100 protein-coding genes, 1 pseudogene and 1 riboswitch (2 of these 102 running past the window's edge) are annotated in these 115,343 nt (G+C 55.2%); of the genes and pseudogenes, 74 read left to right on the plus strand and 27 right to left on the minus strand.

Going from position 1 to position 115,343, the window contains the following annotated elements; genetic code table 11:
* From MHI24_RS23810 to MHI24_RS23835, 6 genes are all read left to right on the plus strand, one after another.
* A protein-coding gene (locus MHI24_RS23810; protein WP_340021993.1) for a sensor histidine kinase crosses the window boundary here: on the plus strand, nucleotides 1–628 show its final stretch. Its footprint begins 1,136 nt before the window's first position; only the last 628 of its 1,764 coding nucleotides appear in the window; the start codon falls outside the window, past its left edge; its stop codon occupies nucleotides 626–628.
* Nucleotides 629–673: 45 nt separating this feature from the next.
* Entirely contained in the window at nucleotides 674–2,278 is a 1,605-nt protein-coding gene (locus tag MHI24_RS23815; RefSeq protein WP_340021994.1) for a response regulator transcription factor, read from the plus strand.
* A gap of 204 nt (nucleotides 2,279–2,482) precedes the next feature.
* Nucleotides 2,483–3,178 carry a response regulator transcription factor gene (locus tag MHI24_RS23820; protein ID WP_340021995.1) on the plus strand — a complete coding sequence of 232 codons (696 nt, stop codon included), beginning with the start codon at nucleotides 2,483–2,485 and terminating at the stop codon, nucleotides 3,176–3,178.
* Nucleotides 3,179–3,182: 4 nt separating this feature from the next.
* Complete coding sequence (locus MHI24_RS23825; protein WP_340021997.1) at nucleotides 3,183–4,424, plus strand: HAMP domain-containing sensor histidine kinase; 1,242 nt, start codon at nucleotides 3,183–3,185, stop codon at nucleotides 4,422–4,424.
* A gap of 115 nt (nucleotides 4,425–4,539) precedes the next feature.
* Complete coding sequence (locus tag MHI24_RS23830; RefSeq protein ID WP_340021998.1) at nucleotides 4,540–5,229, plus strand: ABC transporter ATP-binding protein; 690 nt, start codon at nucleotides 4,540–4,542, stop codon at nucleotides 5,227–5,229.
* Nucleotides 5,222–7,876, plus strand: coding sequence for an ABC transporter permease (locus MHI24_RS23835; protein WP_340021999.1), 2,655 nt, complete (start codon nucleotides 5,222–5,224; stop codon nucleotides 7,874–7,876). Before MHI24_RS23830 ends, MHI24_RS23835 begins: the two co-directional genes overlap by 8 nt.
* Before the next feature lie 53 nt (nucleotides 7,877–7,929).
* On the opposite strand, the gene MHI24_RS23840 is transcribed toward MHI24_RS23835, so the two are convergent.
* Together MHI24_RS23840 and MHI24_RS23845 are read right to left on the minus strand one after the other, a co-directional pair.
* Complete coding sequence (locus MHI24_RS23840) at nucleotides 7,930–8,973, minus strand: HAMP domain-containing sensor histidine kinase (protein ID WP_340022000.1); 1,044 nt, start codon at nucleotides 8,971–8,973, stop codon at nucleotides 7,930–7,932.
* Nucleotides 8,970–9,644 carry a response regulator transcription factor gene (locus tag MHI24_RS23845; protein ID WP_340022001.1) on the minus strand — a complete coding sequence of 225 codons (675 nt, stop codon included), beginning with the start codon at nucleotides 9,642–9,644 and terminating at the stop codon, nucleotides 8,970–8,972. The genes MHI24_RS23840 and MHI24_RS23845 overlap by 4 nt, the downstream gene beginning before the upstream one ends.
* A 222-nt stretch (nucleotides 9,645–9,866) precedes the next feature.
* On the opposite strand from MHI24_RS23845, the gene MHI24_RS23850 reads away from it, so the two are divergent.
* The 3 genes from MHI24_RS23850 to MHI24_RS23860 all read left to right on the plus strand — a co-directional run bounded on the left by MHI24_RS23850 (nucleotide 9,867) and on the right by MHI24_RS23860 (nucleotide 14,505).
* Complete coding sequence (locus tag MHI24_RS23850) at nucleotides 9,867–12,245, plus strand: ABC transporter ATP-binding protein/permease (protein ID WP_340022002.1); 2,379 nt, start codon at nucleotides 9,867–9,869, stop codon at nucleotides 12,243–12,245.
* A 164-nt stretch (nucleotides 12,246–12,409) separates the two neighbouring features.
* Nucleotides 12,410–13,336 (plus strand): ABC transporter ATP-binding protein, encoded by a 927-nt coding sequence (locus MHI24_RS23855; protein ID WP_340022003.1) that lies wholly within the window; start codon nucleotides 12,410–12,412, stop codon nucleotides 13,334–13,336.
* Nucleotides 13,333–14,505: an ABC transporter permease gene (locus MHI24_RS23860; protein ID WP_340022004.1), complete on the plus strand. Its 1,173-nt coding sequence runs from the start codon at nucleotides 13,333–13,335 to the stop codon at nucleotides 14,503–14,505. Before MHI24_RS23855 ends, MHI24_RS23860 begins: the two co-directional genes overlap by 4 nt.
* Before the next feature lie 7 nt (nucleotides 14,506–14,512).
* On the opposite strand, the gene MHI24_RS23865 is transcribed toward MHI24_RS23860, so the two are convergent.
* Nucleotides 14,513–14,797 (minus strand): hypothetical protein, encoded by a 285-nt coding sequence (locus tag MHI24_RS23865; protein ID WP_340022005.1) that lies wholly within the window; start codon nucleotides 14,795–14,797, stop codon nucleotides 14,513–14,515.
* 196 nt (nucleotides 14,798–14,993) lie between these two features.
* On the opposite strand from MHI24_RS23865, the gene MHI24_RS23870 reads away from it, so the two are divergent.
* The 4 genes from MHI24_RS23870 (at nucleotide 14,994) to MHI24_RS23885 (ending at nucleotide 18,602) form a co-directional block, all read left to right on the plus strand.
* Nucleotides 14,994–15,827, plus strand: coding sequence for a metallophosphoesterase (locus MHI24_RS23870; protein ID WP_340022006.1), 834 nt, complete (start codon nucleotides 14,994–14,996; stop codon nucleotides 15,825–15,827).
* 151 nt (nucleotides 15,828–15,978) lie between these two features.
* A complete protein-coding gene (locus MHI24_RS23875) occupies nucleotides 15,979–16,440 on the plus strand; it encodes a VOC family protein (RefSeq protein WP_340022007.1) in 462 nt (153 codons plus the stop codon).
* 45 nt (nucleotides 16,441–16,485) lie between these two features.
* Complete coding sequence (locus MHI24_RS23880; RefSeq protein WP_340022008.1) at nucleotides 16,486–17,184, plus strand: SDR family oxidoreductase; 699 nt, start codon at nucleotides 16,486–16,488, stop codon at nucleotides 17,182–17,184.
* Nucleotides 17,185–17,498: 314 nt separating this feature from the next.
* Nucleotides 17,499–18,602 (plus strand): IS4 family transposase, encoded by a 1,104-nt coding sequence (locus tag MHI24_RS23885; protein WP_340020563.1) that lies wholly within the window; start codon nucleotides 17,499–17,501, stop codon nucleotides 18,600–18,602.
* A gap of 114 nt (nucleotides 18,603–18,716) precedes the next feature.
* On the opposite strand, the gene MHI24_RS23890 is transcribed toward MHI24_RS23885, so the two are convergent.
* Nucleotides 18,717–19,928 (minus strand): sugar efflux transporter, encoded by a 1,212-nt coding sequence (locus MHI24_RS23890; protein ID WP_340022009.1) that lies wholly within the window; start codon nucleotides 19,926–19,928, stop codon nucleotides 18,717–18,719.
* A gap of 247 nt (nucleotides 19,929–20,175) precedes the next feature.
* Here MHI24_RS23890 and MHI24_RS23895 point away from each other — a divergent pair, with 247 nt between their 5' ends.
* Nucleotides 20,176–22,998 (plus strand): glycoside hydrolase family 3 C-terminal domain-containing protein, encoded by a 2,823-nt coding sequence (locus MHI24_RS23895; protein WP_340022010.1) that lies wholly within the window; start codon nucleotides 20,176–20,178, stop codon nucleotides 22,996–22,998.
* Between the two features lie 107 nt (nucleotides 22,999–23,105).
* Here MHI24_RS23895 and MHI24_RS23900 read toward each other — a convergent pair whose 3' ends face one another.
* Together MHI24_RS23900 and MHI24_RS23905 are read right to left on the minus strand one after the other, a co-directional pair.
* The gene (locus tag MHI24_RS23900; protein WP_340022011.1) at nucleotides 23,106–23,495 is read right to left on the minus strand and encodes a hypothetical protein; all 390 of its coding nucleotides are present in this window, start codon (nucleotides 23,493–23,495) and stop codon (nucleotides 23,106–23,108) included.
* A gap of 56 nt (nucleotides 23,496–23,551) precedes the next feature.
* Nucleotides 23,552–24,463, minus strand: a complete 912-nt coding sequence (locus MHI24_RS23905) for an AraC family transcriptional regulator (RefSeq protein ID WP_340022012.1) — start codon at nucleotides 24,461–24,463, stop codon at nucleotides 23,552–23,554.
* A 158-nt stretch (nucleotides 24,464–24,621) separates the two neighbouring features.
* Between MHI24_RS23905 and MHI24_RS23910 the strand changes: the two genes are divergently transcribed.
* Entirely contained in the window at nucleotides 24,622–27,786 is a 3,165-nt protein-coding gene (locus MHI24_RS23910; RefSeq protein WP_340022013.1) for an alpha-mannosidase, read from the plus strand.
* Nucleotides 27,777–28,916, plus strand: a complete 1,140-nt coding sequence (locus tag MHI24_RS23915; protein ID WP_340022014.1) for a glycoside hydrolase family 88 protein — start codon at nucleotides 27,777–27,779, stop codon at nucleotides 28,914–28,916. Before MHI24_RS23910 ends, MHI24_RS23915 begins: the two co-directional genes overlap by 10 nt.
* Before the next feature lie 176 nt (nucleotides 28,917–29,092).
* On the opposite strand, the gene MHI24_RS23920 is transcribed toward MHI24_RS23915, so the two are convergent.
* The 7 genes from MHI24_RS23920 to MHI24_RS23950 form a co-directional block, all read right to left on the minus strand.
* Nucleotides 29,093–29,437 (minus strand): hypothetical protein, encoded by a 345-nt coding sequence (locus MHI24_RS23920; protein WP_340022015.1) that lies wholly within the window; start codon nucleotides 29,435–29,437, stop codon nucleotides 29,093–29,095.
* A gap of 41 nt (nucleotides 29,438–29,478) precedes the next feature.
* Nucleotides 29,479–29,904 carry a GNAT family N-acetyltransferase gene (locus tag MHI24_RS23925; RefSeq protein WP_340022016.1) on the minus strand — a complete coding sequence of 142 codons (426 nt, stop codon included), beginning with the start codon at nucleotides 29,902–29,904 and terminating at the stop codon, nucleotides 29,479–29,481.
* 32 nt (nucleotides 29,905–29,936) lie between these two features.
* The gene (locus tag MHI24_RS23930) at nucleotides 29,937–30,866 is read right to left on the minus strand and encodes a phosphotransferase (protein WP_340022017.1); all 930 of its coding nucleotides are present in this window, start codon (nucleotides 30,864–30,866) and stop codon (nucleotides 29,937–29,939) included.
* A gap of 73 nt (nucleotides 30,867–30,939) precedes the next feature.
* Entirely contained in the window at nucleotides 30,940–31,392 is a 453-nt protein-coding gene (locus MHI24_RS23935; RefSeq protein ID WP_340022018.1) for a GNAT family N-acetyltransferase, read from the minus strand.
* Complete coding sequence (locus MHI24_RS23940; protein ID WP_340022019.1) at nucleotides 31,389–31,889, minus strand: hypothetical protein; 501 nt, start codon at nucleotides 31,887–31,889, stop codon at nucleotides 31,389–31,391. Before MHI24_RS23940 ends, MHI24_RS23935 begins: the two co-directional genes overlap by 4 nt.
* Nucleotides 31,890–31,993: 104 nt before the next feature.
* Complete coding sequence (locus MHI24_RS23945; RefSeq protein WP_340022020.1) at nucleotides 31,994–32,518, minus strand: GrpB family protein; 525 nt, start codon at nucleotides 32,516–32,518, stop codon at nucleotides 31,994–31,996.
* A gap of 98 nt (nucleotides 32,519–32,616) precedes the next feature.
* Nucleotides 32,617–33,567, minus strand: coding sequence for an alpha/beta hydrolase (locus MHI24_RS23950; RefSeq protein ID WP_340022021.1), 951 nt, complete (start codon nucleotides 33,565–33,567; stop codon nucleotides 32,617–32,619).
* Nucleotides 33,568–33,859: 292 nt separating this feature from the next.
* On the opposite strand from MHI24_RS23950, the gene iolG reads away from it, so the two are divergent.
* The 14 genes from iolG (at nucleotide 33,860) to MHI24_RS24020 (ending at nucleotide 52,961) form a co-directional block, all read left to right on the plus strand.
* Complete coding sequence (gene iolG, locus MHI24_RS23955) at nucleotides 33,860–34,906, plus strand: inositol 2-dehydrogenase (protein ID WP_340022022.1); 1,047 nt, start codon at nucleotides 33,860–33,862, stop codon at nucleotides 34,904–34,906.
* 41 nt (nucleotides 34,907–34,947) lie between these two features.
* The gene (iolB, locus tag MHI24_RS23960; protein WP_340022023.1) at nucleotides 34,948–35,778 is read left to right on the plus strand and encodes a 5-deoxy-glucuronate isomerase; all 831 of its coding nucleotides are present in this window, start codon (nucleotides 34,948–34,950) and stop codon (nucleotides 35,776–35,778) included.
* Nucleotides 35,779–35,928: 150 nt separating this feature from the next.
* Nucleotides 35,929–36,939: a LacI family DNA-binding transcriptional regulator gene (locus MHI24_RS23965; protein ID WP_340022024.1), complete on the plus strand. Its 1,011-nt coding sequence runs from the start codon at nucleotides 35,929–35,931 to the stop codon at nucleotides 36,937–36,939.
* Nucleotides 36,940–37,253: 314 nt separating this feature from the next.
* On the plus strand, nucleotides 37,254–37,676 hold the full coding sequence (locus MHI24_RS23970; RefSeq protein WP_340022025.1) for a hypothetical protein: 423 nt from the start codon (nucleotides 37,254–37,256) through the stop codon (nucleotides 37,674–37,676).
* Nucleotides 37,677–37,904: 228 nt separating this feature from the next.
* Nucleotides 37,905–38,915: a 5-dehydro-2-deoxygluconokinase gene (gene iolC / locus MHI24_RS23975; protein ID WP_340022027.1), complete on the plus strand. Its 1,011-nt coding sequence runs from the start codon at nucleotides 37,905–37,907 to the stop codon at nucleotides 38,913–38,915.
* Nucleotides 38,916–38,964: 49 nt separating this feature from the next.
* On the plus strand, nucleotides 38,965–40,425 hold the full coding sequence (locus MHI24_RS23980) for a CoA-acylating methylmalonate-semialdehyde dehydrogenase (RefSeq protein ID WP_340022028.1): 1,461 nt from the start codon (nucleotides 38,965–38,967) through the stop codon (nucleotides 40,423–40,425).
* Between the two features lie 23 nt (nucleotides 40,426–40,448).
* Nucleotides 40,449–42,395 (plus strand): 3D-(3,5/4)-trihydroxycyclohexane-1,2-dione acylhydrolase (decyclizing), encoded by a 1,947-nt coding sequence (gene iolD, locus MHI24_RS23985; protein ID WP_340022029.1) that lies wholly within the window; start codon nucleotides 40,449–40,451, stop codon nucleotides 42,393–42,395.
* A 97-nt stretch (nucleotides 42,396–42,492) separates the two neighbouring features.
* On the plus strand, nucleotides 42,493–43,389 hold the full coding sequence (gene iolE, locus MHI24_RS23990; RefSeq protein WP_340026768.1) for a myo-inosose-2 dehydratase: 897 nt from the start codon (nucleotides 42,493–42,495) through the stop codon (nucleotides 43,387–43,389).
* Between the two features lie 680 nt (nucleotides 43,390–44,069).
* Entirely contained in the window at nucleotides 44,070–46,337 is a 2,268-nt protein-coding gene (locus MHI24_RS23995) for an AraC family transcriptional regulator (RefSeq protein WP_340022030.1), read from the plus strand.
* 381 nt (nucleotides 46,338–46,718) lie between these two features.
* Nucleotides 46,719–48,332 (plus strand): extracellular solute-binding protein, encoded by a 1,614-nt coding sequence (locus tag MHI24_RS24000; RefSeq protein ID WP_340022031.1) that lies wholly within the window; start codon nucleotides 46,719–46,721, stop codon nucleotides 48,330–48,332.
* A 73-nt stretch (nucleotides 48,333–48,405) separates the two neighbouring features.
* Nucleotides 48,406–49,308 carry an ABC transporter permease subunit gene (locus tag MHI24_RS24005; protein ID WP_340022032.1) on the plus strand — a complete coding sequence of 301 codons (903 nt, stop codon included), beginning with the start codon at nucleotides 48,406–48,408 and terminating at the stop codon, nucleotides 49,306–49,308.
* A 25-nt stretch (nucleotides 49,309–49,333) separates the two neighbouring features.
* Nucleotides 49,334–50,206 carry a carbohydrate ABC transporter permease gene (locus tag MHI24_RS24010; protein ID WP_340022033.1) on the plus strand — a complete coding sequence of 291 codons (873 nt, stop codon included), beginning with the start codon at nucleotides 49,334–49,336 and terminating at the stop codon, nucleotides 50,204–50,206.
* Nucleotides 50,207–50,243: 37 nt separating this feature from the next.
* Complete coding sequence (locus tag MHI24_RS24015; RefSeq protein ID WP_340022034.1) at nucleotides 50,244–51,188, plus strand: TIM barrel protein; 945 nt, start codon at nucleotides 50,244–50,246, stop codon at nucleotides 51,186–51,188.
* A gap of 33 nt (nucleotides 51,189–51,221) precedes the next feature.
* A complete protein-coding gene (locus MHI24_RS24020) occupies nucleotides 51,222–52,961 on the plus strand; it encodes a hypothetical protein (RefSeq protein WP_340022036.1) in 1,740 nt (579 codons plus the stop codon).
* Between the two features lie 130 nt (nucleotides 52,962–53,091).
* On the opposite strand, the gene MHI24_RS24025 is transcribed toward MHI24_RS24020, so the two are convergent.
* Nucleotides 53,092–53,679 carry a TetR/AcrR family transcriptional regulator gene (locus MHI24_RS24025; protein WP_340022037.1) on the minus strand — a complete coding sequence of 196 codons (588 nt, stop codon included), beginning with the start codon at nucleotides 53,677–53,679 and terminating at the stop codon, nucleotides 53,092–53,094.
* Between the two features lie 136 nt (nucleotides 53,680–53,815).
* Here MHI24_RS24025 and lpdA point away from each other — a divergent pair, with 136 nt between their 5' ends.
* Nucleotides 53,816–55,210, plus strand: a complete 1,395-nt coding sequence (gene lpdA / locus MHI24_RS24030; RefSeq protein ID WP_340022038.1) for a dihydrolipoyl dehydrogenase — start codon at nucleotides 53,816–53,818, stop codon at nucleotides 55,208–55,210.
* A gap of 178 nt (nucleotides 55,211–55,388) precedes the next feature.
* Nucleotides 55,389–55,829 (plus strand): DUF5680 domain-containing protein, encoded by a 441-nt coding sequence (locus MHI24_RS24035; RefSeq protein WP_340022039.1) that lies wholly within the window; start codon nucleotides 55,389–55,391, stop codon nucleotides 55,827–55,829.
* Between the two features lie 73 nt (nucleotides 55,830–55,902).
* On the opposite strand, the gene MHI24_RS24040 is transcribed toward MHI24_RS24035, so the two are convergent.
* Nucleotides 55,903–56,793 carry a LysR family transcriptional regulator gene (locus MHI24_RS24040; protein WP_340022040.1) on the minus strand — a complete coding sequence of 297 codons (891 nt, stop codon included), beginning with the start codon at nucleotides 56,791–56,793 and terminating at the stop codon, nucleotides 55,903–55,905.
* 128 nt (nucleotides 56,794–56,921) lie between these two features.
* Here MHI24_RS24040 and MHI24_RS24045 point away from each other — a divergent pair, with 128 nt between their 5' ends.
* Entirely contained in the window at nucleotides 56,922–58,085 is a 1,164-nt protein-coding gene (locus MHI24_RS24045) for an MFS transporter (RefSeq protein WP_340022041.1), read from the plus strand.
* Between the two features lie 5 nt (nucleotides 58,086–58,090).
* On the opposite strand, the gene MHI24_RS24050 is transcribed toward MHI24_RS24045, so the two are convergent.
* Both MHI24_RS24050 and MHI24_RS24055 read right to left on the minus strand, forming a co-directional pair.
* On the minus strand, nucleotides 58,091–58,462 hold the full coding sequence (locus tag MHI24_RS24050; protein ID WP_340022042.1) for a hypothetical protein: 372 nt from the start codon (nucleotides 58,460–58,462) through the stop codon (nucleotides 58,091–58,093).
* 67 nt (nucleotides 58,463–58,529) lie between these two features.
* Nucleotides 58,530–59,798, minus strand: a complete 1,269-nt coding sequence (locus MHI24_RS24055) for a helix-turn-helix domain-containing protein (RefSeq protein ID WP_340022043.1) — start codon at nucleotides 59,796–59,798, stop codon at nucleotides 58,530–58,532.
* Between the two features lie 87 nt (nucleotides 59,799–59,885).
* Here MHI24_RS24055 and MHI24_RS24060 point away from each other — a divergent pair.
* The 10 genes and pseudogenes from MHI24_RS24060 to MHI24_RS24105 all read left to right on the plus strand — a co-directional run.
* Nucleotides 59,886–60,103, plus strand: a pseudogene (locus MHI24_RS24060) (IS1595 family transposase); the annotation flags it as partial.
* Between the two features lie 43 nt (nucleotides 60,104–60,146).
* Complete coding sequence (locus MHI24_RS24065; RefSeq protein WP_340022044.1) at nucleotides 60,147–60,662, plus strand: hypothetical protein; 516 nt, start codon at nucleotides 60,147–60,149, stop codon at nucleotides 60,660–60,662.
* Nucleotides 60,663–60,886: 224 nt separating this feature from the next.
* On the plus strand, nucleotides 60,887–63,166 hold the full coding sequence (locus tag MHI24_RS24070) for a glycoside hydrolase family 3 C-terminal domain-containing protein (RefSeq protein ID WP_340022045.1): 2,280 nt from the start codon (nucleotides 60,887–60,889) through the stop codon (nucleotides 63,164–63,166).
* Nucleotides 63,167–63,284: 118 nt separating this feature from the next.
* A riboswitch (guanidine-I (ykkC/yxkD leader) is annotated at nucleotides 63,285–63,395 on the plus strand.
* A gap of 60 nt (nucleotides 63,396–63,455) precedes the next feature.
* Nucleotides 63,456–63,839 (plus strand): multidrug efflux SMR transporter, encoded by a 384-nt coding sequence (locus MHI24_RS24075; RefSeq protein WP_340022046.1) that lies wholly within the window; start codon nucleotides 63,456–63,458, stop codon nucleotides 63,837–63,839.
* Between the two features lies 1 nt (nucleotide 63,840).
* Nucleotides 63,841–64,155 (plus strand): multidrug efflux SMR transporter, encoded by a 315-nt coding sequence (locus MHI24_RS24080; protein ID WP_340022047.1) that lies wholly within the window; start codon nucleotides 63,841–63,843, stop codon nucleotides 64,153–64,155.
* A gap of 116 nt (nucleotides 64,156–64,271) precedes the next feature.
* Nucleotides 64,272–65,135: an aldo/keto reductase gene (locus tag MHI24_RS24085; RefSeq protein WP_340022048.1), complete on the plus strand. Its 864-nt coding sequence runs from the start codon at nucleotides 64,272–64,274 to the stop codon at nucleotides 65,133–65,135.
* A 603-nt stretch (nucleotides 65,136–65,738) separates the two neighbouring features.
* Complete coding sequence (locus MHI24_RS24090; RefSeq protein ID WP_340022049.1) at nucleotides 65,739–67,178, plus strand: PTS mannitol transporter subunit IICB; 1,440 nt, start codon at nucleotides 65,739–65,741, stop codon at nucleotides 67,176–67,178.
* A gap of 198 nt (nucleotides 67,179–67,376) precedes the next feature.
* On the plus strand, nucleotides 67,377–69,443 hold the full coding sequence (locus MHI24_RS24095) for a BglG family transcription antiterminator (protein WP_340022050.1): 2,067 nt from the start codon (nucleotides 67,377–67,379) through the stop codon (nucleotides 69,441–69,443).
* Between the two features lie 16 nt (nucleotides 69,444–69,459).
* Entirely contained in the window at nucleotides 69,460–69,894 is a 435-nt protein-coding gene (locus tag MHI24_RS24100; protein ID WP_340022051.1) for a PTS sugar transporter subunit IIA, read from the plus strand.
* The gene (locus tag MHI24_RS24105; protein WP_340026769.1) at nucleotides 69,894–71,039 is read left to right on the plus strand and encodes a mannitol-1-phosphate 5-dehydrogenase; all 1,146 of its coding nucleotides are present in this window, start codon (nucleotides 69,894–69,896) and stop codon (nucleotides 71,037–71,039) included. Before MHI24_RS24100 ends, MHI24_RS24105 begins: the two co-directional genes overlap by 1 nt.
* 86 nt (nucleotides 71,040–71,125) lie before the next feature.
* Here the strand turns inward: MHI24_RS24105 and MHI24_RS24110 are convergent, their stop codons facing one another.
* The gene (locus MHI24_RS24110; protein ID WP_340022052.1) at nucleotides 71,126–72,199 is read right to left on the minus strand and encodes a M42 family metallopeptidase; all 1,074 of its coding nucleotides are present in this window, start codon (nucleotides 72,197–72,199) and stop codon (nucleotides 71,126–71,128) included.
* 147 nt (nucleotides 72,200–72,346) lie between these two features.
* On the opposite strand from MHI24_RS24110, the gene MHI24_RS24115 reads away from it, so the two are divergent.
* The 17 genes from MHI24_RS24115 to MHI24_RS24195 all read left to right on the plus strand — a co-directional run bounded on the left by MHI24_RS24115 (nucleotide 72,347) and on the right by MHI24_RS24195 (nucleotide 87,337).
* The gene (locus MHI24_RS24115; protein WP_340022053.1) at nucleotides 72,347–72,523 is read left to right on the plus strand and encodes a hypothetical protein; all 177 of its coding nucleotides are present in this window, start codon (nucleotides 72,347–72,349) and stop codon (nucleotides 72,521–72,523) included.
* Between the two features lie 131 nt (nucleotides 72,524–72,654).
* Nucleotides 72,655–73,152, plus strand: a complete 498-nt coding sequence (gene spoVAC / locus MHI24_RS24120) for a stage V sporulation protein AC (RefSeq protein ID WP_340026770.1) — start codon at nucleotides 72,655–72,657, stop codon at nucleotides 73,150–73,152.
* Nucleotides 73,153–73,155: 3 nt separating this feature from the next.
* A complete protein-coding gene (gene spoVAD / locus MHI24_RS24125; protein WP_340022054.1) occupies nucleotides 73,156–74,190 on the plus strand; it encodes a stage V sporulation protein AD in 1,035 nt (344 codons plus the stop codon).
* Nucleotides 74,187–74,537, plus strand: coding sequence for a stage V sporulation protein AE (gene spoVAE / locus MHI24_RS24130; protein ID WP_238655291.1), 351 nt, complete (start codon nucleotides 74,187–74,189; stop codon nucleotides 74,535–74,537). The genes spoVAD and spoVAE overlap by 4 nt, the downstream gene beginning before the upstream one ends.
* Nucleotides 74,538–74,760: 223 nt before the next feature.
* Nucleotides 74,761–76,461: a methyl-accepting chemotaxis protein gene (locus MHI24_RS24135; protein ID WP_340022055.1), complete on the plus strand. Its 1,701-nt coding sequence runs from the start codon at nucleotides 74,761–74,763 to the stop codon at nucleotides 76,459–76,461.
* Nucleotides 76,462–76,659: 198 nt separating this feature from the next.
* Nucleotides 76,660–77,616 (plus strand): MoxR family ATPase, encoded by a 957-nt coding sequence (locus MHI24_RS24140; RefSeq protein WP_340022056.1) that lies wholly within the window; start codon nucleotides 76,660–76,662, stop codon nucleotides 77,614–77,616.
* 1 nt (nucleotide 77,617) lies between these two features.
* Entirely contained in the window at nucleotides 77,618–78,868 is a 1,251-nt protein-coding gene (locus MHI24_RS24145) for a DUF58 domain-containing protein (RefSeq protein ID WP_340022057.1), read from the plus strand.
* The gene (locus MHI24_RS24150; protein ID WP_340022058.1) at nucleotides 78,865–81,108 is read left to right on the plus strand and encodes a transglutaminase domain-containing protein; all 2,244 of its coding nucleotides are present in this window, start codon (nucleotides 78,865–78,867) and stop codon (nucleotides 81,106–81,108) included. The genes MHI24_RS24145 and MHI24_RS24150 overlap by 4 nt, the downstream gene beginning before the upstream one ends.
* Before the next feature lie 97 nt (nucleotides 81,109–81,205).
* Nucleotides 81,206–81,730, plus strand: coding sequence for a YqeG family HAD IIIA-type phosphatase (locus tag MHI24_RS24155; RefSeq protein WP_340022059.1), 525 nt, complete (start codon nucleotides 81,206–81,208; stop codon nucleotides 81,728–81,730).
* Complete coding sequence (yqeH, locus tag MHI24_RS24160) at nucleotides 81,730–82,860, plus strand: ribosome biogenesis GTPase YqeH (protein WP_340022060.1); 1,131 nt, start codon at nucleotides 81,730–81,732, stop codon at nucleotides 82,858–82,860. Before MHI24_RS24155 ends, yqeH begins: the two co-directional genes overlap by 1 nt.
* A gap of 21 nt (nucleotides 82,861–82,881) precedes the next feature.
* Entirely contained in the window at nucleotides 82,882–83,763 is an 882-nt protein-coding gene (aroE, locus tag MHI24_RS24165; RefSeq protein WP_340022061.1) for a shikimate dehydrogenase, read from the plus strand.
* A gap of 59 nt (nucleotides 83,764–83,822) precedes the next feature.
* Nucleotides 83,823–84,116: a ribosome assembly RNA-binding protein YhbY gene (gene yhbY, locus MHI24_RS24170; protein WP_238655297.1), complete on the plus strand. Its 294-nt coding sequence runs from the start codon at nucleotides 83,823–83,825 to the stop codon at nucleotides 84,114–84,116.
* Between the two features lie 12 nt (nucleotides 84,117–84,128).
* Entirely contained in the window at nucleotides 84,129–84,731 is a 603-nt protein-coding gene (locus MHI24_RS24175) for a nicotinate-nucleotide adenylyltransferase (RefSeq protein WP_340022062.1), read from the plus strand.
* Nucleotides 84,703–85,281: a bis(5'-nucleosyl)-tetraphosphatase (symmetrical) YqeK gene (yqeK, locus tag MHI24_RS24180; protein WP_340022063.1), complete on the plus strand. Its 579-nt coding sequence runs from the start codon at nucleotides 84,703–84,705 to the stop codon at nucleotides 85,279–85,281. Before MHI24_RS24175 ends, yqeK begins: the two co-directional genes overlap by 29 nt.
* A complete protein-coding gene (rsfS, locus tag MHI24_RS24185) occupies nucleotides 85,278–85,625 on the plus strand; it encodes a ribosome silencing factor (protein ID WP_340022064.1) in 348 nt (115 codons plus the stop codon). Before yqeK ends, rsfS begins: the two co-directional genes overlap by 4 nt.
* Nucleotides 85,622–86,545, plus strand: a complete 924-nt coding sequence (locus MHI24_RS24190) for a S1-like domain-containing RNA-binding protein (RefSeq protein WP_340022065.1) — start codon at nucleotides 85,622–85,624, stop codon at nucleotides 86,543–86,545. Before rsfS ends, MHI24_RS24190 begins: the two co-directional genes overlap by 4 nt.
* A gap of 21 nt (nucleotides 86,546–86,566) precedes the next feature.
* The gene (locus MHI24_RS24195) at nucleotides 86,567–87,337 is read left to right on the plus strand and encodes a class I SAM-dependent methyltransferase (RefSeq protein WP_340022066.1); all 771 of its coding nucleotides are present in this window, start codon (nucleotides 86,567–86,569) and stop codon (nucleotides 87,335–87,337) included.
* A 282-nt stretch (nucleotides 87,338–87,619) separates the two neighbouring features.
* On the opposite strand, the gene MHI24_RS24200 is transcribed toward MHI24_RS24195, so the two are convergent.
* Both MHI24_RS24200 and MHI24_RS24205 read right to left on the minus strand, forming a co-directional pair.
* Complete coding sequence (locus MHI24_RS24200; RefSeq protein ID WP_238655303.1) at nucleotides 87,620–87,778, minus strand: asparagine synthase; 159 nt, start codon at nucleotides 87,776–87,778, stop codon at nucleotides 87,620–87,622.
* A gap of 76 nt (nucleotides 87,779–87,854) precedes the next feature.
* The gene (locus MHI24_RS24205; RefSeq protein WP_340022067.1) at nucleotides 87,855–88,814 is read right to left on the minus strand and encodes a winged helix-turn-helix transcriptional regulator; all 960 of its coding nucleotides are present in this window, start codon (nucleotides 88,812–88,814) and stop codon (nucleotides 87,855–87,857) included.
* 387 nt (nucleotides 88,815–89,201) lie between these two features.
* Between MHI24_RS24205 and MHI24_RS24210 the strand changes: the two genes are divergently transcribed.
* The 6 genes from MHI24_RS24210 (at nucleotide 89,202) to MHI24_RS24235 (ending at nucleotide 95,190) form a co-directional block, all read left to right on the plus strand.
* Complete coding sequence (locus MHI24_RS24210; protein WP_340022068.1) at nucleotides 89,202–90,602, plus strand: sugar ABC transporter substrate-binding protein; 1,401 nt, start codon at nucleotides 89,202–89,204, stop codon at nucleotides 90,600–90,602.
* A 104-nt stretch (nucleotides 90,603–90,706) separates the two neighbouring features.
* Nucleotides 90,707–91,597: a sugar ABC transporter permease gene (locus tag MHI24_RS24215; RefSeq protein ID WP_340022069.1), complete on the plus strand. Its 891-nt coding sequence runs from the start codon at nucleotides 90,707–90,709 to the stop codon at nucleotides 91,595–91,597.
* Nucleotides 91,598–91,621: 24 nt separating this feature from the next.
* Nucleotides 91,622–92,458, plus strand: coding sequence for a carbohydrate ABC transporter permease (locus MHI24_RS24220; protein ID WP_340022070.1), 837 nt, complete (start codon nucleotides 91,622–91,624; stop codon nucleotides 92,456–92,458).
* A 29-nt stretch (nucleotides 92,459–92,487) separates the two neighbouring features.
* Entirely contained in the window at nucleotides 92,488–93,462 is a 975-nt protein-coding gene (locus MHI24_RS24225) for a family 43 glycosylhydrolase (protein WP_340022071.1), read from the plus strand.
* Nucleotides 93,463–93,701: 239 nt separating this feature from the next.
* Nucleotides 93,702–94,304 carry an RNA polymerase sigma factor gene (locus MHI24_RS24230; protein ID WP_340022072.1) on the plus strand — a complete coding sequence of 201 codons (603 nt, stop codon included), beginning with the start codon at nucleotides 93,702–93,704 and terminating at the stop codon, nucleotides 94,302–94,304.
* The gene (locus MHI24_RS24235; protein WP_340022073.1) at nucleotides 94,258–95,190 is read left to right on the plus strand and encodes a hypothetical protein; all 933 of its coding nucleotides are present in this window, start codon (nucleotides 94,258–94,260) and stop codon (nucleotides 95,188–95,190) included. The genes MHI24_RS24230 and MHI24_RS24235 overlap by 47 nt, the downstream gene beginning before the upstream one ends.
* Before the next feature lie 73 nt (nucleotides 95,191–95,263).
* Here the strand turns inward: MHI24_RS24235 and MHI24_RS24240 are convergent, their stop codons facing one another.
* The 4 genes from MHI24_RS24240 to MHI24_RS24255 form a co-directional block, all read right to left on the minus strand.
* Nucleotides 95,264–96,580, minus strand: coding sequence for a DUF4179 domain-containing protein (locus tag MHI24_RS24240; protein ID WP_340022074.1), 1,317 nt, complete (start codon nucleotides 96,578–96,580; stop codon nucleotides 95,264–95,266).
* A complete protein-coding gene (locus MHI24_RS24245; protein WP_340022075.1) occupies nucleotides 96,519–97,115 on the minus strand; it encodes a sigma-70 family RNA polymerase sigma factor in 597 nt (198 codons plus the stop codon). Before MHI24_RS24245 ends, MHI24_RS24240 begins: the two co-directional genes overlap by 62 nt.
* 164 nt (nucleotides 97,116–97,279) lie before the next feature.
* On the minus strand, nucleotides 97,280–98,134 hold the full coding sequence (locus MHI24_RS24250; protein ID WP_340022076.1) for an AraC family transcriptional regulator: 855 nt from the start codon (nucleotides 98,132–98,134) through the stop codon (nucleotides 97,280–97,282).
* Nucleotides 98,135–98,283: 149 nt separating this feature from the next.
* Nucleotides 98,284–100,884, minus strand: a complete 2,601-nt coding sequence (locus tag MHI24_RS24255) for a beta-L-arabinofuranosidase domain-containing protein (RefSeq protein WP_340022077.1) — start codon at nucleotides 100,882–100,884, stop codon at nucleotides 98,284–98,286.
* Nucleotides 100,885–101,111: 227 nt separating this feature from the next.
* Between MHI24_RS24255 and MHI24_RS24260 the strand changes: the two genes are divergently transcribed.
* Nucleotides 101,112–101,585: a hypothetical protein gene (locus tag MHI24_RS24260; protein WP_340022078.1), complete on the plus strand. Its 474-nt coding sequence runs from the start codon at nucleotides 101,112–101,114 to the stop codon at nucleotides 101,583–101,585.
* On the opposite strand, the gene MHI24_RS24265 is transcribed toward MHI24_RS24260, so the two are convergent.
* Nucleotides 101,511–102,038 carry a hypothetical protein gene (locus tag MHI24_RS24265; protein WP_340022080.1) on the minus strand — a complete coding sequence of 176 codons (528 nt, stop codon included), beginning with the start codon at nucleotides 102,036–102,038 and terminating at the stop codon, nucleotides 101,511–101,513. The genes MHI24_RS24260 and MHI24_RS24265 overlap by 75 nt on opposite strands.
* Before the next feature lie 241 nt (nucleotides 102,039–102,279).
* Here MHI24_RS24265 and MHI24_RS24270 point away from each other — a divergent pair, with 241 nt between their 5' ends.
* From MHI24_RS24270 to MHI24_RS24280, 3 genes are all read left to right on the plus strand, one after another.
* Nucleotides 102,280–103,515, plus strand: coding sequence for a YhgE/Pip domain-containing protein (locus tag MHI24_RS24270; protein WP_340022082.1), 1,236 nt, complete (start codon nucleotides 102,280–102,282; stop codon nucleotides 103,513–103,515).
* Between the two features lie 659 nt (nucleotides 103,516–104,174).
* Nucleotides 104,175–104,948, plus strand: coding sequence for a YhgE/Pip domain-containing protein (locus tag MHI24_RS24275; RefSeq protein WP_340026771.1), 774 nt, complete (start codon nucleotides 104,175–104,177; stop codon nucleotides 104,946–104,948).
* A gap of 151 nt (nucleotides 104,949–105,099) precedes the next feature.
* On the plus strand, nucleotides 105,100–106,509 hold the full coding sequence (locus tag MHI24_RS24280) for a helix-turn-helix transcriptional regulator (protein WP_340022083.1): 1,410 nt from the start codon (nucleotides 105,100–105,102) through the stop codon (nucleotides 106,507–106,509).
* An 846-nt stretch (nucleotides 106,510–107,355) separates the two neighbouring features.
* Here MHI24_RS24280 and MHI24_RS24285 read toward each other — a convergent pair.
* Complete coding sequence (locus tag MHI24_RS24285; protein ID WP_340022086.1) at nucleotides 107,356–108,330, minus strand: aldo/keto reductase family protein; 975 nt, start codon at nucleotides 108,328–108,330, stop codon at nucleotides 107,356–107,358.
* Nucleotides 108,331–108,797: 467 nt separating this feature from the next.
* On the opposite strand from MHI24_RS24285, the gene MHI24_RS24290 reads away from it, so the two are divergent.
* Genes MHI24_RS24290 through MHI24_RS24300 form a run of 3 tightly spaced genes read left to right on the plus strand, consistent with a single transcriptional unit; the run spans nucleotide 108,798 to nucleotide 113,009 of the window.
* Entirely contained in the window at nucleotides 108,798–110,564 is a 1,767-nt protein-coding gene (locus MHI24_RS24290) for a sensor histidine kinase (protein ID WP_340022087.1), read from the plus strand.
* On the plus strand, nucleotides 110,551–112,182 hold the full coding sequence (locus MHI24_RS24295; RefSeq protein ID WP_340022088.1) for a response regulator: 1,632 nt from the start codon (nucleotides 110,551–110,553) through the stop codon (nucleotides 112,180–112,182). Before MHI24_RS24290 ends, MHI24_RS24295 begins: the two co-directional genes overlap by 14 nt.
* Nucleotides 112,179–113,009 (plus strand): AraC family transcriptional regulator, encoded by an 831-nt coding sequence (locus tag MHI24_RS24300; protein ID WP_340022089.1) that lies wholly within the window; start codon nucleotides 112,179–112,181, stop codon nucleotides 113,007–113,009. The genes MHI24_RS24295 and MHI24_RS24300 overlap by 4 nt, the downstream gene beginning before the upstream one ends.
* On the opposite strand, the gene MHI24_RS24305 is transcribed toward MHI24_RS24300, so the two are convergent.
* A complete protein-coding gene (locus tag MHI24_RS24305) occupies nucleotides 112,996–114,501 on the minus strand; it encodes an FAD-dependent oxidoreductase (RefSeq protein ID WP_340022090.1) in 1,506 nt (501 codons plus the stop codon). The genes MHI24_RS24300 and MHI24_RS24305 overlap by 14 nt on opposite strands.
* A gap of 230 nt (nucleotides 114,502–114,731) precedes the next feature.
* Here MHI24_RS24305 and MHI24_RS24310 point away from each other — a divergent pair, with 230 nt between their 5' ends.
* A protein-coding gene (locus MHI24_RS24310; protein WP_340022091.1) for a hypothetical protein crosses the window boundary here: on the plus strand, nucleotides 114,732–115,343 show its 5' end (the start). 612 nt of this gene lie beyond the right edge of the window; the window shows 612 of its 1,224 coding nt (coding positions 1–612); it begins with the start codon at nucleotides 114,732–114,734; its stop codon lies beyond the right edge, outside the window.

Consider the following 115,343-nt stretch of genomic DNA (forward strand, 5'->3'; position numbering starts at 1 on the left):
AGCGCTGCAGGCCAACATCAACCCGCATTTTCTCTATAATATGCTGGATCAGCTCAACTGGATGGCGATAGAAGCGGGACAGGATGAGCTGAGCCGGATTCTGGAGCTGATGGGCCGGATGTTCCGCATCGGCCTATCCAACGGGGCAAGCTTCATTAAAGTGTCGGAGGAATTGGAGCATATCGGTTGTTATCTGGAGATCCAGCAGCTCCGCTGGGGAGGCGGGCTGGAGTACAAGATCGAGGTGGAGCCGGAGCTTCAGAAGCTGTATCTCCCTAAGCTGACCCTGCAGCCCTTCGTGGAGAATTCGATTGTCCACGGGTTCAATAAGCAGCGCAGCGGCCAGATCGTGATCCGCATGGCCAAGTCGGGGGAGACTCTGCAGATCACGATCGAGGATAACGGAGCCGGGCTGAAGCAGCCGCAGGAGCGGCCGCGCAAGCGCCACACAGGCGGCTATGGTATTCACAATGTGAGAGAGCGGATTGCCGGATATTTTGGAACCGGCTATGGGGTTACGCTGATGGAGCGTGAAGAGGGAGGAACCCGGGTAGAGATCAGCCTGCCGCTGCTCCCTGATGCCCCGGCGCAGAAGCTGCCGGCTTCTCTCACCAGGAGGGACGGCTGATCCCGCGGCAGCAGGAGCTAAAGAAGCTTAAGGAGGCGACAGGAGATGTGGAAGATCGCGATTATTGATGATGAGCGCCAGGTGCTTCAAGGCATGAAGCGGGCGATTCCCTGGGCGGAGCTGGAGGCGGAATGGGCCGGGGAGGCGCTGAACGGCGAGGACGGACTGGCGATGATCCGTACGGTCTGCCCGGACATTGTCATCACCGATATTTATATGCCGGTCATGAATGGCCTGGAGATGATGGAGCATCTAAGGAATGAGGGGTTCACGGGCAAAATTATTATTTTGAGCGGATACTCGGACTTTGAACATGCCCGGGCGGCGCTCAGGCTTCAGGTCAGCGACTATGTCTCCAAGCCGATCAGCCTGCCAACGCTGAGAACAATCCTCCAGCGGGTCATTGCCGAGCTGGTGCAGGAGAAGGAGAAGCAGCTCCGGCAGGGCGAGCTGGAGCTGAAAATGATGCTCTACGAGCCCTTCGTCGAGAAGGAGTGGGTCCGCGCGGCCGCTGTCGGCACCCTGGACCCTTCCTACCGGACTGACAGCCATATTCCAACCTCATACCAATATTGGCTGGACCGGCGTCATGTCACTATCGGGATCGAAATGCTCCGCGATGACCGGGCCTGCTCGTTCTCGGTGTCCGACTGGAATCTGTTCCGCTTCGCAGTCAGCAATATTGCCTGTGAGGTGACGCGCAAGGTCTACGCCGAGATGGAATACACCGAGCTGAACAGCCACAGGGCTTTATTGATTGTTCATCCTGCTGAGGAATGCGGGCAGCAGCTGGAGGAGCTGGGGACCCGGCTGATCGACAGCATCAGCTCCTATCTGAAGCTGGTGATCCGCGTCGGCATCGGAGGACTGAAGGATACGTGGACGAAGATTCCCGAATCCACGGAGGAGGCATTCCGCGCCATGGATCAGGGAGCCGCGCGGATCAGTCCGGCCTATGAAGTGTACCGCTACCGGGAGAGCCACAGCAGCGGGCAGGAACGGGGAGCCTTGTTCCCGGTTAAGTTCTCCTACAAGCTGGCCGCCGCGATGAAGGCTTCGCAGGAGGCGGAGGCGCAGCAGCTTGTATACGAATACATTACAGAGCTGCAAGCGCAGCAAGGGGTCTCCGCCGGCTACGTGCAGATGCTGGGCAGTGAGCTATGGGGGATCATCACTTACTCTTTGTATGAGGCGGGTTTCGTGCTGGATGATCTGTTCACCAATGACCAGATCGCCCAGGAGATCGGCAATCTGGTGCTGCCGGATCAGCTGGCCGCCTGGCTGTCCGCCAAGATTACAGCGATCTGTGCCAGCCGCCAGTGGAAGGGCAGCAGCAAGCACAGGCAGGTGGTTGATTTCATGACCAACTACATTCATGAGCATTATGCCGAAGAGCTTACGCTGGCCGATCTATCGGATAAGGTGTTCATCTCGCGCAATCATCTGTCGATTATCTTCAAGAATATTACCGGGGAGACCTTCAACAACTACCTGACCCGGGTGCGGATCGAGAAGGCCCGGGAGCTGCTCATGCAGCGCAATATGCTGGTCTATGAGGTGGCGGAGCGGGTAGGCTACAAGAACATTCCGTATTTCAGCACCCTGTTCAAAAAGATCACCGGCATGAATCCCACCGAACTGATTAAATGAGTGTATCTCCCGTACCCTTCGCTGCGCCGGGTACGGGATTTTTTGCGTCTGATTTCAGAGCTTGCCTGATTGCCCTGCAGTGAGAATAGGCTGCCTCTACAGGGCAACAATGTTACTGAATGGCATGTATGACTTGAGCATGGAAGCTGCATCCGTTAAGCTGATTCTAGGCAATACTGCTGCTAATTGAAATGGGGTATTCTTATGAGTCGTATTCTGGTCGTTGAAGATGATGAGAACTTTGTATTTGGCATCGAATATACCTTGAAGGCCGAAGGCTATGAAGTTGTTCTTGCCGGGAGCTTAATGGAAGCAAGGCGGGTCATTGCCGTCACAGGGATAGATATCGTGCTGCTCGACATTAATTTGCCGGATGGAACAGGTTATGAGCTGTGCAGGGAGATTCGGACAAGCTCTCAAGTGCCTATTATCTTCCTGACTGCCTTAGACGAGGAGACCAATGTCGTTGCCGGTCTGGAACTGGGGGCCGACGATTATATGACCAAGCCCGTGCGCACGAAGGAGCTGCTCTCCAGAATCAAAGCGGTGTTGCGCCGCAACAACAGCTCTAAGGAAAGCTTGAAGGTATGGAAGTCCGGAGAGATAGAGGTCCGGCTGCTTGAAGGAATCGTTCTTAAGAATGGAAGGGAAGTTTTACTTACCAGCATAGAATACCGGCTCCTGTTAATGTTTCTGTCCCATCCGAAGCAGATCTGCAGCCGAAGTGCGATCTTAAGAGATATATGGGATCTTTCGGGCGAATTTATTGATGATAATACATTATCCGTACATATCCGCCGCTTAAGGGAAAAACTGGAGTCAAATCCGGCCTCACCGGAATATATCCTCACCGTCCGGGGCATCGGCTACAAATGGAATACTGAAACGACAGGGGGGTAAAGGGATGCAGGCAGTGGTTCGGAATCCTGAATGGAAGGCGATCTCCATCAAGCTGTTGCTGTTGCAATTCTTTTTTGCATTATGCCTGTTTCTGCTGATGAATGGACAGCTCGAACGAATCAGCCAGGTGATTGTAGACCAGAATGTCGCTTTCGTTGGACAGGTATTGAAGAATGATCCTTCGCTGGAGCAGGAAGTCATTCATTATGTCACCCAGGGTGCAGACTCTGAGGAGATTGCACTGGGCAGACAGGTATTATCCCGGTATGGTTATACACAGCAGATGAATATCGCTGACCAGCCGGCGCTTTCAGGCATAGCCCTGCCGTATTACGCAGCCGGAATGGCGTTGCTGTTCGTTATTCCGGTTTTAATGCTCGTATTCTGGGAGTATCGCCGGTTCTTTTCCAGAATCCGCAAGGTTGCCTTTGCGGCAGACCAGGTGGTTGAAGGCAAATTCGATCAATCTTTACCTGAAATTGATGAGGGGGACTTCAGTGTGTTAGGCCATAGCTTCAATGCTATGGCAGGCAGACTAAGCGACAGTGTTGCGCAGTTGAAGCAAGAAAAGACATTTCTAAGCAATCTGCTGGCCGATATTTCGCATCAGCTCAAAACACCGTTAGCCTCTCTTATCGTGTTCAACGAACATCTGCTGGATGACCCCCATATGGATGCCAAGCTGAGAGCGACTTTTCTGGAGCGCAGCAAGCTGCAGCTTGAACGCATGGAATGGCTGATTATCAGCTTACTGAAGCTGGCAAGAGTGGAGGCGGGAGCAATTGCGTACAGGAAGCGGCAGGTCAGGCCTTTGGAAATAATCTATGACACAATGGAATCCTTGAGCGGATGGTCTGAGCCCAAGCAGCAGTCGATCATCGTGCACGGCGGAGAGAATATGATCCTTGAGTCCGATGAGGAATGGTTAAGTGAGGCGGTCAATAATCTGACTAAAAATGCGCTGGAGCATTCTCCAGTCTCCGGAGAAGTGCATATCGTCCTGGAAGATACTCCGTTGTTCTCTTCCATAATTATCCGCGATCAGGGCGAAGGCATCCCCCCCGAAGATCTTCCGCATGTCTTCACACGATTCTACAAAGGAAGAAGCAATGCCAAAGCGCACAGCATCGGCATCGGTTTGTCTCTTGCGAAATCGATTATCGAGGGTCTGGGCGGGACAATATCGGTGAGAAGCGAGCCGGGGAAGGGCTCCGAGTTCAGCATTATCTTCATCAAGTCTGTGTAGGAAGAGGAAGCTTACGGATCCGTAAGCTTCCTCTTCACTTTAATGTAAGCTTCCTTCTTTATAATGACAAATAGATAGAGCAAAGCGCAGCTTAAGTTTGAGGGAGGCACAGACAGTGGAAATCTTAACAACCAATCAGTTATGCAAAACCTATGGGAGCGCAGAGGCAAAGGTTGAAGCCTTGAAAAATATCAATATGAGTGTAAAAAAGGGGGAGTTTGTCGCGATCGTTGGGGCCAGCGGTTCAGGAAAAAGCTCACTCCTGCATATGCTTGGAGGCGTCGATCGTCCGACGAGCGGTCAAGTCATTATCGACGGGACAGATTTGTATTCCTTGAATGAAGCAGATCTGGCGGTATTCAGAAGACGTAAGATCGGGTTTATTTTTCAGGCGTATAATCTGATTCCTGTGCTTAGCGCAGAAGAAAATATCAAATTGCCGATATTACTGGATCATAAACAAATGGATGACAGCTACGCTGAAGAATTAATGAATCTCCTTGGGCTGAAGGACAGAAAACATCATTTGCCGAGCCAATTGTCCGGCGGACAGCAGCAGCGTACGGCGATTGGCAGAGCCATGATCAATAAACCTTCAATTATTCTGGCAGACGAGCCAACGGGGAATCTGGACAGCATTAACAGCAAGGAAATTGTTGATCTGCTGACCTTCTCGGTCCGGAAATACAATCAGACGCTGATTATGATAACACACGATCTGAATGTTGCCCAGAAGGCGGACCGTATCATAAGGATTAAAGATGGCGTCATTACAGAGAATTCAGGAACTGCTTATTATGAATAAATACACAGGACTGACGGAGAAATATTTGCTGGGACAGAAAAGAAGATCCATCCTTACTCTGCTGGGGATTGTTCTATCAGTGACGCTTCTCACTTCAATCGGAACTCTGGGCATCAGCTATCACGACAAGCTGATCCGCCAGGCCGAACAAGAATACGGGGATTACGAGGTCTCATTCAACGGAGTCTCAGGAGAGGCAGTGCCTCAGATTCTTAATCAGGCTGTGATAGACAGCACGGGAGTGATACACCGCGAAGGTTATGTAGCCATCAGCCGGACCAGTGAAAAGGAGAAGCAGGAGAATCCATTCGCTGCACCCTATCGCTACCTGAATGTTAAAGGATACGATAAAGGGGCGATGGAGAAGCTACAGGTCCGGCTGGAATCCGGACGACTGCCGAAGAATAAGCATGAGATTCTGTTGTCCTCCTTGAGTCTGCAGCATTTCGCCGTCAAGCCGGCCATCGGGGATGAGATCACTGTACAGCTGGGAGACCGGATTAATGCTGATACCAGAGAGCAGATCAGCCCGTACTCCGTCGGTGATTTCGGCTGGAGCCTTGATGAGGTCTTCAAGCCCGCTTCACGGCAAAAATATACTGTGGTCGGATATATGCAGCCCTCCGCCAATGCGAGCTGGTCCTCAAGCTTTATCTACCCGGCGATCACGTATGACGATCATCAGCAAACAGATGCGGCCCATAAATATTTTGTCTATGCTACCATGAAATCAATGGACCATATCCAGGACAAAGCCGAGTCTATTCTAACCTCACTTGCTGTAGACTCTTATGACAGCGGCACCGCCCTGGAGCTGAGCCGGGAAACGATGTTGAAGAGCGTGGGGCTTGAATATAACGATGCACTGCTGAAGCTGTACGGGAAGAGCATCTACGAAGGTGTGAATCACAGCCTTTTCTATGCGTTCGCGGCGATTATATTCATCATTATGGGGTGTACAAGCGCTGTAATTTATAATACCTTTCATATTTCTGTGCTGGAACGCATCTCCCAGTTTGGAATGCTTCGTTGTATCGGTGCCACACCGAAGCAGATTCGCAAGATTGTCTTGAAGGAAGCTGGTATTCTCAGTCTGCTGGCGATCCCTGCAGGTCTGTTCATAGGAACGGTTCTTATGAAAATTCTATTCTACAACATCAGTCTGCTGGCGCTAGGGTCCCTGAACGATATGCACATGATCATTTCTCTGCCGGTTCTGGCTGCCGCTTCCGCATTAGGCCTGTTAACCGTCTATTTGTCAGCCCTCGGCCCCGCCCGGACGGCGTCCAGAGTATCGCCGCTTGAAGCATTGAAGGGCTCGGTTGGCGGAGTAGCCATAATCGCTGACAGCCCGGGGCGGCAAGGCAGGATAGCCAAACGCCTCTTCGGCTTTGAAGGCGCGTTCGCCAGCAGAAATATCCGGAGAAACCGGAAGAAATTCCGGATCACCTCATTCTCTATCATGATTAGTATGATTCTCTTTATTGTGTTTCAAGGGTTATCCGGTTACTTGGGAACCCCCTCGTCCTCGGGGATTGATTATTCCTATTCGCTGCAATATGAGCGGGCCTCGGAAGGAATTCCTGACTCCGTATATACGGATATTGCTCAATTGAATGGAGTAGATCAGGCGTTCAAATTCTATAACCACCAGATCATGGCTCTTGTTCCCAAGGAGAAGCTGAACCCGGAATTCTATAAGGGCTGGAAGGAGATTTACAGCGTGGAGACCAAAGAGGGCTACCGGACAGATAATAACTTCCTGGTATCTTATGGAACGAATGGACTGGATGCTCTTCGCAGCAAGCTCACTTCAGGTCAGATTAATATTCAGCAGATGGACGCTGACAACGGAGTCATTGTCATTCAGAAAATCAGCATGGTCACGGAAGCGGGACAAAGGATAATTCTAGATCAGACCCGCTTCAAGGTAGGGGATAAGATCAAGGTGAAGGCAATGGACGGGGGGAGTGCGTATAAGACGCTAACCGTTATGGGGATCGCCGATGAAGCGCCGTTGTCTCAGGGATATATTAAGAGTGCAGTTCTGTCGTTCATTACTACCCCCAAGGTGGTGGCGGAGATTACCGCTGACTCCTCTTACAAGCGGATATTTATCCATTCTGATGCAGAGGCGGATCATAAGCCAGTTCTGGATTATCTGAATAGTCTCACTCAGAAGGATGCGGCGTACAATTACAACGACCGGGTCAAGCAACTGGAGCAGGACCGCAATGATGCGATAACGATCAATATCTTCTTGTATGGCTTCATAGGTGTCATTGTGTCGATTGCGTTCCTCAATATTCTGAATACAGTGAGCACGAATCTGATTCTAAGAACGAAAGAATTCGCCGTGCTGAAGGTCATCGGCATGACGCAGCAAGCTGTCCGCAGAATGGTCTTGCTGGAAGGCGTACTCTATGGAACCATTGCAGCCGTTTACGGAAGTATCATCGGGGCAGGCTTAAGCTACGGCATTTCCTATCTGATAAAAGATGCCCTGCTAATGGATTGGACGATTCCCTGGGGAAGTATGGCTGTGGCTGCTTTGGGTGCCATTGCCGCTACCACCCTGGCAACCCTGCTATCCTTGAAGAAGATCAATCAGATCAATATTATCGATGGGCTGCGTCAGGAAGCCTAGAGGTCAGGAAGTCTAGAAGTCTGCGCTTATCAAGCCCTGCGGGGAGCGCGAATTTAACCGCCTCCCGCCGGCAGCTTAACCGTGAACGCTGAGCCCTGGCCGGGCTCGCTGCGCACCTCGATCGTGCCTTTGCTCAGGCTTATGATGCGTGCGGCCAGCGGCAGGCCGAGACCGTTGCCCCCGTCAGCGCGGGCGGGGTCGCCCTGGTAGAACTTCTCGAAGATGTGCTTGCGCACCTTCGGGGTCATGCCGATGCCGGTGTCCGCGATAACCACCGAGATCCAGGTCCCGTCCGAATGGAGCGCGACCGAGATTGTCCCGCCCTCCGGCGTGAACTTGACCGCATTGCCCAGTACATTTAGCCACACCTGCATCATCAGCTCCTCATTGCCGTAGTAGCGCTGCTCGGCCAGCTCAATATTGAGGTTCAGCTGCTTGGCTGACCACAGGGGCTCCAGCAGCAGCAGCGCCTGCCGGAGCTGCTCGTCCAGAGGGTACTCGGCCAGCTCGGTGAGTATCTCCTGGTTTTCAAGCTTGGAGATTTTGAGGATATTGCCGGAGAGGTTGGAGAGCTGCCGCGCGCTCTCAATAATCATCCCGGTGTATTCCTCATGCTCTGCCTTGCTCAGATTTTCCTCCTGCAGCAGCGTGGCATAGCCTTCGATTGCAGCAATGGGCGTCTTGAATTCGTGCGACACATTCAGCACGAAGTCGTTGCGCAGGGTCTCGATGCTGCGCAGCTCCTGGACCATCAGATTGAAGTGATGCGCCACCTCGCTGATCTCATTGACCCGGTGCGACTCATTCAGATAGATGTCGAAGTTGCCCCTGGCAATCTCTTTGGCGGCGCGGCTGAAGTCGGTGATCGGGGCCAGGATTTTTTTGCCGACCATAATACTAATCGCAGTACCAATGACAAGGCTGAACACTATCGTGGTCAGGAGGGGAGGCAACGTATTACGGTGCCCGATCGTATTATGGCCCACACGGATATATAAGTAGGTCAGCGTAGTCAGAATGCAGGCTAGGAACAGAACGATCACGAACACCATCGATACGAAATACCACCATAAGCCTCTGTTTTTCCTCCGGTTCATCCCCGCTTCACCGCCTTATAGCCCAGCCCCCGGACCGTAACAATCTCGAAATCCGCGCTGTCCCGGAAACGCTCCCGCAGACGGTTCACATGAACCACCACGGTATGCTCGTCCGACTCGGAGTCCATCCCCCAGATTTCATCCATGAGCTGCTGCTTGGTAAAAATTTTATTCGGATAAGAGATCATCTTATAGAGAAGATAGAATTCCTTCTGCGGCAGCAGGATGCTCTCCGTCCCCTGAATCACGGTTAGCGTATCGTAGTCCAGAACGGTGTCGCCCCATTCGATATGGCGTTCGCTGATGATTTTGGCCCGGCGCAGCAAAGCCCCGACCCGCAGAAGCATCTCGTTCACATTCACCGGCTTGACCATATAATCGTCGATCCCGACGAGGAAGCCCTGCTGCTTATCGGCAAACTGCTCCCGCGCCGTCACCATCAGAATCGGGAGCTGCTGGTTGTGGTCGCGGAGCGTACGGGTCAGCTCGAAGCCGTCCATCCGGGGCATCATAATATCGCAGATCATCAGATCAATATATTCCTTATCCAGCATCTCCAGCGCATCCTCACCGTTCATAGCCGGGACCGCACGGTAGCCGTGGCGGGTCAGTACCGTGCAGAACAGCTGCCGCAGCTTGGCATCATCTTCAACCACAAGAATCGTAAACATTAAGCATCCTCCTGGAACAGCTCAAGTAATCGAACGTATTATTTATATGTTTTGGGGTCCCCGCACAGTATTTGGCTCATCATCTGAAGCGGGCGCATCACCTTGTGGGGTTCATTTTAGTATACCTTATCTAGATCAACTCAAGCTCAACTGTGAGTTTAGGTTTAGTTGATATTGGGCGGTTATACTGGGGGAGTACAGAAATAGAAAGGGAGAATGACCATGCTGCAATTAAAAAATATCACCAAAAGCTACAAAACCGGCGAATTCACCCAGGTGGCCCTCGACAAGGTCAATCTGAATTTCAGAGAAAGCGAGTTCGTCGCCATTCTGGGCCAGAGCGGATCAGGCAAAACCACGCTGCTGAACATCATCGGCGGGCTGGACCAGTATGACAGCGGGGAGCTCATCATCAACGGCCAATCGACCGAGCGCTTCAAGGACAGCGATTGGGATGCGTACCGCAATAATAGTGTCGGCTTTATTTTTCAGAGCTATAATCTGATCTCGCACTTAAGCATTACGGATAACGTGGAGATGGGGATGACGCTCAGCGGAGTGGCGGCGGCCGAGAAGCACCGCAAGGCGCTGGAGGTACTGGAGAAGGTAGGGCTGAAGGACCATGTGCACAAAAAACCGAACCAGCTCTCCGGCGGCCAGATGCAGCGTGTAGCCATCGCCCGGGCGCTCGCCAACAATCCCGATATTATCCTGGCCGATGAGCCGACAGGGGCGCTGGATTCCGAGACCAGTGAGCAGATTATGGAGCTGATCAAATCAATAGCCGAGGATAAGCTCGTCATTATGGTCACCCACAACCCCGAGCTGGCGGAGGATTATGCAGACCGTGTCATCCGCTTCTCGGACGGACATGCCATTGCTGACAGCAATCCGCTGGCGACGCAGAAGCTCTCAAGCGCGTACAAGCTGAAGCAGACGAGTATGAGCTTTTTTACGGCGCTGAAGCTATCCGGCAAGAATATTGCCACCAAAAAATGGCGCACCGGGCTGACAGCTTTTGCCTCCAGTATCGGAATTATCGGCATTGCCCTGATCCTGTCCCTGTCCAATGGCTTCGACAAGCAGATCAGCTCCTATGAGACCGGAGCCTTGTCCAACTTCCCGGTCTCGATCAACCAGACAGCGGTCAACCTGCAGAATGCCGGTCCTCCCGGCAAGGAGACCCCGGAGCTTCCTGCCTATCCTGCGGACAAGCAGCTCTACCCTTACGACCCGACTGTTAACTCCGCCATGCATGTGAACGTGCTGACCAAGGAGTATATGCAGTATCTGGACGGGATCGATCCCAAGCTGCTGGACGGTGTGTCATATACCCGCAGTGTGAAGATGAACATACTGGTCAAGGATGGGGACAAGGCGGTGGCGCTGGATACCGGCAAAATCACCCTGGCTCCATATCCCAGCAAACAGGGCAGCGCTTCGGACAGCTATCTGGAGCAATATTATGATCTGCTGGCCGGCTCATTCCCTGCAGATAAGACCGATCTTGTCTTAATTGTGGACGAATACAACCGTCTGACTAATGCGGCGGTGGATGCGCTCGGGCTGGATTATGAGGCCAAGAGCATCGATCTGAACGACTTGGTCGGCAAGCAGGTTAAGCTGATCATGAACAACGATTACTATAAAAAGAACGGCGAACAATTCGTGGTCAATGCTCCCGGCGGGAATCTGAATGACCTCTATGACAGCCCTAAGGCGGTTACGCTTAAAATTGCCGGGGTGGTTCGCGGACAGGAAGGCTCCAAGATCTCTACCCTGTCTCCGGGGCTGGTCTATTCCGATGAGCTGGCCGCATCCTTCATTGCTGATGCGCAGCAATCTGAGATTGTACAGGCTCAGGAGAAGGCGGACATCAATGTGTTGACAGGGCAAGGACTGGCGGATGATGTGACAGGCAGCGCCTCCGGCAATGCGATGGGCGGATCTCCCCTCATGAATGCCGGAATGGCAGCGGCAGGCAATATGGCTGCTGTGACGAAGGAGAACGCGCTTGCGGCTCTGGGCGCTACGGATATTCCAACAGCGGTCTCGCTGTATCCGATTGATTTCAGCGCCAAGGAATCAGTGACGGCTTATCTGGACAAGTGGAACGAAGGCAAAGCGGCCGAGGATCAGGTGCAATACACCGATCTGGCAGCCATTGTGACTAACATCTCCGGCGGAATTATGGACGGGATTACGATGGTGCTGATTGCTTTTGCCGCGATTTCCCTGGTGGTGTCCCTGATTATGATTGCGATCATCACTTACATTTCCGTCATGGAACGCACGAAGGAGATCGGGGTGCTGCGCGCTATGGGGGCCCGCAAGAAGGACATTACGCGGGTGTTCAATGCTGAGACCTTCATCATCGGGGCTTGCTCAGGCATACTGGGGATCGGCATTACCTACCTGCTGACCATTCCGGTCAATGCGATTCTGTACAACCTGACCGAGCTGAAGAACGTAGCCCAACTGAATCCGCTCCATGCGCTCATTCTGGGCATCATCAGCGTGCTGCTGACCATGCTCGGCGGTGCCGTTCCGGCCAAAATGGCGGCGAAGAAGGACCCGGTGGCTGCGCTGCGCAGTGAGTAAGGTTGTAATCTGTGCCATCAGGCTGAAATGAAGAAATGACAAAGAGCCAGGGGAACTCGTTCCTTTGGTTCTTTTTGCATTGATTACCATAGATCACAGACAATCATAAACAATGTGGGATAAGATAGCAGTTACTGGGATTCCTTGGGACAGAGGTGTTGAAGGTGAACGGAATACTACTGGAATTGAAGCAAGTGGATAAAAGCTTTGGCCGCCTTAAAGCGGTGGATGGTTTAACCTTCATCGTCAAGCGGGGGGAGATCTTTAGTCTGCTCGGCCCAAACGGTGCCGGTAAAACAACGGCTCTCCGCCTGATTGCCGGAACACTTAAGCCTGATAGCGGGGATATCCGGATTGGAGGCACAACTTCCCGATATAACCGTTCTGCACATAAGCAGGTGGGAGTGTGCAGTCAGGAGTTACAGTTATGGCCGATGCTGACCTGTGAGGAGCAGCTTCATTTTGCAGGGAGAATGCATGGAATGGACAGGCAACAGATTACAAGGCGAACTGCTCTGCTGCTGGAAAGTGTCGGACTCTCTGATCAGCGCAAGACATTGGCGAAGAATCTATCAGGCGGTATGCAGAGAAGGCTGCATATCCTTCTGTCTGTTATTCATGACCCGGACCTGATTATCCTGGATGAACCGGAAGCCGGGCTTGATCCGCAGAGCAGAGTTCTGGTTAGAGATTTCATTGTATCACTGTCACGTTCTAGTGCGGTGCTGCTTACCACCCATAATATGGACGAAGCCCAGCGGCTGTCTTCAAGGGTGGCGGTGATGGACCATGGACAAGTGCTGGTATGCGACACGCCTGCTGCACTTCAGCAGAGGTATGCTCCTGAAGAGACGCTGGAGATTTATTATCAAGAGCCTGTACAGAATAGCGTAGAGCTGAATACCCCGGAATACACTGTGCAGTTCAAGGAATCAAGCCTCCGAGTTACCGGAGATCACCTGATAGAGTCTGTTCCGCATATTCTCAATAAGCTGGCAGCACTGTACGGTAATCCTCTTACGTTCAGTTTGAGGCAGAGTACACTTGAGGATGTATTTATTAAGCTGACTGGAAGGAGCTTGCGGGAATGAGGCTATGGGCTGTATTCAAGAAAAGCCTGGTCGAGCAGTTCCGGGACTATAAGGCAGTTCTGCTAACTATTCTGTCACCGATTGTGTTCATTGTCATCTTTGGACTGGCCTTCGGGCAAGGGTTCTATACGTATTCGCTGGGGATTACCAATGAAGATCAGGGGAAGCTTGGGAACAGACTGGTGCAACAGATCGCAGGCAGCGAGTATTCCAATGGTAACAAGATGTTTGCGGTCATTCAGACGGATTATAACAAGCAGAAGATACTGGATAGGATTAGAAAAGGCAGTTACGCTGCGCATTTGTATCTTCCGCCGGGCTTCAGTAAATCGCTGCTCCACCATGACCCGTCCGGCCAGTCCGCAAAGGTACAGGTGAATATGCTCGGCAATCCTGCAAATCTGACATACAGCATCATCAGCAGTCTGGTGGAGAACTACACCCATAACTTTGTGTGGTCATACGGCACAGCCATAAGTCCGGTTCAGTTTATTTATGAGGATACCGGTGAAGCACAGGTCTCGTCCGAATTTGCCAATATGGCGCCGGGACTGATAGTGTTTTCCGTCTTTTTCCTGCTCATCCTAAGCTCTATGGTGGTGACCAGAGAACTAGAGAACCGGACGATGCAGCGGATTATTTTGTCAAAAGCCAGCGCGTTTGAGTTCTGTACAGGCATCACGCTCTCACAAATGGTATTGGCGGCGGCCATGCTACCTCTAGTATTTGCGTCCAGCCTGTTGATGGGCTTCTCATCCTCCGGCTCCTATATTCTGGCTTATGCGGTCAGCCTGATTGCCACATTCTCAGCTATAGGCATCGGCCTGATCATCGCTGCCTTCTGCAAGACGTCACTGGAGGCCTTTATCCTTGGCAATGTTGTGGTGACACCTATGATGTTCCTAGCCGGTATTTTTTTCAAGGTTCCGTCGGTGAAGTTATTTACGGTTATGGGCAAAGAGATCGAGTTGCTGACCTTCGTGCCGACACTGGATGCTGTAAGTGCCATGAACAAAATCCTGATCAATAACGCAGGTATTAACGAGGTTCTTCCCGAAATTATAGTGCTGATGGTATTAGCGGCGAGCTATTTTTTAACCGGCATTTATTTATTCAAACGTAGAATCATGTGCGCAGGAGCCAGCAGACGGCGAGGCCTGGTAAGCTAACCGCAGTCTAGCTCTGCAACTGGGCCCGCATCGTTTTCTTTTTATTAATCTCCTTGGACAGCTCTGTTTGCTGCCGGGAGATTTTTTTGAGTTCGGCCTGGAGCTTGGTGATGCGGGTCAGTTTGCTGCTGAGGGCGCTGGGGGAGGGGGTGAGCTTGCAGTCTTTTTCGAGCTGAGTGATCTTGACGCGGGTGGACTTAGTCTTCTTCTGCAATGCGGCCATACTGGATTCCATCTCTGTGATCTCCTGGTTTAGACGGTCCAGCACCGGTCTTGTGAAATTAATAGCCATTCGGCACCTCTTATTCATCGAGTGTTATGCACAGGGCGTAACCAGAATAATATTGTACTACAAGGCTTATCAATATGCGAGATGCAGGCGTTTCCCATGGATTCACTGGTCCAAGAGCTCCCCGTCCGTCCGGCATATATATAGAAGATATTACTATAATATGATTCACAATCTTTCGAGGGTGAGGCGGATCAACATGAAGAGACCGACAGGAGCGAAGCGGAAGCGGCGGGCGGTTCCCGCCAGGCTGAAGGCAGCAGTACCGGGAGTGAAGCGCAGAATCAAGGCGCAGACTGTAGAGTTTGCGGTATTTGGCGACAGCCATGTGGGCTATGGCAACAGCTTAAGTACGTTTAGGAGTCTTTTGCCCAAGGCGGTGAGCAGCGGGAACAAACGGTTTTTCATCTTCGGGGGAGATAACACGCAGGCCGGGGCAGACCACGGGAACAATGCCGGCACGTACTATAAGGAATTCAAGGACACGGTAACCAGTACGCTGGGAAGCATCCCGTATAAAGCATCTATTGGAAACTGGGAGGCCAGCACGCGGTCAGTGTTCACACAGTACCTGGGGGCGGTGGCCGGTCAGATGAATTTTCCGGGTACACAGGGGAAGGTGAAGTATGTGTGGCTGGACTGCGCCCTGGGCCAATTCACGCCGGTCAGTCTCAATCTGCTGCGGAATCTGGATGATAAGCACTCGTATATTATTGATTTTCATTGGCCGCTGCGGGTGCAGGGCATTACGGTGGATTTCAGCCATGTACTCAGCGCGGCGGAGACCGCCAAGTTCTTCACGGCCATCCCGGCAAAAGCCAGAGAGAAAGTCCTGGCGATCTTCACTCACCACGGACATAAATTCTACCGGAAGCTAAGCAACATCTATCCGGGGTACACGAAGACGAAATTCTTCGTCACCGGCTGCTCCGGGGACTACAAATGTAAGCCGGGCGGGAACATGGGCTATTATAACGCCACCTTAACCAGCAGCGGATCAGGCTACAGAGTGGATGCGTACATCGCGCACTGAGGGGATAAGTGAATGAGGCATAGCGGCGGGAGAGTGTCGTGAAGACATTCTCTTTATTTTTGGGCCGGGCATCGTTCTGGCTGTGAACTTGACAGCCCTTTCATCCATTCGGTATGGTTGTCTGGACACGATGATAAGGAGGCAGAACAGCATGTCAGGATTACTTGGAAATCACTTCATGACACAGATTGGAATTCTGGTTCACGATATCGAGAAGGTGAGTCAGGCGTATGCGGACTTTTTTGGAGTGGACAAGCCTCAGATCAGTATCACGGACACGGCAGACATTGCGCAGACGGAGTATAACGGCGCTCCGAGCGCGGCGCGGGCGAAGCTGGCTTTCTTTGATATGGGATCTCTGCAGCTGGAACTGATTGAACCGGATCATGAACCGAGCACCTGGCGCGACTATCTCAATGAGCACGGGGAAGGGGTTCACCATATTGCATTCGTGGTCGAAGGCATGAAGGAGAATATTATGCTGCTTGAAGGCAAGGGATTCCTGCTCCAGCAGAAGGGTGAATACACCGGCGGACGGTATGCTTACATGGATACGTTCAAGGAATTGAAGGTGATCCTTGAGCTGCTGGAGAACGATAATGCCGGGCAATAACTGACTTCTCATCTCAAAAAAAACCTTACACAGGAGGCCATACCTATGAACATTCTGATTACCGGAGCCGGACGAGGATTGGGGCTTGAGCTGACCGCCGCTGCGCTTGGCCGCGGACATGCCGTGATTGCCGGAGTACGTGATCCGGCGCGCGGGCAGGAAGCCTTATCCGCGCTTGCCGCCACATACGGGGACAAGCTGACGTTTGCTGAGCTGGACGTTGCGGACGAAGCCGGAATCGCTGCGCTCGCCGCCAGCCTGAAGGAGCAGGGACGCTCGCTCGGTGCGATCATTAATAATGCCGCTGTACTGAATGCCACGGATACCGCGCTTGAAGCGCTGGATATGGAAGAGATGCAGCGGGCCATCGATACCAATCTGTACGGGCCGATGCGTGTGGTCAAGCACCTCCTGCCGCTGCTGACCGAGCCGGGGGCTTCCATCATCAACGTCTCGTCGGAGGCAGGCAGCATCACGAATGCTTACCCGGACAGCTATCCTTATACCATCTCCAAAACAGCACTCAACATGTTCACCCAGAAGCTGCATGTCACCCTCAAGGACCGCGGCATCCATGTGCTTAGCGTGCATCCCGGCTGGATGCCTACCGATATGGGCGGATCTAAGGCACCGCTTGACCCGCGCATCAGCGCCGAGGGCATTCTTGACCTGATTGAGCAGAGAACCGGTCCGCAAGGGCATTTCCGGTTCGTGGATTACACGGGCAAGGACATGGAGATATAGGCTGCACGCGTAGCCGGATTTTACTCATTTATTCCAGTAGCTGATTGTATTTCGTGCAATAGAATAGACATAGTTTACCGTAAAATGAGAGTCTATTGTATTTCATACAGCAGAATGTTGCGTTTCGGGTGAAACAGGTCCTTTTTTCAATATTCCATTGTACGGAATACAATAGATTCTATTTCGAAGCCTTTTTTACAGTATTCTATTGTACAAAATGCAGGCCTGTTGATTAGCCAAAAAAAGGTAGCAAAAAGGCCGCTCATTCGGTAAAGTGTTTGTACCCCTACAAACATCCGAAACGAGGCGACCTCATGAAAAAGTCTACTTCAATCTCGAACATTCTGCAATTAGTGATTCCTGAAGAGAAACTCTCACCGTTTCTTCAAGAACTTGAATATGTCGATACAGCAAGAAAGTTTACCGTCTATGACCTCTTTTTATTCTTGGCGGAGGCTTCGTTCCAGCAGTGGGAGGGATATCGGGATGGTGAAGTACGCATGGATTCCAGCGGCCTTAGACCCGTAGACCATTCAACGCTTTCCAAAAAAGCGAAAGATGTTCCCTTCGAGCTTTTTAAGCAATTGCTGAACCTCATGATTGATCTGTGTAATCGCTCGACCCGAAGACATTTAGGGATTCCCAAAGCCTTACTTCTCGTCGATTCCACCAAAATTACCGTCGGGAAAGAACGGCTTCCTTGGGCTCCGCTGAAAGGCGAACGCGCAGGAATCAAATTACACGTGTCGGTGGTGGCCGATGAAGGCCGGCTCTTTAAGGTGACCGAGACCACAGGGAATTCCCATGATTTTAAAAGCTGTCCCGAGCTGATCGACAAACGGTTTATTATCGTAGCCGATCGGGCGTATGGCAGTCACAAACGATTCGATGAGTATCTGGAGCAGCACCAATGCTTTGTCATTCGGCTTCGGGACAACACGCTCTTTCAGTCCCCGGTTGCCCGGATACGAAGCGAACCCTTCACAGGAACTCTCGAACAAGATTTCACCTGCCAATTAGGAAAAGGACAACGGCTTTCCAAGAACCGTTTTCGCGTAGTAATTCTAAGAGACCCACAAGGCAACCCGGTGATTCTTGCTACGAATCTGCACTGGCACTCCGCTGAGCGGATTGCAGAAATTTACAAGAAGCGGTGGCAGATCGAAGTGTTTTTTCGCTGGATTAAGCAGCATTTAAACATTCCAACCTTATTTGGGACCACACCCAATGCTGTGTACGGACAGTTGTATACCGCTTTACTGGTTTATGTGTTATTGAAATTCCTCTTTGACAAAGGAAATGCAGTGGTTCATTGGAGCGCCAAACTAACGTTTGCCGATTTTGACCGCTTATTTACGCTGCAACGATTACCCGTAGAATGGATTACTTTTTTGACTAATAATCTTACATTCCCATAATTTAGCTAATCAACAGGCGTGTACAAAATGCAGTTACTATCGTTCCAGAGCCTACAGTATCCGAATGACTGCGGCGGTAACGAGGGACTGGCTCGAAATCAGTTGTTTACTGGGTTAAGAGGCGAGCGGAGTCGTCATCTTCTCGTCCGGCGAACGGCGTTGCCACAGCAGCAGTCCCAGTGAACAGGCGACCAGAATCACGCAGAGCAGGTAAGAATAACGGTAGCCAACCCACTGGGCTGCGGCTCCGCCCGCCAGACTTCCAGCCAGCCGGCCAATCGTGGTGGCATTGGTGTACAGCGTCGAGGCATAGCCGGGCAGATCCGGCAGCAGGTCCTGAATATAGCTGATACCAATGGCCGAGATCACAGCGACAAAAAATGCCAGCAGCACCTGTCCGGCCATGAGCTGCCAGAGCTCACCCACGCCAAGCACCAGCGCATAATAGCTTCCCCCCAGCACCATTCCCCAGCCCATCAGCCGCCTGCTTCCATAGCGGGCAGACAACCCGCCCAGCATGAACATGAACGGAATTTCCAGGAGCGCACAGATGCTGGACACGGAGGCCACGTCCTGCGTAGTTCCTCCAAGCGTGTTGACAATGAACAGGGAGATATTCAGGCTATTGGCCCAGTGTCCGGTATAGAGCAGGGTCACGATTAGAAAAGGAACCAGCACTCGCCCATCCCGGTGCAGCCGGACCGGCGGTGCTGCGGGCTTGCGGCTCTGCTGCTTGGCAGCAGCGGGCCGTACGAAGCTGTACACAAGCAGCGCATTCACCAGAAAGATCAGGGTGGTGGTCAGGAATACGCCCTGAAATCCGAAGCTTCTCAGGAGAGCGGCTCCCGCAAGCGGACCGCTGATGAAGCCCAGTGAGAACATCGAGCGCAGGGTGGAGTTGGCCATGGCATGATCGGCGGAGCGGCTTGCGTTCACCGCTTCCCGTGCGCTGGCGAATAATTGCGGCATCGCTGGAGCGCCTAATGCGGTGAAGACCGTCATATAGACCAGCAGCGGATAGAAGCTATGGATAAATATGTATCCGGCAAAAGCAACTGCATTAAACGTCATGCAGACTACCATCAGCCTGCGGCGGTTCAGTCCGGCATCGGAGCGTCTGGCAATGAACATGCTTAAGGCCACTCCGCTCAGCAGAGTGACCGCTGTGAAGATGCCGAAGGTTCCGGCTGAGACGCCCAGCTCTTCCGTGAAATAGACGGCGAGGAAAGGACCGCTGATTGAGATTGCCATTCCCTGGAGCAGCATACATAACAGGAATACGGGATAGACGGGAATTTGCAGGAGAGCGAGGGTTCTTTTTAGCATAGAATCAGTGAACTTCCTTTCGATATTGCTTATGGTCTGATGGTTGGTATTAGTATAGTATAATTCATATTTTGGAAGAATTGCATAGCGCAGCCTATGATGATTTCGTGAATCTCTAATTGTGCCCTGGTTTTTGGGTCAATTATTGAGGTGTTGCGCGAGGCGCCAATCTTATATGATGGACAAAGCGTGATCAATTGAAACCGTTATCATTATAACGGATGAATCGTAAAAGGAGTGAGTGGGAATGGATTCAGCTACATATCCGTTCAGACAAACGGAGCTGCAGCTAAGTGAACGGATACGGGATCTGCTCTCCCGGCTGACGCTGGCGGAGAAGGTAAGCCTGATGCCGCAATATCAGGCGGCGGTTGAGCGTCTTGGCATAGGCGCGTACAAGCATGGTACCGAAGCGGCGCACGGAATTTCATGGCTGGGAAAGGCAACCTCTTACCCGCAGCCAAGCGGCCTGGCCTGCACCTGGAACCCGGAGCTGCTCCGGCGGATCGGTGCAGCGGTCGGGGATGAGGCCAGAGCCTTCTACCGGAAGAATCCGGCTGTGAACGGTCTGACCCTGTGGGCGCCGACCGTGGATATGGAGCGGGACCCGCGCTGGGGCCGGACGGAGGAAGGCTACGGGGAGGACCCGGAGCTGACCGGACAGCTGAGCGCAGCACTGGTACAGGGGATTCAGGGGGATCATCCGGTGTATCTGAAGGCGGTTGCAACGCTGAAGCATTTTCTTGGAAACAACAATGAGATCGACCGGGGCGTGGCTTCGTCCAGCATTGACCCGCGGAATATGCGCGAATATTATCTAGAAGCATTCAAGCCGGCCTTCAAGGAGGGTGGAGCGCAGTCCATGATGACCGCCTATAATGCAGTGAATGGTGTGCCGGTCATTCTCCATCCGGCGGTGAAGGAGATTGTGAAGGGCGAATGGGAGATGGACGGCTTCATTGTCAGCGATGCCGCCGACCTGTTCGGAATCGTGAAGGATCATAAATATTATGATTCCTTCACCCGTTCGATGGCCGAATCGATTCAGAACGGGATCGACAGCGTGACTGAAGAGACAGAGGAGACGATCAAGGTCATCCACGAGGCGCTCCGGGAAGGGCTGCTGACGGAGGAAGACCTGGACCGTGCGTTATCGAATACCTTCCGTGTCCGCTTCCGGCTGGGCGAATTCGACCCGGAGGAGGGCAATCCGTACGCGGCTATAGATGATTCCGTCATTCTCATTCCGGCGCATCGCGCGCTGTCGCTGGAGGCAGCGAAGGAATCCATTGTCCTGCTGAAGAATGACAAGGCGGCACTTCCGCTGAATGCAGACTCATTGTCTAAGGTAGCTGTCATCGGGCCGCTGGGAGATGAAGTCTTCAGGGACTGGTATTCCGGCACACTGCCGTATGCGGTAACGCCTCTGCAGGGCATCACGAAGAAGCTGGCCGGCAAGCAGGTGCTCTTCGAGAGCGGAGATGACCGGATCATCCTCACCTCCAAGGCCAGCGGGCAGGCTGTCGGCATCACGGGTGAGGATGGCCGGCTTGCCGTGCTGCATGATCAGCCGGAGCACGGCGAGCTGTTCCGCCATACCGCATGGGGCTGGACCGCACATACCTTGAAGTCGGCCAGCCGGGACCGCTATATCACCCTGTCGGATGCCGGAACTCTTACCGCTACCGCAGAGGAAGTCTACGGCTGGTTCGTGAAGGAGTCGCTGAATCTGGTTCAAGAGGGTGGAGATGCCGTTAGCTTGCGGACTTGGAACAATCAGCCGGTCGGCATCTGTGCCGAAGATGGCACGCTTCGTGTCAGCGAAGGGGAAGGCTCTCCTGAAGCCCGTATCTTCGAGCAAAAGCGGGTAGTGAACGGCCTGGAAGCAGCGGTTGAAGCGGCCCGGGCCGCTGAGATAGCGGTCGTATTTGTGGGCAACCATCCGCTTTTGAATGGTAAGGAGGAGATCGACCGGCCGGATATTGTCCTGCCGGAGGAGCAGGAGAATCTGGTCAAAGCGGTATATGCCGCCAACCCGAATACCGTTGTCGTAATTGTCGGCAGCTACCCGATTTCCTCGGTCTGGATCGATGAGCATATCCCGGCGGTGCTGTATACCTCCCACAGCGGACAAGAGCTGGGCAACGCGGTAGCCGAAGTGCTGTTCGGCGGGTACAGCCCGTCCGGCAAGCTGAACATGACCTGGTACCGCAATGTCAGCCAACTGCCGGAGTTCATGGATTACGATATTATCAAGGGTAAAAGAACATACATGTATTTCGACGGCGAGCCGCTCTATCCGTTCGGGCATGGGCTGAGCTATGCTCAGGTGGACTACCGCAAGCTGTCGCTGGCCGAAGCGGAAGTAATGCAGGACGGCACGATCAGTCTGACCGTAGAGCTTGAGAACAGCGGCAGTGTAGACGGGGACGAAGTGGTGCAGCTGTATGTACAGTGCTTATCCACCCGGATCAGGCGTCCGCTGAAGCAGCTGAAGGATTTCAGGAAGGTCCGGGTAGCGGCGGGACAGACACAGACGGTCGCCTTCCAGCTCCCGGTCTCCGAGCTGTTCTTCTGGGATGTAAGCCGGGAACAGTACTGTGTGGAGGATGGGGAGTATCAGCTATCGGTGGGACGTTCCTCGGGGGATATCCGGCTGACGTCCACCATTAGGGTGCATGGTGAGACAGTTACGCCGCGTGATCTGTATGCGCCGGTTAAGGCAGAGAACTACGATGATTACGAAGCAGTATTCCTGGATGAGTGCAGGGCCGGCGGCGCGGCGGTGCATCCGGTGAAGGATGGAGCCTGGATCGCCTTCCACAATGTCCGGTTGGACCAAGGCGCAGCAGGTGTCGAAGTGCTGGTGTCCTCCATGAAGGGCGGCACCGTTGAAGTCCGGACCGTCAGCCCGTCCGGCAAGCTGGCAGCAACGCTTGCGGTTCCGGCAGGCGGGGAGCAGCAGTGGCGAAGCCAGTCCGCCATCGCGGATGTGGAAGCCGGAATCACTGCTGTATATGTTGTGTTTAAGGGTGAGGTGCTGCTCAGCCGGGTGGGGTTTACGGTGTGAAGTCAGTCCTGTTTCTGTTCTCCAACAAGCAAGAAGCTAATAGAGCAGCGTTTCTCCTGTAACGGGAGAAGCGCTGCTCTGCTGTGTATCCGGTCCCTGCATCCGCCCTAGCTTAATTTATCCGTCATATCTGACCAGTTGGAATAAGCAGGAAGCAGCTGCAAGCCCCAATAATCCAGCAGCATACGGATCACGCTGACCCGGTCTGTCATCAGCCGGGAGAAGTGCCTGAAGGACCCGTCTGGATAGCCGAAGCGCAATTCAACGACGATGCTGTGAGGAGTATGGCGGACAGGGGCGGCCTGCATATAAAGACTTCTCTCTACCGGCACACTGGGTTCAATGACGATGAAATCATCCGGATCGTCCGCGAAGCCGTTAACGATATCGGTGATCAGCGAGGCTTCAATCGCGTAGTTTGCATAAGTTTCATATTGGGTGCTGATTGTATACGTGACATCGCTGCTGTTATCTGTGCTGGAGTTTAGCGGTTCCATGTCTCATTTTCCTCCTCAAAATTTGGTTTGGGACAGCCTTCTTTATTTCAATCCACTCAATACGAACTCAAAGACGAACCCCCGTCAGACACCCCCTGCGCCTTACGGAAGGCGGAGGGTGACATGCCGCTCTGCTTATTGAAGCTGCGGTTGAACTGGGAGAAGCTGTTGAACCCGCATTGCTCCGCAATGTCTGAAATGCGCTGCCGCGTATGCAGCAGGAGCTGCTGGGCTTTGCGGACGCGGGTGATCTGGATGTATTCCGTCAAGGTGAAGCCGGTGACGGTTCTGAACTGGTGCGACAGATAGTATGGACTGATATAGAACTGTCTGGAGATAGAGTCCAGGGACAGCTCGCTGCTGTAATGGCTGTGAATGTGTGCGGTGATAGAGTAGATTTTCTGCATCATGGGGTTGCCGATCTCCTCCAGCACATACTGGTTCTTGTCGCTCTGCCGGGCCAGATTGCACAGGAACTGCTGGAACAGGCTGTGAATCAGCACCGGATTCAGCGGCGAATCGCTGCGGGACACGGTGAAGATGGTGTTCAGCGGCTCGAATACGGCACTGCGGGCTCCGCCGGTGAACCGGTAGATCGGAACATCGGCCTGGAACGGCTGAAGCATGGCAGTGTAAGCGATTTCGAGTCCGGGTACAGCTCTGGGCACAGCGAAGTTGATAATCAGCCGCTTATGCGGCGGTCCCTCAGGATAATGCGTCATATGCAGCCGGAAGGGGGCGAGCAGGACGATATCATATTGCTGGAGGGCGTGGAAATTGCCTTCTATGATATGTGTGGCGCTGGAATCAAGCAGAATATGAATCTCATAAAAAGCATGATCATGCTGAAACTCCATATTGATGTCGTGAGAGCGCTGATCGTAGTCAAAATAGTAAAAAAACGGATCAGCCGGAGTATTGATACGTATGCTGTATCCTTGCTCGTACAGCAGGTCGCTTTCAAGCATAGCTTCTCTCCTCATCGTTGCCGTTATCCTGTATATTATAGGCTCAAAAAAGCAAAAATTGCAATGAATCGGGCGGAATACAGCAAGAGTAGGGTAGTTTTTGGAGTAGAAGGTTTGCTATAGTGACATTATGAAAGCGGATACAGGGAGTGAGAGGGATGTTATTTACAGAAGAAAAGCTGATCAAACGCCAGGCTGAAGTGGAAAAGTATAGATATCTTAAAATCCAGGAGCTTACAGAGTTCGCGTTCGCTGAGGATGAGGAAGGGGCGAATGGTGTATATCCGGAGGCAGTATCTTTTGATGGCATCATCAGGCTTCAGGAGCATTGGAGCGGACGGGACCGTTACATCTGGCTGCGCACGGAGATTGTATTGCCGCCTAGCCGGGCAGGCTTCAAAATTGCCGGCCGTTTTGATTTTGGCAAAACAGGGGACTTCAACAACTCCGGCTTCGAATCGCTGCTGTTCGTGAACGGATCGCCTTACCAAGGCGTGGATAACAACCACCGGGAGGTCATCTTCGGCGATGAGCTGGGCGGACAGACGGTCGAGCTGGTCTTCCGGCTGTGGTCGGGGCTGGAGGGCGGCGGCAAGCCTAGAGTTCAGGAGCACCGGCTCAGCGAAGCAGTCATCGGCTATCTGGACGAGACCATAGATGATCTGTTCTATATGTCGAAGGCGGCGCTCGATACCTTCCGTTACCTGGGCAGCGATCAGCCGGAGAAGCAGTGGCTGTTAAAAGCGCTGAACGGGGCCTTCCGCCGGATCGACTGGTCCGAGCCCGGCTCTGACGCACATATCGCCTCGCTCTATGAGGCTGGAGCCAGCCTGAATGAGGCGGTGGACGCGATGCCGCAGACTTTTGACGTGACCCTTACGGCTGTGGGCCATACCCACATCGATGTCGCGTGGCTGTGGCGGCTGAAGCACACCCGCGAGAAGACGGCCCGTTCCTTCTCCACCGTCCTGCGGCTGATGGAGGAATTCCCGGAGTACCAGTTCCTGCAGACCCAGCCTCAGCTGTATGCCTATCTGGAGCAGGATTATCCGGAGCTGTTCGGGCGAATCAAGGAGAAGGTGAAGGAGGGACGCTGGGAAGCTGAGGGGGCCATGTGGCTGGAGTCGGATTGCAACATCCCGTCCGGCGAGTCACTGGTCCGCCAGATTATGATGGGCAAGCAATACCTGCGTGAGCAATTCGGGGTGGAGAGCAAGTATCTGTGGCTGCCGGATGTGTTCGGCTATAGCTGGGCGCTGCCGCAGATCCTGCGCAAATCGGGCATCGATACCTTCATGACGACCAAGATCAGCTGGAACCAGTTCAACCGGATGCCGCATGATACCTTTTGGTGGCGCGGGATGGACGGCTCGGAGGTGCTGACGCATTTCATCACAACCTCGGCGAACAATGGGGACCAGTACACCTATAACGGCCGGATGACGGCAGCGCTGCTGCGCGGGATCTGGAATTCCTACCAGGACAAGGAGATCAACGATCATCTGCTGTTCGCTTACGGCTGGGGCGACGGGGGCGGAGGGCCGACGCGGGAGATGCTGGAGCTACGCCGCCGCTTCGACAAGCTGCCGGGTATTCCGAAGCTCAAGATGGGCAGTGCAGGCGAGTATTTCAGCGGCCTGCATGAACGCATTGAGAATACGGAAGGATTCGTCCACACCTGGAACGGCGAGCTGTATTTCGAGTGCCACCGGGGAACCTATACCTCGCAGGCCAAGAGCAAGAAGTATAACCGCCGCCTGGAGCTGCTGCTGCGCGATGCGGAGTGGCTGCATACCCTGATGGGGGTAAGTCAAGGCAATCTTGAAAACGCTTATCCTGCGGCTGAGCTGAAGGGAATCTGGGAGATCCTGCTGCGCAATCAGTTCCATGACATCATCCCCGGCTCGTCCATCGCCGAGGTCTATCAAGACAGTGACCTGGAATATGCGGAAGGAGAGGCGCGCTCACTGGCGCTGGTTCATGGGGGAGCTGATCCGGGTAGCGGCAGCAAGCCGGACCAGCAGGTGTACACCCTGCTGAACAGCACGATCTGGAACCGGCCGCGTTATGTAGAGCTTCCTGGAGAGGCCATAGGTGCAGGTCGGGTACACGACAGAGACGGCAACCGGCTGTGGCAGCAGCCGACCGCAGACGGAGGCGTGCTGGTATATGTTCCTTCGGTGCCGGCTTTTGGTACGGCAGAGCTTCAGCTCGTAAGCGGGCAAGCCGGGGCGGCAGCGGCTCCGCAGCTTGCTACGGTATCCGGCCGCAGGCTGACGACACCGCTGATCGATGCGGCCTGGAATGAGCAGGGCCAGTTCACTTCGGTCGTCGACCGGCGCAGTGGCCGTGAGCTGCTGGCCCCCGGGCAACGCGGGAATGTGCTGCAGGTGTTTGAGGATAAGCCGCTGGATTTCGAGGCGTGGGATATTGATATTTTCTACCAGGAGAAAATGACCGAGATCACGCAGCTTACAAGCTGTGAGCTGATTGAGAACGGCCCGCTGCGGGCGGCGCTGCGCATGACCTGGACGTATCACAGCTCAGTGGTGACCCAGGATATCCGCTTCTACCGCGATACACCGCGAATCGATTTCCATACGGAGCTGGAGTGGCATGAGCATAACCAGCTGCTGAAGGCGGCCTTCCCGGTGGACATTCACGCGCTGGAGGCGACCTACGATATTCAGTTTGGAAATGTGAAGCGTCCTACCCACTGGAATACAAGCTGGGATTACGCCCGGTTCGAGACGGTTGGCCATCAGTGGGCGGATATCAGCGAGAAGGGGTTCGGCATCGCGCTGCTCAATGACTGCAAATACGGCTATGACATCAAGGACAGCGTAATGCGGCTGACGCTGCTGAAGTCGGCGGTGCATCCCGACCCGCAGCAGGATCAGGGACATCATGAATTTACGTATGCCTTGTACCCGCATACCGGTGATTTTGTGGAAGGCGGGGTTGTCCAGGAGGCGTGGGAGCTGAATCATCCGCTGCGCGCGGTGGCTGGCAGGCTTGAAGCGGCGCCGCTGCTCTACATTGACGGCCAGCATGTGATGGTGGATGCCATCAAGCGCTCGGAGGATGGCAAGGATGTCGTGCTGCGCCTGCATGAATATGCCGGCTCCCGGACGCAGGTCATAATAGACAGCGCTTACGAGATTGGCTCCTGGCAGGAGTGCAATCTGATGGAGGAGCCGCTGGGCGAAAGGCAGGAAGCAGAGGAGCTGAGCTTTCAGGTGAAGCCATATGAGATTAAGACGTTCAGAATCAAGCTGCGCGGAACGCATATAGAAGAAGGGGGTTATGGACAGTGGAAGTAACAGAGAAGCAGGCGGTGCCGGTTAGCTGTGTGAGCAAGGAAGAGGTTATGCAGAAGCTGGAGCTGGTCACGAATAAGCTGCTGAAGCTGGGACGGCCGGATAACGAAGCGGAATTGCAGAACCTGGGGGAGGATGCGGAGCGCCGGGGGTATTTTGCCCGTGACTTCGGAATGGATGAATGGGACTGGCCGCAGGGAGTGGGGCTATATGGCCTGCAAAAGCTGGACCGGCATTTCGGCGACGGCCGTTACGCGGCGTACAGCAAGCCTTGGATGGCCTGGCAGCTGGAGAAGGGACTGCCCAGCCGGAATATCAACACCACCGCCCCGCTGTTGTCCTTGATGGAGCTGGATGAAGCCAAGGAGCTGAGTCTGGAGTGGGTCGACTGGCTGATGAACGGCCTGCCCCGGACACTGGAGCAAGGCTATCAGCATGTGACTACGGGGACTCAGAAGCATGAGGTCTCGCTCCATGAGAACGAGATCTGGATTGATACGCTGTTCATGGCGATTCTGTTCACCGCCAAAATGGGCGTGAAATACGACAACGAGCAGTGGCGCGAGACCTCGCTGCATCAGCTGCTGCTGCACATTAAATATCTGTATGATGTGAGAACCGGCTTCTTCTTCCATGGCTGGCATTTTGCAGAGCGCCATAACTTCAGCGAAGCCTTCTGGTGCCGCGGCAACGGCTGGTTCGCCCTCGGCCTGCCGGAATATCTGGAGCTCATGCGCCCCTATCTGGCAGACGGAGTCTTCCGCTATCTCCAGCAGACGCTGCAGGCCCAGGCCGAAGCCTTACTCGCCTGTCAGAGCGAGGATGGACTATGGCATACCCTGCTGGATGACCCTGGAAGCTATACCGAAACCTCCGGTTCGGCTGCAATTGCCGCCGGTATTCTGAACAGTGTGCGCCGGGGGCTGCTCCCGGAGGCCTATAGCGAACCGGCTCTGCGGGCAATCCGCGCTATCCTGGACCGAATTGACGGCGAAGGCACAGTGCTTGGGGTGTCCGGCGGTACTCCCATCGGTGCAGCCAAGGAGGACTACAAGGGAATCATCATTGCCCCTATGGCCTATGGCCAGGCGATGACGCTGGTTGCGCTGGGCGAAGCGCTGCATTACTGCTGAGGCAGCGATCTATGAATGGAATAAGCGGCAGCCATGGACGATGATTCGTCTGAGGCTGCCGCTTGTGTATTGTTGGAGGAACGCGCAGGGGACGGGGGCTGGTGGTATGCGAGAAACTGAACACATTGGACTAACACAAGGCGCATGGACCCAATGTAGTCGAAAAACCGATCACACTAAGTATCCAAGCCGTGGTCCTCATCGATACACCAGTGAAATTCGTCAACAATGGCCATCACCAACCCGGTTATTGCCCCTTCCAATGGCTCATCTATCATCGCTGGCAGAATGACCTCCACCAGGTTCACCTCTTCAACCCCTTCCAGGGTATAGTAAGCGTAACTGCCATCCGCATTCGCAGCGATCCCCTTCAGCCCTACGTGCGCACCATCGAGCGCTTTGGTGAATTGCAGCGGCCCGGTCTGCTCAAACCCCAGGTTCTGCACGACGAATCGCTCCAGCACCTCCGTCCTTACGGTTTTGGCGTAATCCATAGAATGAATGCTGATGTAGTCATACATTTCAGTCACCTCGTTCGTATTAACGCTGGGAAGGCGCTTGTTTAGCAGAGGTTCTTTTTCAGATAATAATGGGTGTGTCCGCCCGCGTTAAGTATCGTTCCATACACCTCGAAGCCTTGCTTCACATAGAAATCCGGTGCCTGAAAGCTCAAGGTATCCAATTTGATAAAATCGCACTGATTTTCCCTCGCCAACCGCTCGGCTTCCTGCAACAGCTTCATTCCATAACCCAATTTGCGGTAGGCTTCGTCTACGTAAAGGTATTCCACCTCCAGCCAATTCCAGCAGATCTCCCCGGTCAGTCCACCGTGAACCAACCCATCGCCATCCCGCAAACTCAGTTGAATCTCCTGGTATCTGCCCTTCAGCTCATCCGGGAAATGCTGGAGATTGAATGCAATCAAGCCGTTCTCAATGTAAGCTTTAACGCGGCTTGTATCCGGTCCGTGTTCAATCCGAAGTTCCATCTCACTTGCCTCCTTATATCAAAATACCTCATCTACGTATGCATAAACTCAATCTTGCTCCTGTACAGATTCAGAATCCGCACCTGTTCCTCGCTAAGCTCCTCGTGGTTCCAGTACATATGTATCAGGTTGTACTCGAACAGCTCCTTCAGTCTCAGGAACAGCGGCAACTGTCGGGACATCTCAGCGGAGAGGGGATGCTCTTCCTTGTATCCGTCCGTGATCGCCTTGGTAATTGAACGTTTATAGTCCATGAGGTTCTGTCCGCCCGCGAACGAGAACTCAAGTGCAGAGTAGATCGGCACCGCCAGATCATAGACGTAATAATGCCGCTCGAAATCCTGCCAATCAATCATCGTCAACGCCGAGTCATTGTCCACCAGGATATTCTCCAGCCACAAGTCACCGTGAATGATACCGTAATTCGCCTCATCCTTCGGCAGCTTGCGGACCAGCTTGAGCACATCCTTGGCAATATCCCGTATGGCCCGCTCTTCGGCAGGAATGTACTTGAGAAAATCATATTCATCGTTATCATACCAATGCGGAATCAGCGTGGCAGCTTCAGACTGCAGGTACTCTTTGCCCACCTTATGCATACGGCCGATTTCCTGTCCAAGGGTTCTGAATACAGCTTGGTTCCATTTGGACCGGGGCAGGTGGATTCCGGTGGCCGCCCTGAACAAGACCACGGACTTCTCTTCTTCATCCAGCAGCAGGGTGCTGACAAGCTGATCTTGCATGGAGGGAATCACCTCAGGCACCCGTATGCCCTGATTGAACAGATACGCAGTCCATTGCACTTCTGCTAATTGTTCTTCATACGTCTTGTAATTCGTGATCCGGACGAAGAACACCCCTTTATCCGAGTGACAACGGTACATTTCGTTGGTGACCGCTTCCACACTGGAGAATGGAACAGGATAGGTGGTATTCAGAAAATGCAATATCTGTGCTTCCATAAGCTACGATAACCTCCCCATTAAAAATCGTGCTGCTCCTGTCGACCATCAAGTCCTGCCAGCTCCACTTTGTCTATAGGTCCTGTGACAACCGGATCATATCCACCACCTGCATCCCGTTCTCATAGATGGCTTCACTGTAGTGTCTGATGAAAAAGTCCCTGTCGATTCCAGTAATCCGGAAGCCGCATTTCTGATACAGCGCAAGCTGGCCGATACTGGAGTTGCCTGTGCCGATCTCCAGCGTTTGGTATCCGAGCCGCTTAGCCTCCTGAATCGCGTGATTCACCAACTGCTTGCCGATGCCCTGGCCCTGGTACGCCTCATCCACGGCAATATTCACCAGCTCGGCAGTCTCCGGCCGGGTAGGCAGCAGCACATAGACACCAACCACCTGTTCGTCCTTCTCGGCGATGAAGCATTGCCCTCTTGCTACATAATCCTCAACCAGCTTCGGAGAAGGATCAGCCAATAAAAGCAATTCGGTAGGGGGGTGTTCACCCGTATGTAAACTTCTAATTTTCATGTTCGTACCCCGTTTCTCTCTTGATTATCGCTCCATGAATGAAGCAGCGTCCCGTTCTTTTTTAACTGGCTGTACCGGAGCGCATTCCTGCTCTTGAGTTCATGAAATAGCCCGTAATAGTCCCGCTCCAAGGCGGCCCAATCGCTGTATTGTCCATTTCCGGAGAATTCTCCGGTTGGAAAGCTGACATTGGTCTCGTTGAAAATTTGGCCATGGGAGGTCTGCCATTCAGGAATCGTATCCTTCCATTCGGCATAGAGATGCCCTTTCCATTTATCTCCTAAAGCCGATTGTAACAAGTTCTTATTCACGGGATCAACTCCCCGGAACATCTCCAGCCCGGCGGGACCAAGATCCATGAAGAGGTTCCCGCAATTGGAGCACTGGTAGGCTGATTTGAACAGGCGAGTGGTTAAGGATCTGATCCTCATAGCCGCTTCTTCTTTATCTTGGGGAGACGGACCAGACTTTTCAATAGCAGCATCGATCTCATCCATCAGATCATCCTGATCCTGGTCGGCAATGAAGTATCCTTTATAGGGCAAATTATCCGTATTATCATGGATTCGATGTCCGCATTCACATCTGAAATTCATCGATTTCACCTCACATCAGAACGCAGACTCGCGTACCAGGAAAGCGCCAGTTGTTCCATCGAGCTGACAAAAGATTTTTTGGCCGGGCCATACTGACTTGTATCTTCGTAGCGATCCGCTAATTCTTGTTTGAACTGGCTGTATCTTGCTGTTTCTTCCGGATGCGCCCGCAAATAATCTCTAAATATAAGATGCCGCTCAATCTGCGGGTTGTCTGCCTGATAACAATGAATGTGATGCGTCCGTGCCTCACCGCCTTTACGGAAAAGCCTCCTGCCGGGAATTCCCCATTCTCCACCTGCCTCATACCCGTGCAGAGACATCTTATCGTTATAAGAGTCGATTGTGCCTATGTCTTTAACAATGCACATCATATCAATCACGGGTTTGGCTTTCAGGCCCGGTACTGAGGTGCTGCCAAAGTGCTCGAAACGGACAATTTCATCCGTAAAGATAGTTGTTAAAAACTCAGCCTCCTGCTGATAAAGTCTTATCCAGTCTGGATCATATTCGCTAAGTCTGACCTTCATACACAAAGTCCTCCTCCAACCAGTTCAAGCTAGATTGATATAACTTCAGTCTAGCATTAAATCCCAGTCTTTAGTGGTAAAGAACATTTATAACTCTTCTAAACGTGCAATAGACTCAATACGGAATCTATAACCGCTTGCGGTTGATAGAGTTGAATAGAATGCCAGCTATCCTGAACGATGATCTGTCTGGTCTTAGCGGTTAACTGGAGGAGCCTCTTCTGTGATTCTTGCCACTCCTGATTCTGCCTTCCGGCGGACAATACGCGGATTGGTAAATCCGAAGCTAGAGGCTCTGACTCTACTAACTGGAGGGCACTTTCTATAGTGCAGAGAGATTCCAAATATGCCGCTTTATACGCATTATTGCGATATCCTAGTGTATTCACTGTATGTTGAACTGGTGGAGGCAGCCGTTTGGCACCAATAGATTGTTTGAATAGACGGGGCAACCCTATCGGGGATAAAAGATAACCCAATCTTAGCCGTCTCAGGTGCCGCAGCCGCTCTTCATATCTGGTTTGATTAAAAGTGGATTCTATGAATCTTTGCTCATGCGTGGAGTCCACCAGAATAATCCCGGCCACCTCTTCAGGAAATGCTGAAGCAAACAGCCGCATAATCATTCCGCCATAGGAGTGCCCTACAAGAATGTAAGGGGGCTCTAACTCTAGCTGTATTAATAGCTGCCTTAAGTCGCGAAGATAGCCTTCGCAAGTCGGCTCACTGATAGGTGTAGTGCTCCAACCGAAACCAGCCCGGTCATAGGAGAGGACCTTGGTATGTTTGGCTAATTCGGGCTGAACCAAAGACCAATCCAGAGCACAACCGCCCATTCCCGATTCTAATAGAATAGTAGGAAGATTACTTGAGCTGCTGCCAGTCACAATCGCATGAAGATGGTGTGTGCCCACTGAGATCAGTTCTCCTGGAGCCTTATATTGATGCAGAAAATATTTAGAAAGAGCAGCTTGTATCAATGTGAATGGAAGTCCGATCAGAGAAATAATGACACGAAGCAGGCTTTCGGTAAAATTAATTTTGCTCATAAGTCACCCCGTTTGCTGTTCTAACCTGCATAATATAGGAATCATTTATTTATTAAAGAGAAATCTCGCGGTATCTATTTCCTATTTTAAAATATAAGGATTTATATATTTCACACGATAACTTATCCTTATATTTCTCGCTGAAACGATACCGTCCTTAAAAAGGACGGCATAACCGTTTCCACTTGTTTCAGCAGCCTCCGCCAAAAGATTTGCTTGAAGCTTCCCGAAGCATGAAGTATACTGTTCTCGGGAAGGTTAAGCGCTTACCCTCTGGGGAGGATAAGCAGATATGGTACAACCAATTACAGTCGGCATTATCGGGGCAGGAAGAATCGGGCGCCTGCATGCGGATAATCTGCGTGCGATGCCAGCGTTCAAGCTGAAATCTATTGCAGAGCCGATGATGAGTGAGGATTTGCTGGCCTGGGCGGAGAGCAGGGGGCTGGGGTCTGTTTTTGCTGCGGGTGAAGATATACTGAATGATCCTGAGATCGAAGCGGTGTTCATCTGCACGCCGACCGATACCCATGCCTCCTGGATTGAACGGGCTGCGCGGGCGGGGAAGCATATTTTCTGCGAAAAGCCGATCAGCCTGTCATCCGAAGAGACCCTGCGGGCCTTGCAGGTGGCGGAGGACGCGGGCGTGCTGTTGCAAGTTGGCTTCAACCGCCGGATGGACCCCAGCTTCCGCAAGCTGAAACGTCTGGTTCAGTCCGGTGAGCTGGGGAGTCCGCATATTGTGAAAATTACCTCGCGTGATCCGCAGCCGCCGGGTGAGGCTTATGTGCGCTCCTCCGGCGGGATGTTCATGGATATGACGATTCACGATTTCGATATGGCCCGTTATCTGGTGGGCAGTGAGGTGGCTGAGGTGTACACCCGGGGGGCGAACCTGATTGATCCGATGTTCGGCCGTTGCGGGGATGTGGACACAGCCGTCATTACCCTGACCTTCGAGAACGGGGCGATCTGTGTAATTGATAACAGCCGCAAGGCTGTATATGGCTATGACCAACGGGTGGAGGTATTCGGGACGCTGGGTTCCGCAACGGCCGACAACTGCCGGCCGACGACGGTGGAGGTATCCACTGCTACTTCGGTTACCCGCGATCAGCCGGAGCATTTCTTCCTGGAGCGCTATAATCAGGCGTTCATGGAGGAGATTGCCGCTTTTGCCCGCTCGGTACGGCTGCAGGAGCCGGTGATCTGCAGCGGCCGTGACGGTGAGGCGGCGCAGCTTATTGCCGAAGCGGCAAGGGCCTCGTATCTGAGCGGGCTGCCGGTCAAGCTGGCTGCTGCCGCAGGGGAGGGCGCGTCTGAGCTGCAGGTTTTGTAAGCGGATGCATTCGATGATGACAGGTAGAAGGGGGAGCGAAAATGTCTAAGCTGCTGATTAAGGCCGGAGCGCCGGATAAGGACGGCCGTGTGGCTGCGGTCAGTCCGGAGAGTGCCGGATGGAAGTATGTCGGGTTCGAGGTGTATCAATTGCAGGCCGGGGCTACGCTGGAACGTGACAGCGGGGGGAACGAGACCTGCCTGGTGCTGCTGGCGGGCAAAGCAGATATCCAAGTGGATGGTGAATTGTTCGCGGACATCGGCGGACGCATGTCGGTCTTTGAAGATAGGGCTCCTTATGCTGTATATGTTCCGGCGGGAGCGCATTATAAGGTGGCGGCGCTGACAGAGTTAGAGCTTGGCGTCTGCCTTGCTCCGGGAAGCGGGAAATATCCGGCACGGCTGATTACCCCCGCGGATGCGGCTATAGAGGACCGGGGCTATGGCAGCATGTCGCGCAAGGTGGTTAATATTCTGCCTGAGCAGAGTGAGGCCGAGAGTCTGCTGGTGGTCGAGGTGCGCACGGGCGGCGGCAACTGGTCCAGCTATCCGCCGCACAAGCATGACCGGGAGAACCTGCCGGCGGAATCCTATCTGGAGGAGACCTACTATCACCGGGTCAATCCCGCCCATGGCTTCGTGGTGCAGCGGGTTTATAATGATGACCGCAGCCTGGATGAAACGATGGCGGTCCCTGACCGCAGCATTGTGCTGGTACCGGAGGGCTATCACCCGGTCTCCGCACCGCCGGGGTACGATTCATATTATCTTAACGTGATGGCCGGACCGGTGCGCACGTGGGTTTTTCACAATGATCCTGATCATGAATGGCTGTTCAAGCCGGGAGCAGGTGCGCCTGCGGGGGAAGAGTAACCGGAAGGCTGGCAGTTTCATAGTGTGAACTTAAGGCTTCCGCTGGGCGGGGGCCTTTTTGCGCTACTGCAGCGCTTAATAGACACCGCCGGACGACTTCCCTATAATCTAGGTATACAAAGGCATGAACGTAAAGGCGGGCTTAATACAATGAAACCTACGATCTATGATGTGGCACGGGAAGCAGGCGTCTCTATCGCTACGGTGTCCAAGGTACTTAATAATAGCGGGCGGATCAGCAGCAAGACGCGGGAGAAAGTAACGCAGGTTATGGAGGAGCTGAACTACCAGCCGAGTCTGGTCGCCTCTGCCCTGACGAGCCGCCGGACGGGGACGATCGGGCTGATGATTCCTGATATTGCGAACCCTTTTTTTGCGGAGACGGCCCGGGGGATCGAGGATGTGGCCCAGGAGCAGGGCAGCGACCTAATCGTGTGCAGCACGGACCGCAGCGATGAGAAGGCGTCCCGGTATATCTCGCTGCTGCTGCGCAAACGGGTGGACGGCCTGATCATCGCCTCCCATCCCGGGAATCCTGAGCTGATCCGCAGCATGCTGGCCGATCATGTGCCGCTGGTGCTGTTCTCGGCTGATATCCGCTCGATGGAGAGCCACAGCGTTACGGTCGATGATTACAAAGGCGGCTATCAGGCGACAGAATACCTGCTCTCCCTTGGTCACCGCAGGCTGGGCATCATCTCCGACAATCTTCCGGGGAGCAAGCTGCGGGTGGAGGGCTTCCTGGATGCACTCAAGGCGGCGGAGATTGCTTGGGACCATCCGGCCAATATGATACATACTTCGGCCACGCTGGAGAACGGCCGTACGGCAGCGGCGGCGATGCTGAATCAGGCGGAGGATGTGCGGCCTACAGCGATTTTTGCCTGCAACGATCTGCTGGCGATCGGGGTGCTGAAGGAGGCGCGCAGCGCCGGGCTGTCCATTCCCCGCGACCTGTCTGTGGTCGGCTTCGACAATACGGTGCTGGCAGAGATCTGCCATCCGACATTGACCAGCATCGCCCAGCCTTTGCGCGAGATGACGGAGCAGGCGATGCTGCTGCTGAACGAATCGATCAGCAACCCGGCCAGCCCGAAGCGCAAAATCATGCTGATGCCGGAGCTGGTCATCCGCCATTCGACGGGGCCGGTTCCGCAGTAAGAAGACACTTTCTTTGAAGACCCGTTCCGGCTGCGGCTGGGGGCGGGTCTTTTTTGTGTGCGGTGGTGGGGAAAGAGCTTGAGTGTGTGGGGGAACGTAGGCCGTATATGTGTGAAAAACCAAACACATTCGGCGTGGCGGAGGCGTGAGGACGGATTGTATGCGAAAAACCGAACAGCATTCGGCGTGGCGGAGACGTGTGGGCGGAATGTATGCGAAAAACCGAACACATTCGGCGTGGCAGGGTAGCGTGGGCGGAATGTATGCGAAAAACCGAACACATTCGGCGTGGCGGAGGTGCGTGGGCGGAATGTATGCGAAAAAGCGCACACATTCGGCGTGGCGGAGGCGTGCGGCGGAATGTATGCGAAAAAGCGAACACAATCGGCGTGGAGGAGGCGCGTGGGCGGAATGTATGCGAAAAACCGAATACATTGAGCATGGCGGAGGTGCGTGAGCGGAATGTATGCGAAAAAGCGAACACATTCGGCGTGGTGGAGGCGAGCGGGCGGATTGTATGCGAAAAACCGAACACATTGAGCGTGGCGGAGGCGCGTGGGCGGAATGTATGCGAAAAAACGAACACAATGGGCGTGGTGGAGGCGAGCGTGCGGAATGTATGCGAAAAAGCGAACACATTCGGCGTGGTGGAGGCGAGCGTGCGGCATGTTGAGATCGCTTTCAAAATAACGATTGCCAAACGCAGCGATCTAAACTATACTGGAGAGGAAAATTAGGTTAAGCGCTTACCCTACCCCGAGAAATAACCAGATAATCTGCATCCAATTTATATTTGCCAGCATTTTTTTAGCCAACTATATTGCTCAAATACTTATTCATCAATTTTTATCAATCCATCATTCAATCAATCAACAATCTATCTATCTATCAATCAATCATCACTCTTTATCAATTACTCATTCACTCAATTACCTTTTCCCTAGCTTGATCAAGGAGGCATCACTATGAACGGTTTACAGTTCGACCGGGCCCGGAGGCTGGATCTGATTGCCGTGGGCCGGCTGTGTATTGATCTGAACGCCAATGAGACGGGGCGGCCGATGGAAGAGACGATGACCTTCACCAAATATGTCGGCGGCTCTCCGGCCAATATTATCATCGGGGCAGCGCGGCTGGGACTGCGTACCGGCTTCATCGGCAAGCTGGCGGATGACCAGATGGGCCGGTTCATCCGCAGCTATCTGCAGAAGGACGGCATCGACGACAGCCAGGTCTGCGTGGACCGGACGGGTGCGGTGACGGGGCTGGCTTTTACAGAGATCAAAAGCCCGCAGGAATGCAGCATCCTGATGTACCGCGACCGCGTGGCCGATCTGCTGCTGAATACGGAAGAGATCTCGGAGGCGTACATCGCCAGCGCCAAGGCGCTGCTGATCTCCGGTACGGCGCTGGCCCAGAGCCCTTCCCGCGAAGCGGTCTTCCTGGCGCTGGAATTCGCCCGCAAGCATAACGTGACCGTGTTCTTCGATCTCGATTACCGCCCGTATACTTGGACATCTGCCGCGGAAACGGCGGTCTACTATAACCTCGCAGCCGAGAAAAGCCACTGCATCATCGGAACCCGCGAAGAATTCGATATGATGGAGAATCTGTACAATCTGGCGGGCGCAGACGATCAGGCGACAGCAGCGCGCTGGTTCGCGCATCAGGCAGAGCTGGTGGTCATCAAGCATGGCGGCAGCGGGTCGATCGGCTATACAGCGGATGGGCAGAGCCACCGGAGCGGGATTTTCCCGGCCAAGGTACTTAAGACGTTCGGCGCAGGCGATTCTTATGCTTCGGCCTTCATCCATAGTCTCATGAACGGACACAGTGTCAGCGAGGCGATGCGGCGCGGAAGCGCATCCGCTTCGATTGTCATCTCCCGCCACAGCTGCTCCGATGCTATGCCAACCCTGGAGGAGCTGGAGGACTTCCTGCGCACCAACGAGGAGATTGCCGCAGGCGCACAATAAGCAAACATAAGCAGCAGCTTAATATATAGAACCGAAGGAGTGGACGTAAATGACAGAGCAAACGGCACAGGTTTTGAAAAATTACATTGACGGCCAGTGGGTAGCAGCGGATGCGGCACAGACGGAGCCGGTAACCAATCCGGCCACGGGTGAGCTGCTGGGCAACGTACCGCTGTCGTCCAGAGCGGATGTGGACCGGGCGGTGGCGGCGGCTAAGGAGGCTTTTGCGGGATGGTCCGGTACACCGGTGCCGCGCCGGGCACGGATTCTGTTCCGGTACCAGCAGCTCCTGGTAGAGCACTGGGAGGAGCTGGCCAAGACGATCACGCTGGAGAACGGCAAAAGCTTCAAAGAAGCCTACGGCGAGGTCCAGCGCGGCATTGAATGCGTAGAATTCGCAGCAGGTGCTCCGACGCTGATGATGGGCCGGCAGCTCCCGGATATTGCGACTGGGATCGAGTCGGGCATGTACCGCTATCCGATTGGGGTGGTCGGCGGGATTACCCCGTTTAATTTCCCCATGATGGTGCCGTGCTGGATGTTTCCGCTGGCGATTGCCTGCGGCAATACCTTTGTGCTGAAGCCCTCGGAGCGGACACCGCTGCTGGCAGCGCGTCTGGCGGAGCTGATGGAGGAAGCCGGGCTGCCGAAGGGAGTGCTGAATGTGGTGAACGGCGCGCATGAGGTGGTGAACGGGCTGCTGGAGCACCCGGAGGTGAAGGCGATTTCTTTTGTCGGGTCGCAGCCGGTGGCGGAATATGTCTACACAAAAGGAACGGCTCACCTGAAGCGTGTCCAGGCGCTGGCCGGAGCGAAGAACCACTCGATCGTGCTGGCGGACGCCAACCTGGAGGCCTCAGCCTCGCAGATTGTGAATGCGGCCTTCGGCTCTGCCGGGGAACGCTGCATGGCCTGCTCGGTGGTTACGGTGCAGGAGGAAGTGGCCGACGAGCTGATCTCCATCCTGCTGCGGGAGTGCAACAGTATGACGATCGGGAACGGTCTGGAGGAGGATACATTCCTGGGGCCGGTGATCCGTCAAGGGCATAAAGAACGGACGGTTGCTTACATCGAACAGGGCATCGCCGAAGGGGCGAAGCTGCTCCGGGATGGCCGGGAGGATGCTGCGGTGCAGGGAGCGGGGTATTTTATCGGGCCGACCGTGTTTGACGGGGTGACGGAGGAGATGAAGATCTGGCAGGAGGAGATTTTTGCGCCGGTGCTGTCGGTGATCCGGGTGAAGGATGTGGCCGAGGCGGTGGAGATTGCCAACCGCTCGCGGTTTGCGAACGGGGCATGTATCTTTACGAATGATGGCGGTAAGGTCCGCTACTTCCGCGAGCATATCGAGTCCGGGATGCTGGGGGTCAATGTTGGGGTGCCCGCGCCGATGGCGTTCTTCCCGTTCTCGGGCTGGAAGGATTCGTTCTATGGCGATCTTCATGCGAATGGAAGCGACGGGGTAGAATTCTATACGCGCAAAAAAGTCGTCACTGCCCGCTGGCAGTAGACAAGGCGAAGGGAGGACATGAAGTGGAACGTATCCGTTTAACAACCGCACAGGCGCTGGTTAAATTTCTGGATCAGCAATACGTCGATTTCGGCGGCGGGCCGGAACGCTTCGTGCACGGGGTATTCACCGTGTTCGGGCATGGCAATGTACTCGGTCTGGGGCAGGCGCTGCAGGAAGCGCCGGGTGAGCTGACGGTATATCAGGGGCGCAATGAGCAGGGCATGGTCCATGCGGCGGCCGCGTTCGCCAAGCAGAGCCGCAGGCGGAAGATTATGGCCTGCACCGCTTCTGTAGGGCCGGGCTCGGCCAATATGCTGACCGCTGCCGCCACGGCGACGGCGAATCAGCTTCCGGTGCTGCTGCTGCCGGGGGATACTTTTGCCACCCGGCAGCCTGATCCGGTGCTCCAGCAGATGGAGCATACCCATAACCTGTCGATTACGGTCAATGACGCCTTCAAGGCGGTCAGCAAATACTGGGACCGGGTGACCCGGCCGGAGCAGCTGATGTCGGCAATGCTGAACGCCATGCGGGTGCTGACTGATCCGGGGGATACCGGAGCGGTGACCATTGCACTGCCGCAGGATGTACAGGGCGAAGCGTGGGACTATCCGGCGGACTTCTTCCGCAAGCGGATTCACCGGGTCATCCCCCGGCTGCCGCATCCGCAGGAGATCGCTGCTGCGGCGGAGCTGATCGCCGGGAAGCAGCGGCCGCTGCTGATCTGCGGCGGGGGCGTACGGTATGGGGATGCCGGGGCGGCGCTGCGCGCTTTTGCCGAGAAATTCGCCATTCCGTTCGGAGAGACCCAAGCCGGCAAAAGCGCCGTAGCCAGCAGCTTCGAATATAACCTCGGCGGCATCGGCGTAACCGGGAACGGCTGCGCGAATGCCCTGGCGCAGGAGGCGGATCTGGTGATCGGCGTCGGTACCCGGTTCACGGATTTCACTACAGCATCCAAGAGTCTGTTCAGTCATCCTGAGGTAGAATTCCTGACGCTGAACGCCTCGCCGTATCATGCGGCGAAGCTGGATGCGCTGGCGGTGGTCTGCGATGCCGCCGAAGGCTTGAACGCGCTGGCCGCAGCGCTGGAGGAGCGGGGCTACCGTTCTGCGTACGGGACTGATATTGCGGAGGCTAAGCAGGCGTGGGCTGTGGAGAGAGAACGGCTGGCTGGTGTGGAATATCCGGGGGATACCGGGAGTAACGGTGTTTTCACCCCTGAGGTGGATGGTCATTTAGATGAGAAGCTGCCGGAGTACGCAGAGACGCTGGGCACTTCGCTGACTCAGACGCAGGTGCTGGGGATCATCAATGAGGTTATTCCGCAGGATGCGATTGTCATTGGAGCCGCAGGCAGTCTGCCGGGAGATATGCAGCGGATGTGGCAAGCGGAGGTGCCGGATACCTACCATATGGAATACGGCTTCTCGTGCATGGGGTATGAGATTGCCGGGGCGCTGGGCATCAAGCTGGCTGAGCCGGAGCGCGAGGTCTACGCGCTGGTCGGGGACGGCAGCTACCAGATGCTGCATTCCGAGCTGGTCACCAGCCTCCAGGAGCAGCGAAAGATCAATGTCCTGCTGCTGGACAATGCCGGGTTCGGCTGCATCAATAATCTGCAGATGGAGCAGGGGATGGACAGCATGGCGACAGAATTCCGCTATCGCGGCGCTGACGGGCAGCTTAGCGGTGACCTGATGCGGATTGACTATGCAGCGAGTGCTGCCGGTTACGGAGTGCAGACCTTCCGCGCCTCGACTGCCGGGGAGCTGCGCCAGGCACTGGCCGCGGCCCGCGAGTCGGAGCGTTCTACGCTGATTGATATCAAGGTGCTGCCGAAGACGATGACCCACGGCTACGGCGCGTGGTGGAATGTCGGAGTAGCGGAAGTGTCCGGCCAGGAGGCGGTGCAGGCGGCGTACAGCCGGAAGCGCAGCGGGCTGGAGCGGGCCCGTAGCTACTGAGCGGGCAGCGCTGCATGTGCGCGGGGAAGGCAGATGCCCGCACAGTGAAAGAAGGAGTCTGCCATACTTGGGATTGTGGAAGGGGTAGAACATGAGCATGTTCCGAGACAATGCCGTCCAGCTGGCCATTGCTCCAATCGCCTGGACGAATGATGATATGCCTGAGCTGGGGGGCGGCAATACGTTCGAGCAGTGCATCAGCGAGATGGCGCTTGCCGGATATGAGGGCAGCGAGGTGGGCAACAAGTATCCCCGCTCCCCGGAGGTGCTGCACCGGGCGCTTGCGCTGCGCGGCCTGCGGATTGCCAGCGCCTGGTTCAGCGCCCACCTGACCGTGCGGCCGTATGAAGAGACGGCGGAAGCTTTCTGTGCACACCGGGATTTCCTGCATGAGATGGGCGCCAAGGTCATAGTCGTATCCGAGCAGGGCCGGAGCATTCAGGGGCAGATGGATACGCCGCTGTTTGCGCATAAGCCGGTTTTTACGGAGGAGGAGTGGGGGGCTCTGGCGGTTGGGCTGGGCGGACTAGGACGGTTGGCGGCGGAGAAGGGCATGACGCTGGTGTATCACCATCACATGGGCACCGGCGTGCAGACCGCAGCGGAGATTGCCCGGCTGATGGCGCTGACGGACCCCGGCGAGGTGTCGCTACTGTATGATACCGGACATCTGGTTTTCTCTGGCGAGAATCCGCTGGAGGTGCTGCGTCAGCATCTGCCCCGGATCAGGCATGTCCACCTGAAGGACATCCGGCCGGAGGTGGTCGAACGGGTGAAGGCAGAGGGGCTTAGCTTCCTGCAAGCGGTAAAAGCCGGAGCCTTCACCGTACCGGGGGACGGCTGTATTGGGTTCGGGGAGATTTTTGCAGAACTGGCTGCTTCCCCGTATACGGGCTGGTTCGTCGTCGAAGCAGAGCAGGACCCCGCGCTGGCCGACCCGCTGGAATATGCGATCAAGGCTCGGAGTTATATCCGCGAGCTTAGCGGGTTGTAGCGGGGTGCAGTCTATAAGTCCAAGGACAATAGTCCTTGGGCTTGCTGGTATTGTGGAAGAGTGGTTACTTAGAGAGGAATACTTCACCCTGCGGGGTGATTTTGTGCGTGTATGAGTTTGTAAACTAATCCTGCACAAATTGCAACAATGTTAATACATATGAGCGGCCTGGGCGGAAATCCTGCTCAAAATGCAACAATGCCAGCTCTAACTTGCTCCAATCACCACAATTCTTGCAAAAACTGCAACAATACTCCACAGCCAGCAACCAATTTAGAAAATTCCTGCAAAATGTGCAACAATGCTGCTCGACGGGAGCGGTGAGTGCGGCGAAAGAGGGCAGGATGCTGGAATGAGAGGGATAAATCCCCCAGAGTTAGCCGGAGGTAGGCGAAACTGTTGGAATGAGAGGGACAAATCCCTCAGAGCCTAGCCGGAGGCAGGCGGAGCGCTGAAATGAGAGGGATAACCCCCTCAAGGTTAGTCCAAAGTTAGTCCCGTCACTCACATTGGCTTTATCTGGTTAGCTGGGGGAGAAGCACATATGCTATAATGGCAGCAATTCGGACCGGGGGGACTTGCTCCCCCTGCGGTTCACCGCCGCAACTCTTTGCGTTGCGGTGAGCATCAAGCCGCCGGGCTGCGGCCCTGGATCTTAACGGTTGTGAGGAGGATGTCTATTGTTCCGTACCTGGTATCGCCGGTTGCTGCTGTCTTATTTCCCTATATTTCTGCTGACGGTGACGATACTCATCTTTGCCTCATTTGTATTCATCAACGACATCTCCCGGATGGAGACGAAGAAGGCGGACCGCATCTCCGCCAGCTATGTAAGGGATAGTGTGGACCGTACGATCAAGGAGGCCGAGCTGTCCGTGCTGGAGGCGGTGGAGCGGAGCGAGGTCTACAAGCGTTATTTCAATACGCAGAGCCAGCCGGATCAGGCGACGGTCTATGCGGTGGCCCAGAGTCTGCGCAATCTGATTCAAGAATCCTCCTATATTCAATCGGTATATTTGTATGACCGCGTGAATGGAAGCGTTTTAACAGAGACGGGGCGGAAGGAGCTTGAGGGCTTCACCGATGAGGACTGGATCAGAGCCATGACTGCATCCGGGAGAGTGCCGGAGGGCTGGCAGCCGGTCAGGGATTACCGTTCGGACCTCTTCCAGCAGACCCCGATCCGTGTGCTGACCACCAATAAAGCGATGCCGCTGCCCTTCGGCTCCGGCGGGGTGCTCGTCATCAATATCAAAATGAGCGCCCTGGAGCAGCTCATCGACAGCATGGTGAACCAGCAGCTCTCCTTCATGACCGTTCTGGACAGCAAGGGGAATACGATCTACCAGGCACATTCCGATGCGGACGGCGCCGCTCACGGCAAGCTGCTCAATACGCTGCATCTGGAACGGAACGGCTGGACGTTCGAGAGCGGAATCAAGGGCGGGAACCTGTTCAGCTGGGTGTCGGTCATCTCCTATCTCTGGGTCGCGATTGCCGTCGGAACGGTGGTCTGTGCGATCCTGTATCTGGTCTATGTGACGCGGCGCAATTACAAGCCGATCCAGGTCATTATGAACCGGATTGAAGGTCACCATATCCGCAAGCTGGACCATTCCACCGACCGGCCGGACGAGATGATGCTGATTGACGGTGTGCTGGAGGACCTGATCAACCACATGACCGATTATGATACCAAAACCAGGGAGAACCTCCTGCTGCAGCGCAGCAAGCTGTTCACCGACCTGCTGCACAGTGAGCGGCTGGATCAGGCGACCCGGCGGCTGGAGGAGCTGTCCCCGCTGACCGGGGCCAATGCCTCCTCCCGCTTCATGGTGATGCTGGCGGAGATCAACCGCTATGAGCAGGTATTCGGGGACCGCTATACCCGGGGAGACCAGAATACGCTCAAGTTCGCGCTGATGAATGTGTTCCAGGAGCTGGCGCGGAATGCGGAGCTGCAGGCCTGGGCCGAGTGGGTGGGGACCGAACGGGCGGCGATTCTTTTCCTCGCTACAGGCAGTGATAAAGAGATGGAAGCCAAAATCCGCAGCTTCGCGGAGGACTGCCGCTCCTGGGTCGAGCAGAATCTGCGGATCACGCTGAGCTTCGGCATCGGCCCGGCCGCCGCAGGCCCGGAGCTGATCCGCGAATCCTATGCCGCAGCCGAATATGTCATGCAGCATAAGCTGCTGATTCATGAGGATGTTGTCTGGGCGGAATCCCGCGAGACCCGCCAGCCGCTGCTGGAGACGTACAAATACCTCCAGATGATCGCTGAATTCGTGAAGCAGTTCCGCACCTCCAGCAGTCAATGGAGGGAGCAGCTGGAGCAGATTTTTGCGGTGTTCGAGCAGGATTTCCTGAAGGATGAAGAGATCTATTCCTTAATCCAGGCCTTACTGCAGATGCTGAGCCGGGAGGTGGCCGTGATGTCCGAGCAGCTCCAGGATGAGCTGTCGGCGGAGAAAGCGCTGATCCGGCTGAAGCCGCTGGAGGAGGCCGAATCGATCGGTGAGGTGAAGACGATTCTGTTTGAATATGTTACCGATCTGTTCCGCACCTATGTGTCCGCCAGCGAGACCAAAAGCTACCGGGCCATGGTCAACGAGATGAAGGATTATATCGAAGAGAATTTTGCCAATCCCGATCTGTCGCTGAAGCATCTGAGTGACCGTTTCCAGATCTCCGGCAAATATGCCAGCTACCTGTTCAAGACCGAGTTCAAAATGAAGTTCGTGGATTTCCTCACCGAGCTGCGGATGAAGGAAGCGCAGCAGCTGCTGGAGGAGACGGATTATCCGCTGCAGGATATTGCGCTTCAGGTAGGGTATGCCAATGCCATTTCGTTCGGCAGGGTGTTCAAGCGGATTGCCGGCATCACGCCGGGCGACTACCGTACCGCCAAACGCCGCGAGGCCGCCGCTAAATCAGAAGCACAGGAATAGATGGAGCCGCCGCATAAAAGGAATTCAGTTTATCAGGCCGTACCGCCCGCCGCTGCCCTCACCAAGAGGCTGCGGAGCGCGATGCGGCCTGTTTTTTTGCTGATATGAAAGCGGTTTATTCTACGAAAATGGTTGGTCCGATAAACCGGATGTCCGAATTCAGGCCGGTTTGCCCATCCGAAACAGGTTTATTGTCAGCGCTATGAGTCGTATGGAATACTGTGGTCATCCCGGAACAACAAGCGGCCTTGAACACTGGGGCCGGCGCATACATGAAGGCGCATACATGAACCGGGACGCTGCAAAGGTACGGGCACACGGAAAGCTCGGGGGTATCATGAAGTCACCATTATAGCCTGCACAGGCGAAGGAGATGGAACAATGACAATGAACGCGAAACAGGGAGTTCTGAAGAAAGCAATGGCAATCGGCTTAACCACAGCAATGGGTGCGGCGCTGCTGGCCGGCTGTTCCTCGGACGGCAAGAACAGCGAAGCCGGAGGATCAGCAGAACCCGGGAAGAACGCCGAACGCGTCACCCTGAAGGTGGAGATCTTCGACCGCGGTAAAACTCCGAAGCAATATACCATTACTAATAACTTTATGTCGCAGATGATTCAGAAGAATTTCGGTGATCCGAATAATATCGATGTAGAATTCGTTCCGGTACAGCGTTCGGAGGAAGTGACCAAGCTGAACGTGCTGATGGCCAGCAATACGGATGTGCCGGATATTGTCTTCACTTATGATTCCAGTGTCTTCTACCGTTACGCCCAGCAGGGCGGGTTGACCGATGTGGGGGCCTTACTGGATGAGCATGGCCAGACGCTGAAGAAATTCATCGGCGATGAGACAATGGCCTTCGGCCAGCTCGACGGCAAGCAGTTCGCGATCCCGGGTAAACGGGCGATTACAGGCCGCTACGCTTCTTACATCCGCCAGGACTGGCTGGATAAGCTGGGTCTGCCGGTGCCGAAGAACACGGATGAGCTGTACACCACTTTGAAAGCGTTTAAGGAGAAGGACCCGGGCGGTCTCGGCAGCAAGAATATCCCGATGGGTATGTCGCTCGGCTCGGCGCAATTAGAGACGCTGATCTACTCCTTCATCAAGCCGGTCAGCGGCGACCTCACCTACAGCCAGCGCTACGAGCTGCCGCTGCATGAGGGCTTCAAGGATGCGGCCCAGTTCCTGAACAAGCTCTACAATGAAGGGCTGATCAGCAAGGACTTCAGTCTGGATGAAGACAAGACCCAGGTATCCAAGGATATTCAGAACGGCAACGTCGGCTTCTTCTCCGAGGATGTGGACAGCCTGTTCTATGCCGACGGCACGCTGGAGAATCTCTACAAGAATGTGCCGGGCAGCAAGCTGCTGCCGGTGGATGTCCTCACCAACGCCAAGGTGGACAACAAGTATATCAAATCCCGCTATGCCTCGAACGGCATGTACATCATGATTCCTAAGAGCAGCAAACGTGCGGTGGAAGCGGTGAAATACCTCGACTGGATGGCAACCGGCAACAATCTGATTGACATCTACAACGGTGTTGAAGGCGAGAACTACGATATGGTGGACGGCATCCCGGTTGTTAAAGAGAATGTCTCCCAGGAGTTCCAGGACCGTCTGTTCACTTCCGGGGACACCGCGATTATCTCCAACGGCAAGAACCTCGGCGATCAGGCGATGAATGAGAAAGCCTGGATTCTCGGATTCCCGGCGGCCAACCAGGAGGCGCTGAAGCAGTCGATTGATATTGCTAACACGGATACGATTGGTCCTATCGTCTTCGGCAAGCCGATTGAAGCCGAATCGAAATACGGCACTACGCTCAGCGATAAGCTTAACGTGATCATCGTGAAGACTGCAATGGCGAAGCCGGATGAGTTCGACACCGTATTCGAGCAGGAAATGAAGGATTACATGTCTCTGGGCGGAGACAAGCTGAAGGCAGAGCTGGAGCAGGGTCTTGCCGAGCTTCCGGCGGCTAAGTAAACCAATATAAAGTGAGAACCGGGGGAGCGCCACGCTGCTCCGCCCGGTTTTTCCCCTTAGGAGGAGAGTAACCTTGAGCAAAGCGTCCTATATCAGACGGTACTGGCAACTGTACGCGCTGCTGTCACTGCCCATCATCTATTTCCTGATTTTCCGCTATGGCCCGATGTACGGGGTGCAGATTGCTTTTAAAGACTTCAACCTGTTCCAGGGGATTAACGGCAGTGAATGGATTGGCTTCGAGGCGTTCCGCGAGGTCTTTGGCATGAAAGAGTTCTACAGCAGTCTGCGCAACACATTTATGCTGAATTTTCTGGATTTGGTGGTCTCTTTTCCGGCCCCGATTATCCTGGCAATTATGCTCTATGAGATCAAGTCGGTCTGGTTCAAAAAAGTATCGCAAACGCTTCTCTACATCCCCCACTTCATCTCCTGGGTCATCATCGGGGGGATTGTCTATCAATTGTTCGGCAACCAGTCCGGTATGGTGAATGGCCTGCTGGAGAGCATGGGGCTGAACCCGATTCCCTTCCTGACGGAGAAAGGTCCGTGGCTGATTACTTACCTGTTCACTGGTGTCTGGCAAAGTGCCGGCTGGGGAACCATCCTGTATCTGGCGGCGCTTACCGGTGTTAACCGCGAGCTGTTCGAAGCTGCTGAGGTGGATGGGGCTACCCGGATGAAGAAGATCTGCTACATTACGCTCCCGAGTATCAAACCAACCATTGTCACGCTGCTGATTCTCAATCTGGGTAAAATGGTCAGCATCGGCTTCGACCGTCCTTACGTAATCGGGAACACGGCGGTGCGTGAATATTCCGATGTGCTCAGTACCTTCGTCTACCGGATTGGTCTGGAATCGGGCCAGTATACGCTGGCAACTGTAGTCGGATTGTTCCAGGCGGTGGTAGGGCTGGTATTCATTCTTGGCTCCAATTATATATCGAAAAAAGTGACCGGCGACGGCATTCTATAATCATGATGAAAGGAGGCGGAGTACGATGAGTGAACGTACCTCTAACCGGATTTTCGATATTGTTAATGTCACCTTTGTAGCCCTGTTCGTGCTGTTCTGTCTGGCTCCGTTTGTACACGTCATTGCGGTGTCCCTCAGCTCCACGCGGGCCATTACCTCCGGGGAAGTGACGATTTTTCCGATTGAGATCAACTGGAAGGCTTATGTGCAGGTCTTCACCGACAATGCGATGATCCGTTCGCTGATCTTCACGATTATTCTGACGGTAGCTACCACAGTGCTGTGTATGCTTTTCACCATCGCTGCTGCTTATCCGCTGACCAAAAGCAAGCTGAAGGGCCGCAAGCTGTTCATGTACGTGATCATCATCACCATGTTCTTCAGCGGCGGGATCATTCCGGAATACCTGCTGATCCGGGACCTGCATATGATCGATACGGTCTGGTCGCTGATTCTGCCCGGGCTGGTCAGCCCGTTCAACCTGATTATCCTGATCTCCTTCTTCCGCAATATCCCGCCGAGCCTGGAGGAATCGGCCGAGATTGACGGCAGCTCGCATTTCCGCACGCTGATGAGCATTGTGCTGCCGCTGTCCATGCCGGTTATGGCTACGCTGGCGCTCTTCTATGCGGTCGGGCGCTGGAACGGATTCCAGGATTCTCTGATGTATATTAATAACCCCGATCTGTATCCGCTTCAGCTGAAGCTGTTCCAGATGGTCCAGAACAATATGATCACCGAGCTGACCCAGCTGGAGGGGGCCAACCGCACCAAGCTGCCGCCGGAGAGCCTCAAGGCCGCAACCGTTGTCTTTGCAACCGTTCCCATTCTGGTCGTCTATCCTTGGCTGCAGAAATATTTCGTCAGCGGTGTTATGCTAGGAGCTGTGAAGGGCTAGTTCACAATACTTAGGCGTTACGAGAGGAGAGGCTGTAATGGAGGATAAGGGAGAATTCTCCTTCTCCACCTGCTGGAATATGAGACGTCATTCTACAGGTGATGGCTTGCTGCGCGAGATCCGGGAGCTGGGCTTCCGCCGCGTAGAGCTGAATTATAATGTGACAGAGGAAATGCTGGTTACGATCGAGCCGATGATTGAACGGGGGGAGATCGGCATATCGAGTGTCCATAATACGTTCCCCCACGTTCCGGACCGCGACTATGGCACCGATTCCGTGCTGCTTGGCTTCGAGGATAAGGATAAGCGGCAGCGGGCGGTTGATCTGCTGGTCCGTTCGGCGGAATACGCCCACCGCTACGGCGGAGAAGCAGTGGTGATCCATCCGGGCGAGGTGCCGTTCACGTATGATATCTCCGGGGAGCTGGAGCAGCTCTACAATACGCAGGGCAAGGAATCGGCGGCCTACCGCAGCAAGTGGGCAGAGCTGATGGAGCGCCGGGAAGCGCACAGCGCCGGGTATGTTCAGACGATCATCGAGAGCCTCGATACAGTCTGTAACCGCGCGGTGTCGAAGGGGCTGAATATCCGCTTCGGCATCGAGACCCGCTCCAAGCCGCAGCAGATCCCTACGCTCGCGGAAGCGAAGACGATTATCCAGGCGCTTAAGGGAGCGCCGGTCGGCATCTGGTATGACACCGGCCATGCCATTATGATGGACCGCCTGGGACTGTACGACAGCATCGGCGAGATGGATGGCCTGATGGATGATATTGTCGGCGTCCACATCCATGAGACGATCGGCCTCGACGACCATTGGTGTCCTTATGTGAACAGCGGAGATCCCGACTTCTATGATGCCTATCTGCCGATGATCGAACGGGCGCAGGTCAAGGTGTATGAGCTGAAGGCGGCCTGCCGCCCGGAAGAGATTCAGGAGAGCCACCGTCTGCTTACAGCCAAGCTGGCCGGCCGGAAATAAGTATTTACGAGAGAGCCGCAAGGAGGAAGCACCATGTACAAGCAACTGGTGAACAGCAATGACAGAGCTGTGGAGCAGGGGCTGCCCCGGCAGATGCTGGAGCCGGACAGCCCCTATTACGGAGGGACCATTGATCCCCATACCGGGATCGCCTGGGTGAATCATACGACCGGGACCCCGACCGATATGTGTTACTGGGGAGCCGCTCTGGTGAACCCGGATTCCCGGTACTACCGGAATGAGGAGCTGCTGGACCGCTTGAAGCTGGCTTCTGCCTTCGTGCTGCGCTTCCAGCATGAGGACGGCTCGATCTCGCCGGGCTGGACGAATTACCATTCGCCGCCGGATACGGCCTTCGTGGTGGTCGGCTATGCCCAATTGTATCAACTGCTGGCGAAGGAGGCATGGCCGCCGCTTCAGCCGGTGCTGGACGATATGCGCCTGTTCCTGGAGCGGACCATCCCCGTCATGCTGACGGGTGGTGTGCATACGCCGAACCACCGCTGGGTGATGTGTGCGGCGCTCGGATTCCTGCATGAGCTGTTCGGCGTGGAGGAAGCGAAGCAGCGGGCAGCCCAGTGGCTGGCCGAAGGCATGGATATTACGCCGGACGGGGAATGGACCGAACGGAGCAACGGCATCTACAGCGCCGTCAGCGACATTATGCTGATCCATGCCGCCCGGCTGCTGGATCAGCCGCAACTGCTGGAGCCGGTCCGGCGGAACCTGCACATGATGGTCTATCTCGTCCATCCTTCGGGCGAGGTCGTGACCGATTATTCCGGGCGGCAGGACCTGGGCGTAATGCATGACCTGTCTCCGTATTATTTGCCTTATGCCATCCTGGCCCGCGCGGACAAGGATGCTACGCTTGCAGCCATGGCGGAATGGGCTGGCCGCTCCCTGGCTGATCCCGGCGTCTGCTCGGTGAATGCGCTGGTGCGCATGCTGCTGGAGCCGGAGCTGCAGCAGCCGCCGGAGAGCACGGCCGAGCTGCCCGTACAGTATGAGCAGATTCTGAACGGGGATTTCCTGCGCGGGCGCTACCTTGAAGGCATGGAGAAAGCGGGCCATCACGGGCAGATCTTCCATAGCCGGCTGCATACCGATTTCGGCGCGCCGGTGGCCCGGCTCCGGGACGGGGCGACCAGCGTGACGCTGATCACCGAGACGCCTTCCTTCTTCGCGCTGCGCCACGGGGCGGTCAGGCTGCTGTCGGTGCAGCTGAACACCAGCTTCTATCCCGGCTTCGTGCCGATGCAGGAGCTGACCCGGCTGCCTGAGGGCTATTCTCTGAAGGGTGTGCAGAAGAAGGGCTACTACGGTCCGGTAGCTGCTGAGCAGCTTCCGCCGTCAGCAGCTGCAGACGTCAGCCCCTGGTATCTGTTGCCGCACCATAAGCGCCCGCTGACCCATGAGCAGACGCTCTGTGTGGAGACCGAGGTGCACCGGACAGCGGAGGGCTGGACCATCCGGCTGCGTTGCGCGGAGCCTGCACAAGTCATGGCCCAGCTCTCCTTCAACTTCGGTTGGGAGGGCAACCTCACCTCAGGCGAGCTGCAGACGGTGCATGAGGACTACTGCCTCTGGAGCGGCGGGACGCTCCGCTACTCTTACGCCGGGGATTGGATCGAGCTGACCGGCGGAGAGCAGGCCCACCGCAGCCGTTCTGCCCGCGAGGCCTCGCAGCAGAACAGCTGCAAGTCGGTGCTCGTCAATCTGGTCACTCCGTTTGACAAGACCTTTACGCTTACGCTGTCTCCTTCCAGTTAGGGAAGGGCGGGTTTATGAGACATTGTAAAGACACCAGCATCTGCTATCTGCGGATGCTGGTGTCTTTTGGCGTGGAGATGGGGACGGCCGGCATAATGAGGTGTATTAATGCCTCACATCCCCCTATGTCTTAATTGGAATGCAAGGCACTTTCTATCATACGCTTTGCCTGTACTTTGCCTGCCAGTAATAGATCATCACTGAGCTTAGGGTCACTGACCGCCCGTGCGAGAGCTATTGTACCGACCATGCTGCTTACCAGCGCATAACCGGCCGAAGGATCAATTTCCGCCAAATTTGTAATAAACGCGATAAGACGCTGCAATTCACGGGTGTAGGCTTGCCGGATTGTCCCGGATAATTGGGAAATCTCACCGGAGACAGCAGGGAGAATACAGCCCGTTTCTGTTTGATCCCGGTGGAGGGGGCTTAAATAGAAATCAATGACCGCCTCTAGCTGAGTCTGTTCTGCGTCTTGGTGGGTGTCAGCAACCCGCTGCAGCATCTCAATGGTGTCACTAATGGCGAACTGGCAGGCCTCTATCACAAGCTGATCTTTATTTTCGAAATGGGCATAGAAGCCCCCATGCGTCAGTCCGGCACCCTTCATGATATAAGGCAGGCTGATGTTTTGAACGCCATGGGTCCGAAATGCTTTTGCGGCACTGGTGAGGATATGCTGCCGGACTCTGAGCTTATGACCTTCCGGATAAGGCATCTCTGTTCCCTTCCTCCATCTTGATTTCAAAATATTATATCCATCATATTATCTGCTGTCAATTGGTTGACTGACTTAAAATATGATGATTATAATATATTACGATCATAATATTTTAACTCGGGGGTGTACGGCAATGAAGCAGTTAGAACCGGTAGATGTCTTAGTGATTGGATCAGGCCCGGGAGGTTACGCGGCAGCCTTACGCTCGTCGGAGTTTGGCATGAGTACAGCTATTGTGGAGCGTCATCAGATTGGCGGAGTATGCACTAATGTAGGGTGTATTCCATCGAAAGCACTGATTGCCGAAGCGGAACGGTTTGCCTTGCGCAGACAGTGGGGCGCTGTTCCGGAGGGGCATTCCTTCGCGGAGGCGCAGGCGTTCAAGCAAGCGGTTGTGAATAAACAGTCCGGGGGCGTCCGTTTTTTGCTGAAAACAGCCGGTGTTACCGTTCTGGAAGGTGAGGCACGCTTGACCGGTCCGCATACTGCTGCGGTTCATCATGCCCAATCCGGTGAGCAGCGGATCAGCTTCAAGCACCTTATACTGGCTACGGGCTCCCGCCCGGTTGAGATAAGAGCGTTACCCTTCGGCGGCCGTATCCTGTCTTCTACTGAGGCGCTGTCCCTGCCTGAGATTCCTGACAGTCTTGTTGTGGTCGGCGGCGGTTATATTGGAGTGGAGCTGGGGCAGATGTATGCCAGATTTGGAACGAAGGTTACGATCCTTGAGGGCGGCGGACGAATACTGCCCGGATTCGAAGGAGAGCTGACCGCACCTGTAGCCCGCCAACTGAAAGAGGAAGGTGTAACGGTCATTACAGGGGCACAAGTTACGGGCGCTCACCAGCATACGAACGGTATTGATCTGCACTATCAGCATGAGAATGAGCAACGCGTGATCCAAGCTGAATATGCGCTGGTTACGGTCGGAAGACAACCGAACACGGACGGAACTCTGGGTCTGGACAACATTGGCTTGGCCCGTACCCCCCAAGGTCTGATTGTAACGGATGAGCAGTGCAGAACGTCAATTCCGCATATTTATGCCATCGGCGATATTATCCAAGGTCCTGCCCTGGCCCACAAAGCTTCTTATGAAGCGAGGGTTGCAGCAGAGGCCATTGCGGGTAGACGGACTGTGATCGACTACAAGGCACTTCCGCTGGTTGTGTTTTCCAGCCCTGAATTGGCCAGCGCCGGATTGAGCGAGACGGACTGCAAGCAGCAATCCATCCCCGTTGTCGTTGGCAAATCGGTGTTCTCCATTAATGGCCGGGCACTGGCTCTGAAGGAAACGGAGGGTTTTGTGAAAATAATCGCCCATGCAACGTCAGGCCTTGTATTGGGGGCGCAAATCGTAGGCGCTGAAGCCTCCTCCCTGATCTCCGAGCTGTCCCTTGCTATTGAAATGGGAGCGACGATCGAGGATTTGGCCATGACCATTCATCCCCACCCGACGTTGGGCGAGGTGATTATGGAGGCCGCCGGACATGCCAGCCGGAAGATAGAAATGCAGCTTCAGCAATAAGCATGATAAAAGTAAACCGCCGCAAGTCTGCTGAGTAATCAGGCTGCGGCGGTTTATTTGTTGCTTCATGGGATGCGGTGACATACTGTTTTATTTTGCTCTCGTGAGATAAGTCACCGCCAATAACGGAACGTATGTTCTATAATGAGCGCATCTTAGTGTCTGGAGGATGATCATTATGTTGGAGCATATTCAGTTTCTGATCGAAGCCAAGAAAGCTACTTATGCCGGACAAGGTCCGCAGGGACAACCCTCCCGGCCAGCCTCCCATGATCTGGAGTTCATGCGCGGGAACCTGAAGTACATAGATACCTACCTGGGCGCAGAGAAGTTCGCCGGAGAAGAAGCGTTGTGGGAGGATGACAAGCCATTCTGGGCGATGAATTACATCGGGAGGGTGACGGCAGCAGGCTTCAGCCCGGACTTCCTGAAAGCGGCGTTGCTGCTGGTGCCGGAGGAGAGGCCTTTTCGCGGACCTGAGCATTATACGGATGGCGAGCATATCTACACATGTGCAGTAACCGGCGAATTCGGATGGTTCAGCGGGGTTGAGGAGATATGGACAGGCGGGACGAAGGTGTATGAATGTGTGTTTCATGGAGGAACGGTCAAGGAGTAATACGCCTCCAGGGCTGTATCTATAGCAACCGGGAGGCTCTAAGAGATTCAATGCTCATATTCTCCTGTGGTTCTCACACCGTTCTGCTCTGAAAAAAATCAATCAGCGATTCCGACAACTGCTGCTGTGCTTTGCTGATGAACCGATCCGCATAATACATCAATTCCAGGTGGCGGCAGGGGGCAGGCTCGGCGATCGGAATGGATACAATATCCGGCCATTCAGGGTTCTGCTTTAACAGCTCCCTCGGTTGTATGGCTGCACCTATCCCGGCCGCAACCAGCTGCAGCAAGGAGGCGGCCGATCCCGCCTCCATAACCGTATTTAGTTCAAACCCTTGCTCCCGGCAGACATCATCCACCAAATCCCTGCCCAGATAACCCTTCGGGTACATAACGAGAGCATGCCTGGTCAGTTCTTCAAGCGCAACCTCGTTTCTGTGGGCCAATTCATGCGAAGAATGGACATACAGATCATAGGGCTCGCTTCCCAGCGGAATCTGAACCAGCCGTTTATCCGCAGGCCCGCGGAGTCCTATACCGAGATCTACTTTATGCGCCAGCACTTCTTCCCTGACATGGATCACCGAGTATGCGCGCAGGTTGGTGTCAGGATATAGCTTCTTGAATGCGACAAAGAGCGGTACCAGATGAAAATCAAGATCGGAGGGCAACACGGCTAGACGGACGGTTCCGCGCTTCTCGGACAATAGCTCCTGGATGGCATTCTTGGCATCCATTTCCGCCTGAAGCATTCTCATGCCGTATTGATGCAGCAGCTGGCCTGCTTCGGTCGCTATGACTTTTTTGCCGATCCGGTCGAACAGAGGCGTGCCTACCTCTGCCTCAAGCAGACGAATCTGCTGGCTCAGCGTCGGCTGTGAGATGCCCAGAATCTCCGCAGCCTTCGTGAAATGAAGCTGCTCGAAGACCGCCATGAAATACGTGATATTACGCGTATCCATCTCTCTGTCCTCCTATTTAACAATAGTATTATACTATCATAATAATAAGAATAATTGGATTGATCAATAATTCCTCCGACGGTATACTCAAATTGACTTCACCAGAAGAAACCGAAGGAGGACTATTTATGAGAAAATCATTCTATATATTCGCGTTAATCCTGGCAGCCCTCAATCTGCGGCCGCTCATTACCTCTGTAGCCTCCATGCTGGGCATCCTTCAATCCGAGCTGGGCATTAGCGCATGGACTGCCAGTCTGCTGACCACCCTGCCCGTATTGTGCATGGGACTGTTTGCTCCAGCTGCTGCATGGCTAAGTCAGCGGCTGGGTCTGGAGCGGACGCTGTATATCTCCTTGCTTATCATTACACTTGCAACTGCACTGCGTGGTATAGACCGCTCTGTTCCCCTACTGCTGGTTACGGCTCTGGCTGGAGGAATCGGGATCAGCTTCACCGGCCCCCTGTTATCCAGCTTCATCAAAAAATACTTCCCGGCCAGTCCCGGCATGGTCAGTATTTACTCGGTATCGATGACGGTCGGGGCAGCACTCGCTTCAGGCTTGACCCTGAAGGTCTATACTCAAAGCCAGCATAACCTGCCGTTAGCTTTGTCCTGCTGGGCCCTTATAGGCGTTGCCGCTCTGCTCGTCTGGACCGCTTTTATCCGCACAAAACAACCAGCTAGCGACGGAAGCAGACGACTGAGACTGCCGCTTCGCAGCAAAAAAGCGATTCAGTTCACCTTGTTCTTCGGCTTCATGGCCAGCATGTTCTATGCCTTGACGGCATGGATTTCACCTATTGCGCTAAGCTTCGGATACAGTCCGCAAGAGGCAGCAGTGATGCTCACTGTGTTCACGCTGATCCAGATCCCTGTCTCCCTGCTCATTCCGGTTCTTGTCAGACGTGTAGGAAAGATCAAATGGCTGCTTATTGGATGCAGCATGCTGGAACTCATTGGTCTTGGATTCCTTCTGTTGCCTGTTCCCATGCTTCCAGCCGTTCTTTTGCTGGGCGCTGGTGCAGGCGGATTGTTCCCTCTGGGGCTGATGCTTCCTGTTATGGAGACCCGCAACGCTGAAGAAGCCGGAACGTGGGCAGCCATGTCACAGATGGGAGGTTATACGATGGGGGCTTTTGGCCCGCTAATTATCGGCTGGATCTTTGATTTGAGCGGCCATTATAATGCTTCAATTATAGCCATGCTGGTCATCGTGCTGTTGATGATTGGCGTGCAGCTGTCCATGAACTTGGGCACACGGGCTACAAAAGAACCTGATAAGCTGTAATTCTGTCAGTCTCCGCCCCCGCCACCGGAATCACCACCGCCGGAGTCCCCGCCACCGCCGAAATCGCCGCCTCCATGGCTGCTGCTGTCCCAGCTGCTGCCGCCATGGTGATGCCCGTGGTCATGTGAATGATTCCCGTGGTGACCATGATGATGGCTGGCCCCGCTGTGAGAGTCTGTGTTCCGCTGCTCGTCGCGCTGGCTGTTGCCGGTGAAGTTGGCCGCATCGGCTCCGGTACCTGTGATGAAATAATGATCTCCCGAGTGAGAGCGCGTTCTATTGCCGTAATTTTTGTACCGGGCATTACGATTGCTTCGATTAATCAATATCATTGCAACGATGATAACTGCTCCTGCGAATAGTAAGCTTCCCATCATGCAGAACCTCTCCTTTAACCAGATGTAGGATTGCCCTCATAGCAGAATCATACCATAATTTTGGAAGCTAATTGGACTGCTGCCTGAATTGCACCGGCGTAAGACCTGTATATTTCTTGAATACCTTGGTAAAATAGCTCTGGTCGTTGAAATGCAGACGGGTAGCGATATCCGATAAGGTAACGCCGGGCAGCTCCATCAGCCGTTTAGCTTCCTCGATCCGCTGCTGCTGGATGTAGTCGCTGATGGCGGTGCCGGTTTCTTTTTTGAACAGCTGGGACAGATAACTGGCACTGAGTCCGGTGAATTCAGCAAGTCTGCTGAGCGGAAGCTCCTCATACAGATGATTGAATATATAATTCCTGCACCGGTCGGAGATGCGGGAGTGCCTGGCGCTGCGGCTGCCTGCCACCTGATCCGCGAAGTCACAGAGTGCGGCCAGCATGGCACGGTCTACGGCCGGAATATCGCGCAGCTCCTCAATATGCTGGATATGCAGGTCACTGAGGGTATAGGCGATCTCCCAGAACAGTCCGCCTTCAATCGCGGCGCGGGTGGCCAGGGTGATGGAGGAGACGGCCAGATTTTTTTTGCTGCGCAGCTGGCTCTTGCGGGACAACCGTCCATAGCTCTGCTCGGCAAAAGAAGCATGGGTCCGCAGCAGCCCCGCCTTATCTCCGTACGTAATATGGCGGAACAGCTCACGCTCCTGCATCGGGTCATGGTGCAGCCACGTATGCTCGCGGCGGTAGGACAGGTCCAGATCCGGGCTGGCGTCCGCCGAATGCAGCGGCTCCGCCGGTGTACCCTCAGCCAGCAGCAGCTCCGTCACGGACAACGCCTGCCCGGTCGCAAGCGTATAGAGCAGCAGCGCCGCATGATACCAGCGCATCCTGCTGATCACAGGCAGGCTGCCGTAATACGCCAGCCAGCTGGCCTGCTGCCCGGGCGGAATGCTGTGGTCGCGCAGCAGGCTGTCTGCGTTCTCACCGGTCAACGGCATGTTCAGAACGGGGCCCAAGATGATGGTCCCGCCTGCATCGGGAAGCGGGAGAATAATGAAGTTCTCCAGGAGGCCGGTCGTGTGCAGACGGGGGAGCGCAGATGCGCCCGACCCGGCGTCATGTCCATCGCACCTGCTCTCTACGGCCAGCCCGATCACCTCAACGGGCAGGCCGCCTGTTCCCTGCACGGTAGGCCGGTCCACGGTAGAGGGTCCCAGGACAAGCCGGGGCATAGCCGCGTCATCGAGCCATAAGACCGGGGCCTCGTAAGCTTCGCAGATCAGCTTGCAGATGTACTGTATACCTTCGTCGTTCCCCGTTAGCTTCGTCATGAGCCGTCCCCTTCTTTAAAAATATGGCTTTGTTAAATCTTAATGTTGATATTTAATTAATTGCGAACAAAGGAGCGAACAAATGACAGCGAAGATCAGATATGTGTCCTCGTCGCCCGAGACCGTCAGTAGACGGCCTACTCAGGTGTTCTTGGGCGTATGCTTGGCGGGCATTCAGCTCCTATGCGAGTGCTAAAGGCTTAGCTCACTACCGATATCACATTCGTTTGAAGAAATGGATGGACCGCTTCAGTGGTGTAGCAACCAAATATTTGCAACATTGTTTGACTCGGTTCCGTTATATAACGTACTTTAAAACGTTATACACTGGGAGGAATGAGACTTTTGATGAACAATATCAAATCGAGAATTTTATTTATATTATTTGGAGCATTATTATTAGCTGGTTGTAGTGGGAATGCGGTTAACTTACAAGACGGGGATACGTATGTAACCAAAGAAATGAATGAAGTCATTTCTGATTACATTATTCAAATGTCTTCATCCTCACATCATAAAACAGAAAAGCAATTTGAAATCCACAAAGTGTATGGCATAAATGAATCGGACGGGGTAATAACCGTCTATATGTGGTCTTATTATGGTGGCTTTAATAAATCGACTGGAACAGAATTTCAAGAGGGGCATTCACTTCCTGCCGTAATTCAGTTAAGTAAAAATGGAGAGAAGTTTTCTGTTACTGAATACATACAACCTCAAGACGGTGATATGTATCAGTCTTCTCTGAAAAAAATGTTTCCCAAAAAATATTTGAAATTGGTTCAACAAGATACTGCGAATACAAAGAATTTACAACAAGAAATGGTTGAAAGAGTAACCCGATGGTTAGCAAAACCAGAATAGGTAAGGATTAATGGTCCAGAACCGCCGTTCAGGCGGTTCTCTTTTGGTCATAAATCAACATTGAAATGTAACAGAGCCGAAACGGTACCGTCCTTTAAAAATGACGGCAAAGCCTTTCCACTTATCTACTTAGAGTACCAAAGATCGTATTATAATACCATAATTGGCCGCGCGTGTCGTATAGAATGAAGACAAGAAAACGCATTCTTTAGGAGGACTGCAAGATGGCTAAGGACATAACGGAGATTCGTAACCTGATTTCACAGATGACATTGGAAGAGAAGGCCGGGCTCTGCTCGGGACTTGATTTCTGGAACACCAAGGGTATTGAACGTCTGGGCATTCCCTCAGTGATGGTCACCGACGGTCCCCACGGGCTCCGCAAGCAGCAGGGCAGCGCAGACCATCTTGGCCTGAACGACAGTGTACCGGCAACCTGCTTCCCGTCAGCGGCCGGACTGGCCTCCTCGTGGGACCGCGACCTGATCTACCGGGTGGGCGAGGCGCTGGGAACGGAATGCCAGGTGGAGAATGTCGCCGTTCTGCTCGGGCCGGGCAATAATATCAAGCGCTCCCCGCTGAATGGCCGGAATTTTGAATATTTCTCGGAGGACCCGTTCCTGGCCTCGGAGATGGCTGCAAGCCATGTGAAGGGTGTGCAGAGCCAGGGCGTGGGGACGTCGCTGAAGCATTTTGCCGCCAATAACCAGGAGCACCGCCGCATGTCGGTGGATGCGGTTATCGATGAACGGACGCTCTGCGAGATCTATCTCGCCAGCTTCGAGGGCACCGTGAAGCAGAGCCAGCCCTGGAGTGTAATGAGCTCTTATAACCAGGTGAACGGGGAGTATGCCTCCGAGAGCCACCGGCTGATGACCCGGATACTGCGCGATGAATGGGGATTCGAAGGGTTCGTCATGTCCGACTGGGGAGCGGTCAATGAGCGCGTGGAGGCGCTGAAGGCCGGACTTGAGCTGGAGATGCCGTCCAGCGGCGGAATCGGCGACGCCAAGATTGTGGACGCGGTGAACAGCGGCGAGCTGCCGGTGGAGACATTGGATCTGGCGGTGGAGCGGATGCTGAGCTTCATCTTCAAAAGCGTAGAAAACCGCAATCCGCAAGCGGTCTTCGATGTAGAGAAGCATCATCAGCTTGCACGCGAGGTGGCCCGGGAGAGCATGGTGCTGCTGAAGAATGAAGACGGCATTCTGCCTCTGGCGGGGAGCGGCCGGATTGCCGTCATCGGCGAATTCGCCCGGAAGCCGCGTTACCAGGGCGGCGGCAGCTCGCATGTGAATCCGAGCCGGATGGATGATGCGTTCGAGGAACTGCAAGCCGTTGCCGGGACTTCGGCCAGCTTCACGTATGCCCGGGGGTATGAGCTGGAGAACGATGATACAAGCGCTGATCTGCTGCGCGAAGCCTGTGATACGGCAGCTAAGGCAGATGCAGCCGTGCTGTTCCTTGGCCTGCCTGACCGCTACGAATCGGAGGGCTATGACCGCAGCCATCTGCAGCTTCCGGCCAGCCATCAGGCGCTGCTTGAAGCCGTGGCTGCTGTGCAGAGCGAAATTATCGTGGTGCTGAGCAACGGCTCGCCGGTGGAGATGCCTTGGCTTCCTCAGGCGAAGGCTGTACTGGAAGGGTATCTGGGCGGCCAGGCCTTCGGCGGCGCAGTTGCCGATCTGCTCTTCGGCGAGGTCAGTCCCAGCGGCAAGCTGGCGGAGACCTTCCCGATGAAGCTGAGCGACAATCCGTCATTCCTGAACTTCCCGGGTGAGGGCGATACGGTGGAGTATAAGGAAGGCTTGTTCGTAGGCTACCGCTATTATGACAAAAAAGAAATCGAGCCGCTCTTCCCGTTCGGCTTCGGCCTCAGCTACACGCAGTTCGAATACAGCAGCCTGCTGCTCGACCAGACGCGGATTCAGGATACGGACACTGTGCAGGTATCGGTTACCGTCAAGAATACCGGCAGCAGAGCCGGCAAGGAGGTCGTGCAGCTCTATGTCAGCGATGTGGAGAGCAGTGTGATCCGTCCGCTGCAGGAGCTGAAGGGCTTCGCCAAGATTGAACTGCAGCCGGGAGAAGAACGCGTCGTCACCTTCACGCTGGATAAGCGCTCGTTCGCTTATTATAATGTGCAGCTGGGCGACTGGCATGTGGAGAGCGGCCAGTTCCAGATTGCCGTAGGCTCGTCCTCCCGCGATATCCGTCTCAGCGCAGAGCTTGAAGTAGAGTCGACCGTCAAGGTGCAGGGCCGGTTCCACCGCAACACTACCGTCGGCGATCTGCTGGCGAATCCGCTGACCGAGGAGAAGGCGAAGAGCTTCAGCAGTGTGTTCGGGCTGGACGATGCGCTGGGTGACAATCCCGAGATGCTGCTGGCCATGATGAAATACATGCCGCTGCGGGCGATGATTGGCTTCGGCCAGGGCAAGTATACTGAAGCAGATCTGGCAGCGGATCTGCAGGAGCTGAACAGGCTGGCCGGGCAGGAGTAGAACAGATCAGCCAAGCGGTATGGCAGCAGTATCCGGCTTCTGCTTCCGGTGCTCCGGCGGATTCAGGGTTGCTTTTGGCAGCGTAATTTGCTAACATACGATGTAATTTCATAAGCAGTTCATAGTTTTCTAGGGTTCCGCAGCAGGTACACACCGCTGGCCTGGTCCGAGAGAGAACACACGGATGAAGCTAATCTGTGTAACACGGAGGGACAAAAGCCCGGGAGGTATCGTCATCACGACGGTAACCTTCCGGGCTTCATTTTTTATCAGATGAAGGGAGAACGGGATGAACAGGAATAGAATGACAACCGGCAGCACGGATACTAAAGAATGGCTGATGATCTTTGGCGCGGCCTGCTTCGAGGTCATCTGGGTCGTCGGGCTGAAGCATGCTGCGGCTCCCTGGGAATGGGCAGTTACGGCAATAGCGATACTGATCAGCTTCTACGCCCTGATCCGGGCCAGCAGCCGACTGCCGGTCGGCACAGTCTACGCCGTGTTCGTGGGACTTGGAACGGCAGGTACGGTCCTGTCCGGCGCTCTTCTGTTCGGGGAGCCGCTGCATCCGCTGAAGCTGCTGCTGATTATCCTGCTGCTGGTTGGGGTCATCGGCCTGAAGCTGGTGACTCCGGCCCAGGCTGCAACGGAGCAAGCAAAGGAGCTGAACTGATATGGCATGGGTGATGCTGATTGCTGCCGGTATATGTGAAATGTTCGGGGTCGCAATGATCGGCAGGCTGCACAAGCACCGCAACTGGCAGTCTGTGTGTCTGCTCCTGCTGGGCTTCGGCGCAAGCTTCCTGCTGCTGTCGCTGGCGATGGAGACCCTGCCGATGGGAATCGCCTATGCGATCTGGACCGGAATCGGCGCGTCCGGGGGCGCAGTCCTGGGAATGCTCTTCTATGGGGAAGCCCGCGATCCGCGGCGCATCTTCTGCATCGTGCTGATTCTCGGCGCGGTTGCCGGATTGAAGCTAATCGGCTGATTGGCTGTTCCCGGCGGAAACGTTACCGAGTTAGACACTTAACGGATGTTTTGCTACCATGAATATGGTAAGTATAGTAAGTAAGAACATTATTCTTATAAGGAGACTTATCACATATGAGCAGATCTGTATCGGAGACGGTCCGCCTGAAGGACGGAACAGAGCTGCCCCGGCTGGGGCAGGGAACCTGGCAGATGGGCGAGCAGCCGTCCAAGCGGGCGGAAGAGCTAGCTGCATTGCGCCGGGGTGTGGAGCTGGGAATGAATCTGATTGATACGGCTGAGATGTACGGGGAAGGCCGCTCCGAGGAGCTGGTCGGCGAAGCGCTGCGGGGCATCCGGGACGAGGTCTTCCTGGTCTCCAAGGTGTATCCGCACAACGCGGGTGGCGGGAAGCTGGTCAGCAGCTGCGAGGCAAGCCTGAAGCGGCTGGGCACAGATCATCTCGACCTGTATCTTCTGCACTGGCGGGGAAGCATTCCGCTGCAGGAGACGGTGGAAGGGATGGAAGCGCTGGTGGCCTCGGGCAAAATCCTCCGCTGGGGCGTATCCAACCTCGATACCGCGGACATGCAGGAGCTGCTCAGTATTCCGGGCGGTGACCATTGCGCCGTGAATCAGGTGCTCTATCATCTCGGCTCCAGAGGCATTGAGCATGATCTCTTGCCGTGGCTGAGAGGCCATCAGATTCCGGTTATGGCCTATTCTCCGCTGGCGCAGGCCGGAAGCCTCCGCAAAGGGCTGACGGACAATGAAGCCGTGCAGCAGATTGCCCGCAGCCATGGGGCGTCGCCGCTGCAGGTGCTGCTGGCCTGGAGCATCCGCGATGCCGATGTCCTGGCGATTCCCAAGGCCGGCTCTCCTGCCCACGTGGAGGAGAATGCGGCCGCCGGAAGGCTGGTGCTGACGGAGGATGAGCTGTGGCAGCTGGACGATGCTTTTCCGCATCCGTCATGGAAGGTTCCGCTTGATATGATTTGAATATGATGCAGTATGGCAAAAAGGCTGTCTCCGCTCTGGAGGCGGCCTTTTTGCCATGCAGGAGCCTATGCTATGAGGCTGCTAAGGTGGCGAGCCGAATGTATGCGAAAAACCGAATACAATGTGCTAGTTGAGGTAGCGTGAGCCAAATGTATGCGAAAAATCGAATACAATATGCTAGTTGAAGGTGCGCGAGCCGAATGTATGCGAAAAACCGAATACAATGTGCTAGTTGAAGGTGCGTGAGCCGAATGTATGCGAAAAACCGAATACAATTTTCTGGCGTAAAATGTTTGGGTCCGATACAGCATCCATCCGCAGGTTGATTCTGTTCCTGACAGGCTTCCTAAGACTTAGATGATAATATACGTGAATTTGTGCATCCTATAGAGAAGCTTTTAGGCCGATGGGAGCAAGGCGGATAACGGACTTAAGCCCCTTGGCAGGAGCTCTTAAATGTTGTCAACAACGTTCCTGCCGAAACCGTGTTTTCAATTTGATGACAAAGAAAGCGCTTTGAATTACGATGTGTTCACAGGGAAATCACCTTCGGATAGAGCAAGGGGGCAGGTTCCCATTCATTATATTAAGGGGGCATCTTAAATGGCCACAACGGCAACGAAGCAAGCTTCATCCGGCGGTGCACGGGTGAGGGTTCAACAATTCGGACGTATGCTCAGCGGTATGGTAATGCCGAATATCGGCGCTTTTATCGCCTGGGGATTAATTACAGCATTATTCATTCCAACCGGCTGGTATCCCAATGAAAGTCTTGCCGCTCTGGTAAGTCCAATCATTACTTATCTGCTTCCGCTCTTGATCGGTTATACCGGCGGACAGATGGTTCACGGCAAACGCGGGGCAGTCATCGGCGCGCTGGTAACCATGGGGGTTATCGTCGGGAGCACGATTCCAATGTTCCTCGGCGCGATGATTGTTGGTCCGCTGGCGGCCTGGGTTCTGAAGCAGTTCGACAGAGCAGTGGACGGCAAAATCAGAGCCGGGTTCGAAATGCTGGTCAACAACTTCTCGCTGGGTATCATCGGCGGCGCCTTGACACTTGGAGCGCTAAAGGGAGTTGGACCGCTGGTTCAAGGCTTGACCAATATTCTCTCGAACGGCGTTGAATTCTTGGTTAACCACAACCTGCTGCCGCTCATCAACATTATCATTGAGCCGGCCAAGGTGCTGTTCCTGAATAACGCCATCAACCACGGTGTACTGGGACCGATCGCACTTGAAGAGTCTCAGAGAATCGGCAAATCCATTCTGTTCATGCTTGAATCGAACCCGGGTCCTGGTCTTGGAATCCTGCTGGCTTACTGGCTGGTCGGCAAAGGCTCGGCGAAGTCCTCTGCACCGGGTGCTATAATCATTCACTTCCTGGGCGGGATTCATGAGATCTACTTCCCTTACATCCTGATGAATCCGCGTCTGATTCTGGCGGTTATCGGCGGCGGGATGTCCGGTACCTTCACCTTCCAGATGCTGGGCGCAGGGCTTACGGCCTCTCCTTCCCCAGGCAGTATTATTGCTTACTTCGCCATGACGCCTAAGGGCGGTTATCTCCCGATGCTGGCCGGTGTGATCGTGGCTACCGTGGTATCCTTCCTGCTCGCGTCTCTGCTGCTGAAGTCGGTGAAAAAGAATGATGAGGAAGAGATTGATCTGGAAGCAGCAGAAGCAAGAATGAGAGACATGAAATCTGCCGGTGCTGCAGCCCAGACCGCTGCTGCCGCGAACGTAGCTTCTAATATCCGTAACAAAGACAGTGTCCACAAAATTGTCTTCGCCTGCGATGCAGGCATGGGCTCCAGCGCCATGGGGGCCTCGGTTCTGAGAAAGAAGCTGCAGAACGCAGGGGTGAATATTACGGTGGTGAACTCTGCAGTCAGTGAGATTCCTGCGGACGCCGACATCGTGGTGACCCAGAAGACGCTGACGGACCGGGCGATTGCCCGCAACCCGGACGCCGAGCATATCTCGATCGACAACTTCCTGAAGAGCCCGAAATACGACGAACTGGTGGAACGTTTGAAGTAATCGGCATACGTGTAAAATTGGAATATACGCATAAAGTTAGATAAGGAGACGCTGGCCCCCAAAGCCGGCGTTTATCTCCTATACCAGTAAGAATGCTCCACTATACTTTATCCTTATAGTTCCCGCTGAAACGGAAGCCGTCCCCTATAGGACGGCACAGCCGTTTCTGCCCGGATATAAGGAGGAGGGTTGGCGGAAATGAGGAAAATTACCGCCAGGCAGCGCCAGATCCTGTGGCTGCTGCTTGGCGTCAGTGAAGAGATCACCGCCGCTGAGATCGCTGCGGCCACTGGTGTCAGCGTAAGAACCGTCCACCGGGAGATGGAAGACATTGAATCCGTGCTGAACCGGTTCGGTCTGAAGCTGATCCGCAAATCGGGCAAGGGCATCCAGCTGAACGGCCCGGAGGCCGGTCTTGCGGAGCTGCGCCTGTATCTGCAGGAGGAGAAGCCGGCGGATTATTCCGGAGAGGACCGTAAGGTCTATGAGCTATGCGTTCTGCTGGAGGCGGAGGAGCCGGTGAAGCTGTTCACCCTGGCCCATTCCCTCAAGGTAACAGTGGCTTCCGTCAGCTATGACCTGGATGAATTGGAGCAGTGGGTCCGCAAGTTCGGCCTGGAGCTGGTCCGGCGCAGAGGGTATGGCGTCGAGATCACCGGCAGCGAGCTTGATAAGCGCAGGGCGATCGGGCGGCTGGCCGCCGAGCATCTGGACCTGTCCGATCTGGTCGGTCACGGCTCCCTGGCCGAGAGCAATCATGCCTTCCGCGTGCTGCTGACAACTGTAGGCAAGGCCAATCTCATGGAGGTGGAGAACACCCTGTGGGATATGGAGTGGAAGTGGACGGCGGAGCTGCCGGAGATCGTCTACATGGAAATGCTGCTGAGCCTGTCGGTCACTGCCCGGCGGATTGAAATCGGCCGCACCATTGACGGCAGCGAGGAAGCCGGCTATTCCAGATTGTCGGACCACCGGAATATTGCCGGGGCCGAGCGGTTCGTCCAGCAGCTGGCAGCGGCGCTTGGCCTGGACATTCCCCGGGTAGAGGTCCTGTATATTGCCGGATTATTCGACCGGGTGCAGGACTCCTTCTCATCCTCCGGCTTCGCCTACGGCGACGTTGAGCTGATGGAGATTGTCTATAAGCTGACGGAGAGTGTGGTCAAGCGAACCGGGCTGCCCTTCCAGAGTGACCGCTCCCTGCGGGAAGGGCTGCTGGAGCATATTGATCCGGCTCTGAAGCGGATTCGCGAAGGCACCCGTATCCGCAATCCGCTGCTCGGGCCGATCCGCCGTGATTATGAATCGCTGTTCAATATTGTCCGCGCCGCTGTGGAGGACATCCAGCTGGAGCTTGAGATTCCCGACGAGGAGATTGGCTTCCTGGTGATGCATTTCGGAGCTTCGATGGAGCGGCTCAGCCAGCTCAGGCGGAATGTCCGCGCCATTCTGGTCTGTGCCAGCGGACTCAGCTCCTCCCGTCTGCTGGCTACCCGGCTGAGCAAGGAGATGCCGCAGATTGAGGTTCTCGGCAATATCGCCTGGTATGAAGCGGCACGGCTGCCTGATATGGACTACGATCTCATCATTTCGACCATTGATCTGCCGATTGACAAGGACCGTTATATCAAAATCAGCCCGCTGCTCACCGCAGACGAAATCGAGAAGCTGCTGAACTACATCCAGAACACTACACTGCGCCTGCAGGATCACACCCCGCCCGCCGAGCAGGAGCGTCCGGAGCAGGGTGAGGCTTCGCTTGAACGGCTCAGGAGCTACAAGCGGATCCTCGATGAAATCGTCAGCCTGCTGGAGCGGTTCCGGTTCCATCCGCTGGACAACAAGGGCATGGATCTATCCGCCACCTTAGTGGCGATGCTGAACAAGCTGGAGGGAAGCGGGGTAATCGGCGATGCGGATATTGTGCTGGAGCGTCTGCTGGAGCGGGAGCGGATGACTAGCCAGGTGATTCCGGACACCGCGCTTGCGCTTTTTCATACCCGGAGCAGCCATATCCATCTGTCGTCGCTGACCCTGTACCGCCTGCAGCAGCCGGTCATTCTGGAGGGCAACACAGAGGTTAGAGTCATTCTGCTGATGCTGGCTCCGCGCAGGCTGTCCAAGGAGAGTCTGGAGGTGCTCAGCGAGATCAGCGCGCTGCTGCTGAACAGCGAGCTGGTCCAGCTGCTGGAGGAACATACAGAGACAGAAATCCGGGGCTACCTGTCCTCGGAGCTGCTTCATTTCTACCACAATAAACTATGAAAGCGGGAGAGAACCTATGAGTATACTGTCAGAGAATAAAGTGATTATGCATGGAGCTGCGAACGATAAATATGAGGCGATCCGCATGGCCGGCAAGCTGCTGGTCGATGCAGGGCATGTGACGGAGGAATATGTTCCGAAGATGCTGGAGCGCGAGGAAGTGGTATCCACCTATATGGGCGGCGGGCTGGCGATTCCCCACGGCACCAAAGAGGCACGGCCTTTTATCAAGTCTACAGGCTTGTCCATCCTCCGCTTCCCGGACGGCGTGGATTTCGGCGGCGATGAGCCGGCGTTCGTGGTGATCGGCATTGCAGCTGCGGGTGACGGGCATATGGAGGTGCTCACCAACGTGGCGATGATTTTCTCCGAAGACGATGCCATTGAGCGGGTTATGAATGCTTCGACACCTGCCGAGGTGATTGCGATCTTCGAAGGAGGCCTGGAATGATGAAGGCGGTCCATTTCGGTGCAGGCAATATCGGCAGAGGCTTCATCGGGCTGCTGCTGTCCCAGGCAGGGTATCGGGTGACCTTCGTGGATGTTAATGAGGCGTTCGTGGCCCAGCTTCAGGAGCGCGGCGAGTATCCGGTCACACTGGCGAGCGAAGGGCAGGAGACGGTAACCGTGAAGAACGTAACCGCCCTCAGCAGCGTAACCCATGCGGATGAGGTGGCGGCAGCCATTGCGGAAGCGGATCTGGTGACAACTGCTGTCGGGGTATCGATTCTGAAGCACATCGCGGGCACGGTGGCCGACGGCATCCGCCGGAGAATCGCGGTCTCTTCCGCGCCGCTGCATGTGATTGCCTGCGAGAATGCCATCGGCGGCAGCGCGCAGCTTAAGGAGCTGGTCTATGCGAAGCTGGATGATGCTGCCCGCGAGAAGGCAGAGGCTTCTGTAGCCTTCCCGAATGCGGCGGTGGACCGGATCGTTCCGCTCCAGCAGCATGAGGATATCCTGAAGGTGGTGGTGGAGCCGTTCTATGAATGGGTAGTGGACGCTTCACAGATGCTTCCCGGCTATACGCCGGTTGAGGGTGTGCATTACGTTGACAATCTGGAGCCGTACATTGAGCGCAAGCTGTTCACGGTCAATACCGGCCACTGTTCTGCGGCATATCTCGGATTCCTGCAGGGCTATGAGACGATTCAGCAGGCAATGGCCGATGAAGCACTGACCGCCAAGGTCCGTGAGGTGCTGGAGGAGACCGGCGCGGTGCTGGTTCAGAAGCATGGCTTCGATGCGGCAGAGCACAGCAAGTATATCGATAAAATCCTGGAGCGCTTCCGCAACCCGGCGCTGACCGATGAGGTCTCCCGTGTCGGCCGTTCGCCGCTGCGCAAGCTGTCGCCGAATGACCGTCTGGTATCGCCTGCCACCCAGGCCCATGAGCGTGGGCTAAGCTACACAGCCCTGGCCCGTTCCATGGCCGGCGCGCTGCTGTTCAAGGCCAGCGATGACCCGGAAGCGGTAGAGCTTCAGGCTGCTATTGCCGCAGAGGGTGCGGAAGCTGCGCTGACGAAGGCGACCGGCCTGGCTGCGGAGCACCCGATTCACCAGTCCGCCATGGAGCAATATGCGCAGCTGAAATAGAATAATAGAAAAACAGCCGCAAGGGAAGCCTATTAGCTCCCCCTGCGGCTGTTTGTTTGTCTGTGATTCTTTTGTGAGGGGATGGATTAGCTGTTCTCCAGAATCGTCTGGAGGGTGGTACGGTCCAGTCCTTCTACCAGCTTGATCAGCAGCTCTTTGGCTGCCGCGTAATCATCGCTGTGGATGATGGAGCTGGCCGTGTGGATGTAGCGCGAGCAGATGCCGATTACTGCCGACGGAATGCCGATTCCGCTGACGTGGACCTGACCGGCATCGGTTCCGCCCTGAGAGACGAAATACTGGTACTTGATCTTGTGGGTATCCGCCGTGTCCTGAACATATTCGATCAGCCCGCGGTGGGTAATCATCGTCGGATCGAAGATGCGCAGCAATGCACCCTGGCCCAGCTGGCCAAAAGCCTGCCGGTCGCCGGTCATATCCGCAGCCGCGCTGGCATCCAGCCCGAAGAAGATATCGGGCGCCAGCAGATTGGCCGATGTCCGCGCGCCGCGCAGTCCGACTTCCTCCTGGACAGTGGCGCCGGCGTAGACGGTATTCGGCAGCTGCTTGCCGTGAAGCTCCTTCATCAGTTCAATGGCGAGGCCAACGCCGTAGCGGTTGTCCCAGGCCTTGGCCATAATCTTCTTCGGATTGGCCAGCGGAGTGAACGGGCAGACCGGTACGATCTGCTGTCCGGGGGCTACGCCGAAGCTCTGCGCTTCCTCGCGGCTGTCCGCGCCGATGTCTAGAACCATCTTGCTGATCTCGCCGCCTTTGCTCCGTTCCTCCGCGCTCAGCAGATGGATCGGCGTGCTGCCGACTACGCCGTTCAGTGTTCCCTTGGGCGTAATAATCTGCAGCCGCTGCGAGGTCACCGCTGAAGCCAGCCATCCGCCCAGCGGCGTGAAGCGGATCATTCCGTTATCCGTAATTCCAGTGACCATGAAGCCGACTTCATCGAAATGGCCGGCGACCATGATCTTCGGGCCGTTCGCTTCCCCGCGCAGGACGCCGAACAGGCTGCCCAGGCGGTCCTGTACGAATTCATCCGTATAAGGTGTCATGGCTTCCTTGACATAGGCGCGGAGTTCGCGCTCGAAGCCCGGGGCCGAGGGGAATTCTGTTAAGGTTCTGAATAACTCAAGTGTCTCTGTATTCATATACATATCGCTCCTTTACAGCTTCTAGTATGAACATTGTTGCCGCGGTTGTCCATGTCGGATAGGCGAACGAACACAGTAGCCTGCTGTACGAATACTATACAGCAAGAGCTCTGCACATAGGGGCCGGGAAAGGAAGCGAGAAGAATGTGGCTCTCAGGGAACGTTGTAAGGCCAGGCGCCCGGGCGGGCTTCAGCAAGGCACCGCCCCGCAGGGTGGCGGCTCCGGGGCGGTACCGCCGCCGCTACCGGCAGCCGAATGAGGCGGTACTGATTCTGGTGCTGTTTCTGCTGCTGATTCTGGTGCTGTTTTATTTTTCCTGAACAGGGGAGACATAACGGGGCCTTCTGAAGTGAACAATAAGGAAAACTTCAATGAAGCATCACGAAGGGACGGGAAGCTGATCATCCGGCGGCCTGCTCCCTTTCGTATCAAGGTCCAGGAGGTGTCTCTATTGCCGGCAAAAACCAAAAAATCAGGCGTCAAGCTGAATCTCGACGGCCTTACACCAAAGTCTTATCAGGAATTGGCCAAGCCTTATGTGCCATCCCGCCCGGTCTTCAAGAATTGTATCCGTGCCTTCCTGTCGGGAGGATTGATCTGTGTGCTCGGACAAGGCATTCAGGAGGCGTTCATGGCGATCTTTGATATGACCTCCAGAGAGGCGGCGAGCCCGACCGTGGCCATCCTTATCCTGCTCTCGGTTATACTGACCAGCTTCGGCGTGTACGATAAGCTTGCCCAGTGGTGCGGAGCGGGCAGCGCAGTGCCTGTTACCGGGTTCGCCAACAGCATGTGCTCCGCTGCTCTGGAGCACCGCGCCGAAGGGCTTGTGCTCGGCGTGGGCGGGAATATGTTCAAGCTGGCGGGATCGGTTATTGTGTTCGGGGTGGTTGCCGCTTTTATTGTCGGGGTCGTATATGCCGTGATGGGCTGGGGAGGTGCACATTAACCGATGAAGCAGCTAGGCAGTCAGACCTGGGAATTCACGAACCGTCCTGTTATCCTTGGAAGCTCCGCAGTTGTTGGGCCGGAAGAAGGGGAAGGTCCTCTGGCCTCAAGCTTCGACTTCATTTACGACACGCTTGAGATGGGCGAGAAGACATGGGAGAAGGCCGAGCGGGCCTTGTTCGAGAAGGCCGCCAAGCTGGCCCTGATGAATGCGAATCTGGATAAGGACAAGCTGGAGTTCTTTGTCGGCGGCGACCTGATGAACCAGATTATCAGCAGCTCTTTCGCCGCACGCCAGCTTGGCGTTCCCTACTTGGGCGTCTTCGGCGCCTGCTCCACCTCGATGGAGGCCCTGTCCATCGCTGCGATGATTGTTGATTCCGGCGGCGGGAAGCTGGTGCTTGCCGGAACCTCCAGCCACAACTGTACAGTGGAGAAGCAGTTCCGCTTCCCAACCGAATACGGCTCGCAGAAGCCCCCTACCGCCCAGTACACGGTTACCGGCTCAGGCTGCGCCGTAGTCGGAGTCAACGATGGAACGGTGCAAGGCCCGTATATTGTTCACGCCACCCTTGGCCGAATTATGGACCTGGGGCTGAAGGACCCGTTCAATATGGGAACCGCGATGGCTCCGGCTGCGGCAGACACGATTACGGCGCATTTCCGGGATACGGGGCTGTCGCCCGGCCACTATGATCTGATTGTCACCGGCGATCTCGCCTCGATCGGCTTGCCGATTGCCAAGGATCTGCTGGCGAAGGAAGGCATCCCGATGGAGGAGACGGTCTTCAATGACTGCGGCCTCATGATGTACGACCTGGACAAGCAGAAATACGTCATTGCCGGCGGAAGCGGCGCGGGTTGCTCGGCTACAGTGACCTACGGGCATATTATGAAACGCATGAAGAAGGGCGAACTGAAGCGTGTATTGATTGTGGCAACCGGAGCACTGCTCTCGCCGCTGTCCTACCAGCAGGGAGAGAGTATACCGTGCGTAGCCCATGCGGTGGCTCTGGAGAGCGGAGGTGAACAGGCATGATTTATTTATGGGCATTTCTCGTGGGCGGGGCCATCTGTGTGATCGGCCAGCTGATGTTCGATGTGCTGAAGCTGACTCCGGCCCATACGATGAGTACGCTGGTCGTGCTCGGCGCGGCTGCCGATGCCTTCGGCATCTATGATCCGCTGGTGAAATTCGCCGGGGCGGGAGCCAGCGTCCCGATTACCAGCTTCGGTAACTCTCTGGTCCACGGCGCACTGACGGAGCTGGAGCGCGACGGCTGGGTCGGGGTCGTCACCGGGATCTTCGATGTAACGAGCGCAGGGATTTCGGCGGCGATTGTCTTCTCCTTCCTGGCGGCATTAGTGGTGCGGCCGAAGGGGTAAGGCAAGGGGAGCGAAGAATATACGGGTTGTTCCAAGAGCCATGTAACGGCTCACTGGGACAACCCTTTTTTATATTGAACTGTATTCAACCATCCGGGCCTTACAGTCATTATTTGCATTATTAATGGAATGGGTATTAAAGTTTTGTCAGCTTTTGTCGATATAGTTCTAGGCTTGTGAATTAGAATGAATACATAAGCAAATGAAGAGGGGGAGAGTAGAGATGAAATTGAATATCCGTATGAAGCTGATGCTAACGTTTGCTGTTATCATCGCACTGTTGTTTGTCAGCAGCACTGTTTCTCTGCTCAGCCTGAACAAGCTTGGGGATACCTCCAAGGAGATTGATGCCCATTGGATGCCGAGCGTTACCATTCTGGGGATACTGAACGGAGATGTCTCGGATGTGGAACGCCTGGCACTGAATCTGGTGCTTGAGCAGGACCCGGCAGAAAGAGCGAAGGTGCAAGAGAGCTATGATAATGTGATCGCGAAGGTGGATAAAGGCCTGAAAGTCTACGAGCCTCTTATCAGCTCAGACGCGGAGAAGGAAATGTATAAGAGCTTTACTGAGCTGTACACAGCCTATCTGGCCAAGCTGCCTGATATTATCAATGCCGGGAAAGCCCAAGACTATGATAAGATCAATACCCTGCACAAAGAAGCCTACGGGCAATGGTATGAAGCGAATGATACGATTACAAAGCTGATCGAGCTTAATAACAACGGGGCTGCCCTGATGAATAATAAAGCGGTGGAGAATTATTCCTCCGGACAGCGGATCATCATCCTCTTCAGTGCAGCAGCCATTGTTGCAGCGATTGTTATCTCCATCCTGCTGTCGAACTCCCTCTCCCGCCCTGTACTGCGGATCAGCCGCGCTGCGGAGCAGATTGCGGCCGGGGACCTGACGGGTGAAGCTGTCGTCGTGAAGAGCAGGGATGAGATGTATACGCTCTCCCTTGCTTTTAATGCGATGGTACAGAATCTCCGCAGCCTGATTCAATCGGTTAACGCAACTACCGAGCTTGTGGTTACATCCTCGGAGGAATTGACAGCGAGCGCGGAGCAGAGCAGTCAGGCCTCCAGGCAGATCACAGAGACCATGCAGGAGGTAGCCGGCGGAGCTGCACTCCAGGTCGATATGGTGGCCAAATCGACGCAGGCGATGGAAGAGATGTCCGTGGGTGCAGACCAGATTGCCGTACGTGCCCAGTCGGTCTTCGCATCTGCGCAAGGAGCGGCCCGTAAGTCTGAGGAAGGCAATCAGCGGATACAGGATGCCGTAACACAGATGAATACTGTCAATCAGTCCGTAACCGAGCTTGGCGATATGATGTCCGTGCTTGGCGAGCGCTCTAATGAGATTGGTGAAATCGTTAATGCCATTACCGGCATCGCCCGCCAGACTAACCTTCTGGCTCTGAATGCCGCCATTGAAGCGGCGCGTGCCGGGGAACAGGGCCGGGGCTTTGCCGTGGTGGCAGGAGAAGTCCGCAAGCTTGCAGAGCAGGCCGCCGGGTCGGCACAGCAGATTACTGAGCGCATTGAAGCGATTCAGGCGGATACCGTCACAGCCATTGAAGCGGTAACGCTGAACAGCCGGGAATTCGCTGCGGGACTGGACGCGGTCGTCAGCGCCGGCGATTCCTTCGGGCAGATTCTGATTGCGGTTAATCAGGTGGCCGGAGAGATTGAAGAAGTGTCGGCCGGCTCTGAACAATTGTCCGCTAGCACGGACGAGGTGGTCAACTTCATCAAGCAGATCTCGGCGGCAGCCGAGAATGGAGCAGCAGGAACAGAACATGTATCGGCTGCGACTGAGGAGCAGCTTGCTTCAATGGAAGGCATCTCTGCTTCGGCAGCTTCATTGTCCAACATCGCTGAAGAGCTTCAGGAGCAGATCGGTAAATTCAAGGTTTAATGCGGTTGATGCGGTTCCTATTATAATTAGGGCTATCATCTACGGCGGGTACAGCAGCAAATTCCCTTCACCCGGGGATTTGCTGCTGTTTGTTGTGGCTTTTACAGGGATATCGCCAGCCTAACATGTACTTTGGGTACTCCTATCATGTAAAATGTATATATTACGGCTTATTCTGACTTAGGAGGTTTACCATATATGCCCGTACGTCAAGAATCGACGCAAATTATGAAGGCTGTCCGCACTAATCTGGAATCCTGTATTCTTGGTAAACGTTTTGAAATAGAACTGCTGCTGACCGCGCTGCTTGCAGGCGGCCACGTCCTCATTGAAGATGTCCCCGGTACCGGCAAAACCCAGCTCATCCGCGCGCTCTCCCGCTCCATGTCCGGCGAGTACCGCCGGATTCAGTGCAACCCGGATATTCTTCCGAGTGATATTACCGGTGTGTCGGTGTATCATCCCCGCGATGAAATGTTCCACTTCCGCCCCGGGCCGGTTATGACTAATATTCTGCTGGCCGATGAGATTAACCGCGCGACCACCAAGACCCAGTCAGCACTGCTTGAAGTAATGGAGGAACGCAATGTTACGGTGGACGGGGAGACCTATCCGCTGCCTCATCCGTTCATGCTCTGCGCGACCCAGAACCCGATCGATTTCGAGGGAACCTATACTCTTCCCGAGGCACAGCTGGACCGCTTCATGCTGCGGATCAGCCTGGGCTATCCTGATGCGGATACGGAGAAAAGCCTGCTGATGACCCATCAGCAGGGCCAGCCGGTGGACAGACTGACTCCGGTGACCGACATGAATACGATCGCTGCGATTCAGGAGGAGATCCGCGATATCTATATCAGCGATCCGGTGCTGAGCTATCTGCTCGACGTAGTGCGGCATACACGGGTGCATCCGCAGGTGCTGCTGGGTGCAAGTCCCCGGGCCTCGCTCTCTTTCATGATGGCCTGCAAGGCGTACGCTTTCATTCAGGAACGCGACTATGTCCTGCCGGATGATGTGAAGACCCTCACCCCGTATGTCCTGGGGCACCGTATTCTGCTGCGGCCGGAATCCCGCCTGGACAATATCAGCATGGATTCGCTGCTGAACAAGCTCTTGCAGGGCATCCAGGTGCCTGTCACCATGAGGCAATAAGATGAGAGCCTTACTTACGCGCGCGGCGGCGGCTGTCGAGCTGAGGAAGTTCATGGGCGTGCTTGCGATTTGGGTCATCACCCTGTTCTATGTACTGTTTCAGGGCGGCAAGACGTCATTCATGTTATTTATCATGGTATCCGTATTAATTCTGTATTTATTCATCGGCGGGCTTGAAGGGGTGAGGCGGGCCAGAGGCACACGCAGCTTCTTCTCTGAGCAGGATAAGCCTGATCTGCTCTATGCCGGCGGTCATCTGCGGGTGAAGCTGGAGGTGATTGTTCCGGGCTTCCTGCCGCTGCCTTATGTAGTGGTGCGTGAGATCCTGAAGCGGCATAACGGCGAATCCTGGGTCTTCGAGGAGAGTCTGATCCCCAATATGGGCGGACGGGGAGAGCTGCTGTTCCAGACACCGGCTCTGGAGCGGGGCCGTTATACCTTCGAGAACACGGATATTCTCAGCGAGGATATCTTTGGTCTGATGGAGCATAAGGGCTCCTTCAAGGCGGAGGGACAATTCCGGGTGATGCCCCGGGCGGTCGTAGTTCCGCGCTGGCAGCTGTATGAGCGCAAGGCCCGCATCTCCGGGCCGCAGGTCTCTTTGCTGCAGTCACGGCGGGAGACCACGCAGATCAACGGGGTCCGCGATTATGTCTACGGCGACCGGCTGACACGCATCCACTGGAATGCGACGGCGAAGACCGGCGAATGGAAGTCCAAGGAATTCGAGCATGAATCGGTTCCGAGAACGATCCTGGTGCTGGACGGGAGCTCAAGCGGCTACTACAACGCCGCCCAGTTCGAGCTGGCGGTATCCATTACTGCCTCGTTGCTCGGCTACGGCGTCCGGGAGCGGATCGGCATCGGCCTGTGCTGCCTGGATAAGCACAGCAAGGTGTTCAGTCCGGCAGAAGGCAATGCCGAGCGCCAGAAGATGATCCAGTATCTGATTGATATTAATGCAGAAGGACGGGGCTCGCTGATTACAAGGCTGGAGAAGGTGGAGCGGATGCTCCCCAAAGGGGCGTACTTCGTCCTGATCAGCCCGCAGAGCGGCCGCGAGGTGCTGGACACCCTGCGCTGGGCGGACAGCCGGGGTATGACCCCGTCCCATATTCATGTTCTTCACTCTTCCGGGAAGTACCGCGCCGGGGAGTGGCAGAATATTCTGCATTCCCATGGCGTCACCGGCTACAGCATCAGCGCTCTTCAGGAGCTGCCTGCTGCGCTTGGAGGTGATTCTGCCCGATGAAGCGGTGGGGACAAGCGATCCGATCTTCCTGGCACCACGGGCTGACGCTGTTATGGCTGCTCATCATCGCCTTACAGTGGGTTTCGTACACTGCGCCCTTCTGGCTGCAGCAGACTAGCGTTGCCGTGGCTGTAACTCTTTTTATCGTTGTTATTATTGAGATCATTCTTCCGTTCAAAAGGGTCTACCGTCTTATAATCGAAGGGGCGGCAATCCTCTACATTGTGCACGACATCCTGTTGAAATATGAAGTCTATATCCCTGATCCATCGCTGCTTACGCTGCCGGAGCGGCTGTCGCAAACGGCATTGGCGATGAACCCGTATATCTGGTTCGCGCTGGGTGCCTGGCTGCTGATGCTCGTATGCGCGTGGTGGGTGAACAGCAAATCGCGGGTGCTGATGTTTGTCGCCATGAATATTACCGCCTTCGCTGCACTGGATTCGTTCACAACAGCGGTCTTGTGGCAGGAGGTAGCCTGGACGGTGTTCGCCGCCATGGGCTGGCTGGTTACCCGGCATCTGCGGAATTTCCAGCTGCATTACCCCCGGGGCTGGACCTATATGCTGAAGTATCCGATGAAGGTCGTGCTGAATGTAGCCATCATCTTCTCACTGGTGATTATCGTCGGGGTGAATATGCCGGGGGTGCGTCCAACCCTAACCGATCCTTATACGGCCTGGCAGAAATGGAACGGGAAGTCGGTCTCACTCGGAACCTCCTCCGGGGGCAGTGACAGTGCAGGCGGCGGAACGGGCAGCGGCGGAACCACCTCGGGCTACAGCCTGAATGACGATAATCTTGGCGGAGGCTTCAATTTCGACTACTCTCCGGTGATGACTGTCCAATCCGACCTGCGTACCTATATGCGGGGCGAGACCCGCAGCGTGTACTCGGGCAAAGGCTGGACCGACGACAATTCAGCAGAACGCGGCCAGCTCCGGCAGGTTCAGGTGGGCGAGCCGCTGGAACGCACCGCCGCACTCAAAGCCGAGACCCGGACCTTGAAGCAGATTGTCAATATTGTAGGCGGCAACAGCTATCCGGTTCTCTTCGGCGGCTACTCCATATCGGCAGTAGACTCTATTGACGGGCAGGAACGCAGCAGCGGATTGTCGTGGCGCAGCGAGGACAGCGAGCTGTTATGGAATTCTGCAGGCGACACGCGCCCGTTCCCGCAGACTTATGTGGTAACTTCAGAGGTGCCGGTGATTCCTTTTCAGGAATTAAGCAAGGAGACCTATCAGTCGCTGTATGGCGACAGTAACTTTGATCCGAAGTATCTCCAGCTCCCGGATAATTATCCGCAGCGGGTCAAGGCGCTGGCCCAGGAGATTACCGCCCGCGCGCAGACGCCTTATGAGAAGACGATCCTGCTGCAGCAATATCTGCAGTCGACCTTCCCTTATACGAACCAGCCGGATACCTCCCGCGCCCGGAGCAAGGACATGGTTGAGAGCTTCCTGTTCGAGATTCAGGAAGGCTACTGTGATTATTATTCCACAGCCCTTGTGACCATGGCGCGGTCTCTGGATATCCCGGCCCGCTGGGTGAAGGGGTATGCTCCTGGCGAGCAGGCCGAGATTCCGGACAGCGTAATGCTTCAGCAGGCCGCAGCCGGTTATGTAAATAACAACTACACGATTACCAATGCAGATGCCCATTCCTGGGCCGAGATTTATTTTGGTGATTACGGGTGGATTCCTGTAGAGGCTACACCCGGCTTCGATGTTCCTGTACTGGCGCAGAGCGGGGAAGAGAGCACAGATCTGCCCGCGGTTCCAGAGACGGAAGAGGATCAGCCTGTACAGCCGACACCGGCTCAGAAGGATAACGGCGGCAGCTTCCATCCCGGATACTGGGCAGTGGCGGCAGCGGCAGCGCTGCTCCTGATCTGGGGCGGATTCCTGATCTGGCAGCGGCGCATGAGACTGCTGTTCCTGATCTCGCGTATGCGTATCCGCCGCCAGCCGACTCCCGCACACAAAGTTGTGGCAGAAACAGAGCGCTGGGTAAGGTATATGCGCAGAAAGGGAATGCTGAAGGAAGAGCATGAGACGCTGCGCGAAGCTGTAGACCGGTGGAGCTCTGAACGTCCGGCGGTTGCCGGGATTCTGGCTACGCTGCTGGCGATGTTCGAGCGGGCGAATTACAGTCCGGAGGTTATTGAAGACAAAGACTGGCACAGCGTGTATACTGAATCTTTGCGGCTGCGAAACAGCATGAAGGTCCGAAGGTAAGACCAGGCAGCGGCATAGATCAGGCCGGAGCCTTTGCCTATTAACAGCCATTAGATCCGGGCAACAAGTTTCCTGTATAAAAATGAGGTGAAAAGAATTGTTTGAAAGGTTAGTTCCCAAACTCCGGGTCAACACGGTGTTTGATATTCCGCTGGAAGAGCTGTACCGTCAGGGCTGCCGGGGAATCATTACCGATCTGGATAATACGCTGGTCGGTGCCAAGGCGCCGCTGGCGACTCCCGAGCTGCTGCTCTGGTTCGAGAAGGTGAAGGAGATCGGCTTCAAGCTGGTCATCGTCTCCAACAATAATATGGACCGGGTATCGCGTTTTGCGACACCGCTGAATATCGAATTCGTGCATCAGGCCCGCAAGCCGAGCAACTCTCCGTTCCTCCGGGCCATGAAGCTGATGGGCCTGGGACCGGAGGAGACGATTGTGGTCGGCGACCAGATGCTTACCGATGTCTACGGCGGCAACCGCCTGGGATTATTCACAGTGCTGGTGCTCCCGATCTCCGTCAAGGATGAAGGGCTGGGCACCAGGATCAACCGCAGAGTGGAGCAGATTGCCCTGACGCGGCTGCGCAAGCAAGGATTGTGGCATGAGGAGGATAAATCTTAATGAGTTCAACGAATAATGCACCGCAGCGGCCGGAGAAATGCAGCGGCTGCGGGATTAAGCTTCAGAGCAAGGACAAGGAGAAGCCCGGTTATATCCCGGAGAGCGCCTTCGAACGGGAGCCGGTGATCTGCCAGCGCTGTTTCCGGATCAAGAATTACAATGAAGCCTCCTCGGTATCGGTGGATCAGGATGAATTCCTGAAGCTGCTGAGCGGAGTGGGCGAGAAGAATGCGCTGGTCATTCATATCGTGGATATTTTTGACCTCGAAGGCAGTCTGATCTCCGGGCTGCAGCGGTTTGTCGGCAACAACCAGGTCATTCTGGCCGTCAACAAAATCGACCTGCTGCCCAAAGTAACGAACTGGAACAAGCTGCGCAACTGGATGCAGCAGCGCTGTAAGGAGCACGGGCTGCGCACGGCCGAGATTGTTCTGGTCAGTGCGAAGCGCAACCAGGGCTTCGAGCGGCTGCTGGAGACCGTTGCCGATCTGCGCGGACAGCGTGATGTCTATGTCGTAGGAGCTACCAATGTCGGCAAATCGACGCTGATCAACCGGCTGATCTCGGACTACAGCGACCTGGATGAAGAGCTGACCACCTCCCGTTATCCGGGCACCACGCTGGATATGGTCAAGATTCCGCTGGATGACGGCCACTTTATTATCGATACGCCGGGAATCGTCTACCCTTGGCGGTACAGCGAGCTGGTGGAGCGCAAGGATCTGGGCGCTGTGATGCCGGAGAATCCGCTGAAGCCTGCGGTCTACCAGCTCAACGAAGGCCAGTCTCTGTTCTTCGGCGGGCTGGGACGCTTCGACTTCATCCAGGGCGAGCGCCAGTCCTTCACCTGCTATATCAGCGGTACGCTAAAGATTCACCGCACGAAGCTGGAGCGGGCAGATTCCCTGTACCAGGACCACCGCGGGGAGCTGTTATCCCCGCCGGGAACCGCTGATATGGATAAGCTGCCGCCGTGGCAGCGCCATGAATTCCGCATCGGCAAAAATGCGCAGACGGACCTGTTCATCTCCGGCCTCGGCTGGATCAAGGTGAACGGCACAACCGGTGCAGTCGTTGCCGTCCATGTGCCGCGCGGAGTCAAGGTGCTTACCCGTCCTTCGCTGATCTGATCCATTGAGGAGGACGATGATATGAATGAGACTGTTCAGAGCCTGCAAGCGGTGCAGCAGGAGCTTCTGCTGGGTGTAATGGGCGATCCGATCGCCCAGTCCAAATCCCCGTTAATGCATGGAGCGGCGCTCCGGGCGCTGGGACTTCCCGGCGCTTATGTCCCGCTCCATATCACCCCGGATAAGCTGGGCGATGCGGTGCAGGCTATCCGCACCCTGGGCTTCCGCGGGATGAATGTCACGATTCCGCATAAGGTGGCGGTCATGGAATATCTGGACCGGCTCGATGCAAGCGCGGTGGAAGTGGGCGCGGTTAATACCATTGTGAACGACAACGGGGTCCTGACCGGGTTCAACACCGACGGCATCGGCTACGTCCGTTCGCTGAAGGCGGAGGCGGCACCGGAGCTGGCTGGCTCCCGTATTCTGGTGATCGGAGCCGGCGGGGCGGCCAGAGGGATTGTCTCGGCGCTGCTCAAGGAGCAGCCGGCTTCAGTGCTGATTGCCAACCGCAATGAGGACCGGGCGCATCAGCTGGCCGCGGGCTTCAGCGGCAGAGGGCAGGTAGCCGGGGCCGGAATGGAAGCTGTTCCCGGCGTAATCGGCGGGATGGATATCGTAATCAATACGACATCGGTCGGTATGTATCCTTATATGGAGGAGATGCCGATTGATCCGTCCGGGCTGCATGCAGGGATGGTTGTAAGCGACCTGATCTATAATCCGCTGCACACCCGGCTGCTGGAAGAGGCTCTGAAGCGGGGCTGCACCGTTCACGGCGGACTGGGGATGTTCGTGTATCAGGGGGCTTATGCCTTTGAATACTGGACCGGGCTTGCTGCGCCTGCAGAGATTATGCGCCAGACCATCGCGGAGTGCCTAGGTGCAAATGCAGACAAATGATTTTGCCCCCACGGGGGATAATAGAATAATATATGTTTAATTAAGGAGTTTTTCTATTTATGTTAACAGGTAAACAAAAACGCTATTTACGCTCGCTGGCTCATCATCTTGACCCTGTCTTTCAGGTCGGCAAAGGCGGCGTCAACGATCATCTGATCCGCCACATCGAAGAGGCGATTGAGAAGCGCGAGCTGATGAAGATCAGCGTGCTGAACAATAATGCGGATGATCCCAAGGAGATCGGGGCTGCGCTTGCGGAGCAGTCAGGCTCCGAGCTGGTGCAGGTGATCGGCAAGACCATCGTGCTGTATAAGGAATCCCGCGACAACAAAACGATTGAGCTTCCCCGCTAGGAGGTAAACGCCTTGAAAGTAGGAATCATGGGAGGGACCTTCGATCCTCTGCATATCGGACATATGATGGCCGCAGAGACGGCCCGCGAGAGCTATGGATTGCAGGAGGTCTGGTTCATGCCTTCGCATATTCCGCCGCACAAGCATGAGGCCGGGGCCACAGGCGAAGAACGGCTGTCCATGGTGCGGGAGGCGGTGAAGAACCACCCGTCCTTTGGCATTCTCGACTGGGAAATCGTCAGAGGCGGGGTATCCTATACTCTGGAGACGATTATAGGCCTGCAGGAGGAGTACCCGCAGCATGAATTCTTTTTCATCGTGGGTGCAGATATGGTACAGTATTTGCCCAAGTGGCAGGGCATCGAGGAGCTGGTGAAGCGGCTGGTCTTCATCGGGGTCGGCCGTCCGGGAACACCGCTTGATCTCGGGCTGCTGCCTGATTTCATTGCCGGAAGGGTGCTGCTGGCGGATATGCCGCTGGTGGATATCTCCTCCACAATGCTAAGGGCGCGCGCTGCGGAGGGCAAGTCGATCCGTTATATGGTGCCGGATGCTGTGTATGATTATGTTCAGAGGAGTGGATTGTATGGAGTACAGCCGCGAAGCGCTGATTGAGCAGGTCTCCGGCCAGATGCCGGACAAACGCTGGAAGCATACCCTGGGTGTCATGGCATCCTCTGTGGAGCTGGCGCAGCGCTATGGTGCTGACCCGGCCCGTGCCGAGACGGCGGCGATTCTGCATGATGTGGCCAAGTACTGGCCCGTGGAACGGATGCGCGAGGTCATTGAGCAGAATGGGCTGTCCGCTGAGCTGCTCCGGTACGACAAGCAGCTGTGGCACGCCGAGGTTGGCGCTTTTGTCGCTGAGCATGATTATGGTATCCATGATGCTGAGGTACTGGACGCGATCCGCTATCATACCTCTGGGCGGGAGAACATGACCCTGTTGGACAAAATCGTCTGTCTGGCTGATTATATCGAGCCTGGGCGCGATTTTCCCGGAGTGAACGAAATCCGCAGGCTGGCGGAGTCCAGTCTGGAGGAAGGGCTGATTGCCGGATTCGATTCCACGATCAGCCTGCTGCTGGAGAAGCGCCGGATTGTGTTCCCTCTTACCGTGCTGGCCCGCAACGATCTAGTAAGAACATTGGAGGATAAAATATGAGTGTGAATTCAAGCAAGCTGCTGGAGCTGGCCCTGAACGCCGTCCAGGATAAAAAAGCAATGAACGTGGTAGCCCTGGATCTGCGCAGCGTGTCGCCGATCTCCGATTACTTTATTATCTGCCATGGTAATTCCGACACCCAGGTGCAGGCGATTGTCACCGAGGTTCGCAAGGTCGTCCATGAAGCGGGCGGGACCATTAAAGGCATCGAGGGAATGGACGCGGCGCGCTGGGTACTGATGGACCTGGGCGATGTGATTGTCCATGTCTTCCACCGCGATGAACGCGAATATTACAACATTGAGCGTCTGTGGTCGGATGCGAAGGTTGTGGAGACAGTATGAGTCTGATTGCTGGAACTACGGTAACGCTTGAGGTCATGCGCGAGGTGTCCCCGTACGGATACTTCCTGGGCGCAGGCGATGAGGATATCATGCTTCATTACACCGAGCTGGTGGGCAGCAAGCCGAAGATCGGCGACAAGGTGGAGGTCTTCATCTTCTTCGATACGGAGGACCGTCCTGCGGCGACAATGAAAAAGCCTTATCTGACCCTCGGCGAGATGGCCCTGCTGGAAGTGGCCGATATCCATCCGCGTCTGGGCTGCTTCCTGGAGATGGGGCTGGGCCGCCAGTTGCTGCTCCCGCTTGGCGAGCTGCCTGAGCTGGTAGAGCTGCGGCCGCAGATTGGCGACAAGGTATTCGTTATCATGGAGCATGACAAGCAAGGCCGCCTGCGGGCCAAGCTGGCCGGCGAGCAGGAGCTGGCGCCGCTTGCGGTGCCTGCCCCCGCCTCCTGGCAGGGACAGACGGTTACAGCGCGGGTGTACAAGCCATTGCAGATGGGGACCTTCGTTCTTGTCGATGCCGGCGTGCTGGGCTTTGGCATCATCGGCATGGTTCATTCCTCCGAGCGCAGCCGCCTGCTGCGCCTCGGTGAAGTGTTCGAGGCGCGGATTACGCATATCCGCGAGGATGGCCGCGTGAACCTCAGCATGGGCCAGCGCAAGGAGGTCGGCCGGGATGTCGATTCGGCCGCGCTGCTGGAATTCCTGAACTCCCGCCCGGGCGGCGGGATGCCGTATTCGGATGCTACGCCGCCTGACATCATCAAGCAGCGCTTCGGCATCAGCAAGTCCGCCTTCAAGCGCGCGCTGGGCAAGCTGATGAAGGAAGGGCTGATCGTCCAGAAGGAGAACTGGACCTATCTGGCGAACCGGGAAGGGGACAGTCCTGCCCCTGAAGCGGATGCGGACGAACAATAGTATAGAGAAAGCGGTGTAGCAGTGTCTTCCTATGGCAAATTTGCTTATGTATACGATGCACTGATGGCGGACATGCCTTACCCGGCCTGGCTGGACTTCGCGGAGACGGCCTGGAGCAGGTACGGCAAGCCGCGTACCGTAGCTGAGCTTGGCTGCGGGACGGGCAGCCTGACCCTTCCGCTGGCGGCGGCAGGCTACCATATGACCGGGATTGATCTGTCTTCGGATATGCTGTCGGTTGCCCGGCGCAAGCTGGAGGAGCAGCCGCAGGGCCGCAGATTCCTGCGGGAGGGCAGCGTGCAGTGGGTGCAGCAGAACATGAAGGAATGGGAGCTGCCGGAGCCGGTGGATGCTGTCATCTCCTTCTGTGACTGCCTGAATTATGTGCTGGAGGAGCCGGACATCCGGTCTGTCTTCTCCTCTACGTATGCCGGATTGAAGGAGGGCGGAACCTTCCTGTTCGATGTCCATCATCCGAACACCCTGATCCGCTACGAGGAAGAGCAGCCCTTCGTGCTGGATGAGCCGGACATCTCCTATATCTGGACCTGTGAGCTGGATGTGCCCCGCCGGGAGATTGAGCATCACCTGTCCATCTTCGCCCGCGAGGAGGGCCGCCAGGACGTCTACCGCCGGTTTGAAGAGATCCACACCCAGCGGGCGTATGACCCCGAATGGATGAAGCAGGAGCTGCTTGCAGCGGGATTCCGCGAGGTCTCGGTCTATGCGGATTTCGAATGGGTCGAGGCGGACGACTCGGCGCAGCGGCTGTTCTATGTGGCGGTGAAGTGAGCTATTAAAGTGCGGTCCCGAAGCATAGTCGTCACTCCGGTGAGCATTTGGACTTCCGGCCGCTGTCCGTCTGCAGATTTCTTGATAATGAAGGTCCCTGCCATCGGGTGGGGACTTTTTGCGTTGTTATTTAGTAGGGTCCATTGCCGATGTATGTGGAAAACAACATACAATGTGCAGCTGCGGGGGGAGCGCGTTCACTAGGGTGCCGGTGTGCGGGTCCATGACACAGCAAACCAGGCCGTATCTCTCAGATACGGCCCGGTCATCTTCCAATGCTGCTTACCGGTGCTCGAACAAATCGATGGTGCCGAGTACAATATGCGCCAGACCAAATCCAAGAATGCCGGTTGCAGCCACCTTATATCTGCTTCCCAGAAAAGCTGCACTCGAAGCGGTTACTACGGTCCCCAGTATGGCGGGTATCATCCCTTCACGCATACGAAACACTCCCTCACGGTAGATTGAAAGACATTCGTTAGTGTGTTTAAATGACACGCGAATTATACCCGCCTGGTCAGTCTGCGGCTCCCGCCGTAGTCACATGGCCGGTGGGGTCCTCCACCTCATGCACGTTATAGAGCACCCGCGCCAGCAGATCCTGGCTGTAGTTGCCGAAATGCTTGCCGTAGATCGTCAGGCCGCGCTTGTTGACCGGCTTGTCGGTGACGGCGATGCGGAAGGTCAGCTCGCTCCGGTAATCCAGCTTAATGTCATTCAGCGTAATATCCGAGATGCGGCATCCGTCGATGAAGCTGCCCTCATGGTTGATGCGGATCAGCTTCAGCATCCCGTACTGATTGAGATGGGGCGGCCACCAGTCCGGATTGAAGGTGCCGCGGGTATCGCCGAAGTCGCCGGGGCTGGTCCAGGAGCCGATCTCGATCCCGTTCACATAGAAATACAGATCAGAGGGGTAATTGTCGTTGTACCCGGGAGCCTCCGAGCCGATCTCCATGGAGAACTGGATCTCGCGGAAGCTCTGATTCGCTTTGAGGTAATTGGGAATGCGGTATTCCAGGAAGCCTTCGGCCATCCAGATAATCTCGGAATCAATCCGCTGCGGGTCGGCGAAGTAACGCGGCTCGTCGAAATCACCGATAATGCTGTCCTTGGTAGCCAATCCGCAAGTCGGCACTGCCTGATAGTTGCTGTAATGGCCCACCTGAATCTCGACCTCATACAGATTATCGACATCCTTACTGCGCAGATCGACCATCAGCTTATCCTTGTTCAGGTAACAGACCTTCTGAATCCCGTGCTTGCCCACTGCAGTATTAATCTCAATCAGGCCGCTCTCCTCCAGCTTCTTGATATGCATGGTGATAGCCCCGTTGCTGAGGTTCAGCCGTTTGGCAATCTCGTTGAGGTTCAGCGCCTGATTGGTTGCCAGCAGCTCCAGAATCTGGATGCGGATTTCCGAGCTGAGTGCCTTGAAGATGTCGATTCCGCTCATCAGATCTTTGATATAAATCATAGTTAGAGTACCTTCTTCCAGTAGGTTACTTAATCGGAAACTGTTTTATAAAATTATAAACTAATCGCCAGGAAAAGGGAAGTAATCTTCACTTAATTGTATAATTCAGTTAAACCAGAACATTTTTTATGAAAAACCGAATATTTATTTTAATAAATAATAAATTATAAGGTCAATATTAAGTGAAAATAAGCACTTTATATCATGAAAAAAGTCAATAATCTTCTTTTATTTTTGATTTAATTAAAAAGATTCAAACTTTTGTATTTACAACGGCCTTTTATATATGCTATTTTATACCTGTAAGCGAATACATTCAATTGTTTCTCAATCATTTGAGAAGAATGTGAAGCATTCTGATGTTAAGCAAATCCTAGGAGGGGTTACATGTTTAAGAAAAAGGGCTGGTTCACACTGCTGTCGTTAGTTCTGATGGTCTCGGTTATACTTGCAGGCTGCGGCGGCGGGAACGACAAGGCATCGTCCGGCAGCAATAGCGGGGGCGAGACGGCGGCAAATACAGATAAAAAGGATTCCGGGGAAACCAAGAACTTGACCTTCATGTTCCGCGGGGGAACCGATGAACAGAAGGCTTATGAAGGTGTTGTGAAGCAGTTTGAGGCTGATCATCCGAATGTTAAGGTGAAGATTGTCGTGACGGCGGCTGACCAGTATGCAACCAAGCTGAAGGCGTCCATTACAGGCAACAGCGTGCCGGATGTGTTCTATTTTGAATCAGGGGACCTGAAGGCTTATGTGAACAGCGGGATTCTGCTCGATCTGACCGGCTACATAGAGAATAACCCGAACATTGACCTGAACAATATCTGGCAATACGGCGTCGACCTGTACCGTTATGACGGAACGATGGCCGGGCAAGGCAATCTGTACGGAATGCCGAAGGACGTAGGCCCGTTCGCGCTCGGCTATAACAAGACGATGTTTGAAGCGGCAGGGGTGCCGCTGCCTGACAATGATAAACCGTATACGTGGGATGAATTCATCAAGGTCGCCCAGCAGCTCACCATCGATAAGGACGGAGACGGCAAAAAGGACCAGTTCGGCGCAGGCTTCAACGTACAGTGGGCACTGCCGGCCTTCGTCTGGAGCAACGGTGCGGACTGGCTGGATGCCACCAAGACCAAGGTGACGATTGATGAGCCGAACTTCATCGAAGCCCTGCAATTCTTCGCTGACATGCAGCTGAAATACGGCATTACTCCTTCCACAGAGCAGGCCCAGACACTCGATACCTACCAGCGCTGGATGAAGGGCGAGATGGCCTTTTTCCCGGTAGGTCCATGGGATATGAGCACGTATGAGAAGCTGCCGTTCGAGTATGACCTGATCCCTTACCCGGCAGGCTCCACCGGCAAGAGCGCAACCTGGACCGGCTCGCTCGGCATCGGCGCTTCGGCGAAGACCAAGCACCCGGATGAGGCTGTTGAGCTGATTAACTACCTGACCGCATCGAAGGAAGGCATGGAAGCGCTGGTGCAGGCCAAGGTGCAGATTCCGAACCTGATTGACATGGCGACAGAATGGGCGGCTGATACCACCACCAAGCCGGCGAACAAGGAAGAGTTCCTGCAGGTCGTGAACGAATACGGACGGGTGCTGCCAGGCCATTACACCTACAATGCCGAATGGTATAGCCTGTTCTACACCGATATCCAGCCTGTCCTGGACGGCAAGATTACCGCTGCGGAGTATGTGAAGGAGGAACAGCCGAAGATGCAGAAGCTGTTGGATAAGGCAGTGGAGCAGGAGGCCAAGTCCAAGAAGTAAGCTTGTATCCACCGTACCTATGCAGATTACAAGTGATGCTCCGTATCCTGTAACAACGGGCGGGCATCACTTTGTTTTGACAATGCGAATTTGAGGTGAGCGCTATGAACGCCAAGTCCAATCTGTACCGCAAGGAGAAAATCTACGGATTCCTGTTCATCCTTCCTCCGCTGCTGGGGCTGCTGATCTTCACACTGTATCCGATGATTTACTCGATCTATGGCTCATTTACGGATTGGGACGGACTCGGCCAGATGAACTGGATCGGCCTGAGCAACTTCACAGACCTGCTGTCGGATGAGCTGTTCCACAAGGCCTTATTCAATACGCTGTTCATGATGCTCGGAATTCCGGTCGGCATTACGCTGGCGCTGCTGCTGGCGCTGGGACTCAACCGGGGCGTGCCGGGCACGACCGCCTTCCGGGTCATCTATTATGTCCCGGTCATTTCATCCCTGGCCGCTGTATCGATTATGTGGAACTGGGCCTACAACGGGGACTACGGTCTCGTGAACCAGTTCCTCGATCTGCTGGGCATCAGCGGACCGAACTGGATGGCGAATAAATATACCGTCAAGCCGGCGCTGATTATTATGGCGGTCTGGAAGGGCCTCGGCTATACCATGCTGCTCTATCTGGCGGCGCTGCAGAGTGTGTCCCGGTCCTATTATGAAGCGGCCGAGCTGGACGGGGCGAACGGCTTCCAGTCCTTCTGGAATATTACCTGGCCGATGGTGCGCCCGGTAACCTTCTTCATTATCGTGACCAATATTATTGGAGGATCACAGATTTTTACCGAGATGAACATTATGACTCCGACCGGCGGTCCGGAATACGCTTCAGCCTCCGTCGTGTTCTACATCTGGCAGAAGGCCTTCGGCAATTTCCAGATGGGTTATGCTTCAGCCATGGCCGTCTTCCTCGGCGTGTTCATATTTGTCGTGACTCTAATCCAATTCCGGATGAACGAGAAGCAATCGTTCGATGTTGATTGAGCTGAAGGGGAGGAGACGAACAAGATGACGAGCAGAAGAAGAATGACCAATAGTATTATTTTTGTTTTATTATTCATTGGCGCAGTGTTCATGATCGGCCCGCTGCTCTGGATGCTGTCCACCTCGTTCAAGGATAAGCAGGATGTTTTCGCCTTGCCTCCGGTGTGGATTCCAAGCCCGTTCCATTTCGATAAGTACAAAGAGATCTGGGAGGCGGGGCCGCTGCTGAGCGGGATCAGGAACAGCCTGATCATCGCGGTGACAGTGACGGTGGTGGGGACGTTTACCTCCAGTCTGGCGGCGTTTTCTTTTGCTAAATTGCGTTTTCCCGGCAAAAATAAAATCTTCCTGCTGCTGCTGTCCTCGCTGATGATTCCGTATCCGGCGGTGATGATTCCGCAATTCTTCATGTTCTCGAAGCTGGGCTGGATTGACTCACTGCTGCCGCTGATTGTTCCGGGGCTGTTCGGGAATATCGTGATGATCTTTTTCCTGCGGCAATATCTGAGCAGTGTACCTAATGCTATCATAGAAGCGGCCAAAATCGACGGAAGCTCATACTTCCGCCTGTACAGCTCCATCACCTTCCCGCTGATCAAGCCGGCGGTTGCCGCGCAGTTGATTCTGTGGTTCATGGGCATCTGGAATGATTATCTGGCGCCGATCATCTATCTGAACTCGCCGGAGAAGCAGACGCTGCAGCTAGTTATCGCGAACTTCAATGCGACCTATGCGATTCAGACGGATTATCCGCTGATTATGGCGGCTTCGATTATTGCCCTGCTGCCGATGCTGATCATCTTCCTGGTGTTCCAGAAGCAAATTATCGAATCTGTAGCCATCTCCGGCGTTAAGGGGTAATGGGTACATAAACAGAAGGAGAAACCATAATGAGTACCAATAGAGAATATAACAATCCGCTGATTGAGCAGCGCGCCGATCCATGGGTATACAAGCATACTGACGGCTATTATTATTTCACGGCTTCTGTGCCGGAATATGACCGGATTGAAGTGCGCAGAGCTACAAGTATAGAAGGCTTAAGCGAAGCTGAACCGGTGGTCGTCTGGCGCAAATACGAGAGCGGTCCGCTCAGCGCCAACATCTGGGCACCTGAAATTCATTATATAAACGGCAAATGGTACATCTATTTCGCCGCCGCGCGGACTACGGAGACGAAGGAGGGGCTGTTCGACCACCGCATGTATGTGCTGGAGAACGCTTCGGCGAACCCGCTGGAAGGCCGGTGGACAGAGAAGGGCCAGATGAAGACGGCTTGGGAATCCTTCGCCCTGGATGCCACCACCTTCGAGCATAAGGGTATACACTATTATGTATGGGCGCAAAAGGACCCTGATATCGACGGGAACTCCAACCTGTATATCTCGGCCATGGCAAATGGCTGGACGCTCACCGGTCCGCAGACGATGATTGCTACCCCCGAATATCCGTGGGAGGTGATCGGCTTCAAGGTGAATGAAGGCGCTGCGGTGCTGAAGCGGGGCGGGCGGATTTTCATGACCTTCTCGGCCAGCGCCACCGACCATAATTATTGTATGGGACTGCTCACTGCCGATGAGGACAGCGACCTGCTGGACGCGGCCTCCTGGACCAAGCATCCCGAGCCGGTCTTCCAGACCTGTGAGGAGAACGGGCAATACGGCCCGGGGCATAACAGCTTCACGGTGGATGAGCACGGCCGGGATGTGCTGATCTATCACGCCCGCAATTATAAGGAGATCGAGGGAGATCCGCTCTATGACCCGAACCGCCATACCCGGGCCCAGCGCCTGCACTGGAAAGAAGACGGGACGCCGGACTTCGGGGTGCCGGTGAAGGATGGCCGGGACAGGTCAGATCATTAATTAGTTTATAGAAATTAAACCGATATAGAGGTAGTCCGGGATAATGATTGTGTCCTGGGCTGCCTCTTTTTTGATAGAATTTATATGTTTTGGGGTCCCTGCAAAGTACCTGAGTTATCACCTACGCTAAAGCTCCACTTTGTGGGGTTATTTTGCGGCGGTGTCACATCAGGACAAGGCTCATGCGTAGTACAGAATATAAAGAGGTCACAAGAGACTTCAGGGGAAGGGGTGAGAAAATGGATGAGATAGACCTGGACCTGCAGCAGATGATCCCGGATATCCTCAATGGCAATACAGCCCGGTTTGAACAGATTATGCAACGGTATCAGAGGCGGATTTTCTCGTATTGCTACCACATGTTAGGTCAATATACAGAAGCGGAGGACTGTACGCAGGAGGTATTCCTTAAGACCTTCCGCAAGCTGGACCAATACAACCCGGAGAGGCCGTTTGAAGCCTGGTTGTACGCTATAGCCTCTAATTGCTGTATCGACATGATCCGCAAGCGAAGGTTAAGCAAATATCTTCCGATCCTGTACCGGAGCGATGAACATCACCGGCCTGTAGATCAAGCCATTGAGGATACCTATTACAATGAGCATGTGCTGCGGGCGATGTCCAAATTGACACCGGAGGAACGAAGTCTGCTGATTCTGCGCTGTGTGGAGGATAAGGATTATAAGGAAATTGCAGAAATTATGCAGCAAAACAGCAGCAGTCTCCGCAAGAAATTTGAACGCACGGCTGCCAAATTCAGAAAGTATCATGCTCATATTCCAGGAGGGCGATCGGATGGATCACGACAACCGCAATCAAGACCTCAGAACCATATTTCATAACATCAAAGTTCCTGAGGCAGATGTAACAAAAGCAGTGATGAACCTATTGGAGGATAAGCAAATGAATAAACGTGTACCTTTTTTTACTAAATATAAGCTCAGTACTTTTGCGGTATTGGCATCCTTATTGTTAGCCTCATCGGCCTTTGCAGCTACGCAGCTAATTACATTGACGAATGGCAAAGGGGATGTGGTCTATGAAGAAAAGAAATTCGAGAAGTCAGTAATTCCGGATAATACGAAGGATAAGCAGCTGCGCAGTTTGAAGGCACACGGTCTGGCCTATGACTTGCTGCAGCCGGGGCAAGCAGCAGCCTTCTATATGGCAGGAGATGATGCTGAAGGCGAGCTTTATATCAGGAAAGGCCCAGGCTTCGGGTTCACGGATGCAGCTTCACTTCGCGGTGAGCTGAAGCAGTCCGGCGCGCTTATTTTGGATACATTGCAGGACAAATATGATTTTGCAACAGGTTCATTGACGTATAATTCGGACCCGCTCACAGAGCAGAATGAAGCTGCATTGACCGCACAATTGGCACAAGAAGCCCGGAATTCTAAAGAAGGATACGCTATGAAAAGGCTTAATGTGTCTAAAGAGGGCTGGAGTATGATCCTCACGTATAAGGGAGAAGGGCAAACCATTCTTGTACAGCCGATGCGATTGAATGAGAAACTAACGATCCATCTTCCTGAGGAATCGTCGGCAGAGACCATTAGTGTTGATGGTGTAGAAATGCTGTATTCCTTATATTCAAGCGGAAGTCAAGGTATCCGGTTCATTCACAATATTCCCGGCAGCGAATACCACATCGTCTATTATATTGAGGCTACAAAGGGGGTTGCCAAGGAGGAATTGCTTGCGATTGCCAAGGCTTATTTGCAGTAATCAGCGGATAAAAAACTATAAACTTGAAGTCTTTAGCCCCACCAGCAGCGTGGGGCTAAAGACTTTTAATGTTTTATTTGCCCCCTACAGGGACCTGAATGGTTTCTCTATAGAACTTGATATAGTGGAAACCGTCCATTTGCAGGGATTGAGGCTGCTCGTCTGTCGGGAAGGAATACGTTCTCTCCCACAGGATATTGCCGTTCTTAAGGTCCCATTGCCTTGAATCGGAGATAGAGGATACAGGTACGGTCTTTCCTCCAGCCTGAACCGCTAAATTATCCTTGTCCAGTATCGTGAATTGCTTGCCGGCAATCACAACATCATAGCCGCTCTTGGTACGGGTGACACTGCGAATCCAGAGCTTCTCCTGGCCCACTTGAACAGAACGGTCCGAGGGGGAGGCCAGGGAGATCGGCTGCCCGACCTTCTGGTAGCCGCTAAAGTTATCCAATACCAGCTCCATACGCTGCGGCTTGTCTGTTGGCAGTACATCATATTCAATCTGGAACTCCGCTACTCCTGTTTTCTCATTGACACCCGACCGCATGGACAGGTGATTCGTTTCCGTTCCATTAACATACAGCTTGGTTACAGCAGAGAATCGCGGATGCTCCCCGTTATCCATCTCATAATGTCCCTTCACAATGGTTGAGGTAGGGGAAGCGGTAATTGTATCATAGTAGACGGTTCCCTGATCCACCGGAACAGCTTGATGAATATCGGCGACCAGGATGCTTTTCATGGCTTTACTGGCGTCAAAATTAAAGGAGAGCTTGGACACAGCAGGCTTGCCTTCGCCCTGATAGCTGTATATAGTAAGGGTCAGATTTCTGGCGAACGGACTGACCGGCTCGAATTTGTAAATTCCATCAAACCGGGTTTTGTCCTTGCTGTAATTGCCGCCGCCTCCTGTCGGTGAAGAGTTCGTCAAGAATCCTGTAATACGGCCTAATGCATAAAGTGACGGCAGCGGTGAACGCTCCTCATCGAACACCTCTCCCGGCGGCGGGGTAATGCTGTAATACATCAGCAGTGCATTATCGTCGGCAATCAGTCCGTTAATCGTGAATACAATCCCGTTCTCCAGCGTCTTACTTTTGTTAACGGCTTGTCCGTAGCCATGTTCCGCGACACCGGCGAATCCAAGCGTATATAGCTCAGTCTGGTTAAACAGCTTCCCGCCGTAATAAGCCAGCGCCGGATACTGATAAACGCCCACCGTCAGCAGCAGGGCTGCGGCGGCTGTAGCTATCCAGGTCCGCGCTTGTCCCGCCCGTGATCTCCGTCTGACCGGAGCCTGCTCCAGCGCCTTCCGCAATCTTCCTTCAAGTTCTGACGGCGTCATGGTCTGCTGATGCTCCTGTAATCTCTCCTCGATCGTTCTCATAACGGTCACCTCCGATCATAGCTTTTAGTTTCTGCAGGCCTTGTGAGATTCTGGACTTGATGGTGCCCACCGGCGCTTCGGTGATATCGGCAATAGTCTGATAAGGCAGGTCATGGACATAACGCAGCTCAATCGCCTCCCGCTGCCGGGGATTTAACCGGGCGAGCAGGACCGACAGGTCCGCTTCAGACTCGGTGTTGCTGTACGGGTTAGCCGCGGTCCATGCCTCCATGGCAGGCTCGGGGGCTTCGTCCGCCGCAAGCGGCTCGAACCGGTTCTGCCGGCGGAGGACGGTTTTGCAGCGGTTGACCAGAATGGTCTTGCTCCAGCTGTAGAAGGACTCGCGCTTCTGGAGTTGCCCAACCTTCTCATAGAGGGTGACGATCATATCCTCCATGACATCCATCGCATCATGCTCATTGCCCATATAACTGTAGGCGAGACGATAATAAGCATCCTGTTCAGCCAGAATAAGTTCCAGTAATGCCTCTTTGTTGCCGCGCTGTGCTGCTCTGACAAGACGGCTTATATTCATATGCTCACCCCTTTCACAGATAAGAGTGCCGGACTGCCCTGAAAGTTCATTATGACCATAAAAAAATCTCCACACCCTGCTTCCGGCACAAAAACGCCTGGAAGTGTGTGGAGAAAACTGGCGGTACCGGCTGCCTGCATCATCTGTCCCTGCGGATCACCGGTTCATTTATAGAACAGCAGCCGCTTCGCATAAGCGTTGCGGAATTCGGTAGGGGTGAGGCCGACGATTTTTTTGAACGATTTCATGAAATTGTGGCAATCCTTGTAGCCGAGCTGCTGCGAGACCTCACTGACATTCTGGTTGGTGTCGGTCAGCAGGAACTTGGCCAGCTCCATCTTCTGCTGCAGAATATATTGTTTCAGGGAGATCCCGGAGATGACGGTGAACAGATGGGAGAGATACTTCTCATTGTAGCCGAAATAGGCGGCGATCTGCGACACCTTGATATGCTCGCTGCGGCTCCATTTAATATAGTCCACGATGTCGTTGTAGAGCTGCTCCTGCTTCGTTCTCCGGGACGGATCGGCCCCGGCGTTACGGGTCTGGTTGTACAGCTCGCACAGGATAACCGTGGACATATAGTTGTTAAGGACCGTGTGGTTATAGCTCCGCACCGAATCCTGCAATTGCTTCATCATGACGATGATCTTCTCCAGATTGCGCAAGGTTCCATATTGGGGCAGGTGAATCACCGGGTCCTCTGCACCGCCGGGCTGGGGAGGATTCGTCTTCGCCAGGCTGCCGTCCGCAGCCTGATAATGCAGCCAATAGAAGCTGCAATCCGAGGGCTTGTACCCGTATTGCCGGGTCAGCGGGGGAAGCAGCAGGTATTCACCCTTGGAGACTGTGAACTTCTGGTTGTCACCCGCCAGGTAGAGCACGCCCTCCGTCATGACGATCAGCTCATAGTCCTGCAGAATCCGGCTTAAGTGAACCCACTCCGCAGAGGGGGCAACGAATTTTCCGGTCATCTCCAGGGTTACCGGCTGCTCCAGCGTCAGCTCGAATGCAGTCATGTCTGTAGTCTCCTTCCATGCCGGGCAGGCTTCATGTCATGTTGCTCTCATTATTCCGCATTCCATGGATGAAGTAAAGCGCACAGCCAACAGGCCACCCCGGATGCAGCACGCTGCACCCGGAATGACCCTGAGATATTGCTGTTGAATTACTGCTCTTGCACAATGGTAACCGCATACTCCTGCGCCGTGAGATGATCCTCTGCCTTCACCGTGAGCTTCAGCTCCGTGCTGCTCTGCGCCAGCCTGATCCCGCGCGGGAGCGAGTCCTCAATCAGAATTCCGTCCACATAGACCAGGGCATTCTTGTGGGCCGGCGTCACATTCATCTGTACATGGTCCGTGCTGTGCGGAACGGTTAAGGTATAGGCGGTTACTCCGCCGCTGAAGGAGGTGGTTAGCCTGCCTTCGCTGAAGGTAAGCTGGCTTAGCCCTGCGCTGTGATCATAGCCGGTCATCATGCGCAGCAGATCGAAGATGCCGTTCTCCCGTCCCGGAACCACGAACCGGACCTCCACTTCGGTCTTGCCGCTGACCATACCAGCCGGGATCAGATACTGTCGGCCATAGAAGCTGCGCGGCTTATCGGTATACAGTGTTTCACTGGCAATCTGTTCACCGTCTACGTATATTGCAATCTCCCTGCCGTTATTTCCCGAGAAATAGGTGACCGAGAGGTAATTGTCCGTGCGCGGGGCCACCTTCATCCGGTAGCTGAACCAGCCGCCCTGCTCTGCCTTGCGGATATTGTAGCCGTCCCATGTAGCCACCGACGTATTCTCGCCCCCGATGCCATGCTCCAGCTCATACTGGTCGTTGCCGACAGGCAGGCTGTCCAGGGTGGCATCCTCCACACGCTGCCGGAGCTTGCCTTGCAGGATATGCTCCTGCAGCTCGGCCGAATCGGCCTCCACCAGCCGCCAGTACAGCCCGTACCGCTCCTGATGCTGCTTGTAGTGCGGAGTGAAGATCAGCCGTTCGTCTTCATCGGTTCCCCGCAGCGCGAAGGCCAGCTCCTCCTGCGGCAGCCGTACCATGCGGTCCGGAAGCAGCGACAGCCAGGTCTCCGGGCTCTCGTTCAGCGTGGTGATGAAGTCCTTCACCAGCATGTTGCGGGTCGGAACACTTACCGCTACACCTGTGGCCGACACGGACAGATCATCCTGTCCCAGAGCGGCGCTCAGCACCACCGGGCCGTATTTGAAGGCCACGACCTGGCGGGCATCCGGCAGGTTGAAGAAGGTAAGCTTCATCGGCAGCCGGAGCTGGAACGTATCGCCGTCTTCCCACACTCTGCGGATGACCAGATAATCCGCGTCCACGGCGGCGCCCGCAGGCTCCCCGTCTAAGAGCAGCTCCGGCTCACCGGCCAGCCAGTCCGGCAGACGAAGCTTCAGCTCAAGGGCTGTGATCTGAGGCTCCAGCGTCTTCACAGTGAATTGTATAGTATCGCTATACGGCAGATTAGCCGCCTGTGTCAGCCTCAGGCCGTGCTCTTCAGAATCCAGGGTCGAGCTTATATACTGATTGACCACAATGCTGGCGGCATCATGGAAGTACAGGCTGTCATTCAGCTTGGTGAAGCTCTCCATGCCGGTCCCGGTGCAGCACCAGAAATGCTCGAATGGGGAGCTGTACACCTTGAAATACCCCGTCGCCATCGGCTGAAAATACATCGTCATCCCCGTATGCGGATGCTGGGACGACACAATCGCGTTCAGGTACGTGTTCTCGTAGAAGTTGGCGTAGCGGGCTTCCCCGGTGATTTTGAACAGCTCGCGGGTCAGCTTGAGCATATTGTAGGTGTTGCAGGTCTCCGCCGTGAAGTTGGACCGCTCCCGGTCCAGCATATCCGGGTCGCCGAAATGCTCCCATTCGCTGTTGCCGCCGGTGATGTAGCTGTGATGATAGACTACCATATCCCAGAACTGCTTAGCTGCCTCCAGATAAAAGACTTCACTCTCCCCAAGCGTCCGGTAACGGTTCAGCGCGCCGAGGAACTTCGGTATGGTGGTGTTGGCGTGCTTGCCTTTGAGGATATCCCTGCCCTCACGGACAGGCGTGAACAAGCTCAGCTCATCGAAGCTGTGGGCAGCGCTCAGATGCTCCGCTTTGCCGGTTAGCTTGTACAGCTCATAGAGGCAGTCATTCATTCCGCCATATTCAACAGCTAAGACGCGCTTATGGATCTCTTCCGTCCAGGAGGAGGTGCGGCGGTAGACCCAATCCCCGAGCCGGTCCGCCACAGTATAAGCGGTCTTGCTGCCCGTAGCCGAATACGCGGCCGTCAGCCCGGCGATAATCTTGTGCATCGTGTACCACGGCACCCAGGCCGGCTGCTTATTCTCAACGTTGTCGAACAGCTGCTCGCCGAAGGCGGACAAGTAACCGCTCTCATGCTGGCACAGCGCCAGCTCTTCCAGCAGGTACTTCAGTCTCAGCGCAAGCGCATCACCCCGGGTGGCGGCATAAGCCTGCGACAGCGCCGACAGATAATGGCCCAGCGTATGGCCGCGGATCTCGGTATTCTCCCAGCCGGGATATTTCTCGCCCTTCGGCGGCAAGCCCCGGTTCTCGCGGAAGCCTGCGAGCAGGCGGTCAGGGTCATAGCTGGTGAGATAATTGATTTCTCTGGCGAAGGCGTTAACGATATAAGGATCGGATATGGAGACCTGGTCCAGGCGGTAATCCTGATAGAGCGGCTTGTCTGGTGCAGGGACCGCTGGGTGCGGCTGGGGTGTAATTGTCACTTTTTCATCCTCTTTCCTATAGGTACTGTAGGGCCGATGCTAATATGCATCCTATGTATAAGCTTATAGATAAAGGGATCACCGGTAAATAGTGATAGGATTGAATATGTGTGAAAAGGTTAGATTCGCTGTGGAAGGTGTTTGCAGGACGGAATAAAAGGAGTTTGTGGGGGAAGGAGGCGGATGTTTCGTGCTAGGCAGGTGGATCAGAGGGGGGCTGGCGCAATGTGATCGGTTTTTCGATTACATTCGGTCCGCACAGCACCACCCGGAGCAATGTGATTGGTTTTTCGATTACATTGGGTTCGCACAGCATCACCCGGTGTAATGTGATCGGTTTTTCGATTACATTGGGTCCGCACAGCATCACCCGGCGTAATGTGAACGGTTTTTCGATTACATTGGGACCGCACACCACCATCCGGCATAATATGATCGGTTTTTCGATTACATTGGGTCCGCACGGCATCACCCGGAGCAATGAGATCGGTTTTTCGATTACATTGGGATTACAGGGGGAGCGTAGCTGGCTATTATCCCAGGCAGACATCAATCATCAATTCCCGAACAACAAAAAAGCCACCGCTGCTGCCTGCGGCAACAACAGTGGCTTCTGGAAGTTAAGGTTATGGAGTGTACTGCTGCACGATCGATACGACCTGGCCATCCTGAATCGTCAGATGATACGGGGATTGGCTTAGATCGAAGACGTCTTTTTTGGCAAATTCATGAATGAACTGCTCCAGCGTGAGCGCTTCGTTCCAGTTCACATCGAGATCCTCCAGCTTGCCGGTGTGGTCATAGATTTGCATAGTTACCTTGGCATCGGGAGCTACAGTATAGGTATTCAGCGAGTCGCTGTCATTTACAATGTAATATCCGTCAGGCGCACCGCCGATCTCGGCTGCGGATTCAGGCTCCCGCTCAGCGAAAACAGCATCGGCTGCCGCACCCTCGTACCATTCGATCTCATCTCCGGTGAGGGTTGTCTTGCCGCCATTGGTATCAATGGCATGGATGTAAACGGTCAGGTGCTGAATGGTGCCGGTGCTCCGGGCATCTGCGGTCTTCATGGTTGTGCTTGCCGTCGTCACGAGGGAAAGGAATAGCAGGACCAGTACAGGAAACAGATAGACATTTTTGTGCTTTAACATTATGAATTTCCCCCTTGGCATCATATTCGCAGCATGAGTCTACAACACCTATATACCCTGCCGGAATATTCTCAAACGTGTGTGTACCCTAATAAACGTTGATTTTGCGGAAATGTTGCAAATAATTTTCGGGCCATGAATTACTCTATGATGATTTGTCCTCCGTTAGCCCGTTTTTCCGTAAAAAGCTTCATTCCGGGGCATAGTAACATATACAACTTACGCGGAAAGGGTGCTGGACTTGACAGGAATCTGGCAAATTTATAAGCGGGACTGGCTAAGATTGTTCAAAAATCCTGTAGCCCTGCTGCTGATCTGCGCGCTGGTCCTGCTGCCCTCTGTCTATGACTGGGTGAACGTGGCGGCGGTATGGGACCCGTACAGCAATACCTCAGGCATCGCTGTTGCTGTGGCGAGTCTCGACCAGGGGGCGGAGGTGAAGGGGAAGCAGTTCAATATCGGCTCTGAGGTGCTGAGCAGTCTGAAGAACAATAAGCAGCTGGGGTGGCGCTTTACGGATACGAAGGAGGCGGCGGCAGGGGTGCGGCGGGAGGAATACTATGCGAGCATTGTGATCCCGGCGGATTTCTCCAGGCGGATGACCGGAATTCTGAATGGGAAGCTGGAGAAGGCAGAGATCGAATACACGGTGAATGAGAAAATGAATGCCATCGCCCCCAAAATCACCGGCAAAGGGGCCTCCGGCATCACCGCGCAAATTACGGAGCATTTCACCGAGACGCTCAGCGGCACGGTTCTGGATGCCCTGCGGAAGATCGATGAGGATTTCAGGTCCGAGCTGCCGGTCATCCGCCGGGTGGAGGCCGGATTGTTCAGGCTGGAGGCGGAGCTGCCAAAGCTTGCAGAGGCGGGGCGGCTGGTGCTGAAGCTCCGCCGGGACTGGCCGGAGATCGCCTCCTCGGCCGGGCGGGTTGCCGGTCTGACGGCAAAGCTGCCGGAGGTGGAGCAGGCCGGACAGCTGGCCGAAGCGATTGACGGCTACTGGCCGCATATTACCGCTGCCGCCGCGCATCTGGACCAGCTGCGGGAACACCTGCCGGGGCTTGAGGATGCCGCCCGGCTTGTCACCGGGCTGGATACGGACTTTGGGCAGGTGGACGCCTTGCTGGACCGGATGTCCGCACGGCTGGCGCAGGCCCGGGCCGTCCTGGAGGCGGCGGCCCAGGCCCTTCCGGCGGCCGGGCTGCGCAGCGCCGGCAGCCGCTTGGGGCCGGAGCTGCAGCAGTTCCTGGCCAGCAGCGGCCCGGCCTTCTCGGCAGTCCCTGAAGTGCTGCAGCAGAATCTGTATCTGCTGCAGCAGGCCGGGGACGCCGCCGTGCAGTGGACGGCGCAGCTGAACGCAGCGCCGCCGGAGTCCCTGCAGCCGCTGGCTGCGCGGCTGCTTCCGCTTGCGGCGGCACGGCTCTCAGCCGCAAGCGGGGGCTTGCCCACACGGCGGAGCTGCTCGCCGCCGTGAACACGATTGCACCCGGGACCGCGGGTGCAGAGGACCTGCGCGCGGTGAAGGCCGCGCAGGAGGGGTATGCCGCTGCGGCTGCGCGTGCAGCGGCATTGGCGCAGGGCGCGCCGCCCGCCGGGGCGGCTGCCCTGCAGCAGCTGGCCGCAGACGCTTCGGCGGCGTCTGCGGCTCTGGAGCGGCTCATCCCGCGGTACAACGCGGGGATGATGCCTGCCGTGCAGCAGGCGCTGGAGCGGCTCAGCACGGATGCAGGCCAGGCCGCCGGGGCGCTGCAGCAGCTTCCGCAGCGCCTGGAGGCGCTGGACGCGGTGCTGGATGAAGCGCGCGCGGCCGTTGCGTCCGCAGAGTCCGGCATGGCGGCCGTGCGGCAGGAACTGCCCGTGATCCGCCAGACGGTGCAGACTGCAGCGGGAGGCATTGCGCAGAAGCGGGAGGACCTGAACCACCTGATCAATCAGGTGCTTCCGCGCATCCTCGCGGACCTGCCCCGCACCGGGGAGCAGATTCATGAAGCGGCCGAATTTGCCCGCAATGAGCTGCCGGCCGCCGAGGCGAAATTCCGCAAGGCGGCGGATCTTGTTAGCGGCGGCTTGCCGGAGGCCGGGCAGGCGGTGGATAAGGCGGCGGATTGGGTGAACAGCGATCTGCCTGTGCTGATGACTGCGGTCCGTCACGGCGCACAGACGCTCCGCGGAATCAAACAGGAGGCCAACCTGGAGGAGATTGCCCAGCTGCTAAGCGGCGATATCCGGGGACAGAGCGATTTTTTGGCGAATCCGGTGGTGCTGAAGCAGCAGACCTTGTATCCGATTCCCAACTACGGCTCAGCGATGACGCCTTTTTATGTGGTGCTGTCGTTATGGGTGGGAGGCACGCTGATGGTCTCGCTGCTGCGCACCAGTGTAGATACCGGAGGACGAAGCTACCGGGGCTATCAGCTCTATCTCGGGCGTCTGGGCACCTTTCTTACGATCGGCATCCTGCAGGCATTGGTGGCGGTGCTAGGAAATATCTTCCTGCTGGGCGGTTATGTGGCCGACCCGGTGTGGTTCGTTCTGTCCGCTGTGCTGATCAGCATAGTATTCGTCACGGTTATTTTCACGCTGGTCTCGGTTTTCGGCAGCATCGGCAAAGGGATCGCCATTGTCTTCATGGTCCTGCAGTTCTCCAGCTCGGGCGGCACCTTTCCGGTCAGCACGACCGGGCATTTCTTCCAGGCACTGAATCCGTTCATGCCCTTCACCTATGCGATCAGCCTGCTCCGCGAGGCGGTGGGCGGCCTGCTGCCCGAGATTGCGGTTCGTGATGTGCTGCTGCTGATCCTGTTCGGTCTGCTGGCGCTGCTTCTGGGTCTGACTTTGCGCAAGCCGCTGGAGGGCATCATCCGCAGAACCGCCGCGAAGGTAGAGGAGTCGAAGCTGATTACTTAAGCATGAAATGGGTATATATAACATTTATTCCGTCTTTGTCAACCATTTTTTAACCGTTCAATCCAGATTGACCTGTCTAATTAAGGGATTTATGATGTAGGAATATCTGGATTTTTACTAGAATATATGGTTCTTGAGGGGCGGAATTGGGTTGCAACATAAGTCTACAATTCAGGCAGAACTGGCTGCTTTTCTTAAAAATGAGGGCCGGACGATTAATCAGTTTGCAGGGATCTCCGGTGTGAATTCGGGAACGCTCAGCAGCATTATTAATGGCAACCGTCCGATTGCCATGCAGCAGCTTGACCGGATTACCGCCGGAATGGGGCTTCCTGAAGGATCATTTTATGAGCTGTATATAGATGAATGTGTCGTTCATTCCACGCCGGACTGGCGGCGTCTGGGGCCTTTCCTCCAGCGCTGTGCGGAGCTGGACAAGCTGGAGTGCATCCGGCAGGTGGTTCAGATCATTATGGATAATGTTACATATGCCCCGCTGCTGTTCGATACGGCGGAGGAATTCTACAGACAGGGCAAGCTTCAGGCGGCGGCACTCCTCTATGAAGGGGTGGCCGACAGCGAGAAATACCAGCATTCGGAACGCCTGGCTCTATGCCAGTACCGGCTGTTCACGATTCGGACCGGGCAGAGCCCGGAGGCTGACTTCCGCGCGGCTACCCGGTTCGAATATTTCGTGGAGCGCCTGGAGGAGACCGATCAGCTCGGGGCGCTGCAGCAGCTTGCCGGAATCTATTTCTCCCTCGGCCACTTGGAGAAGGCGGGGCTGCTGGCCGAGCAGCTGTATCATAAGGCTTCGATCCAGTACGGGATCAGATATCACCGGGCCCGCAAGCAGAAGGAGCAGAAGGAGCCGCCGAGGCCACTCTGCTTCTATATCCTGTATGCGTACTGGCTGCAGTCTAAGGTATATGAGGAAGCGGGAGATTACGGGCAGGCGATGGAGTATGTGGGCAAGTATACGGACATGAGCTGGATTGTCGAGACCTCCGCTGAGGTTCAGGAGATCACAGAGCAGTTCAGGAGACGGGGGGCCGTCTCGGCCTGTCTGTACCGGCTGATGAGCGGGGAGCAGGACCGGCTTGCGGAATATGTGAGTTACATCGGCAGTGAAGAGCTGGGGCTGATTGCCGGGCTGCTTCATGCAGTCCAAGCCGTCAACCGCTTCCATTGGCAGGCGGACGGGCTGATCGTGCGGTTCCAGCCGCAGCTTGCCCAGGTGCAGGCTGCCTTCGGGCATGGAAAGCCGGTCCCTGACCCGGCGGGGACGGACACTCCGGACAGATTCCCGGAGCTGCTCTACGAGCTGGCAGTGTATTATTTAGATACGGACCGGACGGAGCAGGGGCTCCAGGCACTGTTCCAGAGTCTGGAGGCTTCCGCCGCGCTGGGCAGTGTGGCCTGTGTGATCCGCTGCGTCCGTCTGTTCGAGCAGTTCCGGCCACTGGCCTCTGCCGCTGATCAGGAGCGATACAAGCAGCTCATCAATAAAGTGCAGGTTGCCCATGCAGAAAAATCGGTTAACACGCAAGACCGGTTGTAGCAGACACTTGAAATGTAAGGAAGCCCCTTCCGGGTTGGAGGGGGCTTGCTTGTCTGGACCGGACCCAATGTAATCGAAAAACCGACTACATTGCGCCGGATGGTGGTGTGCGAACCCAATGTAATCGAAAAACCAATCACATTACGCCGGGTGGTGCTGTGCGGCCCCAATGTAATCGAAAAACCGAACACAATTCGTGTTGGCGTGGGCATATGAACAAATGTATGTTAAAAACCGAACACAATTGGCGTGCGCGGGGGTGAGTGGTCGAAATGTATGCGGAAAACTGAACACATTATGCTGATACAACGGCACACGGACCGAATGTATGTTAAAAACCGAACACAATTGGTGTTGGCGCAGGCACATGGACAAATGTATGCGAAAAACCGAACACAATTGGTGTTGGTGCAGGCACATGGACAAATGTATGCGAAAAACCGAACACAATTGGTGTTGGCGCAGGCATATGAGCAAATGTATGTTAAAAACCGAACACAATTGGTGTGCGCGGGGATGAGTGGTCGAATGTATGCGGAAAACCGAACACAATTGGTTTGGGGATGCGGCATGGGCCAAATGTAGTCGAAAAACCGATCACATTGCGCGGCCGTCAAGCCGTTTCCACTTCAACTTGCCCTCGCCTCGACCTAACCACACCCCAGCTTCACCCCGCTCCGACCATACCCCGCTCCGACCATACCCCGCTCCGACCATACCCCGCCCCGGCTCACAACGCCCCGGCTCACAACGCCCTCGCCTTACCTCGCTACCTCGCCCTCGCCCCGACCATACCCCGCCCTGACCTCACCCCGCTCTAACTCGCCCCGCCCTTGCCCCCGCGTCCTACCTCGCCGGCGCGAAGCCGGCGACCTCGCTAAGGATCGCATCGATCGCCTGCAGCGTATCCGGCTGAAGCGCAGCCTCGATTGCTTGGGCGTTCTCCCGGACCTGCTCGGGTCTGCTGGCGCCGATCAGCGCCGAGCTGACGCCGGGTTGGCGCAGCACCCAGGCGAGCGCAAGCTGGGATAGCTTCAGGCCCAGCTCTCCGGCCAAGGCATCCAGCCTGCCGACGACCTCCAGCACATCATCCCGCAGGTAGCTGCGGATGACGCCGTTCACGGACGCATCCGCGCCGCGCGTACCGGCCGGTGGCTGCTGGCCCGGCTTGTATTTGCCGGTCAGAATGCCCTGGGCCAGCGGGGGGAAGACTACTTGTCCCAGGCCCTCCTGCGCGGATACTTCCAGCACCTCCTGCTCGATATACCGCTCGAACATGTTGTAGATCGGCTGATTGGACGCCAGCGGACGCAGCTTCAGCCTGCGGCTGATGCCAGCCGCCTGAGCAATCTGTGCAGCGCTCCATTCGCTGACGGCGGAGTAGAGGATTTTACCCTGGGCGGTGAGGTCGTCAAGAGCGCGGAGCGTCTCCTCTACAGGTGTCTCCCGGTCGAAGCGGTGGCAAAAATACACATCGATATAGTCCGTACCCAGCCGGCGCAGGCTGGCTTCGCATTGCTCCATAATATGCTTGCGCGATAACCCGCGGTCGTTCACCCCGTCTCCCATCGGGAAATACACCTTGGTACTCAGGACATAATCAGAGCGCTTGTACGCGCGGAGTGCGGCGCCCATAGCCTTCTCGCCTTCGCCCCGGTTGTAGGCATTGGCCGTATCGAAGAAATTGATACCGCATTCAAAGGCAGCGGCAATGCATTCATCCGCCGCCTTCTGCTCGGCCGCCGTGCCATATGTAAGCCAGCTGCCCAGGCCGATCTCGCTGACCTTAAGTCCGGTATTGCCCAGTCTTCTGTATTTCATCTTGTATCCATTCCTTCCATAAGAGGATTATGATGAAGAGTGATCCCGTCTATCGTACCATATCCGCCCGGCTAAGCGAACGGGGAGGCGTGCACATTCTCCCGGCCCGCACACCGGCCCGCACACCGGCCCGTACACCGGCCCGCACACCGGCCCGTACACCGGCACACCCGCCCTCACACCAGCACACACAAGCACACACCGGCACACCCGCCCGCCCTCACATCAGCACACCCGCCCGCCCTCACATCAGCACACCCGCCCGCCCTCACATCAGCACACCCGCCCGCCCTCACATCAGCACACACACCCGCCCTCACGCCCGCACATCCGCCATTACTCACCCCTGTACATACGGCAGATCGACGCTCCGCATACGGTAAATCTACTTTTTCATACACTGTGTGTTGTCGAATCAAACGTTCAGGTGACATAATCGAAGAGCAGGCATCTGCATACAGGAGGGCGTGAAGCACTTGAACTATTTCCGCAAGCAATCATTCAGCAGCAAATTAAAAACCGCATTCCTGGCGGTTATCCTCCTCTCCGTACTGATGACCGGGGGACTATCGTATTCCATCTCGGCGGCGACTCTGGAGAAGAATGCGCTGAAGCTTACCCAGGATAACGTGGTCAAATCGGCGCAGATTATTGATGAGAAGCTGAACAAGCTGATGCTCATTATGATGACCTTCATGATCAGCCAGCCGTTTCACGATATGATGAGGGATGTCGTCAACGGGGACGCGGGCCGGTATTATACGCATCTGAATGATCTTGATAACGTTTTCTCGCAGGCGCGGATTGCTGAGCCGCTGATCCATTCCATCTATGTGTCTACGCCGATCGGGGAGTTCTACCCTTCCTCCATGAACCGTAACCGCCTGATGGAGTTCAAGAATACCTTCCTGTATGAGCGTATTGAACAGGAGAAGAAGAATATATGGGTGGAAGGCCATGAGGACATGCTGTTCTCCGGGAAGAACAGGGTCATCTCACTGATTCTGGAGCCGATATTCGATACAGCGGTCCGCGGGGTCTATATCATCGTCAACATCCGTGAAGACGGCTTCCGCAAGCTGGTCAGCGGAGACGCTACCGGCGGCGAGCGCAGCTTCGTGCTGAACGCGGCAGGCAGACCTGTCTATGCTGTGAAGGACCCGCTGATCCGGCAGGCGGTGGAGGGCAGTGATCTGAACGGTATGATCAGCAGCAGCCGCGGGTCGAGCAATACCTTCAAGCTGGGCGGGGAATCGTATCTGCTGAACTATGCGCATCTGGGCATTGCCGACTGGACGATGATCACGATCCAGTCCAAGGCGGGCGTGCTGAAGGATATGATCTATGTGAAGTGGCTTATCGTGGTGGTGGCCCTCGTTGCTTTCACGGTTACCATGATGGTATCGGGAGCTTTTACCCGTTATCTGCTGCGTCCGCTGCAAGGTCTGATGAAGGTGATGAAGCGGGTGGAGAGCAATGATCTGACTGCCAGATTCGAGAGCGGGGGCGGGGACGAGCTGGCCCAGGTCGGCATGCGGTTCAACCAGATGCTGGAGCAGATCGTAGTGCTGATCGGAGAGGTCACGCAGGCGGAGACCACTAAGCGCTCGGCAGAGATTAAGGCCTTATCGGCCCAGATGGACCCCCATTTCCTGTACAACACACTGAACACGATCTACTGGAAGCTGAATCTGCAGCAGGTGAAGCAGTCACAGAGCATGGTCATGTCCCTGTCCCGGCTGTTCCAGCTTGGGCTGAACAAGGGGCAGGAGATCACGACACTGGCCAAGGAGCTGGAGCATGTCCGCATGTATCTGGAGCTGCAATGCAGCTGCTATGAAGGGTTGTTCCGTTATGAGATCTATGTCGAGGATGAAGCGCTGGCTGCCCTCCCGATTCCGCGTATTCTGCTGCAGCCGCTGGTGGAGAACAGCATTCTGCATGGCTTCCGCAACCGCGAGAGCGGAGGACTGATCGACATCGAAGTCTTCGATGAAGGAGAACGCTGGTGTATTAAGATCAGCGACAATGGAGCCGGCATGGATGAGGAGGCGGTCCGTGCGCTGTTCCGGCGGGAATCGGAGAAGGGGTATGCCGTATCCAATCTGGTGCGCAGGCTGCAGCTCTACTATGGCGACAGCGCGGTATTCCGGGTGGACAGCAGCCTTGGCCGGGGTACGGCGGTTATCATATCTTTACCGAAACGGGAGGAGCATCAGGATGGACGAGCATAGTGTAACCCTGTGTATCATTGATGATATTAAAAGCGTGGTGGAAGGCCTGACCCGCATGAACTGGGCGGAGCAGGGCATCCGGGTGGCAGGGACGGCAAGCAACGGTGAGGACGGGCTGAACCTGATTGCGGAGCTGCATCCCGATCTGGTCATTACAGATATCCGCATGCCGAGGATGGACGGGCTGGCTATGCTGCGTACAGCACTGGAACACCACCGCGACTGTAAAATCATTCTGGTCAGCGGGTATGCTGACTTTGAATATGCGCAGCAGGCGGTACAGCTCGGCGCATTCGACTTCGTGGTTAAGCCGTTTACGGAAGAGGAGATCATGAAGGCGGTGCTGCGGGCCAAGTCGGAGATTCTGGAGCAGCGTTCCAGACAGGATACCCTCCGGGAGATGGAGAACAAGCTGCGGGAGAGTCTGCCGGTGCTGCGGCAGGAATATTTCGCCCTGCTGGTCAGCCATAGAACGGCGTGGGAGCAGGCGAAGCCGCGCTGGGAATTTCTAGGCATCGATCTGAACCCCAAGGGGTTCGTAGTGATGCTGCTGGAGATCGACCACTTTCAGGAGCGGGCGGCTGAGCTGTCTATCCGCGAGGTGGAGCTGATCCGCTTCTCCCTGCTGAATATTACCCAGGAGACCATTGCCGGGCATACGCGCTGCGTGGTGTTCCGGGCCAAGCATAACCGCTATCTTGCGGTTATGAATGACTGTGGTCCGGCCAGTGCAGTGGAGATTGCTGAGCGCTGCTGCAAGAACATTGAACGGTATACCAAGTTCACGGTGTCGGCCGGGGTCGGAGGCCGGGTGGAGGAGACCAGCGAACTGCCGGATTCCTACCGCCAGGCGCACCGGGCGCTGGCCCACCATCTGTTCACCGGAGGCAATGCCGCCATTATGTATGACGATATTCACCACAACGGCAGCCAGGAGCCGCTGGCGCTGGAGTATAAGGACGAGCTGCTGCTGGCGCTGCGCTCCGGCAATGTCAACCGGACAGGCGCAATCCTCGCAGCCATCTCAGAATCGCTGCAGAGCCTGAGCTCCGGGCACAATCCCGATTATCTGCTCATTCTGTATGAGGAGCTGGCCGCATCAGCGATCCGCACCTTCTATGAGCTGGTTCCGTACGGGGAGATTCAGCCGCTGATCCAGCGGTTCCGGGCGGTACAGGGAACAGCGGGGCTGCCGCTTGCTACCCTTCAGCGGATGCTGCTGGACCTGTGTACAGAGGGGGCCGCCCTGGTGCGCAGGAGCAGCCTGTCCGAAGGGCAGAAGGTAATTTATGAAGCGGTAGAGTATATCAAGGGCCGCTTGTCCGAGGATATCACTGTCGGTGAATGTGCGGCCCATGTTCATCTCAGCACCAGCTATTTCTCCAGCCTGTTCAAGAAGGTGAACGGGATGACCGTTACCCAGTATATCACCGCAGAGCGCATTCACAGAGCCAAGCTGCTGCTGGTGGAAGGGGCGCAGGTGCAGGAGGTGGCCTCCGCAGTGGGGTATGAGGAGCGCAGATACTTCAGCGAGATGTTCAAGAAGATCACCGGGCAGACGCCGTCAGAGTTCAGGGCGGGGTACCACCCGGACCGTCAGGAGGAGTCCTACCAGTGACAACATCCGGCCCGCAACGGTGCAGCGTCCTGTATGCCAATTATTTCACACATACACAGCCTCACACTGTTCAATATAAAGACGGGCTATCCTTCTATCTCTTCAGACTTCAGATGGAAGGGACCTGCCGTGCACTGGTAGACGGAAAATACGAGACCATCATCCCCGGTGATCTGCTGATCTATGCCCCGGATCAGCCGTATGAGCTGATCGTCCAGCCCCGCAGTGCTCCAGGCGCTGGCGGAGTTCAGCCCGCCTCGGATTATTTCCTGATCGCCAGCGGAGAGTGGCTGGACTCCTGGTGGCAAGACCGCAGGCTGCCGGCCCGGACGAATATCGGCTTCGACGATACGGTCATTACCTTATGGAAGCATATCGCCGGCGAGAAGAGGAAGGTGATGCTACACCAGGAGGAGCTGCTGGATTACCTGCTCAGAACGTTCTGCCTGACGCTGGAGCAGGTGATTCAGGCACGGCGGCGCACCAAAGGGGCGGAGACCGCCTACAGGCTGAAGCAGTTCATTGACAATCATGCCCATGAACCGCTCAGCCTGGAGCAGATCTCCGCCTCTGCCGGGTTAAGCATCTCCCGCGCTTCCTCCCTGTTCAAAGCCGCTTTTGGCCAATCGCCGTTCGCCTACTGTATTGATGTCAGGCTGAGGTCTGCCGAGCAGCAGGTGCTCTACAGCACGCTGTCACTGGAGCAGGTTGCCGACAATGCGGGCTTCCAGAGCTACGCCCATTTCTGCCGGATGTTCCGGGAACGGTATGGCGCTCCCCCGGGGGAGTACCGGCGCAGCTTCGGCTTCCGCTTCAATCCCGGGTGAGGCCGGTATACAGAACCTGATTGGACGCAAGCAGTACCGCTTGCAGCTGTCCATACTCCACATCCTGAACCATGCCGTTCCCCTCAAGCGCCAGTACAGCAGCGGCTGCCGCCGATTGTCCGAGAATCATGAAGACCGGCTCCATCCGGATGGAGCCGTAGGCGGCATGAGTGGCCGACAGGCAGACAGGTACGATCAGATTGGTGCATTCGCTCCGCTTCGGCACCATTGCCCGGTAGCTGATCGGATAAGGCTCGGCCAACCGGATGTAGAATCCGCCCTCTGTGCTGACATGACCGTCTTCGTTCACATAGTATTGCGTATGGTGCGAGTCCATGGCGAAGGAACCCATTCCGGCGGAATCCGGCACCGGGTTGTCCCGTCTTACATCATGCTCCGTCACCACATAATCTCCGGTCATTCTGCGGGATTCCCGGATGTAGAGCTGGGACGGCCAGTGGCCGTTATCGGTGAATTCGTCAAGCGGCAGGCCCCAAGGCTTGTAGGCTTCCCTGATCTCCTCCGGCACCCGCGGATGGTTCTGGATCGTCCAGACATATCCCTGCTGGTAGATGCGGTGAGCCTCCCAAATCTTGTCCCGCGCAGTATAATCCGCCTCCGGATAGCTGTGATTCATTCCGTTGTAATCGGTAGAAATGCCGCTGTTGTTATTGGAATCGGTTTTGTCCGCAGTGACCCGGTTCAGCTTAAAAAAGCGTGAACGCTGCCCCTGCTCAATGGCCCGGAACAGAATCTCATAATCGGCCTCGTTATAGCCCTCAGGCTTGCTGACCGCAATCCGGTTATCCGGATTGTCTGTGAGACACATGCGGAAGTTATAGGCTTGCAGCTTACGGTCCCCCTCGCCGGCATCGCCGCCGCGTTCTGCATGGACTCGCGGAAGTAATCCGCTCGAAGGTTTGCCTTTAATGACGTAAGGATCGATTCCAGAAGGGAGCTCATTTGCTTCAGGGCCGGGCTGAATGCCGTTTAACGTCTCCCCGTACTGTGCGTTCGGCTCCCGGCCGACTACATAGGACACACCGGAATGTCCCATCAGGTCTCCCTCGTATGAGGCGTCAATGAACATTTTGCCGTGATAGACCCTCCCGGATTCCATAGTAATGGAGATGATTCTTGAGCCTTGCCGGGTCACTCCATTCTTAAGCTCCAGCCTTTCCCCGCAGACGACTTCGAGATGATGCTCCGCCACCCAGTCCTGTAGCACCTCAAGCGCAACCTTAGGCTCGAACAGCCAGCGGGCCCCGTCCTGCGCATATTTCTGGGCGATCCGCTGGTAGAATTCCAGAGACAGGCCGCCGACTGCCTCTTTCATCCCCACATCCGTATCTCCCAATCCTCCGGTGGTCATGCCTCCAATTCTCCGGCTCTGCTCGATGACTACCGCACTTTTGCCCATGATAGCTGCCTGAACAGCCGCTGTAATGCCTGCAGCCGTTCCGCCGTATATGACAAGATCATATTGTTTCATCCGGCTTATCCTCCTCCTTGGTAACGATTTTGCCTGCAGAAATGATTATAATCCGCTGCCCGGATCCGCGTGAATGATGGATCTTCCTGTTTCATTTGACGGATCTTACTGTTTTGCCCGAAAGGCCGGTTTCAGGGGAAAAGCCTTTTGAATTCGCGGATGGCCTATGATAAGTTGATTGCTGAAAAATGAATATGCCCCTGACCTCAGGAGGTAAACCAGGAGGAACTATGAAGCCACAATTTCGCTGTTTGGACAAACCGGCGCTTGAACCTGTACCAGGCTGTGACTGGGCGGACAAAATGGTGTTGAATCCGGCGATCATTCAGGACCCTGACTCGGATGACATTCATATGCTGTTTCGGGCAACGGGTCCGTGGCCGCAGGCAAGAAGAGAGGGCTGCCATGATCCCTATCCGATTTTTTTGGGATATGCGGTGAGCAGGGATGGGGGAGAGACCTGGGAGGCAGACTTTTCAAGACCTGCCCTGGCTCCGGCCCTCGGGTATGAAGAGGATGAATTGTACATCACTGATATGTATGGACAAAGCGTGCGGAATTATGCCAACGGCTGTGTGGAGGACCCCCGGATCTTTTATATCGGGAATGAGCTGTATGTCTCGGTAGCCTGCCGGGCATTTCCCCCTGGCCCCTATTGGCTTAGCAGCCAGCAGCCTCCGGTGCAGACGCGTTTTGAGTATGTGCCGGGTTGGATCTTTGCGGGAGAGAGTACAGACCCGTTCATTCAATCGGCCCGGGCGAATGATACGGTCAGCGTTCTGTACAAACTGAATCTGGCCAGGCTGAAGGAGGGAAAATATGAAGACGCTTTCGGGTACGTA

The organism is Paenibacillus sp. FSL K6-1096, assembly GCF_037977055.1.
Classification (GTDB): Bacteria; Bacillota; Bacilli; order Paenibacillales; family Paenibacillaceae; genus Paenibacillus_AQ.

What these genes read in the sequence shown, in the direction of transcription:
- MHI24_RS23815 (WP_340021994.1), top strand. Translation starts at nt 674, where the DNA reads ATGTGGAAGATCGCGATTATTGATGATGAGCGCCAGGTGCTTCAAGGC.
- MHI24_RS23820 (WP_340021995.1), top strand. Translation starts at nt 2,483, where the DNA reads ATGAGTCGTATTCTGGTCGTTGAAGATGATGAGAACTTTGTATTTGGC.
- MHI24_RS23825 (WP_340021997.1), top strand. Translation starts at nt 3,183, where the DNA reads ATGCAGGCAGTGGTTCGGAATCCTGAATGGAAGGCGATCTCCATCAAG.
- MHI24_RS23835 (WP_340021999.1), top strand. Translation starts at nt 5,222, where the DNA reads ATGAATAAATACACAGGACTGACGGAGAAATATTTGCTGGGACAGAAA.
- MHI24_RS23840 (WP_340022000.1), bottom strand. Translation starts at nt 8,973, where the DNA reads ATGAACCGGAGGAAAAACAGAGGCTTATGGTGGTATTTCGTATCGATG.
- MHI24_RS23845 (WP_340022001.1), bottom strand. Translation starts at nt 9,644, where the DNA reads ATGTTTACGATTCTTGTGGTTGAAGATGATGCCAAGCTGCGGCAGCTG.
- MHI24_RS23850 (WP_340022002.1), top strand. Translation starts at nt 9,867, where the DNA reads ATGCTGCAATTAAAAAATATCACCAAAAGCTACAAAACCGGCGAATTC.
- MHI24_RS23860 (WP_340022004.1), top strand. Translation starts at nt 13,333, where the DNA reads ATGAGGCTATGGGCTGTATTCAAGAAAAGCCTGGTCGAGCAGTTCCGG.
- MHI24_RS23865 (WP_340022005.1), bottom strand. Translation starts at nt 14,797, where the DNA reads ATGGCTATTAATTTCACAAGACCGGTGCTGGACCGTCTAAACCAGGAG.
- MHI24_RS23870 (WP_340022006.1), top strand. Translation starts at nt 14,994, where the DNA reads ATGAAGAGACCGACAGGAGCGAAGCGGAAGCGGCGGGCGGTTCCCGCC.
- MHI24_RS23875 (WP_340022007.1), top strand. Translation starts at nt 15,979, where the DNA reads ATGTCAGGATTACTTGGAAATCACTTCATGACACAGATTGGAATTCTG.
- MHI24_RS23880 (WP_340022008.1), top strand. Translation starts at nt 16,486, where the DNA reads ATGAACATTCTGATTACCGGAGCCGGACGAGGATTGGGGCTTGAGCTG.
- MHI24_RS23885 (WP_340020563.1), top strand. Translation starts at nt 17,499, where the DNA reads ATGAAAAAGTCTACTTCAATCTCGAACATTCTGCAATTAGTGATTCCT.
- MHI24_RS23890 (WP_340022009.1), bottom strand. Translation starts at nt 19,928, where the DNA reads ATGCTAAAAAGAACCCTCGCTCTCCTGCAAATTCCCGTCTATCCCGTA.
- MHI24_RS23895 (WP_340022010.1), top strand. Translation starts at nt 20,176, where the DNA reads ATGGATTCAGCTACATATCCGTTCAGACAAACGGAGCTGCAGCTAAGT.
- MHI24_RS23900 (WP_340022011.1), bottom strand. Translation starts at nt 23,495, where the DNA reads ATGGAACCGCTAAACTCCAGCACAGATAACAGCAGCGATGTCACGTAT.
- MHI24_RS23905 (WP_340022012.1), bottom strand. Translation starts at nt 24,463, where the DNA reads ATGCTTGAAAGCGACCTGCTGTACGAGCAAGGATACAGCATACGTATC.
- MHI24_RS23910 (WP_340022013.1), top strand. Translation starts at nt 24,622, where the DNA reads ATGTTATTTACAGAAGAAAAGCTGATCAAACGCCAGGCTGAAGTGGAA.
- MHI24_RS23920 (WP_340022015.1), bottom strand. Translation starts at nt 29,437, where the DNA reads ATGTATGACTACATCAGCATTCATTCTATGGATTACGCCAAAACCGTA.
- MHI24_RS23925 (WP_340022016.1), bottom strand. Translation starts at nt 29,904, where the DNA reads ATGGAACTTCGGATTGAACACGGACCGGATACAAGCCGCGTTAAAGCT.
- MHI24_RS23930 (WP_340022017.1), bottom strand. Translation starts at nt 30,866, where the DNA reads ATGGAAGCACAGATATTGCATTTTCTGAATACCACCTATCCTGTTCCA.
- MHI24_RS23935 (WP_340022018.1), bottom strand. Translation starts at nt 31,392, where the DNA reads ATGAAAATTAGAAGTTTACATACGGGTGAACACCCCCCTACCGAATTG.
- MHI24_RS23940 (WP_340022019.1), bottom strand. Translation starts at nt 31,889, where the DNA reads ATGGATGAGATCGATGCTGCTATTGAAAAGTCTGGTCCGTCTCCCCAA.
- MHI24_RS23945 (WP_340022020.1), bottom strand. Translation starts at nt 32,518, where the DNA reads ATGAAGGTCAGACTTAGCGAATATGATCCAGACTGGATAAGACTTTAT.
- MHI24_RS23950 (WP_340022021.1), bottom strand. Translation starts at nt 33,567, where the DNA reads ATGAGCAAAATTAATTTTACCGAAAGCCTGCTTCGTGTCATTATTTCT.
- iolG (WP_340022022.1), top strand. Translation starts at nt 33,860, where the DNA reads ATGGTACAACCAATTACAGTCGGCATTATCGGGGCAGGAAGAATCGGG.
- iolB (WP_340022023.1), top strand. Translation starts at nt 34,948, where the DNA reads ATGTCTAAGCTGCTGATTAAGGCCGGAGCGCCGGATAAGGACGGCCGT.
- MHI24_RS23965 (WP_340022024.1), top strand. Translation starts at nt 35,929, where the DNA reads ATGAAACCTACGATCTATGATGTGGCACGGGAAGCAGGCGTCTCTATC.
- MHI24_RS23970 (WP_340022025.1), top strand. Translation starts at nt 37,254, where the DNA reads ATGCGAAAAAGCGCACACATTCGGCGTGGCGGAGGCGTGCGGCGGAAT.
- iolC (WP_340022027.1), top strand. Translation starts at nt 37,905, where the DNA reads ATGAACGGTTTACAGTTCGACCGGGCCCGGAGGCTGGATCTGATTGCC.
- MHI24_RS23980 (WP_340022028.1), top strand. Translation starts at nt 38,965, where the DNA reads ATGACAGAGCAAACGGCACAGGTTTTGAAAAATTACATTGACGGCCAG.
- iolE (WP_340026768.1), top strand. Translation starts at nt 42,493, where the DNA reads ATGTTCCGAGACAATGCCGTCCAGCTGGCCATTGCTCCAATCGCCTGG.
- MHI24_RS24000 (WP_340022031.1), top strand. Translation starts at nt 46,719, where the DNA reads ATGACAATGAACGCGAAACAGGGAGTTCTGAAGAAAGCAATGGCAATC.
- MHI24_RS24010 (WP_340022033.1), top strand. Translation starts at nt 49,334, where the DNA reads ATGAGTGAACGTACCTCTAACCGGATTTTCGATATTGTTAATGTCACC.
- MHI24_RS24015 (WP_340022034.1), top strand. Translation starts at nt 50,244, where the DNA reads ATGGAGGATAAGGGAGAATTCTCCTTCTCCACCTGCTGGAATATGAGA.
- MHI24_RS24020 (WP_340022036.1), top strand. Translation starts at nt 51,222, where the DNA reads ATGTACAAGCAACTGGTGAACAGCAATGACAGAGCTGTGGAGCAGGGG.
- MHI24_RS24025 (WP_340022037.1), bottom strand. Translation starts at nt 53,679, where the DNA reads ATGCCTTATCCGGAAGGTCATAAGCTCAGAGTCCGGCAGCATATCCTC.
- lpdA (WP_340022038.1), top strand. Translation starts at nt 53,816, where the DNA reads ATGAAGCAGTTAGAACCGGTAGATGTCTTAGTGATTGGATCAGGCCCG.
- MHI24_RS24035 (WP_340022039.1), top strand. Translation starts at nt 55,389, where the DNA reads ATGTTGGAGCATATTCAGTTTCTGATCGAAGCCAAGAAAGCTACTTAT.
- MHI24_RS24040 (WP_340022040.1), bottom strand. Translation starts at nt 56,793, where the DNA reads ATGGATACGCGTAATATCACGTATTTCATGGCGGTCTTCGAGCAGCTT.
- MHI24_RS24045 (WP_340022041.1), top strand. Translation starts at nt 56,922, where the DNA reads ATGAGAAAATCATTCTATATATTCGCGTTAATCCTGGCAGCCCTCAAT.
- MHI24_RS24050 (WP_340022042.1), bottom strand. Translation starts at nt 58,462, where the DNA reads ATGATGGGAAGCTTACTATTCGCAGGAGCAGTTATCATCGTTGCAATG.
- MHI24_RS24055 (WP_340022043.1), bottom strand. Translation starts at nt 59,798, where the DNA reads ATGACGAAGCTAACGGGGAACGACGAAGGTATACAGTACATCTGCAAG.
- MHI24_RS24065 (WP_340022044.1), top strand. Translation starts at nt 60,147, where the DNA reads ATGAACAATATCAAATCGAGAATTTTATTTATATTATTTGGAGCATTA.
- MHI24_RS24070 (WP_340022045.1), top strand. Translation starts at nt 60,887, where the DNA reads ATGGCTAAGGACATAACGGAGATTCGTAACCTGATTTCACAGATGACA.
- MHI24_RS24075 (WP_340022046.1), top strand. Translation starts at nt 63,456, where the DNA reads ATGAACAGGAATAGAATGACAACCGGCAGCACGGATACTAAAGAATGG.
- MHI24_RS24080 (WP_340022047.1), top strand. Translation starts at nt 63,841, where the DNA reads ATGGCATGGGTGATGCTGATTGCTGCCGGTATATGTGAAATGTTCGGG.
- MHI24_RS24085 (WP_340022048.1), top strand. Translation starts at nt 64,272, where the DNA reads ATGAGCAGATCTGTATCGGAGACGGTCCGCCTGAAGGACGGAACAGAG.
- MHI24_RS24090 (WP_340022049.1), top strand. Translation starts at nt 65,739, where the DNA reads ATGGCCACAACGGCAACGAAGCAAGCTTCATCCGGCGGTGCACGGGTG.
- MHI24_RS24095 (WP_340022050.1), top strand. Translation starts at nt 67,377, where the DNA reads ATGAGGAAAATTACCGCCAGGCAGCGCCAGATCCTGTGGCTGCTGCTT.
- MHI24_RS24100 (WP_340022051.1), top strand. Translation starts at nt 69,460, where the DNA reads ATGAGTATACTGTCAGAGAATAAAGTGATTATGCATGGAGCTGCGAAC.
- MHI24_RS24105 (WP_340026769.1), top strand. Translation starts at nt 69,894, where the DNA reads ATGAAGGCGGTCCATTTCGGTGCAGGCAATATCGGCAGAGGCTTCATC.
- MHI24_RS24110 (WP_340022052.1), bottom strand. Translation starts at nt 72,199, where the DNA reads ATGAATACAGAGACACTTGAGTTATTCAGAACCTTAACAGAATTCCCC.
- MHI24_RS24115 (WP_340022053.1), top strand. Translation starts at nt 72,347, where the DNA reads ATGTGGCTCTCAGGGAACGTTGTAAGGCCAGGCGCCCGGGCGGGCTTC.
- spoVAD (WP_340022054.1), top strand. Translation starts at nt 73,156, where the DNA reads ATGAAGCAGCTAGGCAGTCAGACCTGGGAATTCACGAACCGTCCTGTT.
- spoVAE (WP_238655291.1), top strand. Translation starts at nt 74,187, where the DNA reads ATGATTTATTTATGGGCATTTCTCGTGGGCGGGGCCATCTGTGTGATC.
- MHI24_RS24135 (WP_340022055.1), top strand. Translation starts at nt 74,761, where the DNA reads ATGAAATTGAATATCCGTATGAAGCTGATGCTAACGTTTGCTGTTATC.
- MHI24_RS24140 (WP_340022056.1), top strand. Translation starts at nt 76,660, where the DNA reads ATGCCCGTACGTCAAGAATCGACGCAAATTATGAAGGCTGTCCGCACT.
- MHI24_RS24145 (WP_340022057.1), top strand. Translation starts at nt 77,618, where the DNA reads ATGAGAGCCTTACTTACGCGCGCGGCGGCGGCTGTCGAGCTGAGGAAG.
- MHI24_RS24150 (WP_340022058.1), top strand. Translation starts at nt 78,865, where the DNA reads ATGAAGCGGTGGGGACAAGCGATCCGATCTTCCTGGCACCACGGGCTG.
- yqeH (WP_340022060.1), top strand. Translation starts at nt 81,730, where the DNA reads ATGAGTTCAACGAATAATGCACCGCAGCGGCCGGAGAAATGCAGCGGC.
- aroE (WP_340022061.1), top strand. Translation starts at nt 82,882, where the DNA reads ATGAATGAGACTGTTCAGAGCCTGCAAGCGGTGCAGCAGGAGCTTCTG.
- yhbY (WP_238655297.1), top strand. Translation starts at nt 83,823, where the DNA reads ATGTTAACAGGTAAACAAAAACGCTATTTACGCTCGCTGGCTCATCAT.
- yqeK (WP_340022063.1), top strand. Translation starts at nt 84,703, where the DNA reads ATGGAGTACAGCCGCGAAGCGCTGATTGAGCAGGTCTCCGGCCAGATG.
- rsfS (WP_340022064.1), top strand. Translation starts at nt 85,278, where the DNA reads ATGAGTGTGAATTCAAGCAAGCTGCTGGAGCTGGCCCTGAACGCCGTC.
- MHI24_RS24190 (WP_340022065.1), top strand. Translation starts at nt 85,622, where the DNA reads ATGAGTCTGATTGCTGGAACTACGGTAACGCTTGAGGTCATGCGCGAG.
- MHI24_RS24200 (WP_238655303.1), bottom strand. Translation starts at nt 87,778, where the DNA reads ATGCGTGAAGGGATGATACCCGCCATACTGGGGACCGTAGTAACCGCT.
- MHI24_RS24205 (WP_340022067.1), bottom strand. Translation starts at nt 88,814, where the DNA reads ATGATTTATATCAAAGATCTGATGAGCGGAATCGACATCTTCAAGGCA.
- MHI24_RS24210 (WP_340022068.1), top strand. Translation starts at nt 89,202, where the DNA reads ATGTTTAAGAAAAAGGGCTGGTTCACACTGCTGTCGTTAGTTCTGATG.
- MHI24_RS24215 (WP_340022069.1), top strand. Translation starts at nt 90,707, where the DNA reads ATGAACGCCAAGTCCAATCTGTACCGCAAGGAGAAAATCTACGGATTC.
- MHI24_RS24220 (WP_340022070.1), top strand. Translation starts at nt 91,622, where the DNA reads ATGACGAGCAGAAGAAGAATGACCAATAGTATTATTTTTGTTTTATTA.
- MHI24_RS24225 (WP_340022071.1), top strand. Translation starts at nt 92,488, where the DNA reads ATGAGTACCAATAGAGAATATAACAATCCGCTGATTGAGCAGCGCGCC.
- MHI24_RS24230 (WP_340022072.1), top strand. Translation starts at nt 93,702, where the DNA reads ATGGATGAGATAGACCTGGACCTGCAGCAGATGATCCCGGATATCCTC.
- MHI24_RS24235 (WP_340022073.1), top strand. Translation starts at nt 94,258, where the DNA reads ATGGATCACGACAACCGCAATCAAGACCTCAGAACCATATTTCATAAC.
- MHI24_RS24240 (WP_340022074.1), bottom strand. Translation starts at nt 96,580, where the DNA reads ATGAGAACGATCGAGGAGAGATTACAGGAGCATCAGCAGACCATGACG.
- MHI24_RS24245 (WP_340022075.1), bottom strand. Translation starts at nt 97,115, where the DNA reads ATGAATATAAGCCGTCTTGTCAGAGCAGCACAGCGCGGCAACAAAGAG.
- MHI24_RS24250 (WP_340022076.1), bottom strand. Translation starts at nt 98,134, where the DNA reads ATGACTGCATTCGAGCTGACGCTGGAGCAGCCGGTAACCCTGGAGATG.
- MHI24_RS24265 (WP_340022080.1), bottom strand. Translation starts at nt 102,038, where the DNA reads ATGTTAAAGCACAAAAATGTCTATCTGTTTCCTGTACTGGTCCTGCTA.
- MHI24_RS24275 (WP_340026771.1), top strand. Translation starts at nt 104,175, where the DNA reads ATGACTGCGGTCCGTCACGGCGCACAGACGCTCCGCGGAATCAAACAG.
- MHI24_RS24285 (WP_340022086.1), bottom strand. Translation starts at nt 108,330, where the DNA reads ATGAAATACAGAAGACTGGGCAATACCGGACTTAAGGTCAGCGAGATC.
- MHI24_RS24295 (WP_340022088.1), top strand. Translation starts at nt 110,551, where the DNA reads ATGGACGAGCATAGTGTAACCCTGTGTATCATTGATGATATTAAAAGC.
- MHI24_RS24305 (WP_340022090.1), bottom strand. Translation starts at nt 114,501, where the DNA reads ATGAAACAATATGATCTTGTCATATACGGCGGAACGGCTGCAGGCATT.